The following is a 112,499-nucleotide window of genomic DNA, read 5'->3' on the forward strand; positions in this document are numbered from 1 at the left end:
GTCGGCCGCGTGCTGCTCGTCGGCGGCCAGGAACGCGCAGGTCGGGCCGGAGCCCGACACCAGCGCGCCGAGCGCGCCGAGGTCGCGGCCGGTGTCGACGGTGCGGCGCAGCGACGGCCGCAGCATGATCGCGGCGGGCTGCAGGTCGTTGGTGAGCGCGGCGCCGAGCGCGCGCGCGTCGCCGGCGGCGAGGGCGGCCATCAGCTCCGGCGACTCGGCCGGCCAGGGCGTCTCCTCGCCCTGCGCGGCGCGCAGCCGGTCGCACTCGGCGTAGACGGCCGGGGTGGACAGGCCGCCGTCGGCGGTCGCGAACACCCAGTGGAAGGTGCCGCCCGCCGGGACGGGGGTGAGGCGCTCGCCGCGGCCGAGGCCGACCGCGACGCCGCCGAGCAGCGCGAACGGCACGTCGCTGCCGAGCTCGGCGCCGAGCGCCAGCAGCGCGTCCAGGTCGAGCTTGGGGGCGGCCGGATCGTCCCACAGGCGGGCGCAGGCGACCAGCGCGGCGGCGGCGTCGGCGCTGCCGCCCGCCATGCCGCCCGCGACCGGGATGGCCTTGCGGATCGCCAGCGACACCAGCGGCCGGACGCCGAGCCGGTCGGCGACGAGCCGGGCCGCGCGGACGGCCAGGTTGTCGCCGTCGACGGGCACCCCGCCGATCGCGACCTGGGCGTCGGGGGCGGCCTGCACGGTCACCGCCAGGTCGTCGGCGGGGGCGGCCGTCACCTCGTCGAAGAGGGAGACGGCGCAGAACACGTTGACGAGGTCGTGGTACCCGTCGTCGCGGAGCGGCCCCACGCCGAGCTGGAGGTTGACCTTGGCCGGAACACGTACGGTCACTGAGGTCACCCACCGAGCGTACGGGACCCCGGGCCCTCCCCAGGCCACGGCCGCCCTCCCCGGCGACCGTGATGATCGCGACGAACTCAGCCGCCGCTGGTGACCGGGAGGCTGCGGGGGTTGAAGAAGGGGGTGGTGGCCAGCTCGCGCAGGGCCGACACCGCGTGCCTGTCGTTGGTGACCGAGTAGCTGCGGCGGGTGTCGCGGGGGTCCTGGGCCTGCTCGTCGGAGTTGAAGTAGACGACGGCCTTGATCTGGGGGTCCTGCAGCACCTGGGTGGCCTTGCGGAGCCATTCGGCGCGGCGGGTGCCGTAGGACGCCGGCACGCCGAACTCGGCGATCATGATGGGCTTGGGGTGCTTGCGGGCCCAGTCCTGGAAGGCGCGGACGGTCTCCGACAGGTCGCGGTAGTCGTACTCGCCGCCGGGCTGGGCGTCGGTGCAGACCCAGTCGACCTGGTCGTCGCCGGGGTAGTAGGCGGCGGCGTTGCGGCCGCCGAAGCCGCGGGCGGTCGGGCACCACACCCACACGACGTTGTCGACCCGCTCCTGCGCGAAGATCGTCCGCAGGTGCTTCCAGGCGGCGACGTAGTCGGCCGGGGAGTGCGTCTTGGCCTGCAGGCCCTCTTTGTCCATGTCGCGCTGCCAGCGCAGGAAGATCGGCTTGCGGGTGGCCTTCAGCGCGCGGGCGCGGGTGCGCACCAGCGCGTCGTGCTTGCCGGAGACGATCTCCTTGGTGTCGGTGCCGGCCCAGGTGAGCAGCAGGTAGCGCGAGCCCGCCAGCACCGACTGGTCGGCCTTGTCGGGGAAGTCGGCCTTCCAGGAGTGGTAGCTGGGCGCGATGTCCAGCTGCCGGCCGAGGCGCTGCTCGATCAGCGCGACCTGCTCCAGGCCGGGCCGGCCGGCGTCCTTGCCGGTGGGCTGGGCCTTGGGCGCGCCGTCCAGCGGCTGCGGGGGCGTCCAGGCGCCGAAGTAGGCGCCCTTGGCGGGCGGCAGCGGCGCCACCCCGGCCCGCGCGGTGGTGGTGATCTTCGGGGTCGCGACCGCGCCGTCAGAGCACCCGGCCGCCGCCAGCACCGCCGCGGCCATCACCGCCGCGGGCGCCGTCCGCTTCACCATGATCCTCCGCCTTGTTCCGGTCCTCGCCGCCCCCAGGACGATACTGGGCGATCAGGGCAAAGGAGGCCACGTCCAGCGCTTCGCCCCGGGTCCGCGGGTCCACGCCCGCCGCCCGCAGCGCCTCCTCGGCCGCCGCCGCCGACCCCGCCCAGCCCGCGAGCGCGGCCCGCAGCGTCTTGCGGCGCTGCGCGAACGCGGCGTCCACCACGGCGAACACCTCCGCGCGGGACGCGGTCGTGGCGGGCGGCTCGCCCCGGGTGAAGGCGACCAGCCCCGAATCGACGTTCGGCGCCGGCCAGAACACCGCGCGGCCGACCGGCCCGGCGCGCCGCGCGGTCCCGTACCAGGCGAGCTTGACCGACGGGATCCCGTAGATCTTGCTGCCGGGCGCCGCCGTCATCCGGTCGGCGACCTCGGCCTGCACCATCACCAGCACCCGGCGCAGCGACGGCAGCGTCGCCAGCAGGTGCAGCACCACCGGGACCGCCACGTTGTAGGGCAGGTTCGCCACCAGCGCCGTCGGCTCGGGGCCGGGCACGCCGGTGATGCGCAGCGCGTCGGCGCGCACCACCTCCAGCCGCTCCGCGAGCTCCGGCGCGCGCGCCGCGACCGTCACCGGCAGCGCCGCGGCGAGCGGCGGGTCGATCTCGACCGCCACCACCCGCCGGACCTGCGGCAGCAGCGCCAGCGTCAGCGAGCCGAGGCCGGGCCCGACCTCGATGACGACGTCGTCCGGTGCCAGCTCGGCCGCCCGCACGATGCGCCGCACCGTGTTGCCGTCGATGACGAAATTCTGCCCGAGCTGCTTGGTCGGCCGGATGCCGAGGGCCGCGGCGAGTTCGCGTACGTCCGCCGGTCCGAGCAGTGCCTGAGAGTCCCCCACGCCGTCCAGTGTCTCAGGTCAGCCGAACAGGAATCGGCCGCAGTTGGGCCACTGGCCCTGCCAGCGGCCCCCGACCTTCTTGTAGAGCAGCTGCGCGCGGTAGGTCTGCTCGGCCGCCGGGGCGTCGCTCGGCTTGCCCGAGCCGCCCACCGACGCCCACGAGGCCAGCGAGAACTGGTAGAGGCCGTAGTAGCCGGCCGGGTTGACCGCGCGCGGGTTGCCGCCGGACTCGCACTTGGCCAGGCCGGCCCAGTTCAGCCCGGACGCGGGACCGCCGCCGGAGGTGGGGCCGAGCGCCAGGACCCGCGGCACCGGCCTGCTCTTGACCTCGCGCTCCAGGACGGCCTTGACCTTCTTGCCCTTGCGCAGCACCAGCGCCGTCCGCACGACCGTGATGCCGGGCTTGCCGGGCCGCAGCACCTTCTGGGTGAACGGCGGCAGCTTGGCGTCCTTCTTCTTGATCGTCGGCGCGGGGACCTGCACCGTCGTGACGACCGGGCGCGACAGCAGCCGCGTCACCGTGATCGTGTCCCCGGCGGGCGCGTCGCGGGGCGGCACGACCAGGTCGTACCGGCCGAGCTTGACGCCGGCCTGCTCCAGCACCTGCAGCACGGTGGCGCCGGTCGTGTCGACCTCGGTGCGCTTGCGGTCGACGACGACGGCGACCTTGCGGGACGCCGGCTCACTGGCCTTCGGCGCGTCCTTGAGGGCGGCGGGGGGCTTCTGCTTCGCCTCCGCGCCGCCGCCGCAGCCGGCCGCGGACATCGCCACGGGCAGCAGGAGGGCGCAGAAGGCCAGGGTCGCGGGGGGACGACGCACGGTGGGGTTCCTCCAGGGGCGCGGGCCGCGGGGGACGGCCCGTTCACAGGCCAGACCCTACGGCCACACCGCCCCCGCCCGCCACCTGGACGCCCTCACGGCGCCCTCACCAGGGGCCGAAGACCCGCTCCCCCGTGGCGTTGATCGCCTCGCACAGCTCCTCCACCGCGACGTCCTTGACCTCGGCCATGAACCGCACCGTGTGCGGGATCAGGTACGAGGCGTTCGGCTTGCCGCGGTGCGGCGCCGGGGTGAGGAACGGGGCGTCGGTCTCGACCAGGACCAGGTCCAGCGGCGCCACCCGCAGCGCCTCGCGCAGCGGCCCGGCGTTCTTGAACGTCACGTTGCCCGCGAAGCTCATCACATAGCCGCGGTCGGCGCAGACCGCGGCCATCTCGGCGTCGCCGGAAAAGCAGTGGAAGACGACCCTGTCCGGCGCGCCCTCCTCCTCCAGGATGCGCAGCACGTCGTCGTGCGCCTCCCGGTCGTGGATGACCAGGGCCTTGCCGGTGCGCTTGGCGATGTCGATGTGGGCGCGGAACGAGCGGTGCTGGTCGTCCTTGGGCGCCCAGTCGCGGTAGTAGTCCAGGCCCGTCTCGCCGATCGCGCGCACCTTCGGCTGCTCGGCCAGGCGGGCGATGTCGTCCAGCACGTCCGCGGTGACGCCGGTGGTGTCGTTCGGGTGGATCGCCACGCCCGCGTAGACGCCGTCGTACTCGGCGGCCGTCTCCGCGCACAGCCGCGACGTCGGCAGGTCCACCCCGATCGTGACGATCCGCCCGATGCCCGCCGCCCGCGCCGACGCCAGCTGCTCGGTGACCGGCAGCCCCACCAGGTCCAGGTGGCAGTGGCTGTCGAACACCGGCACCGGCAGCGGCTCGGGCAGGCCGGGGAAGGACTTGGCCGCCTGCCCGCCCTCCTCCTCGCCGCTCACTCGTTACCGCCGAGCCGCGCCAGCTCCTCGTCCACCACGGAGGTGTCGAGCTTGGTGAACAGCGGGGTGGGCTTGGCCAGCGGCACCCCGGGCCGGATCGGCATGGACTCCCAGCGCGCCGCAGTGCCGTCGTAGTCGCCGGTGATGACCTGGTAGTCCGGGCCGCCCTCCTCCGACACCGTCTCCACCCGCGGCATGCCGCTCCACACGCCCTCGCCGCCGAGCATCTCGTGCACCTTCTGCGAGGAGTTCGGCAGGAACGGCGTCAGCAGCGTCTTGGCGTCGTCGACGACCTGCAGCGCCACGTGCAGGATCGACTTGACCCGCTCGGGGTCGTCCTTGAGCTTCCACGGCGCCTGGTCCGACAGGTACCGGTTGGCGTCGCGGACGACGTCGAACGCCTCGGTGATTCCGTTCTTGAACCGCGACCGCTCCAGCTCGGCGCCGACCGCGCCGAACGCGGACCGGCTGCGCTGCAGCAGCGCCCGGTCGGCGTCGGTGAGGTCGCCCGCCTCGGGGATCGCGCCGAAGTTCTTGGCGGCCATGTTCACCGACCGGTTCACCAGGTTGCCCCACGCCGCGACGAGCTCGTCGTTGTTGCGGCTGACGAAGTTCTCCCAGGTGAAGTCGGTGTCGTTGTTCTCCGGGCCGGCCACGGCGATGTAGTAGCGCAGCGCGTCGACGTCGTAGCGCTCCAGGAAGTCCTTCACGTAGATGACGACCTGGCGCGAGGAGGAGAACTTGCGGCCCTCCATCGTCAGGAACTCCGACGACACCACCTCGGTCGGCAGGTTCAGCGCGCCGAGCGACCCCGGCGTGCCGCCCTTGTCGCCCTGGCCGTTGTAGCCGAGCAGCATCGCCGGCCAGATCTCGGCGTGGAAGACGATGTTGTCCTTGCCCATGAAGTAGTACGCCAGCGCGTCGGGGTCCTGCCACCAGGCGCGCCACGCCTCGGGGTCGCCCGAGCGGCGGGCCCACTCCACCGACGCCGAGAAGTATCCGACGACGGCGTCGAACCACACGTACAGCTTCTTGGTGGGGTTGTCGCGCCAGCCCTCCAGCGGGATCGGCACGCCCCAGTCCAGGTCGCGGCTGATGGCGCGGGGCTGCATGTCGTCCAGCAGGTTCAGCGCGAACTTCAAGACGTTGGGGCGCCACTGGCCCTGCTTGCCCTTCAGGTAGCGCGACAGGACCTCGGTGAACGCCGGCAGGTCCAGCATGAAGTGCTCGGTCTCGACGAATTTCGGCGTCTCGCCGTTGATCCGGCTGACCGGGTTGATCAGGTCGACCGGGTCGAGCTGGTTGCCGCAGTTGTCGCACTGGTCGCCGCGCGCGCCGTCGTACCCGCAGATCGGGCAGGTGCCCTCGATGTAGCGGTCGGGCAGGGTGCGGCCGGTGGACGGCGAGATCGCGCCCATCGTGGTCTTGGGGAAGATGTAGCCGTTGTCGTACAGGCCCTTGAACAGCTCCTGCACGATCGCGTAGTGGTTGCGCGTGGTCGTGCGGGTGAACAGGTCGTAGGACATGCCGAGCGCGCTGAGGTCCTCGGCGATCACCCGGTTGTAGCGGTCGGCCAGCTCGCGGGCGGTCACGCCCTCCTTGTCGGCCTGCACCTGGATCGGGGTGCCGTGCTCGTCGGTGCCGCTCACCATCAGCACCTTGTTGCCCGCCATCCGCTGGTAGCGGCTGAACATGTCGCTGGGCAGCGCGAAACCGGAGACGTGCCCGATGTGGCGGGGCCCGTTGGCGTACGGCCAGGCGGGCGCGGTGAGGATGTGGCGGCTGGGCGAGGACATAGGTCAAGGGTAGAGGGCGCGGGGCGGGTTCTCGCACGCAATGACGCCATGGCACGGCCCGGGCCGTCCCCGAATGCGGCGGGCCCCGGGAGGAGGTCCTCCCGGGGCCCGGACGTGCCAGGGGTGCGGCCGGTCAGCCGTCGATCTCGGCGGCCTCGTCCGCGGCGGCCCTGTCCCGCGCGGCCTTGTTCTCCGCGGCGACCTGCTCGGCGGCGGCGTCGACCACGCCGGCGGCCTCGTCGGCGGGGTCGCTCACCGGCGGGTGCTGGCGGCGGCGGATGCCGAGGATGCTGAGGAACAGCGACGCGAACGTGGCCTGCAGGCTCATCACCAGGGCGATCGCGGCGGGCACCACGATGCGCAGCGAGTGCCGCGGGTCCAGCTCGCCGAAGTTGTTGACGCGCCAGTGCATCAGCGAGGCGACCAGGCCGACCAGGCCGGCCACGGCCAGCAGGCCGCCGAGCACCAGGCCGCGCTCCAGGCTCCACCACTCGGTGATCTTCTTCACCCGGGGGTCGGGTGGCAGGAAGCCCTCGTGGGTGGCGTACACCTTGGTGAGCAGGGCGAAGATCACCGACTGGAAGCCGATGATCAGCGCGGCGCCCGCGCCGACGAGGGTGTCGACGTCGAAGGAGACGTCGGCCACGGTCACCGGGCCGAACGACAGCGCGATCCCGGCGGCCAGGCCGAGCGTCATAAAGACCAGGCCGGGGATCAGGAAGAGCCAGCGGGGGCTGTAGAGCATGAGGAAGCGCAGATGACGCCAGCCGTCGCGCCAGGTGTTCAGGTGCGGGGCGCGGGTGCGGCCGTCGGGCGACAGCGTGGTCGGCTGCTCGCGGATGTCGTACTTGGCCAGCGTGGCCTTGACGACCATCTCGCTGGCGAACTCCATGCCGCCGGTCTGCAGCCCGAGGCGCAGGATCGACTCCTTGTTGAAGGCGCGCAGCCCGCAGTGGAAGTCACCGATCTTGCTGCCGAAGAACAGCCGGCCGACGAAGCTGAGCACCGGGTTGCCCAGGTAGCGGTGCAGCGGCGGCATCGCGCCGGGGGCGATGCCGCCCTTGAAGCGGTTGCCCATCACCAGGTCGGCGCCGTCGCGCAGGTCCTGCACGAACGGCTCGAGGGTGGCGAAGTCGTACGAGTCGTCGGCGTCGCCCATCGCCACGTATGTGCCCCGGGCGGCCCGGATGCCGCCCATCAGGGCGTTGCCGTAGCCCTTCTCGGCGACCGGGACGACCCGGGCGCCGGCGTCGCGGGCGAGCTGCTGGCTGCCGTCGGTGCTGCCGTTGTCGGCGATGACCACCTCGCCGTCGATGCCGCTGTCCTCGAAGAACTTGACCGTCTTACGGACACAGGTCTCGACGGTTTCGGCTTCGTTCAGGCATGGCATCACTACGGAGAGTTCCACGCGATCTCCTTCGTTACCCCTGGTGACCGTCTGCGGTATTTTCCACTAATCTTGATGGTTCCCGCCGGACGGCCCGTCGTAGTTCATGATGCCTGCCGGGGACGGGTGGTGCGTGCCGCTCTCGATAAGAGCGCCCGTATCGTGTTGCGCAGTTGCAACCTGAATACCCTCTTCGCCGCGGCTGCGGGCGGCAGGCTAGGAACACAAGCATACGGGCACAACGGCCCGGGAAGGTTGGGTCGGCTGTGACGCTCACCGACGAGGGCGGCGCCACCAGGGTGGACACCTCGCAGCGCGGTAGGACCGGGCCCGGGGCCGGCGCACCGGTCAAGGGCATGATCCTCGACCGGGCCGTGCTGCGCCGGCGGGCGGGCGGGCCGTGGCGGGCCGCGCGGCGGCACCCGCTGTTCGCTGTGATCCTCGCCATAGCCGCGGCGCTGCGCGTGATCACGATGATCGGCTACACGCCGGCGATGTACTTCAACGACAGCTTCGACTACCTGCACGTGGCGATGCGGCCCTACCCGCACCCGCTGCGGCCGGACGGCTACTCCTTCCTGCTGCTGGCCCTCAAGCCGTTCCACAGCTTCGCCCTCGTCGCCGCCGTCCAGCACCTGATGGGGCTGGCCATGGGCGTGATGATCTACGCGCTGCTGCGCCGCCGGTTCCGGCTGCCGCGCTGGGGCGCCGCCCTGGCCACCGTGCCGGTGCTGCTGGACGCCTACCAGATCCAGCTGGAGCACCTGGTCCTGTCCGACACCCAGTTCACCTTCCTGGTGGTGACGGCCGTCACGCTGCTGCTGTGGCGGGACCGGCCGTCCTGGAAGATCGCCGCGGCGGTCGGCCTGATCATCGGGCTGTCCTGGCTGACCCGCTCGGTCGGCCTGCCGGTGCTGCTCGGGGTGCTGGTGTTCATGCTGGTCGCCCGGATGGGCTGGCGCACGCTCGCGGTCACCATGGCCGCCTGCGCGCTGCCGGTGCTCGGCTACATGAGCTGGTACAAGGCCGACAGCGGCAAGTTCACGATGACCGAGAGCAACGGCATCTTCCTGTTCGCGCGCACCTACAAGTTCGCCGACTGCCACAAGATCAAGATGAAGGAGGGCGTGCCGGTCGAGGAGATGTTCCTGTGCACCGAGCCGCAGAACCGGCTGCCCAACTCCCAGGACGGCATCTGGGCGAACGCCTCGCCGCTGAACCGCTACGTCGGCGAGCGGTTCTCGGCCGGCCAGAACAAGGTCGCCAACGACTTCGCCAAGCGCGCGATCAAGGCGCAGCCGCTCGACTACGGGCGGGTCGTCGCGCACGACTTCTTCCGCGTCTTCCAGTGGAAGCGCACCGTCTTCCCCGACCCGGCGACCTACCAGCTGTACGAGTTCCGCAAGCGCAGCAGCCCGCTGCCGAACTGGCGGATGGACAGCGACCACACCGCCGCCGACGAGGCCACCGCCTACGAGCGCGGCAACGCCCGCACCCGGGTCGTCGAGCCCTTCGCCGGGATCATGCGCGCCTACCAGGACTGGTTCTACCTGCGCGGCACCATGGTCGGCGTCCTCCTGCTGGCCGGGCTGGCCGGGCTGCTGGCGCTGTGGCGGCCCAGCCGGGCGATGCTGCGGCCCCGCACCTGGCTGCGGCCCGCGGGTGACGCCGAGCGGGGCCGGAGCGCGGCGTTCCTGCCCTGGTCGCTGGCGACCGGGCTGCTGCTCGCCCCGGCCGCGACGGCCGAGTTCGACTACCGGTACGTGCTGCCGGCCGTCCCGCTGGCGTGCATCGCCGCGGCCGTCGCCTTCTCGCCGCAGGTGCGGGCCCGCTTCGCCGGGCTGCGCCCGGGCCGCGCGGCCGCCACCGCCGTGCCGTCCACCACTGCGCCGTCCACCACCGGCCCGGTCGGCACGGTGTCGTCCGCCACCGGCCCGGTCGGCACTGGCTCTGTCACCACGGACGAGGTCCCCGCCGTCCCCGCCGACCTGGTCGAGGAGATCGAGCGGATCGGCAAGGACCGGCCGGTCCGGTAGCCGCTACCAGGCGTGCAGCCGGCGGAGCCGGAACACCACGTCCAGCCCGCTGTCGGCGGCGGCCCGCTGCGCGCTCACCCGCTTGCGCCACGGCGCGGCGTAGGACTTGACGTTCTGCCCGCCGCAGGTGGGGCAGGTGTGGTCGCACCAGGGGGCCATGCAGCGGTGGCCCTCGTGCTCGTAGACCACCCCTTCGCCCCCGTGGCCGTCACTGGCGTGCCTGACGTCGAACTCCTCGTCCCAGGTCGTGTCGCAGTGCAGGCACTCGTAGACCCAGACCTCATGGCTCGACCATGCGTCCCGCACGATCCCCACCCCCTCGGGTGACGCCGAATCGCCTTCGTTTCCCATAGTGGACCCGGGTGTGGCGTCTGAGGGGATATTCCCCCAAAAGTTTGGCTGGAACGTTCCGGCCCGGAGGTGACTACTTCCTGGCGGCCACGACGGCGTCGTAGACCACGCGCTTGGGTACCCCGTTCTCCTTGGCGATCTCGCTGATCGCCTCCTTGCGCGGCACGCCCGCCTCCTCGCGGCCGGCGACGGCGGCGGCGAGGTCGGCGGGCTCGGTCAGCCCCGCGGGCTCGGGCGCGCCGCCCACCACCAGCGTGATCTCGCCGCGCACGCCCTGCTCCGCCCACGCGGCCAGCTCGCCGAGCGGCCCGCGCCGGATCTCCTCGTAGGTCTTGGTCAGCTCGCGGCAGACCGCGGCGGGACGGTCCGCGCCGAACGCCTCGCCCATCGCCGCCAGCGTCGCCGCCAGCCGGTGCGGCGCCTCGAAGAACACCATCGTGCGGGGCTCGGCGGCCAGGGCGGCCAGCCGCCGCGCCCGCTCCCCCGGCTTGCGCGGCGGGAAGCCCTCGAAGCAGAACCGGTCGGTCGGCAGCCCCGACGCCACCAGCGCCGTCGTCACCGCCGACGGGCCGGGCAGCACGCTCACCGGCACGCCCGCCGCGACCGCCGCGACGACCAGCCGGTAGCCGGGGTCGGACACCCCCGGCAGGCCCGCGTCGGTGACCACCAGCACGTCGCGGCCCGCCAGCAGGTCCGCCAGCAGCTCCTCGGCGCGCGCGCATTCGTTCTGGTCGAAGTAGGACACCACCCGCCCCGACGTCTCCACGCCGAGGTCGGCGGTGAGCCGGCGCAGCCGCCGGGTGTCCTCGGCCGCGATCACCGGTGCCGCCGCGAGCGCGGCGCGCAGCCGCGGCGAGGCGTCCTCCGGCCGCCCGATCGGCGCCGCGCCGAGCAGCAGCGTCCCCGTCGTCCCGGACTCGCGCACCTCTGTCGTCCCCGTCACTGCTCAATTGTTGCGCGAACCGGGCCCTCTCGGGCCACTGGTCCTGGCCGATGACGGATACGCCCCTACGATGGCGGAATGGCGACGACCGATTACGTCCCGGCAGAGGCGGCGGACGGGGAGGGACCGCCGGCGCGCCCGCTGCGCGACCGCCTCGCCCCGCCCGTCCCGGGCCGCGCCCTCTACGGCTGGCTCGGGCCGCTACTGGTGACCGCGCTCGCCGCGGTCCTGCGCTTCTACCGGCTGGGCGACCCCAAGTCGATCGTCTTCGACGAGACCTACTACGTCAAAGACGCGCTCGGGCTGCTGAAGTACGGCTGGGAGCACGACACGGTCAAGGACGCCGACAAGATCATCAACTCCGGCTCGCACGCCCCCATCTGGGCGCCCGACCCGGCGCCGTCGTTCGTCGTGCACCCGCCCGCCGGCAAGTGGATGATCGCGATCGGCGAGCAGCTCTTCGGCACGACGCCGTTCGGCTGGCGGTTCATGCCCGCGCTCCTCGGCACCCTGGCGGTGCTGATCCTGTGCCGGACGGCGCGCCGGATGACCGGCTCGACCCTGTTCGGCTGCGCCGCCGGGCTGCTGCTCGCGGTGGACGGCCTGGCCTTCGTGACCAGCCGCACCGCGATCCTGGACGTCTTCGTGATGTTCTGGGTGCTGGCCGGGTTCGCCTGCCTGGTCGCCGACCGCGACCGGTCGCGGCGACGGCTCGGCGACAAGATCGACCAGGGCGCCTCGTCCCCCTACGGGCCGTTCGTCCTGCACGGCTGGCGGATCGCCGCGGGCCTGTGCCTCGGCATGGCCGCCGCGACCAAGTGGACCGGCGTCTTCTACATCGCCGCCTTCGGGCTCATGGTCGTGCTGTGGGACTACGGGGCGCGCCGCGCCGCGGGGGTGCGGCGGCCCGCCGCCGGGACGCTGCTGCTGGAGGCCGGGCCGGCGTTCGTGCAGCTCGTCGTCGTCTCCCTGATCACCTACCTCGCCACCTGGTGGGGCTGGATCTTCAATCCGGGCGGCTGGGGCCGCGGCAAGGTCGCCGGCAACGTGCTGGCCCGCCCGTTCGAGGCCATGCCGGACCTGTGGAAGTACCACCGGCAGATCATGGACTTCCACACCGGGCTGCACTCCAAGCACCCCTACCAGTCGTGGCCGTGGGACTGGCCGTTCCTGCGCCGGCCGGTCGCGTTCTTCTACAGCGACGCCAAGGGCGCCTGCGGCGCCGCGCGCTGCTCCAAGGAGATCCTCGGCATCGGCACCCCCGCCCTGTGGTGGGGCGCGATCGTCGCCTTCGCCGCCGTCACGGTGCTGTGGCTGATGCTGCGCGACTGGCGCGCGGGCGCGATCCTGCTCGGCTTCGGCGCGGGCTGGCTGACCTGGTTCCCCTCGGCGTTCGAGGACCGGACGATGTTCCTGTTCTACGCCACCCCGCTGATCCCGTTCATGGCGCTGGCGATCGTGCTGGTGCTCGGCTACATCGTCGGCCCGGCGCCGCGGCCGGGCGTGGATCCCGAGACCGGGGAGCCCGTGCCGGCCAAGGCGGGCAAGCGCCGCGTCGTGGGCGCCGCGGTGGCGGGCGCGGTCGTCCTGCTCGTGGTGGCCAACTTCGCCTTCTTCTACCCGATCCTGACGGCCCAGACCCTCACCTACGACGACTGGCACACCCGCATCTGGCTCAAGAGCTGGATCTGAGCCAAGGGGGCGGGCCCGCGGCCCGCCCCCTTGCCCGGGCTACTTCTTCAGCAGGGCCCGCATCTGGGTGATCTCGTCTTCCTGGGCCTTGACGATCTCGGCGGCGAGGGCCTTGGCGGCCGGGTCGGCGCCCTTGGCCTGCTCCTCCTCGGCCATGGTGACCGCGCCCTCGTGGTGCTCGATCATCATGGTCAGGAACCGCTTGTCGAGGGCGGCGCCGCTCAGCCCGGCGAACTCCTTCAGCTGCGCCTCGGTCATCATGCCGGGCATCCCGCCGCCGCCGTGGTGCATGCCGGCCATGGGGTCGCCGCCCTCGGGCGGGACGGACGCGCCCCAGGCGCGCAGCCACCCGCTCATCTTCCCGATCTCGGGCGCCTGGGCCTTCTCGATCCGCGCGGCCAGCGCCTTCACCCGCGGGTCGGCGCCCTTGGCGAGGACGGTCTTGGACATCTGCACCGCCTGCCGGTGGTGCGGGATCATCATCTGGGCGAACATGACGTCCTGGTCGTTCCGCCGCGCCGCGCCGGGCGAGGCCGGGGCCGCGGACGACGGGGCCGTCGAGTGGCCGCCCGCGTGCCCGCCGGCGCTGCTCTTGTCGTCGCCGCCGCAGGCCGCCGCCCCGATGAGGGCCGCCGCGCCGATCACCAGCATCTGCTTCTTCACGTGTCTGTCTCCTGTCGGGTTGTGAGGACATGCCGGGATGAACCCGGCGGCTCACAGCCGCAGGACGCAGAGGGAGTAGCAGGTCGGCGGGCGGGCGCGCGGCGGGCCGCGCCGCCGCACCCGTCCCCAGGACGGGCCCGTCCGCAGCGGCGGCGGCGTGGCCGGGCGGCCGAGCGCGACGGCGAAGGCCAGCGCCATCGCCAGCAGCGCGAAGCAGATCGTCCCGGCGGCGCAGCCCGCCGTGTGCCCGGCCATGCCGCCCGGGGACGCGGTGACGGCGGCGCCGGCGGTGTGGTCCATCGTCTCGTGCGCGGCCATCAGGACGGGCTCGGTGACGTGCACCGGCGACGGCGAGGCCGTGAGCCCGTGCATCAGGAACAGGCCGGCGAGCAGCGCCAGCACGGCGCTCCGCGATACCCCCCGCCCGTTCACGCGTCCACTGTAGCGGGCACCTGCGGCACCGCGGGCGAGGGCCGCAGCAGGCGGGCGCCGAGCAGGCAGACCAGCAGGGCGAGCACGCCGCCCGCGCCCGCCCCGGCGAACGCGCCCGGCACCCCGGCCAGCTCCTGCCCGAAGCCCGAGACGAACGAGCCGAGCGAGCTGCCCGCCCCGACCGCCGCGACGACCCAGGCGAACGCCTCGGTGACCGTCCCGGCGGGCGCGAGCCGGTCGACCAGCGAGAAGCAGCAGGCCAGCACCGGCGCCAGCCAGACGCCGCTGAGGAACGCCAGCCCCATCATCACCGGCCCGGCGGGCGCCCAGACCAGCGGCAGGTAGCAGACGGCCAGCGCCGCCATCAGCCACGGCAGCCGCCGGTGCGGCTCGCCCGGCCAGGACCGGGCGCCGTAGACCAGGCCGCCGGCCAGCGCGCCCGCGGACATGGACGCCAGCAGCACCCCCGAGGCCGACCCGCTGTGCGCGCGCTCGGCGTAGGCGACCACCGCGACCGCGTACACGCCGAGCGCGATGCCGGCGAAGGCCAGCGACAGCAGCAGGACGCGCAGCCCCGGCGAGCGCAGCGGGCCCGCCCAGTCGGCGGCGCGGACCTCGCCGCGCCAGGAGCGCGAGGGGCCCGAGCAGGCGACGACGAGGGTCCCGGCGATGCCGAGGGCGCCGGTGAGCAGCAGCGCGGCCTCGGTGGAGAACGCGGCGGCGCCGACCACCAGCAGCGGGCCGGCGGTGAACAGGATCTCCTGCGCGGCGGCGTCCAGCGCGTAGGCGGCGTGCACCTCCTCGGGGCCGGGCAGCACCGACGTCCACAGGGCGCGCAGGCCGGCCTCCAGCGGCGGGGTGGCGAACCCGGCGAGCACGACGGCGGCGGCCGCGACCGCCGGCGGGTCCGCCCCGGCCGCCGCGAGCAGCGCGTACCCGGCGGCCGAGGCGACGGCGGCGGGCAGCAGCACGCGCGGCTGCCCGAACCGGTCCATGGCGCGGCCGAGCACCGGCTGCCCGACCGCCATGGCCAGCCCGTTGACGGCGGCGAGGGTGCCCGCGAGCGGGTAGCCGCCGCCCTCGGCGCGCACGTGCAGCACGATCGCCAGCATCGCCATGCCGTTCGGCAGCCGCCCGAGCAGGGTGCCCCCGAGCAGCCGGGCGGCATGCCGGACCCGGAGGAAGTCGACGTACGTCCGCATGCGGTCCCCGTCATCGTTTGTCGGACATCATTTAGTCATACGTATTACTAGACGCATCCCACATAACCACCGAAGTGCCCCCGGCGCTACCCTCGACTGCGTCACAGTCGTCGGGAGGAGGGGCCCGTGCCCGCTGCGAACCGGCCCACCAGCAGGGACGTGGCGCAGGAGGCCGGGGTCTCGCAGTCGACGGTGTCCCTGGTGCTCGGCGGGAAATGGGCCGGCCGGATCTCGCCCGGCACCGCCGCCGCCGTCCAGGAGGCGGCCGGGCGGCTCGGCTACCGGCCGAACCAGGCCGCGCGCAACCTGCGCCTCGGCACCACCCGCACCGTGCTGCTCATGGTGCCGACGCTGACCGCGCCGTTCTTCGGGGCCGTCTACGCCGGGGCGGCGCGGGTCGCCGCCGAGCACGGCTTCGGGATCGTGGTCTACCCCTGGCCCGAGAACGCCGGCCCGGCCGACAGCCCGTTCGCCGCGCCGGGCGAGGCGATCGACGGGATCCTGGCGTCCTCGATGCCGGTGCAGGTGCTGGCGCCCTTCCAGGGGACGCCGGTGGTGATGCTCGACAGCGACCCCGCCGGGCCCGTCCCGACCGTGGACTTCGCCGTCGCCGACGGGATGCGGGCGGTCGCGGCGCACCTCGGCGCGCTCGGCCACCGCCGGATCGGGCACGTGGCGGCGGCCATCGGCCAGTGGACGTTCCGCGAGCGCGGCGAGGCGCTCGCGGCGGCCGTGCGGGCGCTGCCCGGCGGCGCCTACGGGCGGCAGGAGGCCGCGCTGGACGTCGGCGCGGCCAAGGACGCGGCGCTGCGCCTGCTGGACGGCCCGCTGCGGCCGACCGCGCTGGTCTGCGACGACGACCTGATGGCGGCGGGCGCCTACAAGGCGGCGCGGGCGCGCGGCCTGCCGGTGCCGGGCGGGCTGTCGGTGACCGGGTTCGACGACCTACAGCTGGCGACGGCGCTGGAGCCCGAGCTCACCACGGTCCGGCTGCCCGCCGCCGACCTCGGCGCGCACGGCATGGCGGCGCTGCTGGAGCTGCTGGAGGGGCGCCGCCCCGTGCCGCGGTCGCTGCCCGGCGAGCTGGTGGTGCGCGGTTCCACCGCCGAACCCCCGGCATGACCTGCGGGGGCGGGGTATAAGGGAGCGCATGCCGCACCCTTCGCAGACCGACCCCGCCGCGCATCCGGACAACCGCATCGGCGCCGAGCCGCCGCGCACCCGCGCCTGGCAGGACGGCAAGGTGGTCGCCGAGGGCTTCCCGGTCGTCGAGCTCAGCGAGCACCTGCGGCGGGGCGAGGTCGTGTGGGTGGACGTGTGCGCGCCCGCCGAGCACGAGCTGCGCGTCCTCGCCGGCGAGCTGAACCTGGACCCGGTCGCCGTGGAGGACGCGGTGTCGCCGCGCGAGCGGGCCAAGCTGGACCGCTACCACGACTACTTCTTCCTCAACCTGTACGTGCCGCACGTGGACGACGGCGCGCTGTCCCTGCACGAGATCTCGGCGTTCGTCACCGAGCGGGCCGTGGTGACGATCCGCCAGGACCGCGCCCTCGGCATCGACGCGCTGATCGAGCGCTGGGACGACGGGCCCGAGCTGGACCGCCCGGAGCTGGCCGGCAACACCGTGGCCGTCCTGCTCTACGGGCTGCTGGACCTGGTGGTGGACCGCCAGCTCGACGCGGCCCAGGCGTTCGACGACGAGGCCGACGAGCTGGAGGGGCTGCTGTTCGACGAGAACGCCTCGCTGCGCGGGGTCCAGCAGCGCAGCTTCCGGTTCCGCAAGGACCTGGCGCGGCTGCGCCGGATCACGCTGCCGATGCGCGAGGTCCTCAACACCCTGCTCCGCCGCGACATGGGGTTCGTCCCGCAGGCGCTGATCCCCTACTACCAGGACGTCTACGACCACACGCTGCGGGCGTCGGAGTGGACCGACAGCCTGCGCGAGCTGATCACCAACGTGATGGACAGCCGGATCGCGATGCAGGGCAACCAGCTCAACGAGGTGATGAAGAAGGTCACCAGCTGGGCGGCGGTGATCGCGGTGCCGACCGCGGTGACCGGCTTCTACGGCCAGAACGTGCCCTATCCCGGCCACGACACGCACTGGGGCTTCCTGGTGAGCACCACGATCATCGCCCTGTGCAGCGTCGGCCTCTACGTCGCCTTCAAAAAGCGCAACTGGCTCTAATCGACCGCCTTGAGGAAGGCGGCGGCCAGGGGCGCGGCGGCCTCGGCGCCGGTGCCGCCGCCCTCCACGATCACCGCGAAGGCCAGGTCGCCCCGGTAGCCGACGAACCAGGCGTGGGTGGGCGGTTCGGCGCCGGAGCCGAACTCGGCGGTGCCGGTCTTGCCCGCCGTGCCGGGCGGGAAGGCGACGCCGCGCGCGGTGCCCTCGCTGACCACGGCGGGCATCAGGACGTGCAGGGCCCGCTTGACGGCCGGTTCCAGCGGCCGCGGCGGTTCGGGCTTGCGCCCGCCCGCGTCGGCGGCCTGCGGGGCGAGCGCGGTGTCGACGATGCGCGGTGAGTGCCAGGTGCCCGAGTCGGCGGCCGCGGCGACGCTCGCCATGTTGAGCGGGCTGGTCAGCACCTCGCCCTGCCCGAACGAGGCGGCGGCGAGCGCGGTGGCGTCCTTGGCCTGCGGGAACGCGGCGCGCACGGCGGGCAGCCCGCCGATGATCGGCGCGTTGAACCCGAACTGTCCGGCGACCTGCGCGAGCCGCTTCTCGCCGAGCCTGTCGACGGCCAGGCGGGCGAAGGTGGTGTTGCACGAGTGCGCGAACGCCTCGCGCAGCGGGATCGTGCCGAAGTCCTCGTTCTGGTGGTTCTTGAAGGTGCGGCCGCCGACGTTGGTGGTGGCCGGGCAGCCGACCGGGGTGGCGGCGTCCATGCCGCCGGCGACCAGCGCCGCCGCCGTGACGATCTTGAAGGTGGAGCCGGGCGGGTAGCGGCCCATCAGCGCGCGGTTGTAGCCGCCGGGCTTGTTGGCGACGGCGAGGACCTCGCCGGTGGACGAGCGCAGCGCCACCAGCGACGCGGGCTTGTCCACGCCCGCGAGCGCCTGCCCGGCGGCCTTCTGCGCCTTCGGGTCGATCGTGGTGCGCACCTGCTGCCCGGCCTTGCCGCCGAAGCGCTGCAGGGTCTTCACCACGCCGTCGTCCGCGCCGACGATCTGCACGGCGAGCGCGGGGGTGCCCGCGATGCGCCGCTCGTACTGGCCCTGGAGGCCGTCGACGCCGATCAGGTCGCCCTTGCGGTAGGGGGCGCCGAGCTTCTTGGCGGCCTCCTCGGAAGCGGGCCCGACGCTGCCGGCGAGCTGGCCGGCCGAGCCCGGCCCGTCGAGGGCGCCGCCGTCGGCGGCGACGACCCAGGCCCGGTCCGGCCAGGACCGCGACGCCCGCACCCGCTGCCCCTCCTTCAGGCCCGGGTAGAGCAGGTCGGGCTTCCAGACGGCCTTCCAGCCGCCGCCGGCCTTGGTGAACGAGAACGTGCCGAGGTAGGACCAGGGCCGGTCCCCCGCCAGCGTCAGGTGCGCCTCGTAGGCACCGCCCTCGTCGCGGAACGACGCGAGCCTGTACTCCTGCCGGACGACGCCGAGCTCGTCGCGCATCCGGCTCAGCCGGGCCTCGAAGTCGGCGGGCGCGCCCACCGTCATCGCGCGCATCGCGGCGTGGTCGCCGCGCCCCCACGCGGCCAGATAGCGCTCGGCGGTGCCGCGCGGGCCGTCGCCCGCCCGCAGGAACCACACCACCCCGGCCCCCGCCAGCACCGCGACCAGCGCACCGATGATCACTATGGTCCGTCGCATCGGATCCCCTCCCCCGTGGGCAACGTCCGACAGCACACCAGCCGACCAGCGAAAAGTCCAAGATTCATATCGGTCACGGATCGATATTTGAATCGATATGATCGCTGCTCATGAACCTGGTGGGGCATCTGAACTGCTTTGTGGCGGTCGCCGAGGAACTGCACTTCGGCCGCGCCGCGGAACGGCTCGGGATGGCCCAGCCCCCGCTCAGCCAGCGCATCCAGCGCCTGGAGAAGGAGCTCGGCGTGCGGCTGTTCGAGCGGACCAGCCGCCACGTCCGGCTGACCGGCGCCGGGCGGCTGCTCCTGGACGAGGCACGTGACATCCTCACCCGGGTGGAGCGCATGTACACGGTCGCGGACCGGTCCCGCTTCGGCGAGCGCGGCGCGCTGCGCGCCGGGCTGCCCGCCGACCTCGGCGGCGGCGTCGTCGCCGCGCTGATCGCCGCGTTCCGCGAGCGCCGCCCCGACCTGCGCCTGGACCTGCGCGAGATCTCCACCGCCGCGCAGGTGCGGGCCCTCGCCGAGGGCGCCCTGGACGTCGGCGTCGTCCGGCACCCCTGCGACACCCGCGGCCTCGCCCTCGGCCCGCTGCTCGGCCAGCGCGTCGGCGCGCTGCTGCCCGCCGGCACCGCGGGCGCCGAGGTGCACCTGGCCGACCTGCGCGGCCGCGACCTGGTGGTGTTCCCGCGCGAGGAGGCGCCCGGCGCCTACGACGAGCTGCTGGTCGCCTGCCGCCGGCACGGCTACGACCCGCCCGCGGTGCACGAGGCCCGGCACCCGCAGTTCGCGCTCGGCCTGGTGCTGGCCGGCACCGCCGTCGCGCTCGTGCCCCGCCCGCCGGACGCGCCCGGCGTCACCTGGCGGCCGCTCGCCGGCGACCCGGTCGTGTGGCGGACCTCGTGCGCCTGGCGCGACGGGCCCGGCGCCGACGCCGAGGCCGTCGCCGCCTTCACCGCCGCCGCGACCGGCGTGCTGCGCCGCGAGGCCCCGATGTCCCCGCTGGAACCGGCGCCGCGCCGCGTCGTCACCCGCCCGGCCTCGGGGTTCCTGGCATGACCGGGATCGAGGAGGTGTTCCGCGCCGCCGGCGTCACCGGCCACCTGCACGCCGCCGACATCGACACCGGCCGCGAGCTCGGCGTCGGCTCCGACGAGCCGGTGGTGCTCGCCTCGGTGTTCAAGGTGGCGCTGCTGGTCGCGTTCTTCCGCGAGGCCGCGGCCGGCGGCCTGGACCCGGCCGAGCAGGTCGTGCTGCGCGCCGCCGACCGCGCGCCCGGCCCGACCGGCACCGCGATCCTGCTGGACGACGTGCGGATGTCGCTGCGCGACCTGGCCGCCCTGATGATCACGGTGAGCGACAACGCCGCCGCCGACGTGCTGTACCAGCGCGTCGGCCGCGGCACCGTCAACGCCACCCTGCGCCTGCTCGGCCTGACCCGCACCCACCTGGCCGGCGGCATCCGCGACATGCAGGACTCGCTGCTGGCCGAGGGCGCCGTCGACAGCCTCGGCGAGCTGATGGCCCGGCTGGACGAGCCGGGCCTGATGCAGCGCCTCAGCGCGCTGGACCCGGCCCGCACCACCCGCGGCACGCCCCGCGAGACGGCCGCGCTGCTCGCCATGATCTGGCGCGACGAGGCCGCGCCGCCCGCCGAGTGCGCGCAGATGCGCCGGATGCTCGGGCTGCAGGTGTGGCCGCACCGGTTGTCGTCGGGGTTCCCCTACGACGACATCGTGGTGAGCGGCAAGACCGGGACGATGGCGACGATCCGCAACGAGGCGGGCGTGGTGGAGTACCCCGACGGGGGCCGCTACGCGGTGGCGGTGTTCACCCGGTCGCTGCTGCCGGTCGCCGTCCTGCCGCAGGCCGACGCCGCCATCGGCACGGCGGCCCGGCTGGCGATCGAGGCGCTGCGCCGCTGACGGCCGTCAGGCGCCGTTCGGCGAGCCGCGCCACGGCGTCCGTCATGATCGCTCCGTCCGGGTCCGCGGGACCCCGCCTTATGATCATCTGCGATGAACGCTCCCCTGGACGACCCGTTTCCGCAGGCCCCCGCCCCCGCCGCGCGCCCCCGCCGGGCCGGCCTGGTCGTCGCCGCCTGCGCCGCGGTGATCGCGGTCCTCATCGGCGCGCTCTACGTGGTCTCCCGGCAGGACCAGGGCCCGTCCGGGCCGGTCACCGTCGGGAACTGCGTGGACGTCCGGTCCGGCCCCGGCCCGGCCGACAAGATCTTCGCGGCGCAGCGGGTGGCGTGCGCGTCCGGCAAGGCGGCCGTGACGAAGGTGCTGAGCAGCGGCAAGCGGACGGCCTTCCCGGCGTACGGCGCCCGGTCCGCACCGGACTGCCCGCCCGGGACCGACGGCCTCGCCCGCGTGACCGGCACCGGCAAGGACGAGCGGTACTGGGAGGTGTGCATCCGCAACACCGCCGCCCCGCACCCCGGCGACCCCGGCGCGGGCGGCGGCCTGCTCGACGCCGGCGACTGCGTCGCCGACTTCATGCTGGCCGGCGAGAAGGCGTGCGGCGACGACGGCTGGTACGGCAAGGTCATCGCGCGCGTCGACACCGTCGCCGCGTGCCCGGCCCGCAAGACGCTGGAGATCGCCCGGCTGCAGTCGTTCGGCGGCGGCGCGCCGGCCCGCCCGGTCCTCTGCTACGGCCCGGGCGGCAAGGTCCTCGCCCCCGGCGACTGCATCGCCGACCCGACCTACGCGATCAACGGCATCGGCAAGCGGCCCTGCGCGTCCAAGGAGGCCGTGGCCAGGATCACCGCGCGGGTCCGCACCCGGAAGGAGTGCCCGGCCGGGTCGAACCGGTACCTGAAGTCCAAGGACGACGGCGCCTACCTGCCCGTCACCTGCCTGAAGCGGCTGCGCCCCACGCTGAACGACCGGCTGCGCTCCCGGTGACGGAACCGATACCGGGCGGCCGGGCCGCTCCGGCAGGCCTTGCCCGGCGAGATGGCCGGAACCGTCGTGCTGGACAACCGAGTTCGGCCGGTTCGCAACGGATGACACGTAAGGCAGGTCCTGAGAGTACATAGTCTGTTACCCAAGCTTTGTTCACTCTTGGGGAGAATGCTTTGCGGCTGCCGGAGCATCTGGAGCTACTGCTCACCGACGAGCCGGTCCTCGACGTCTACGCGTACGGGCCGTGGCGCGTCCCGGACGGCCTGTTCGAGGAGATCTCCGGCCGGATCGACGCCCTGGCGGCCGATCCGCGCTGCGCCGAGCTGACCACCGACGAGCACAAGCTGCTGACGCTGCCCGCCTCGCTGGTGCTGGCCGAGCTGTTCGGCATGCTGGCGTTCCTGCCCGGCGGCGGCGCGATCAAGGGCGGCTCCTGGTCGCAGCTGCCCGAGCGGCTGCTGCGCCGGCACCTGGTGAACCAGTCGCAGCTGAGCTCGCGGATGACGCGCTGGGACGCGCCCGGCGGCCGGTGGCGGCCCCCCGTCGACTGGCTGGTCGAGGCCCCCGACCGGGAGCTGGCGATCTCCCTGGCCCGCGACTGCCTGGGCGTGCTGGAGGGCATCGAGCCGCTGGACGAGCGCCGCCGCGCGCTGATCCGCCTCTACGACGACCCGCCGCCCGGCGACATGAACGTGCCGAAGGCCGAGCTGCGCGAGCGGTGGAACGCCCACGCCGACGAGAAGGTGCTGGCCGCCGTCCCCGAGCTGCTCGGCCCGGTCGGCTACCTGGAGTGGGTGTGCGGCGGGCTGATCGCCGCGTTCGAGCACCTGAACGCCGTCGCGCCCGTCGAGGAGACGCTGGAGACCCACCTGGTGCGGCTGCTGCTGCAGGGCAGCATGGAGCACGTCCCGGCGGAGCTGGCGGTCGCGCTCGGCGAGGACCGCTACCGCGAGGTGCAGCAGCGCTTCCCCGTCGACAAGCGCGGCTTCAAGCCCGGCCCGTGGCAGGAGCGGACGCAGGCGTGGCTGCTGCGCGCCCTGGTCGCCGGCGCCGCCGACGGCTGCCGCGCCTGGCTGGACATGGCGATGCGGTTCGTCGCGACCGTGCAGGGCCTGCCCGGCGACCCGTGGTTCCCGCGCTCGGAGTGGATCCCGGTCGGCCAGTTCCAGACCGACCTGCGCCGCATGTACGGGCCGCGCCGCAAGGTGGTCAACCCGCTGGCGACGACGCTGCGGCACGAGCCGGGCGAGACGGTCGCCGCGCCCGCGGCGGGCCCGGCGGTGGAGACCGCGCTGGTCGGCCAGCCCGAGGTCGTCGCGGCCCTCACCGAGCTGAGCCGCGGCGACGGCCCGGTCCGGCTGCTGCTGACCGGCCCCGACGGCACCGGCAAGCGCGACGCCGCGCAGGACCTGGCCAAGGCGCTGTCGCTCGGCCGCGACCCGCTCTGGGTGACCGGCAACCTGTTCGTCGGGCAGCGGCTGCCCGACGCCGTCGCCAAGCTGCACGCCGACGTGCGCGACTGCGCCGGCGACCGGCTGCTGATCATCGAGGGGCTGGACGGGATCGTCGCCGACCCCGGCAACGGCGAGGCCCTCGCCGACGAGCTGCACCGGCTGCTCGCCGTCCACTCCGACCTGCACCTGGTGGCGCTCTGCGACACCGGCGGCGACGACCGCATCCGCGCCGTCAACCCGGTGCTGCCGCAGCGGTTCCGCGTCGTGCGGACCCGGCCGTTCACCGCGTCGGGGCACGCCGAGCTGTTCCGCCGCGCGGTGCGCGCGCGCGGAGCGCGCACCACCTCCCATGCGGCGGTGGCGGCGGGCGAGCTGCTGGCGGCGACCCCGCCCGTGCAGACGCTGCGCAACGCGCGCCTCGCCCCGCACCTGGCGGACATCGTCGTGCAGGCCGCGCGAGCGCGCGCGCTGGACGGCGCCGAACCCGTCGTCCGCAAGCAGGACATCCCCGCCGTGCTGGACGTCGGCCAGGCCGACGGCGACCCGATGACCGAGCTGGCCGGCCTCACCGGCCTGGCGAACGTCAAGGAGGAGATCGCGCTGCTGGTCGCGGGCACGCAGGCCGCGCGGCTGCGCGCCGAGGCCGGGCTGAAGGTCACCGTGCCGACCCGGCACCTGGTCTTCACCGGCAACCCCGGCACCGGCAAGACGATGGTGGCGCGGCTGCTCGGCCGCATCTACAAGCGGCTCGGCGTGCTGTCGTCGGGGCACCTGGTCGAGGCGTCGCGCGCGCACATGGTCGGCGAGTACGTCGGGCAGACCGCGCCGCGCACCCGCCGCCTGGTCGAGCGGGCGATCGGCGGCGTGCTGTTCGTCGACGAGGCGTACACGCTCAGCCAGTCGTCCTACAAGGGCGACTACGGGTTCGAGGCGATCGCCGAGCTGGTCAAGCTGATGGAGGACCACCGCGACGACCTGGTGGTGATCGTCGCCGGGTACGAGCGGGAGATGGCCGAGTTCCTGGCCGCCAACCCCGGCCTGGACTCGCGGTTCCCCAAGCAGCTGCACTTCGCCGACTACAGCGACGACGAGCTGGTCGCGGTGTTCGCCCAGCTCGCCGCGGACGACGGGTTCACGCTCGCACCGGGCCTGGAGGGGATGCTGCGGGCGATGCTGCGGCGCGTCCCGCGCGGCCCGACGTTCGGCAACGGGCGGCTCATGCGCAACCTGCTGGACCTGGCCGTCGCCCGGCAGTCCGAGCGGATCGCGGCGGAGGGCCGCACCGCGCCGCCGTCCCGCGACGAGCTGGTCACGCTGCGCCCCGCCGACCTGCCGCCGGTCCTGGACCGGCCGGAAGAGCTCCTCGGGCTCTACCTCTAGGCGAAAACGGGTATGACTCCCTCGGCTTCCCCGCCGACCGGTGCGGAGGCCGGCATGCCCGAGGACGTCGTCGTGCTGCGCGACCTGGCGGACCACCAGGCCGCCCGGCTGCGCGACGGCACGCTGCCCTGGACGTGGTGGCTGGAGCACGCCGCCCGGCACGGCCGGTACGGCTTCACCGGCACGCTGCTGATCGCCGCGCAGTGGCGGGCCGCGACCGACGTGCGGTCCTACGAGGAGTGGCAGGCCGCCGGCCGGCAGGTCCGCAAGGGCGAGACCGGCATCCGCGTCCTGACCCGCTCGGGCGGGGCGCGCGCCGTCTTCGACGTGGCGCAGACCACCGGGCTGCCTCTCCCGGACACCGGGCTCACCGCGCGGCAGGCGTGGGAGCGGCTCGCCGCCGAGGCGGCCCGGCGCGGCCTGCCCGTCCGCGCCGACGACGACGCCGCCGCCCTCGCGCACCGGCTCGCCCACGAGCTGGCGGGCGGCCACCTGGTGGCCCGGTCGGTCGCGTTCGTGGTGCTGGCCCGGCTCGGCCAGGCCCCGCCGCCGCCCGCGTTCCCCTCCCCCGCGACCTGGGCCGACGCCCGGCTCGGCGACCGCGTGCTGCGCCTCGCCCGGATCCTGCACGCGCGCGTCACCGACCCGTCCGGCGACCTGATGTCGGCGGCGCACCGCTTCTTCCGCGCCCGGCTGCGCGACGACTGGGTGCCCGGCTACCTGGCCGAACGCGGCTTCGGGCGGAGCGTGCAGCGGCTCTGGCAGATCGGCTACGCCCCGCCCGGCCCGCGCGCGCTACTGGACCACCTGCGCGGCCTCGGCCACACCGACGCGGCGGTCATCGAGGCGGGCCTGGCCCGGCCGTCCGGTCTGGACACCTTCCGCGACCGCGCCATGTTCGCGCTGCGCGCCCCCGACGGGATGATCGCCGGTTTCATCGGCCGCCGCCGCGACGACGGCCCCGGCCCGAAATACCTGAACGGCCCGAACACCTCCCTGTTCCGCAAGGGCGAACTGCTCTACGGGCTGCCCGAGGCCGCCCCGCGGCTCGCGCAGGGCGCGCGGCCGGTGCTGGTGGAGGGGCCGCTGGACGCCATCGCGATCAACCTGGCCGCCGCGCGCGACCACGCCGCCGTCGCGACCTGCGGCGTCTCGCTCACCCCGGCGCAGCTGGCCGCCCTCGCCCGCGCCGCCGACCTGCCCCGGACCGGGCTGCTGGTCGCGCTCGACGGCGACACCGCCGGCCGGTCCGGCGCGGTCCGCGCCTGGCGGACCCTGGCGGCCGTCCCGGGGCCGGTGGACGCGGTCGTGTTCCCCGGCGGCCACGACCCCGCCGACGTCCTGCACGCCGGCGGCCGGCCGGCGGTGCGCCGGGCGCTGCGTGCGCCGTCCCGCCTGCTGGACCTGGTCGTGGACGACACCGCCGGCGACCCCGGCCCCGGCAACGAGCAGCGCCTGGCCGCCCTGCGCGCAGCGGCAGCCGTACTCGCCACCGCACCGCCGGCCGAGGTCCCCCGCCAGATCGCCCGCCTCGCGGCCCGCCTGGAGGTCTCCGCGGAGCTGGCGACCGAGGCCCTGATCGCCGCCGTCAGCCCCTAAACCGGTGGACGCGCCCGGCGCCCGCTGCCAAGATCGCGCAATGCTCGCCAACGACCTGACCGCCCGATGGGCCGCCGCCTGCGACGACAGCGCCTCGTTCGCCCTGTCCGGCGCGGGCGTGTGGCCGCTGCTGGCCCTGCTGGCCGCGGGCGCGGACGGCCCCGGCCGCGCCGAGCTGGAGAAGGCCGCCGGTGTGGACGCCCGCGAGGCCGCCGAGGCGGCCCGCTCGACGCAGGCGGTCCTGCGGGGCTCCTCGGCCGTCCGAGCGGCGCTCGGCCTGTGGACGCACCGGGACCTGCCCCTGGAACCGGTCTGGCTCGCGTCCCTGCCGCGCGGCACGCACGGCGAGCTCACCGGCGACCGCGCGCCGCTGGACGCCTGGGCCGCCGAGCAGACCGGCGGGCTGATCCGCCGGATGCCCGTCGAGGTGGACGAGGACACCCGGCTCGTCCTCGCCGGCGCCCTGACGATCCGCACCGAGTGGCACCGGCCGTTCCACGACACCAATGACAGCGCCTGTAGCGGGCCGTGGAGCGGACGCGACTTCGCCGCCCTGGTCCGCGACACCCGGATCACCGAGCGGGTGCGGGTCGCCGAGACCCCGCACGGGCCGCTGACGCTGCTGCGCGTCATGGGCACCGGCGGCATCGACGTGTACGTCCTGCTCGGCACGCCCGAGACGCGGGCGGGCGACGTCCTCACCACCGGCATCGACGCGCTGGCCGGGCGGCACCCGATCCGCGCCGTCCACGACGGGGCGCCGGGCGTCCTGGTCGAGCGCGTGCGCAGCTACAAACCCGAGGACAGGCTGCGTGTCTGCGTGCCGCGCTTCAGCATCCGCTCCGAGCACGACCTGATGGAAACGCCGGAGCTGTTCGGGCTGGCCACCGTGTCGGACATGTCCCGCGGCCACTTCCCCGGGATCAGCTCCTCGCCGCTGGCCGTCCAGCAGGCCGCGCAGGACGTCGTCGCGACCTTCCAGGCGCGCGGCTTCGAGGCCGCCGTCATCACCTTGGTGGGGGTCGCGGCGGGCGGAGCCGGCGGCTGGTCACCGCCGCCGCCCTACCGGGTCACCCACGTCGAGTTCACCGTCGACCGGCCGTTCGGCTTCCTGACGCTGGACCGCCGCAGCGGCCTCGCCCTCACCGCCGGCTGGGTCGCCGAGCCCGAGGACGCCGCCTGGGATTGACCCGGGCGGTCAGCCGCTGAAGGTGTCCAGTGCGGTGATCCGCCAGTGGCCGGCGCGGCGCTGCGCGTCCACGGCGAGCATCGCCGCCGAGGAGGCGCTCTTGCCGTCGGAGGCGCTGGTGTTGCGCTGGTCGGCGAAGACCAGCAGCCGCGCCCGGTCGCCGCGCAGCGACTGGACGGCGCTCTCGGTGACGGCCGTGGTCAGCACCAGCTTCTGCGCCGGCCCCTCCTGGCGGACCTTGGCGAACAGCGCGTCGTACTGCTGCACGGCCTTGCCGGTGAACGCCGCCTTGGCCGCGTTCTGCGACTTGGCCGGGTCGGTGTAGCTGTAGGAGAACGCGGCGTTGACCGCCTCGGTGACCGCGCCCTTCACCTCGCTGGTGCGGGCGTTGTCGGTCAGCGCCACGTTCCGCACCGTCGCGCCGCCGCGCAGGTCGGCCTCCTGCCGCTGGGCGTAGAAGGCGAAGCCGCCGAGCAGCACCGTCGCCGCGCCCAGCCCGGCCACCATCCGGTTCGCCGCGATCACGATCCTCCTCCTATCGGCGCCTGGCCGAGCGCGCTGACCTTCCACCCGGCGGGCGTCCGCGCCAGCCGCGCCACCAGCCGGCTCTGCTTGCTGCTCGGCGCGCCCTGCGGCGGCGTCACCGTGATCTGCACGGCCACGATCACCGAGGCGCGGCCGCCCCGCTCGTCCAGCTCGGTGACGGCGCCCTCCAGCACCTTCGCGCTGGTCACCGTCTGCGCCTTGCGCACGTCGGCCTCGAACGCCGCCGCGCCCTGGACGAGCTGGTCGTGCAGGTCCCCGGTCGAGGAGTCCTGCCAGGTCTTCAGCCCGGCGGCGACGTTGCGGTGGTCGAGCGTGCTGAGGTTCTGCACGCCCTGCTCGGCGCTCTGCAGGACCTGCTCGCGCACCTTGGAGTAGCGCAGCGAGTCGTCGTGCGCCGCCGCGTACCAGCCCCACCCGAACCAGGCGGCGCAGGCCGCCGCCACGCCCGTCACCGCGAGCGCGGTGGTCCGCAGGAGGTCGCGTTTCGGCGGCTCGGGCTCGGGCCGGCGCTGCGCCTTCTTCGCCGGCTCCGGCTTCTTCGCCGCGGGCTTCTCGGCCTGCTCCGCCTTCTCGGGCTTCGCGGGCTTCTTCTCGAGGTCGACCTTCTCGGCGTCGTCCACCTTGGTGTCGCCCACGGCGACCGCCTTTCTAGCTGGACTTGATGTCGGTGATGAGCCAGCGCCCGCCCCGCCGCGCGGCCGTCACCGTGAGCTGCGCGGCGGCGGTGGTGGCCTTCTTGCCCTTGCGGGTGGAGGTCTGGTCGAGGAAGACCAGGAGGCGGGCGGTGCCGCCGGTCAGCGAGGTGACGCCGGTCCGCACCACGCGGCTGGTGAGCGTCACCCGCTGCGCGGGCGCCTGCTGCCGCACCCCGTCGAACAGCTGCCGGTACTGCTTGGCGGCGGCGCCGGTGAGCACCTCGTTGGCCGCGCGCTCGGTCCCGGCGATGTCGTCGGGGGTGTAGGAGAAGATGCGGCTGAGCGCGGTGCCGACGTCCCCGGCGACCTTGGTGGTCGCCTCGGTGTCGACCAGCGCCCGGTTCGCCGGGGCCTTCTCGCCGCCGCCGGGCCCGCCGGCCGCGACCAGCAGGCCCGCGCCGGCGAGGGCGAGGACGAGCGCGAGCACCAGCGGCAGGACGGGCCAGGAAGGGCGCCGGGCCCGGTGGGACCGGGTGGTGACGGCCTCGTCGGTGAGCGTCATGCGCGGCCTCCCGAGGGGATCAGGGAGAGGGACTTCAGCCGCCACCCGTCCGGGGTGCGGGTGAGGCCCGCCTCGTAGCGCTTGCGCTGCAGCATCGGATCGCCGGCCGGCGGGGTCAGCCTGATCTGCACCGAGGCGATGATGCGGGCGTCGCCGGCCTTGGCGTCCAGGACGGTGACGGCCGCGTCCAGCACGGTCCCGGCCGCACCGGTCCGCGCCTGCTGGATCTTCTTGCGGCTGGTCGGCAGGTCGCGCCGCAGCTGCTCGTTCAGCTCGCCGGTCGAGGCGTTCAGCCAGGCCTGCAGCCCGGTCTCCATGTGGCCGGGGTCCATGCTGTTGAGCGCCGCGATCTGCGCCTTGCCGGCCTTGAGGACCTGGTCGCGGTCCCGGCCCGGCGCGGCCGCCGCGCCGGCGTCGCCGGACTGCCAGAACGTCCACGCCGACCAGCCGGCGAACACGGCCGCGACCAGCACCAGGGCCCATGCCGCCCGCCTCACCGCGCGCCGCCCTTCAGCCCGAGCAGGTCGGTGGCGACCGGCGGCAGGCCCGGCAGGCCGAGCGCGCCCGGCAGGACGCCGTTCCCCTGGGCGTTCACCGAGCCGGGCCGCGCCGGCGGCCGCAGCGTGCCGCCCTTCGGCGCGTTCGCCGCGCCGCGCACGTTGACGCCGCTGGAGGCGGGCAGCGCGCACCTCGCCGCGGTGTTCAGCACCCCGCCGGGCGAGGTGTCGGTGCCGTTGCGGTAGGGCGTGCCGCCGTAGCCGGTGGTGCACGGCAGCGGGTTGAAGAAGGTGTTGACCATCCCGAACTGCAGCCGGCCGTTCTGGATCATCGAGGTCGCGGCGGACACGGCCGCGGGCACCTTGGCCAGCAGCTCCTCCAGGCCGCCCGTCCGCGTCGCCAGCACGTCCGACGTCGTGGTCAGGTTGGCCAGCAGCACGCTGAGGCTGGGGTCCAGGTCGCGCAGCAGCCCGGCGATCTGCGCCGACGCGCCCGGCCCGGCCGCGACCAGGCGGCGCAGGTCGGGGTCGGAGGTGCGCAGCTGGCCCGACAGCAGCCGGGCGTTGCGGCCGAACGCCTTCAGCGCGTCGGCCTCCTCGTTCTGCGTGCGCAGCACCGTCTGCCCGTCCTGCAGCAGGGTGGTGGTCGGCTCGATGTGCTCGTTGGCGAGGCGGGTGAAGCTGCGGCTGCTGTCCAGCAGCACCTGCAGGTCGGGGCCCTGCCCGGCGAACGCGGTGCCGAACTCGTCCACCAGGGTGCGCAGCGAGTCCAGCGGCACCGACGCCGCCAGCGCGTCGACGCTGGTCAGCATGTCGGTCACCGGCGCCGGGATGGTGGTCGCCGACCGCGCGATGGTGGCGTTCTCGGCCAGGTAGGGGCCGCCGTCGCGGGCCGGCCGCAGGTCCAGGAACTGCTCGCCGACCGCGGACCGGTTGGCGACCACGGCCTGGCTGGACGCGGGGATCTTCGGCGACCCGTACTTGATGTGCAGGTCGGCCACGACGCCGTCGCCGGTGATGTGCAGCGGCCCGACCCGCCCGATCGAGGTGCCCCGGTAGGTCACGTCGGCGTTGGTGGCCAGGCCGCCCGCCTGCGGGAGGTCGACCTTCAGTACGTAGTACCCGCGCAGCCCGACCAGCCGGCCGAGGTTGGCGTAGTGCAGCCCGATGTACCCCACGGCGAACGTGCCGATGATCAGGAACGCGATCACCTTGATCCGGGTCGCGACGGTCACCATCGGCGCCCACCTCCTCGCTGCTCGGGCCGGACGGGGGCGGTCACGACGTCCCCCCGGCCGGGTGGGTCGCGTCGTCGGTGGCGGGCAGCGGCAGCAGCGAGGAGCTCGCCGGCTTGCTCGTCCCGCCGCCGTCGCCGCCGTCCGGCTTGCCCGGCCAGGTGTCGGGCTGCTTCAGCGGCGGGATGATCTCGGTGCCCGGCACCGCGGTGACGCGCAGGTAGGTGTTCATGTAGTCGCCCTTGATCGCCGGCAGCACCGCGTCGGTGAACGGGAAGGTCAGCAGCACCTGCAGCGCCTTCGGCAGGTCGCGGCCGGCGTCCGACAGCTTGCGCAGGGTGGGCTCCAGCGCGCGCAGGTCGGCGACCATGTCGTCCTTGCTCTGGTTGACGGTCTTGACCGCCACGCCCGACAGCGCGTCCAGCGAGCCCAGCATCCGCACCAGCGCGCCGCGCTGCTCCTCCAGCACCTTCAGGCCCGGCGCCATGTCGTCCAGCACGGTGGTGATCTGCTGCTTGCGGGCGTTCAGCGTGCCGGTCAGCCGGGCCAGGCCGTCCAGGGCGTCGACGATGCTCTGCTTGTTGGCGTCCAGGTCGCCGGTCAGCTTCGCGGCGCGCTCGAGCAGCGAGCGGATCTGCGGCTCGTTGCCGCGCATCGCGTTGTTCAGCTCGGCGGTGATGGTGCGCAGCTGGGCGATGCCGCCGCCGTTCAGCAGCAGCGACAGCGCCCCGAGCACCTCCTCGACCTCGGGGTTGCGGTTGGTGCGGTCGGGCGGGATCGAGGCGCCGTCGGCCAGCGCGCCGGTCGCGCCGCTCGGCGGCGCGGCGAGCGCGATGTACTTCTCGCCGAGCAGGCCCGACTGGCGCAGCTGCGCGTAGGCGTTGGCGGGCAGCTTCACCTTGCGGTTCAGCACCATCGTCACCTCGGCGTTCCAGCCGCCCGCCGGCAGCGCGACCTTGGTGACGCGCCCGACGGCCACGTCGTTGACCCGCACCGCCGACTGCGGCACCAGGTTCAGCACGTTGGCGAACTGCGCCTTCACCGTGTAGGGGTGGTCGCCGACGTCGGCGCCGCCCGGCAGCGGCAGGTCCTGCACGCCCATGGCGCAGCCGGTGGTCAGCATGGTCAGCGCCAGCGCCCCTGCGAGCCTCCTCATCGGGTCCCTCCAGGCAGCGGGAACAGCTCGTTCAGGTTGCCGCGACCCATCAGCGTCTTGGTCCGCGGGTCGTAGGAGTTCAGCAGGTTGCCGACGTTGAGCGGCTGCACGTCCAGCGCCTCGGCCAGCGACCTGCGCTGGTCCACCAGCGTGCGGGTGATCGACGCCAGCTTGGTGACGTTGGTCTTCAGCACCGCCCGGTTCTCGCGGACGAACCGCTCGACCCGGCCGAGCGCCACCGCCAGCTCCTTCAGCGCCTCACCGAGGTTGTGCCGGTCCTCGGCGAGGAACGCGCTGACGCTCGCGAGCTGCTGTTCGGCCTGCCGGACCTGCCCGTCGTTGTTCTTCAGCATGGTGGTGAACTTCTGCAGGTTGTCGATGGTGGCGAACAGGTCCTGCTGCGACCCGGTGAGGGTCTTGGCGGCCTGCCCGAACCGCTGGACGGTGTCGCGCAGCGCCCGGCCGTTGCCGTCCAGGTTCTTGGCGCCGGTGTCGATGGCGCCCGACAGCGCCCCGTCCTTGTTCAGCCCCTGCGGGCCGAGGTCGGTGGCGAGCTTCTTCAGGCTGTCGTAGACCTTGTCCAGCTCCATCGGCGTCGCGGTCCGCTCGACCGGGATGGTGGTCCCCGACGTCAGCCGCGCGCCGGCGGTGTAGGCGGGGGTGAGCTGGATGTAGCGGTCGGCGACCAGGCTCGGCGCGACCGCCACGGCGCGCGCCCCCGCCGGGATGTCCACGCCGTGCTTGACGGTGAGGGTCACCTTCACCTTGGTGCCCTCGGCGCGGACCGAGTCGATCCGGCCGACCTTGATGCCGAGGATCCGCACGTCCGACCCCGCGTACACGCCGATCGCCTCGCCGAAGTAGGCGGTGACGTGGGTGCCGGCGGGCGGCCGCAGCACCACCAGGACGGTGGCGGCGACGGCCGCGGCGAGTGCCAGGCCGAGGACGGTCACGGCGACGCGCAGACGCGTCAACATCACTTGCCCCCCTTCTTGGGCGGCATGCAGCCCTGCTTCGGTCCGGTTCCGGGCGGCTGGTACTCCTTCGGCACCAGGCCGCAGATGTAGCCGTCCATCCAGTGCCCGTTGCCCATGGTGTTGCCGAGCAGCCGGGTGTAGGGACCGGCGATCTTCAGCGCGCGGTCCAGGTTCTGCTGGTTGCGCAGCAGCAGGTCGCTGACCTGCCCGAGCGCGTCCAGCGTCGGCTTCAGCTGCCGCTGGTTGTCGTCGATGAGGCCGGTGAGCTGCGCCGCCAGGTCGCGGGTGCCGACGAGCAGCCCGTGGATGGCGTCGCGGCGGCGCTGCAGCTCGCCGAGCAGCAGGTTGCCGTCGCGCAGCAGCGCCTCGAAGGTGGAGTTCTGGCCGGCCAGGGTGCCCGTCGCCTGCCGGGTGCCCGCCAGCAGCCGGACCAGCTGGGCGTCCCGCGAGGAGATCGTCTTGGCCAGCGCCGACATGCCGTCCAGCGCCTTGCGGACGTGCGGCGGCGTCCCGGCGAACGCGGTCGACATCGCGCGCAGGCTGGAGGCCAGCTGCGCCGAGTCGACCTGCCCGACGGTGCCGGCCAGGTCCTCGAACGCCTGCGTCACGTCGTAGGGCGAGGTGGTCCGCGCCAGCGGGATGCGCTTTGCCGGGTCCTGGGCGCGGGCGCCGAGCGGGTCGACCGCCAGGTACTTGTCGCCGAGCAGCGTCTTGATGGCGATGGCGGCGGTGCTGGCGTCGCCGATCCAGGTCTTCTTCACCCGGAAGCCCACCCGCACCTTGCCGTGGTCCAGCGCCACCTCGGTGACCTTGCCGACCTTGACGCCGGCGACGCGCACCTCGTTGCCCGGCCGCATCCCAGCGGCCTCGCTGAACTCGGCGGTGTAGTCGGTGCCGCCGCCGATGACCGGCAGGTCGCCGGCCTGCAGCGCGGTCAGCGCGGTGAGGAGCATCGCGGTCAGCCCGACGATCGCGACCGCGATCGGGTTGCGGTTGCGGACCGGCTTCCAGCGCAGGCGCCTCATCGGCCGCACCTCCCCGACTTGTCCACCACGCCGGTCGGCGGGGGGTGCTGCTCGCCCGGGACCTGCTGGTAGGTCGCTCCGGTCACGGCCGCCTCACACAGGTAGAAGTTCATCCAGGAGCCGTAGGAGGCCAGCCGCCCGATCGCCGCCATCTTGATCGGCAGGGTGCGCAGGAAGCCCTCGACGATGGGGGAGTCCTTGTTCAGGTTGGTCGACAGCCGGCCGAGCTCGGCGATGTCCTTCTTCAGCGGCTCGCGGCCGTCGCGCAGCAGCGCCGAGGTGCTCTGCGCCAGGCCGTCCAGCCCGCTGATCGCCTCCCCGATCGCCTTGCGGTCGCCGGCCAGGCCCGACACCAGGCTGCGCAGCGTGGTGAGCAGCCCGGTCAGCTGGTCGCTGCGCGAGTTCACCGTGTCCAGGACCGCGGTCAGGTTGGACACCACCTGCCCGATGACCTGGTCCTTGCCCGCGATGGTGCTGGTCAGCGACCCGATGGTGCCGAGCAGCCCCTCCACGGTGCCGCCCTCGCCCTGCAGCACCTGGATGATCGACCCGGCGAGCTGGTTGACGTCCTTGGGCGACAGCGCCGCGAACAGCGGCTGGAACCCGTTGAACAGCTGGGTCAGGTTCAGCGCCGGGACGGTCCGCTCGACCGGGATCATCGCGCCGGGCCGCAGCGCGCCGCCCTCGCCCGTCCCCCGGTCCAGCTCCAGGTACCGCTGCCCGACGAGGTTGAGGTACTTGATCGTGGCGGTCGCGGTCGCGGGGACCGGGCGGTCCTTGGCGACCGAGAACCGCACCTGCGCGACGCGGTGCTCCACGACGCGGATCTGCTCGATCCGCCCCACCTGCACGCCCGCGATCCGCACGCTGTCGCCCTCGCGCAGCCCCGACGCGTCGGTGAACCGCGCCCGGTAGCTGCTGGTGGCGCCGCCGCCGGTCTGCGCGATGCTCACCGCCAGCACCGCCGTGGCGAGCACGGTGACCATGATGAAGATCAGCGACTTGACGATCGGCCCGGCCAGGCCCCGGCGTTTCATCCGACCTTCACCTCCGTGCCGCGGTACAGCGGGCCGAGCAGGACGCTGCTCCAGTCGGGCAGCGCCTCGGGGACCTCCTGCAGCCCGGGCGCGATCAGCTCGTTGACCAGCTGGTTCTCCTGCGGGGAGTTGGCGATGCCCAGGCCCCCGCGGGCGGTGCGCAGCGGCTTGGCGCCGTAGCCGGCCGGGTAGCAGTGCGGCCCGCGCCGGTCCCGGTAGACCGGCCTGTCCTTGCCCGGCACGTACCGTCCCTTCGACTGGACCGTGTGCACGTCCACGTGCAGGCCCGGCTGCGCGGTGCCCTTGCCGAGCACCTGGTCCATCTTCGGGACGAAGTCGGTCAGCATCTTCAGCGTGCACGGCAGCTCGGGCGAGTACTTCGCCAGCACCTCCAGCGTGCCGCGGCTCTGCGCCGACAGCCGGATCATGTTGGCGGAGTTCTCCCGCAGGAACACCGTGAGGTCGTCCGACACGCCCGTCACCGACTCGTACATCGCGGCCAGGTTCGCGCGCTGCGCCGCGATGGTGCGGCTGGTGTAGGTCGCGTCGTTCAGCGCCTGCAGGATGTCGGGCGCCGCCTCGCTGTAGTGGTTGCTGAGCGTCGCCAGCTCGCGGATGCTCCGGTTCAGCGCCGGCAGGTTCGGGTTGAACTTCTTCAGGTAGGCGTCCAGCTCGACCAGCGTCTGCCCGAGCTCGGTGCCGCGGCCGTCCAGGGCCTGCGCGACCGCGGTGAGCGTCGCCGACAGCTTCGCCGGCTGGACCGCGGTGAGCAGCGGCATCAGGTTGTTCAGCACCCGCTGCACCTCGATGGCGTTGGACGAGCGGTCCTGGCTGATGACGCTCTCCGCGGTGAGCCGCGCCGGGCTCGGCGCGGCCGGCGGGATCAGCGCCACGAACCGCGGCCCGAACAGCGTCGTCGGCAGCATCTGCGCCGTCACGTTCGCCGGCAGCAGCCGCATCTTGTCGGGCTGGATCGCCAGCTCCAGCGTGGCGTCGCCGCCGTCGGAGGAGATGTCGCGGACCTCGCCGATGACGACGCCGCGCAGCTTGACGTCGGCGTGCGGGTGCATCTCGTTGCCGACGCTGGCGGTCCTCAGCTTCACCATCGTCACCTTGGTGAAGCTCTTGTTGTAGATGGCGACCGACAGCCACACCAGCAGCGCGGGGACGAGCATGAACACCACGCCCGCCGAACGCCGCCCGACCGTCCCGGCCTGCCTCCTGCGATGCCTCATCCGGCCACCTTCACCGTCGTGGTCGTGCCCCAGATCGCGAGGCTGAGGAAGAAGTCCGTCACGCTGATCAGCACGATCGAGGTCCGTACCGCGCGGCCGACGGCCCGGCCCACCCCGGCGGGGCCGCCGACCGCGCGGTAGCCGTAGTAGCAGTGCGACAGGATCACCATGACACTGAAGATCAGGACCTTCAGGAACGACAGCAGCACGTCGGTCGGAGAGAGGAACAGACCGAAGTAGTGGTCGTAGGTGCCTGCCGACTGCCCGTTCACCACCACCGTCACCTCACGGGAGGCGACGTAGGAGCACAGCAGCCCGATCGCGTAGAGCGGGATGATCGCGATGGCGCCCGCGACGATCCGGGTGGTCACCAGGTAGGGCAGGCTGGGAATGCCCATCACCTCCAGGGCGTCCACCTCGTCGCTGATGCGCATCGCGCCGAGCTGTGCCGTGAAACCCGCGCCGACCGTGGCCGACAGGGCCAGGCCGGAGACGAGCGGGGCGATCTCGCGGGTGTTGAAGTACGCCGAGGCGAACCCGGTGAAGGCCGCGGTGCCGATCTGCTGCAGGGCCGAGTAGCCCTGCATGCCGACGATCATTCCGGTGGCCAGCGTCAGCGCGATCATCACGCCGATCGAGCCGCCGACCACGCCGAGGCCGCCGCTGCCGAACGACACCTCGGCCAGCAGCCGCTGCACCTCTTTCAGGTAGCGGCGCAGGGTGCGCGGCGTCCACAGCAGCGCCCGCACGTAGAAGATGAGCTGGTCGCCGGGGGCGTCCAGGCGGGCCAGCAGCCGGCTGGGCCGCATCTCGGTCAGCAGGGCCATCGGTCAGCCTCCCTTCGGCGGGACGATCTGCAGGTAGATCCCGGTGATCACCAGGTTCACCGTGAACAGCAGCAGGAAGGTGATGACGACGGCCTGGTTGACCACGTCGCCGACGCCCTTCGGCCCGCCCCGCGGGTTCAGGCCCCGGTAGGCGGCGACGACGCCGGCGATGAAGCCGAACAGGATCGCCTTGAACTCGCTGATGTACAGGTCCGGCAGCTGCGCCAGCGCCGAGAAGCTCGCCAGGTACGCGCCCGGCGTGCCGCCCTGCATCAGCACGTTGAAGAAGTAGCCGCCCGCCACGCCGACGACCGAGACCAGGCCGTTCAGCAGGAACGCCACCAGCACGCAGGCCAGCACGCGCGGCACCACCAGCCGCTGGACCGGGGAGACGCCGAGCACCTGCATGGCGTCCAGCTCCTCGCGGATCGTCCGCGACCCGATGTCGGCGCAGATCGCCGAGCCGGCCACCCCCGAGATCAGCAGCGCCACGATCATCGGGCTGGCCTGCTGGATCACCGCCAGCACGCTGGCGCCGCCGGTGAACGACTGCGCGCCGAGCTGCTGGGTGAGCGACCCGACCTGCAGCGAGATCACCGCGCCGAACGGGATGGACACCAGCGCGGTCGGCAGGATCGTCACGCCCGCGATGAACCAGAACTGCTCGACGAACTCGCGGAACTGGAACGGGCGGCGCCACATCATGCCGAGCACGGTGGCGCCGAGCGCGAACATCCGCCCGGTCTGCCGCAACCCGCCGGCCAGGGGGGCCATCACCTGGGGGGCGGTCATGTCTGTGTGCTCATGATCGTGGAGTCTCCTGACTTCCGGTCCGGCGCGTACGTTACTGACCCGAATAAACGGCGAACAAGAGGCGAAAAGGTATTCCCTAAATCATTAGCAGCGCGTGACAAGTATCACTTTGAGCAGCTACGACAAGGCATGAAAAAACCAGGGGCCCGCCTTTTTACGGGCCCCTGGTCCGAGGCGTTGTTCAGCGCATCGGCTTGGGCCGCACGCAGTGCTGGGTGGTGTAGATGCACAGCGGCCCTTGAATGATCTTCAGGTAGTTCCCGGGGCCGGAGATCGCCCCCGACAGCAGCGAGTCGAGATCCTCACCGACGCCGCATCCGGTGAACTTGGGGATCTCGTAGACGCCGTACAGCGGTCCGCCGAGCTGGACGCCCTTGTACTCGGGCGAGCCGCCGGTGAGCGTGATGGTCGCGGGCTCCACGGTCCGGCACTTGCGGCCGACGTCCAGCTTCGTCCCGTTGACGGACGCGTCGAACAGCCGGATCGTCATCTTGACGTCCGTCCTCAGCTTGTACTTTCCCGGCGACCCAGAGATCTTCAGGGTGCTGTGCCCGAGCTGCGTCAGCTCCATCCGCGCCTTCACCGGCATGAAGGAGAACTGCAGCATCTTCGCGGTCGACGTCATCGGCCCGGCGAACTCGACGTCGGCCTGGATGGTGTTGCCGATGCCGTAGACGAACACGTTGGCATGTACCGGCTCGCCCTCGGCCGGGTCGTTCAGCGCGGTCGCCGCGTTGAGCTTGCGCACGTTGCTGTAACCGGCCATGTAGACGCAGCTCGCACGCTTGCGGGATCCCCACTGATCGGTTTTGGGCGGGGTCCGGAACTTGCCGCAGTCTTTCGGCGCACTGTCGCTTTCAGCCGTCTGCGCTATGAGCGCCTCGCTCGAATCCGACACGTTGCCGGCGGCGTCGCGCGCCCTGATGGTGAAGACGTGCTGGGTAGCGGCCTTGAGCCCGCCCACGGTCACCGAGTTCTGCTTGACGGAGACCACCTTGGCCTCGCCGTCGTAGACGTCATAGCCGACGACGCCGACGTCGTCGGTCGAGGCGGCCCAGCTCAGCGAGATGCTGGTCAGGTCCCGCTCCTCGACCTTGGGCTTGCCCGGCGCGGTCGGCGCCGTGGCGTCGGGCTTGGCCTCACCGGTGACCTTGAAGGCGGCCAGTGTGGTCTTCTGGCCGGCGGCCACGGCGCACGGGACCTCTCCCGTCGCCCTGGTCTTCAACATCAGCGTGCCCGCGTCGACCTTGCCGTCGCCCGCCGCCAGGAAGACCGGCTGGGCGGTGCCGCTGCCCTTGATCTCGGTCGTGCCGCCGTCGGTCTTCACCTCGGTCTCGGCCAGATCCACCGGAATCGGGACGTTCGTGGCGCCCCCCTGGGCCGCGGGAGCGGCCGTGCCGGAGACGCTCACCGTCGCGCCGAGCTTGGCCAGGGCCTTGCCGCTGATCGCGAGCGTCGTCTCGACGTCGACCGCCGTGGGCGTCCCGGTCGTGACCTCCGCCGGCACACCGGTGGCGTAGTTCGCGGTGACCGGCACCTTCCCGGCCTGGGGGAAGTCGCAGACGTACTTCACCGTCATCTTCACCGGGTCGGCCGACGCCGACCCCGTACCGGACAGGCCGGACGCGACGATGGCGGCAGCGCCCAGGGCCATCACGGCTCTGGACCTCCGGCTGTTCATACCGGCCTTCACACGCCACCTCCGGGTCATGGATATCGGCTGGCGCAGCGTACATAGGCGCCCATCCGGCCAGCAATACACTGAGGAACGAAAAGAAATACCTAGCGTCCGGCGCTATTACCCGCTTATCACTAAGTGAGCGTGCCCCAGGGTTTCTGCGCGGCGTCCGTCAATAACCCGCGAACCGGGTTGCCGGTGCCGATGGCGCGTGTTCCCCTCGTCCTTTCGCAGGTCCGACGAAGGAGGCGGCAGGTTGCTCCGCTGGGCACGGAATTCGATCATCGCAGTGGCCGTCACCGCCGGCGCCGCGGTCCCGGTGACCGCACTCGCCGACCCGCCGCCCGCCGATCAGCCCAGCGAACAGGACCCGGCGCCGACCCCCACGCCGACGCCCACCCCGACTCCCACGCCGACACCGACGCCGACGCCGACCAAGCCGTCGCCCGCTCCGACGCCCGAGCTCTACCTCGGTCTCCAGCTGTCGGACCCCTCGGCCGCGCCGGGCGGCATGCTGACCGCGAAGGTGACGATCCGCTCGCTCCACACCACCGCGCACTCCGGCCAGCTCCGCCTGTCGGCGAGCGGTCTGTCGGTGTCCCCGGGCCGGCGCGCCCTCGGCGCCGTCACCGACGCGGGCGAGTCGGTGACGGCCACCGTGCGCGTCCCCAAGAACGCCAAGGCCGGTACGGTCACGTTCGTCGCCACGGCCACGGCCGCCAAGGCCAAGAGCGCCTCCACATCGTTCCCGATCACCATCACGGTGCCGTCGTCCGGCGGCGGGAACAACGGCGGCGGCGACCAGAACACCACGGCGCCCCCGCCGGCCCCGTCCACGACGGCCCCGCTGCCGACCTCGACCGCGTCCCCGACCTCGCCGCAGGTGGCGCTGCCGCCGATCGCGTCCCCCCAGGTCGCGGGCGGGGATCAGCAGCAGCAGCCGCAGCTGTCCCCGATGGTCCTGCGCAGCAACGTCATCAAGAACGACCGCAACGACGTGACCAGCCTCCAGGCCGGCTGGCTGGCCGCCCTCCTCACCGGCCAAGTGCTGCTGTTCACCCGCATCCACCTGGCCCGCCGCCGTCGTCGCAGCCAGTAGGTCCGGCAAGTCCGGGCCCGGCCACCGGAGCGACAGCGGCGAACACCTTCATCACACTGTCCGCCATGAGGCTCGCTCGCTCCGTGGCCCGGACCGTCACCGAGGTCGAGGCAGCGTACGGGCTGTGCCAGGTGTCGCTGTTCTCCCTGGTCACAGCGACTTCTTTCAGCACCGCGCAGACCTGGTGGGTCCGGATCGCTGTCAAGCGTGGAAGGCGCACCAACGAAGCCGACGACGCGGCTGCTCACCGCGCACGGACTGGACGTGTGGAGCACCGCCGTGTGCCTGCTGCCCGGCCTCGTCCTGCTCGTGGCCGCCGGAACCTGGCAGCACGTGACGACCGGACGGGCATCACTCACCGGCCATCCCCTGGTGATCCTTGCCGGCAACGCTGACGGTGCTGTTCTGCTACGCGATCGCCGCAGCGGACATCGACCAGACCACCCCTACCAAGAGCGGCTTCCGCTAGGCCCCGCGGGCGTCACGGCGGTCTCCCTGGCAGTGATCGTGATCAGCGGCAACCGGCTGGCCGCCCAGCACCCGCGCGCCGAGGCCCCGAAGATCTCTCACCGCCACGCTCGCCTATGCGGCCATCCGAAGCATCTGGGCAGCCGAAGCATCTGGGCAGCCGAATGCGCACTCTCTTTCGGCATCCTCGCCGGGTCGGTGCAGCGGGTACGCGGCACCAGCCCATGGACACCAGCGTGGCCGAGCTCGGCCTGTACCTCCTCCTCGCCTTCGTCGCGGCCGGGCTGGTTTTCCGCGTCGGCTCCTACATCGCACGCGAACTACGGCTGGCGTGGCTGAACGGCTACGGCACCCGCCCGTTCCCGTGGCGGCTTCCTCTTCCTCGGCAGCGCATGGACGGTCTGGCGCGTCCGCTATCCCGTCTGCCACGTCGCGCTGGCCGGCCGGTCACCGCGACGGCGGTCCGCGAGGCCGGTGAGATCCCCACCGTGGGCGAGTCGCTGATCCTGCTGTTCCATCCGCACATCCGGCCTTCAACGACCTCTACTGAGAGGACGAGGGATGCCCGACAGTGGCGAATGGACCACGCTTCCCCCACTCACCAAACCCGTGATGCCCACACGGACGCAATGGTTGGCACGGCAGCTCACCCGCACCCACGCCTACCGGTGGATCGACTCTCCCGCCCGGCCCCGGCTGCTGTCCGCACTGCGGCCCAGCGGAGTCGATGATGTCGTCATGGGCACCGGCGCCGTCAACAGGATCGGCCGTTGCCACCGCGCCGGCGGACGCACGGTGATCCTGTTCCCCCGCGCTCTGCCGGCCCGCCCGGACGTCGCCGCATTCATGATCGCGCACGAGGCGGCGCACCTGGCCCGCTACGACTCCTTGCGCCGCCCCATCGTGATCACGGCGCTCACCCTGGCCGGCCTCCCCCTGATCGCCTGGTGGCCACCGACGGCGTTGCCGCTGGCAGCCGGCGTGCTCGCACTCTTCGTCGCCTTCAACCACACGATGGAACTGCACTGCGATCGCCTCGCCGCCACCTGGGCCGGGAGGGCTGCGGCGCGTCCGTTCCTGGATCGCCCATCCCTCGATCTCCAGTCGCCGCCGCTCAGTGGCACGCGCCGAGTACTAGCGGACTCACCATCGATCGGACAGGCCCGTCAATGGCCGGTCCAGCTGATAGATGTTGATTCCCTGCCGCCGTCGAGTCCGCCCCAGAGGACAGGAGCAGGTAGAGCGGGTTCTTGCGTCCAGGAGCTGTGTTCGCTGGGCGCGCCCGATACGCAGTCAGGCAGCGGGCACTGCCCGAGGACGGCAACAGATAGAGATAGCACCCCGACGACGTGGAACTGGTTGCGGCGAGGACCGGTGCAGGTGCTTCTACCGTGGTGTCGACCGATTCATGTCCGGTGGGGGTGGTCGATGCCCGGTCCAGGTGGCGGGTGCTGGATTCGGTGCCGGTTCGCGGTGTCCTGTCGTCCTCGCCGGAGCCGACGCTGGGCGCGGACGGTAGACGAGGTGAAGTGAGCGGGTTCCCGGGTCCACGGATTGTGCTCGTCGGAGCCGTGACCAGCGCGGCGGACGTCTGCTGGAGGCAGGAGCCGGTAGAGGTAGCGCCCGTCCTCGTCCCGGCTGATGTGGACTTGGTCGGGGTGGGTGTGTTTGAAGCGGTTGTGCCAGCCGCAGGTCAGGGCGAGCTGGTCGATGTCGGTGGGGCTGCCCAGGGCCCATCCGGTGACGTGGTCGACTTCGCACAGGTGAGCGGGGATCTCACAGCCGTGGACGGCACAGGTGTCGTAGCGCGCTTCCAGGACGCGGCGTTGGGCGGCGTTGGCGAAGCGGACTGCGCGTCCGAGATACAGCGGCTGATGGTCGCGGCCCAGTAGCAGCGGCGACACCCCGGCGTTGAGGGCGATCCGCCGCGCCTGCCCGGCGGGGATCGGGGTTCCGTCGATGAGGCGGGCGGGGGCGTGGCCGCCGGTGAGGGTGTCCAGGTCGCAGATCACCGTCACCTTGGTCGCCTTGTGCCCTCCCGACAGCACCGCCGACAGGGTGGCGGCGGTGCGCTGGGTGACGTCGCGGGTGTCCTCGGGCCCGGCGGGTTTGGCCAGGGGCGCGAGGGTGCCGTCCCACAGGGCAGCGTCTTCGGGATTGAGCCATCCCTTGAGGTAGCGGCCACCGTCCAGGGACCGGGTCACCGTGATCCAGGAGGCGTCGTAGCCGCGCTTGGCGTCGCTGGGCTCTCCGGAGTCGTCGCGATCGGCGACCACCTCGCGGATCCGCTTGCCGACCTGCGCCACCCGCCGCGCCGACCACCCGTCGTCCACCAGACCCAGCAGGACCTTTTCGGCTTTGGCGGCGTCGGTGTCGTCGAGGCGAGTGACGGCTCGGACGACAGTGGTGGCCTGCCCCAGTGGCAGCGCCCCATCGGCCCACCGGCGGCCCAGCTCGGGCAACCGGCGGAGCTGACGAGCCAGGGCGAGCCGCTCACTCGCCCGCGCGTCGGTCATCCCCAGCGTGGTGCACAACCACGCTTTCGCCGACGCCAGCCCCCAGCGGGCCTGCTCACCGGTGGCGTCCACCCGTCCCACCAAGCCGGCCAGCGTGCACTCGAGCTGATCCTGAGCACGGCCGAGCGTCTCGGCGAGTTCCTTGCTGACGGCACCGGACTCGGGGGCGGAGCGGTGGGCGAGTTCGGCGGCCAGCGTGGCGATCGTGTCCACCACATCACCGGTGGACATCCCCGCCGGATCAGACACCATCGAACTCATGAACAAAGACTATCGAAAACCTCCCTCGAATTGATTACCTCGACCGCTACGAAACCCTCACCCAACGTCATGCGAAACGACCTTCAAGCCCCCATCACATGCATTTGCAAGTGCAGCGGATATCGCATCAGCGAGTTCACCGAGGAGCGTGATTGGAGATCGCGCCCAAAGTGTCGATCGACGGCTGAACGGTTGCGTAGTGCCGCTGCATGGTCTCCCATGTTGCGTTCACTGTTCGCACTGGATAGGGAAACAGATCCCTCCCAGGTGAGCATGGCCATGGAACAGAGAACCACTCAGGGCGTCGGCCAACCGAGAAGGAATCAAGGGCGGCGGATGACCCTTCGCGGCACCGCCAGGACGCGCCCAACACGACGGATGCATCACAGTTGCAATGTGCCGCAGACACGGGCCCACCTGGGCGTGCCGAGCGCAGCGATCACTCCGACAGGCCAGAACGGTTGCGCTGGCCAGCAATAAAGCGGGCTTTCTTCTGACGATTCCCGCACGTGTTCATATCACACCATTTGCGGGTGCGACTTTGGCTGGTGTCAAAGAAAGCGGCCCGGCAGGTCGAGGACGCGCACAAGGCCAGTCTTCCAGATCGTTCGCCTGCGATGATGCTGATCGCATCGGCGGCGATCACGCTGAGGGCGTCCTCCACACATGAACCCGAACCGAGCCGCCATTGCCGCTCTCCCTCGGGCGTGAGGATCGCAGAGGCCCGCCCCTGAATGCTGCGCTCATTGATGACTTGGACAGCGGTCACAGGAAGAGGGTCTTGAGCCGCGGCCGCCGTCGCGGCGGCGTGAATCGATTCCCTCAGTTCCCGGGCGAGTTCGAGCTGGGCGGTGGTGCAGGACTCCACGGCCAGGCCGTTCACCGCCAGCCAGTCGACGAGTCGCTGCGGCGTGGGAATGCGCTCCACGGCGTCGCCGTGGCGCTCCTTCAGGGTCGCCGTGAAGCTGGTCGCCAGCACGTCACCGTGGCGGAAGACAGGGAACCCGGCACGCATGGAACCACCTTAGCCGGTTGCGCGCCGCCACGACGGAATGTTAGAACCGCCTTAGCTGGTTCTTGCCAGTTCGCAGCAGGTTCCGCGATGGCCAGGAGGTCTCATGCCCCGCCCGACCCGCGACGTGCAAGCGTTCGAAGCCCACGCGACTGACGCCGACCTCGACGATCTGCGCGCACGACTGGCCGCGGCGCGGCTACCGGAGGCCGAGACGGTCCGTCGCGCCGCGCCCGGCCCTCACCGATGGGAACAGGGCGTACCTCTCGCCGACCTCGGCGATGTCGTGAACTACTGGCGCACCGAATACGACTGGCGGTCGTTCGAGGAGCGCCTCGACCGCATCGGCCAGTTCCGCACGACCATCGATGATCTGGGGATCCACTTCCTGCACCGCCGGTCCACGCGGGCGGATGCCGCTCCCCTGGTCCTGACGCACGGCTGGCCGGGCAGCATTGCCGAGTTCGTCGATGTGGTGGACGAGCTGGCGGATCCGAAGGACGCAGACGCGCCGGCGTTCCACGTCGTGGTCCCGTCGCTGCCAGGTTTCGGCCACAGCGACAGGCCGGCCGCCACCGGGTGGGGAACCGAAAAGATCGCGGCCACCTGGGTGGAACTGATGGGAAGGCTCGGCTACGGCAAGTTCGTGGCCCACGGCGGCGACTGGGGAGGTGTGATCACCACGGTCCTCGGCGGCAGGTTCCCGTCGCACGTTCTCGGCATCCACACAACGTTCGCGGAGGCACCACCCGGGTTGGCAACGGACGGGCTGACGACGGTCGAGCGGGAGTGGGCCGAGGAAACCCGCGATTTCCGGCGCCACCGCTCGGCCTACGCGCAGCAGCAGGCAACCCGGCCGCAGACCATCGGATACTCGCTCACCGACTCGCCGGTCGGGCTTCTCGCTTGGATCCTTGACAAGTTCGCCGAGTGGTCGGACACCGAAGACAGCCCGTTCGAGACGATTTCCAGAGACAGGGTTCTCGACGATGTCACCCTCTACTGGCTGACGCGGACCGGCGCATCGGCGGCCCGCATTTACTACGAAAGCCACCGATCACTCGACCCCGAACTTCGAGTCGACGTCCCGTCGGCGATCAGCATGTACCCCCGGGACATCGAGAAGTGCCCACGCCCCTGGGCACAGGAGCGATACCGGCAGATCGTCCGATGGAGGTCACCCGAAAGAGGCGGCCACTTCCCGTCACTAGAGGTTCCCGAGTACTTCGTCAAAGACCTGCAAGAAGGCCTCGCAGCAGTGTTGGCCGCCAATCGGTGAACGCACCTCGGCACCCGCTGACCAGAACCAATCGACTGACGCGAGGGAATCCTGGTCTACTCCATAACCGGATCCAGACCCCCTTCGCCGCCTGGGAGTACCGGCCCGCTCGAAGCGATTGCAGGCGATCTGAGCCAGTCGGATGGGTGTGGTGCGTGTGGCGTGGGCGGGCGGAGCCTGCCCATGTCGTGCTGCCCGCAGGGGTCGCAGAGGCTCCGATGTCAAGGGTGGCCGCAGGCCGTCGACGCACTCCGCCCCACCCCCTGCTTTACCGCACAAGCCCTACCGCACAGAAGCAGGTGATCATTGCGTTGCGGTGCCGGCCAGGTCGGTAAGAGCAGCACGAAAGCGCTCTACCAGTGGGTTCGTGTCATTGGCCCGCCAGACCAGATAGAGCGTCGTCGTGGTCCCGGCGAGAGGACGGGCCGCGACACCGACCCGACGCAGTGCGCGGTGGGAGTCGGCCAGCACGGCGCCGCCGAAGCCGGCCGCGACCAGGGCCAGCAGCGTCTGCGCGCTGCGGCCATGGGCACCGATACGGGGCACCACGCCCGCCCGCTCGCACAGCGCCATGATCTCGTCGTGGGAACGCGTCGACACCTCGCGTGGCCAGATGACCAGTGGAATCTGTCCGAGGGCAGTCAGCGGCGCGGCGCCGGCTCCGTGCGCCAGCGGGTGGGCGGCGGGCAGGAACAGGCTGAGCGGTTCGCGCCACCAGGCGTGCACGGCGAGCCGGGGGTCGCGGGCGGGCAGCCGCTGGACGGCGACGTCGTAGCGGCCGTCCAGCACCCCGGCCGACATCTCGGCGTCGCTGAAGCTCTCTTCCAGGACGAGCTCCACGCGCGGCAGTTCGCGGCGCAGCAGGCCGAGGGCGCCGCCGAGCGGGCCGTTGATCCCTGAGCCGGCGAACGCGACGGTCAGCCGGCCGGCGAGGCCCGCCGCCGCCAGCTTCACGTCCGCCAGCGCCGCCTCCGCCTCGGCCAGCACCACCGTGGCGCGTTCCACCAGGACGCGGCCGGCGGCGGTGGGGGTCAGGCCGCGGCCTTCGCGGACGAACAGCTCCACGTCCAACTGCCGTTCCAGTTCGTGCAGCTGGCGGCTCAGCGTCGGCTGCGTCAGGTGCAGCCGGCGTGCGGCGGCGCTGATCGATCCCTCCTCGGCGATCGCGACCACGTAACCGAGCAACCGAAGCTCCATGTATGCCTCCCAAGCATGGGAAGCATACTCAGGGATGCCTGGGAGGCTGGCAGGGGCGGGTTCGGCTCCAGACTCAAAGCATGAACAACGCAGAAGCCATGAACCGCGAAGACCGCTACAAGCACGGCATGCAGGTCCTGGAGAAGGTCGACGGCGAGGCCGGGCAGCGCATCGTCGACTCCCTCTCCGACGTCTCCCCCGAGCTCGGCCACCAGGTGGTGGCGTGGGCGTTCGGCGACATGTACGCCCGGCCGGAGCTGACGCCCCGGGACCGGCAGCTGGTCACGCTCGGCGTGCTGGCCGCGCTCGGCGGCTGCGAGATCGAGCTGGACGTGCACATCAACGCCGCGCTGAACGTCGGCCTGGTCCCGTCCGAGATCGCCGAGGCGCTGCTGCACACGGCCGTCTACGCCGGGATGCCGCGCTCGATCAACGCAACGCTCGTCGCCAAGAAGGTCTTCGGCGAGCGCGGCCTGCTGCCCGTCAGCAACCTCGGCTGAGACCGGCGCGGCCCCGCTCGGCCTCGAGCGGGGCCACCGACCTCTCGGCTTCAGCGGCGCACCTTGTACTTCAGGTGCAGCACCCGGTCGCCTTGGAGGACCACGTCGGGGTCCTCCAGCAGGTGATGCCCGTCGATGCCGCCGAAGTAGCGCTTGCCCGATCCGAACACCACCGGCACCACGTCCATCGCGACCTCGTCCACGAGGCCGGCCGCGAGGATCTGGCCGCCCACCTCGCCGGCGTTCACCGCGATGGTCCGCTCCCCGGCGAGCTCCTGGGCCTTCTCGACCGCGGCCTTCGCGCCCTCGACGAAGTGGTACGACGCCTCGGGATGCCAGCCCTCGGGCTTCGGCCGGTGCGACACCACGACGACGTGGTCGCCCGCGGGCGGCCGGCCCTCCCAGCCGTTGACCAGGTCGAACAGGGTGCGGCCCATCATGATCACGCCGATCGAGTCCCACATCGACTGGACGTACTCCGCCGAGGCCTTGGAGACCCTGATGCCGCCGCCGTCCTCGGCGTGGTCGCCGCCCGCGACGATCGGGACGTCCCCGCTGAAGTACCAGTCGTGGAGCGACCCCACCTCGTCGTTCTCGTCGGCGATGAAGCCGTCCACCGACACCACGCTGTGCATGATCACCGTGCCCACGGGTCCTCCTGGGGTCTGTTCGTGCCTTCGCCTCCGAGCCTGCCGTCCCCAGGGCCGGCCGGGCTTGTAGAAAATCAATCGGCGGGCATCGGGCCGTTGTCCGGCGGGAACCCGCGCGCGGCGGGGAACCGGCGCCGCAGGTCCAGGTACTCCGTCGGGGTGTGGCCGGTGAAGTCCTTGAACTCCCTGCTGAAGTGGGCCTGGTCGAAATAGCCCGCCGTGTGGGCGAGCCCCGCCCAGTCGACCGGCCGCCGGGCGTCCACGGACAGGATCAGCTGTGCGAAGCGGTAGATCCGCGCCACCCGCTTCGGGGTGACCCCGACGTGGGCCTTGAACTGCGCGGCCAGGTGGTTGCCGCTCACCCCGGCGGCGTCGGACAGCGCGCCGACCGGGACGGCGCCGTGGGAGGTCTCCAGGCGCCCGCCCGCGTGCCGGACGAGGTCGAGTCCGCGCGGGGGCGTCTCGGCGAGCCGCGACAGCAGCTCCTCCTCCAAGGCCCGCAGTGCCGCGGCGGGCGAGGCGGCCTCGCCGGCCCGGTCGCGGATCCGGTCCGCCGACCGCTGCCAGACGGCGTCGGCCGGCACCCACCGGTCCCGCAGCTCGGACGCCGGCACGCCCACGAACGGCGCCATCCCCCACGGCTTGAAGTGCACCCCGACGAGCCGCACCCGCGCGGGGTACTCGATGAGGAAACGCCTGGTCCACACGCCCATGAACCAGCCGCCGGTGAACACCGCCGGCGGCACCGACGGGTCGGAGTCCCACAGGCGGGCGGGTCCGCCCAGGTTGAGGAACAGGTGCGCCGACGGCATCGGCGGGACGTTCACCCGGCGGTGGCGCGGCACCCCGGTCAGGCAGTAGACGTCGTCGACGAACCGGTCGAGCGGCGGGGCGGGCACCCGGCCGACGTATTCCATGGGATCAGTGTCGCCGACGAGGGGCCGGCCCGATCAGTCGCCGTTGGAGTTGTCAGGGACGGTCGGGGCCGGCAGTTGGAAGAGCGTGGTGGAGCGCAGCCGGCCCTTGGCGGATCCGTAGACCTGGCCGAAGTTGCGGACGTAGGCGTCGAAGGTCGCCTTGTCCCGCACCGTCACCATCGCCTCGTCGTTGTGCCGTAGTGCGGCGGTGGTGTAGCTGTGGCTGCCCGCCATCACCACCCGCGCGCGCTTGCCGAAGTACCAGCCGTCGATGAGCAGGTACTTGGAGTGCGCCTCGTGCGTCTGTCCCTTGGCGAAGTAGTGGACGGACGGCGCGGCGTTCAGCACGCCGGGCTGCGACAGCGTCTTCAGGGTGGAGGCGCCGAAGCTGCCGCTGACGATCTCCACCCGGCAGCCGCTGCGGGCCAGCCACCACAGCTTCTCGGCGACCTCGGTCCGGGTGAACTGCCCGCTGGACAGCCGGATGCGGGTGCCGCCGAGGCAGAGGACGCCGTCCAGCGCGCTGACGATCGGGTCGCCGGCCGCCTTGGGGAAGAAGGTCACCGACCGCGTCCCCGACCTGACGACCTTGTAGTAGTTCCCGTTCGCCCGGCGCCGCGCGAGGTCGTAGAAGTAGCCGCGGTAGGCCTTGTAGAGGGTCGCGTCGGACATCGTGTAGGCGTCGTTCCACGCCCCGTACATGCCGCCGGTCGCGTTGCTGGAGGTCTGCACGACCACGTTGCGCGAACCTTGGGTCTGGGAGAAGGCGTAGAACTTGTTGTGGTTCTTGCCCCAGACGCCCTTCACGGCGGGCGCGATGCAGCCCCGGTTCTTGGGGCAGAGCACGATCCACGACGCCTTGCGGGTGTCGGTGCCGAGCCGGCTCTTCAGGTAGCCGTAGACGCTGGCGGACTGCTTGACCGAGTCGCTGTCCAGCACGATCCGCACGTGGACGCCGCGCTTCACCGCGTCCGCCAGTTCCCCCGCCATGCCGCTGGTGGTCAGCCGGAACAGCGCGACGTCGATCTCCGCGCCCTTCGGCGTGTTGCGGATCAGCCCCCTGAGGTACCGGTCGATGCCGGCCTGCTGGTCCTTGTTCCCGGTCGGCAGGTTGAACCGGGGCCCCTGCGCCACCGGCGCGGCCTTGCGCTGCACCGCCGCCTGCGGAACCGCCGCCGCCACGTCCATGCCGCCGACGGCCAGCGCGACGATCCCTCCCGCGAACACGAACACCACACGCCGCACTGATCACTCCGGAGGGCTCGGCGACAGATCGGGGGACGACTCTCCTCCGCTCCGCCCGCCGTTGGGAAGAGCGGCACGCAAATACTCATAGGCCACTTTTTGTCACCGACGCCACAACCCGGCCGAAGCACTCAATACCCGGCGCCCCTCCTGCTACGTTCGTCCCCGCGTCCTCGGGGGCTCGGCCGGGCGCCTGTCTCATGAGGAGCGGTCCGTTGCACCGAGTCGCCATCACCGGGGCCGGGATCAAGAGTCCCGCCGGCAACACCGCCGACGACGCCTGCGCCACCGTCCTGGCCGGCCGGTCCATGGCCCGGCACCTGCCCGGGCTGCTGGACGCGGGCCTGAAGGTGACCTTCGGCTGCCCCGTCGACTTCGATCCCGACGGCTACTTCCCCCGGCACCGGCAGCGGCATCTGGACCGGCCCACGCAGCTGGCGGTCGCCGCCGCCGCGGACGCCTTCGCCGACGCGGGCCTGCCCCACGGCGCCGACCGGTGCGGCGTCTACGTCGGCACCGGCGGCGCGCACACGGCCCTGAACGCCTCCTACGGCGCGCTGCCGCTCGCCAGGATCCCGGTCGCGACCGTGCCGATGACGATGCCGAACGCGACCGCGGCCCGCATCTCGATCCGGCACGGCCTGCGCGGCCCGGCCCTGACGTTCGCGACGGCCTGCGCGAGCGGCGCCGTCGCGATCGGCGAGGCCATGATGGCGATCCGGTACGGCCGGATCGACCGCGCCGTGGCCGGGGCGATGGACTCGATGCTCACCCCGTTCGCGATCTCGGCCTTCGCGGCCATCGGCGCGCTGTCGCGCCGCGGCGAGGCGCCGGAGCTGGCGAGCCGGCCCTTCGACCGGGACCGGGACGGGTTCGTGCTGGGCGAGGCGGCGGCCTTCCTCGTCCTGGAGCGGCTGGACGACGCGCGGGCCCGGGGCGCGCGGGTCTACGGCGAGGTCAGCGGTTACGCCACCGCCGCCGACGCCGGGCACATCGTCAAGCCGCTGGAGGACGGCGAGGTCGCGGCCGAGACGATGCGGGCCGCGCTCGCCGACGCGGGCCTGGCGCCCGAGGAGATCGGGCACGTCAACGCGCACGCCACCGCGACGCAGTTCAACGACCGCGCCGAGGCCCTCGCGCTCGCCCGCTGCTTCCCCGGCGGCACGCCCCCGGTCACCGCGACCAAGGGCGTCACCGGCCACATCCTCGCGGCGGGCGGCGCGGTCGAGGCGATCGTCGCGCTGCGCAGCGCCCGCGACGGCCTGGTCCCGCCGACCGCCAACTACACCGGCGGCTCCCCCATCGACGTCGTGCACGGCGAGCCCCGCCGCATCGAGACGGCGCCCGTCCTGTCCAACTCGTTCGGCTTCGGCGGCCACAACGCCAGCCTGGTCCTCACCCCCGGCGACTGAGCCCCCGGTCATCGAGCACCGCGCGGGCGGCGTTGTGGCCGGGGATGCCGCTGACGCCGCCGCCCCGGCGGGCGCCGGCACCGCAGAGCAGGATGCGCGGGTGTTCCGTCTCGACGCCCCAGCGGCCTACGTCGGCGGGTTCCTCGGCATACGGCCAGGACAGGTCGCGGTGGAAGATGTGGCCGCCGGGGAGGGCCGCCTCCTCCTCCAGGTCGACGGGGGTTTTCACTTCCAGGCAGGGTTCGCCGTCCGGAGTGCGCAGGAGGCAGTCTTCGATCGGTTCCGCCAGTACGGAATTGAAGGAGGCCAAGGTCGCGCGCAAGGCTTCAGCCCGCGCGCGCTCCGGGTCGGCCCGGAAAAGGCGCGCGGGCATGTGCAGGCCGAACAACGTCAGCGTGTGCGCGCCGGCCCCGCGCAGCTCCGAGCCGAGGATCGACGGGTCCGTCAGCGAGTGGCAGTACACCTCGGCCGGCGGCAGGGTCGGGATGCGTCCGGCGCCGGCCTCGGCGTAGGCCGCCACGAGCTGCTCGCGGCTTTCGTTGATGTGGAAGGTGCCGCCGAACGCCTCCTGCGGGCGGACGGCCGCGTCGCGCAGCCGGGGCAGCCGCGACAGCACCATGTTCACCTTCAGCTGTGCGCCCTCGGGCGCGGTGCCCGGGGACTCGCCGAGGAGCCGCGACAGCGTCGCGGGCGGCAGGTTGACCAGGATCCGCCCGGCGCTCACGGCGTGCTCGCCGGCCGCGTCCCGGAAGGTCACCTCGCCGGCCTGGTCGATCGCCACGACCTCCGCCCCGGTGCGCAGCTCCGCCCCGGCCGCGCGGGCCGCGGCGGCGAGCGCCCGCGTCACCGCGCCCATGCCGCCGACCGGCACGTTCCAGTCGCCGGTCCCGTCCCCTACGACGTGGTAGAGCAGGCACCGATTGGCCGGCAGCGTGCGGTCCCACGGGTCGGCGAAGGTGCCGATCAGCGCGTCGGTGAGGACGATACCGCGCACCCGGTCGTCGGCGAACCGCTCGTCCACCACCTCGCCGACCGGCCGCTCGAACAGCTCGCGCCACGCCTCGGCGCCGACCAGCGCGCGCAGCCCTGACGCGTCGCGCAGCGGCTCCAGCAGCGTCGCCGCGAGCCGCCGCGCGACCTGCCCGGTCAGCCCGTAAAAGCGCTGCCACGCGGCGAAGTCGGCGTCGCCGCCGGTGACGGCGCGGAACGACGCGGCCGTCCTCGCCGCGTCGGCACCGTCGACCAGTAGGCCGGTGCCACCGGCGGGCGTGTAGGAGGCGAACCGGCGGCGCCGCAGCTCCAACGGCAGCCCGAGCTCGCGCACGATCCGCGTCGGCAGCAGGCTCACCAGGTAGGAGTAGCGGGAGATCCGGGCGTCCACCCCGGGGAACGGCCGCGCCGAGACGGCCAGCCCGCCGAGGTGGCCGAGGCGCTCCAGGACCAGGACGCGGCGGCCGGCCCGGGCCAGGTACGCCGCGGCGACCAGCCCGTTGTGCCCGCCCCCGGCGATGACGGCGTCGTACATGACCCCAAGGAGAGCACATTTCCGAGCCTTCCGGTCAGGCGGCGTCCAGCGCGGCCAGCCGGTCCCGGAACACGTAGCGCAGCACGACCTTGACGGCCGCGACGCACGGCAGCGCGACGACCGCGCCGATGAAGCCCGCCACCGTCACCCCGACCAGGGCGCTGATGAAGACGGTCACCGGCGACAGCGCGACGGTCTTGGAGAAGACGCGCGGCACGATCAGGTAGTTCTCCACGTGCTGGTAGACGAAGAAGAACACCGCGGCGGCGACGGCCAGCCCGATCGACTCGCTGAGCGCGACCAGGATGCCGATGACCGCGCCGATCGTCGCGCCGACCTGCGGGATGAAGTCGCAGACGCCGACGACGACGGCCAGCAGCGACGGGTACGGCACCCCGGCGATCTTGAGGAAGGCGTAGGCGGACACCCCGGCGAGCACCGACACGCACAGCTGCCCGGTGACGTAGCCGCCGATCTTCCCCAGCGACTCGTGCGCGACCTCCACCCGCTCCCGGTCGCGCAGCAGCCGCTCGGCGTGCTTCACCATGCGCGGCCAGGCGAGCATGAAGTAGATCATCAGCACCAGGGACGCGCCGACGGTGACCAGCCCCGACAGCGCCGAGCCGACCGCGCCGAGCACCGGTTTGGCCGATCCGGTGACCAGCGCCGGCAGCCTCTTCAGGAACTTCTGCACCGAGTCGCGCACCTCGGGCCGGTTCAGGTACGAGCCGACCGGGTCCTTCGGCGAGGTCAGCCGGTCGACCAGGCCGGGCAGCGCGTTGGCGAGCTGGGTCAGCTCGGCGACCGCCGGGCGCAGCACGATGTACAGGAGCGCGCCGATGACGACCAGCAGCGCGAGGAGCAGGACGAGCACGGCCAGGCCGCGGCGCGGGACCACCCGCTGGATCCGCCGGACCATCGGGTCGAGGCCGACCGCGAGGAACAGGCCCATGAACACCGCGACCCACACCGAGCGGGCCGTCCAGAACAGGGCCACGCCGGCGAGCACGGCGAGGACCACCAGCGTGACCTTGGCGTAGTAGGCCAGGGGCGGGTAGGCGGCCCGGCCGCCGCCGGCGTCGTGAGCCATACGCGTGCGCCACCGTCCGGTCACTCTGGGTCATGGGACAGTGGCGGGCATACCCCGGCTTGATCATCAGGAAACGGGCGGCGGCCGCGGCCGCCGCCCTCCCCGCTCAGAGGTCGATGCCGGTGAGGACCATGACCTTCTCCTCGGTGTAGTCGGACATGGCCGAGTGCAGCCCCTCGCGGCCGACGCCCGAGTCCTTGACGCCGCCGTAGGGCATCTGGTCGGCGCGGTAGGACGGGACGTCGCCGATGATGACGCCGCCGACGTTCAGCTCGCGGTGCGCCCGGAACGCCACGTCGAGGCTGCGGGTGAACACGCCGGCCTGCAGCCCGAACGACGAGTCGTTGACCTGGGCGAACGCCTCGTCCACGCCGTCGACCGGCTGGACGACCAGGACGGGCCCGAAGACCTCCTCGCGCAGCACCTTGGCGTCCGCGGGCACGTCGGCGAGGACGGTCGGGGCGTAGACGGCGCCGTCGCGGGTGCCGCCGGTCAGCACCTTCGCGCCGGCCGCGACGGCCTCGTTCACCCAGGACTCCACCCGCTCGGCGGCGTCGGTGCTGACCAGCGGCCCGACCTGGGTGGCGCCGTCCCACGGGTCGCCGGTGACCAGGGAGCCCACCGCCTCCACCAGCTTGGGCACGAACGCCTCGTACACGCCGCGGTCGACGTAGACGCGCTGGACCGCGATGCAGCTCTGGCCGGCCTGGTAGTTGGAGAACAGCCCGATCCGGGTGGCGGCCCAGTCCAGGTCGGCGTCGGCCAGCACGACCGCGGCGGCGTTGCCGCCGAGCTCCAGCGTGACGTGCTTGCGCGGCGCCCGCTCCCGGATCGCCCAGCCCACCGGCACCGAGCCGGTGAACGACACCACCGGCAGCCGCGGGTCGTCCACCAGCGCGGGGGCGCGGTCGTTCGGCACCGGCAGCACCGACACCATCCCGGCCGGCAGGTCGGTCTCGGCCAGGATCTCGCCGAGCACCAGCGCCGACAGCGGCGTCGCGGGGGCGGGCTTGACCACGATCGGGGCGCCGACCGCGATGGCGGGGGCGACCTTGTGCGCGGTCAGGTTCAGCGGGAAGTTGAACGGCGCGATGCCGAGCACCGGCCCCTTGGGCACCCGCGACACATAGGCGAGCCGGCCGGCGCCGCCGGGGTCGGTGTCCAGCCGCTGGGTGGTGGGCGACCAGCGGCGGGCCTCCTCGGCCGCGAACCGGAACACCGACACCGCCCGGTTCACCTCGGCGCGCGCCCACAGCAGCGGCTTGCCGTTCTCGGCGGTGATCAGCCGGGCGATCTCCTCGGACCGCTCGGCCAGCCGCCGCGACACGTGCGCGAGCGCCTCGGCCCGCACGTGCACCGGCAGCGCCGCCGCCTGCGCGCGCACCGCGTCCGCGGCCGCGACCGCCTCCTCCACCTGCGCCTCGGTCGGGACCGCCACCTCGCCGACGACCCGGCCGTCGTAGGGGTTGGTCACGCTGAAGGTCTCATCGCCAGTCGCCGGCCGACCGGCCAGCCAGAAGGAAGTCACGTCCATGCGGATGACGCTAGTCCCCCCGGGGTGGTTCAGAATCCTCCGGTCTGTCCATTTCGGTCGTCGTGATTGGCCGTGACGGCCAGCGCGATCCACAGCTCCGCGCGGACCGCCGGGTCGTCCAGGTCGCGGCCGAGGAGCTCGGTGGCCTTGCGCATCCGGGCGCGCAGCGTGTGCCGGTGCACGCCGAGCGCGCGCGCTGCGGTCTCGCCCTGCCCGTTGACCTGCACGTAAGCGCGTAGGGAGTCGATCAGCGCCGGGTCTTCGGCACGCAGCGGGGCCAGCAGAGCGTCGGCGAAAGCGCGCGCGGCGCCGGGGTCGACGAGCCCGAGCAGGCCCTGTCCGGGCAGGTCGGCGTGATGCAGCACACCCCCTGTCCCCTGGCGGCGCGCCGCGGCGAGCGCCGCCTCGGCCTGCTCTAGAGCGGAGGGCAGGGCGCCGTCGTCGACCGGGTCGCTGACTCCCACCGGACCGGCCGGCGCGAGAAGCGCGGTCACCTGGCCGAGCAGCCGCTCGGGGACGATGACGGCGCAGTGCCCCGACGCCACGACGGCGAGGCACCGGTCGCCGGCCGGGTCGGCGTACAGCAGGTCCAAGGCGTCCTCGGCGTTCGCGCAGACCAGCACGCGCAACCGGCCGCGCGGTATCACTCCGCCCTCCGGCTGCAGGCCGAGGAGCAGCGCGGCGAGCGCCTCGCCCATTTCCCGGCCGCTCCGGGACGTCTCGGACTGCAGCGTCAGCAGCGCGACGGCCGCGCCGACGATGGTGTGGGCGACGTGCGGCAGCGGCGCGCCGGTGCCGACGGCCAGGAACCCGCGCGGCCGCCCGCCGAGCCCGATGCGCTGCACCACGACGTGGCCGTCCGCCCCCGACACCGCGACGCTCGCCGGCGCCCGCGGGTCGCGCCGCAGCCGGCCGAGCTCCGGCGCGAGCGCCGCCGCGCGCCCGCCGGCCTCCCCCGGCTCGCCGTGCACGGGCGCGCCGGCGGCGTCGAGCAGCAGCGCCCACCCGCCGAGCAGCCGGGCCAGCCGCGCGACCAGCGGGCCGGGCCCGGCGAGCGCGGCCCGCGACAGCTCGCGCTGCGCCTGGTGGGCGCGGGTGACGTCCTCGTAGCGCTCGGCCGCGAGCAGCTGGGAGACCGCCTTGCCGACCGCGATGAACGGCGTCGGGCGCGGCACCTCCAGCAGCGGCAGGCCGTGCCCGCGGGCCGCGGCGAGCAGCTCCGCCGGGACGGCGTCGTGGGTGAGGCCGACGCCGAACCCGAGGCCGGCCGCCCGCCGCTCCACCAGCCGGGCGACGTAGGACGCGGCGGTGCCGCCGGTGAGGCGCATCCCGGTGGTGAGGACCAGCTCGCCGCCCTCCAGGAACGGCGTCGGGTCCTCCAGCTCGCTGACCGCCACCCACGTCACCGGCGTGTCCGGCAGCGGTCCGGTCAGCGGGCGCAGGCCGAGCCGCCGCTGGGCGGCGACGTCCGCGAGAGTGGGGGGCATCTTCGCCTTCCTGGACAGTGCGATGGCCGGCTTTCGCCGGACCGTACGGTTCAGCCTAGGCGCTGCCCGGCTTAGGGTCGCGCACATGACCAGCCAGAACACCGGCGGCGCCGGCCGCCTGCCGCAGCAGCGCCGGCTGCTCACCGAGATCCCGGGGCCGCGGTCCCGCACGCTGCAGGAGCGCCGGGCCGCGGCGGTGCCGCCGGGCGTCGGGAGCGTGCTGCCGGTCTATGTGACCGACGCCGACGGCGGCGTGGTCGTCGACGTGGACGGCAACTCCCTGATCGACTTCGGCTCGGGCATCGCCGTCACCAACGTCGGCAACGCCAACGCCCGCGTCGCCGAGCGGGTGAAGGAGCAGGTGGACCGGTTCACCCACACCTGCTTCATGGTCGCGCCCTACGAGTCGTACGTGCAGGTCTGCGAGGCCCTCAACCGGATCACCCCCGGCGACCACGAGAAGCGGACGTTCCTCGTCAACAGCGGCGCCGAGGCGGTGGAGAACGCCGTCAAGGTGGCCCGGTACGCGACGGGCCGGCAGGCCGTCGTGGCGTTCGACCACGGCTACCACGGCCGGACGCTGCTGACGATGACGCTGACCGCCAAGAACCTGCCCTACAAGCAGGGGTTCGGGCCGTTCGCGCCCGAGGTGTACCGGATGCCGCTGGCCTACCCCTACCGGTGGCCGACGGGGCCGGAGAACTGCGGCCCCGAGGCGGCGGCGCTCGCCGTCGACCAGATCACCAAGCAGATCGGCGCCGCCAACGTCGCCGCCGTGATCATCGAGCCGATCGCGGGCGAGGGCGGGTTCATCGAGCCCGCGCCCGGCTTCCTCCCGGCGATCGCCGGGTTCTGCAAGGCCAACGGCATCCTGCTGATCGCCGACGAGGTGCAGACGGGGTTCGCGCGCACCGGCGACCTGTTCGCCTGCGAGCACGAGGGCGTCGTCCCCGACCTCATCACCACGGCCAAGGGCATCGCGGGCGGCCTGCCGCTCGCCGCGGTCACCGGCCGCGCCGACGTCCTGGACAAGGTGCACGGCGGCGGCCTCGGCGGCACCTACGGCGGCAACCCGCTCGCCTGCCAGGCGGCGCTGGCCGTCCTGGAGGAGATCGAGCGCCTGGACCTCACCGCGCGCGCCCGCCGCATCGGCGAGATCATGCTGCCCCGGCTGCGGAAGCTGGCCGGGGAGCACAACGCCATCGGCGACGTGCGCGGCCGCGGCGCGATGATCGCGATCGAGCTGGTGCGCCCGGGGACCACCGAGCCGAACCCCGAGCTGACCGCCGAGATCGCGCGCCGCTGCCACGCGGCCGGCCTGCTGGTGCTCACCGCCGGGACCTACGGCAACGTGCTGCGCTTCCTGCCGCCGCTGGTCATCTCCGAGGAGCTGCTGAACGAGGGCCTGGACGTCCTCGCCGCGGCCTTCGCCGCCTGACGGGCGAAACGTTCCGCCGGGTAGCCGTCCGGGCACGCCGCGTCACCTAAAGTGGTCATGTGACTGATCCAGAGGTGGAGCGGCTGCTCGAGACGGCGACCCGGATTTTCGCCGAGCTCGGCTACGACGCGACCCCCACGCAGCTGATCGCCGACGCCGCCGGAACCAGCACCACCGGCCTGCTGGAGCGCTTCGGGTCCAAGTCCCAGCTGTACCGGGAGGTGATGCACCGCGCCGACCAGGCCGAACAGCAGGCCATCGAGACCGCGATGGCCTCCTTCACCCATGACCGGCAGGGCATCCTCATGCTCGCCGACGCCTACCTGGACTTCTACGTCGCCCACCCCCTCTACCTGGCGCTGTGGATGCACCGCTGGCTCGGGGACGCCGCCGACGTGCCCAACATGGAGGAGCTCTACACCCAGCCGCTGTCGGCGATGGTGACCGACGCCCTCACCGGCCTGGTCCCCGACGACGTCGACGCCCCCTTCCTGGTGTGGACGGGGGTGTGGTGCGTCTACGGCTTCCTCAGCGGCGGCCTCGTCCATCCCGGCACCCGCCGCCCTCAGCGCCAGAACGCCCTCGGGTCGGCCGACCCCGAGGCCGTGGAGTCCTTCCGCGCCCACCTGCACACCCTGCTCGACCGCATGCTCGCCCCGCGCGGCGCGCCGCCCGCGCCGCCCTCCGCCTGAACGCGGGCGGGCGCCCCTCCGGATGGAGGGGCGCCCGCCGGGCACGGCCGCTCGGCCCTACTGCTTGGCCTTGCTCACGAACTCGGTGGTGTAGGTCTTGGACAGGTCGACCTGGTCCTTCTTGCCCTGCACGTTCGGCGAGAACTGCGCCAGCACCTCCAGCACGTTCTTGGCGCCCTCGGCGGGCATGAGGCCGGTGCCGTTGAACATCCCGGCCGAGTCGCCGATGGCCTTCTCGTACAGCTTGGCGTCGCCGCCCGCGTAGTCGGCCGGCATCTTGGCCGCGATCTCGGCCGGCTTGTGCTGCTTGATCCACGCCAGCGTCTTGACGAACGCGTTGGCGAGCTTCTGCACCGTCTCGGCGTGCGACTTCACGTACGCGCAGTCCATGTAGAGGGAGCTGGAGGGGTACAGCCCGCCGAGCGCCTTGCGGGTGCCCTCCTCGGTGCGCATCTCCACCAGCACCTTGGCCTTGCCGGTGCTGGTGAGCCGGGCGATGGTCGGGTCGGTGGTCATGCCGGCGTCGATGCCGCCGTTGTCCAGCGTGGAGATGAAGGTGGCGCCCGCGCCCGCCTTGACCGTGGTGTAGTCGGAGGTCTTCACCCCGCTCCGCACCGCCAGCGCGCGGGTGAGGAAGTCGGTGGACGAGCCGGGGCTGGTCACCCCGAGCTTGCGGCCCTTGAAGGCGGCCGGGGACGCCAGCGCGCCGGCCTTGGCCGTGGCGACCATCTCGGCCTCGCCGGGGACGTCGGCCATCTGCACGACGCTCTGCACGCACTTGCCCTTGGTCTGCAGGTCGATGGTGTGGTCGTAGAACCCGACGACGCCCTGCACGTCCCCCGAGATCAGCACGTTCTCGGCCTGCGCGCCCGCGGGCTCGGTGAGCAGCTGGACGTCCAGGCCCTGCTCCTTGAAGTAGCCGAGCTGCTCGGTCAGCTTGGCGGGCAGGTAGATGACCTTGTCGATGCCGCCGACCATGATCTTGACGGTGCCGCCGGAGCCGGCGCCGCCGTCCCCGCCGCGCGAGTCGCGGCAGGCCGACAGGGACAGGGCGGCGACGGCGGCGAGCGCGGCGGCCGTCACGCGGGTGGAGATCGCGGGCATGGTGGTACTCCTCGTACGAACGGGGTGGGGGGAGAGAGGGAAGGTCAGATCGCGGCGTCGTGGCCGGCCACCGGGGGACGCCAGCGCAGCAGCCGGCCCTCCAGCAGCGTGAGCAGCCACTCGGCGAGCAGGGCCAGCACCGTGATGATGATCATCCCGGCGTAGATCCCGGCCGAGTCGAACGTGCCCTGGGAGTGGTTGATGAGCAGGCCGAGGCCCTTGTCGGCGCCGCTGTACTCGCCGACGACCGCGCCGATGATGGCGAAGCCGAACGCCGAGTGCAGCGAGGCCAGGATCCACGAGGTGGCGCTCGGCACCACGATCGTGCGCAGCACCTGGACCCGGCCGGCGCCGAGGATGCGGGCGTTGTTCACCAGGTTGCGGTCGACCTCGCGGGCGCCCTGGAAGGCGTTGAAGAACACCGCGAAGAACACCAGCACGAACGCCGTGGCGATCTTGGACTGCATGCCCAGGCCGAACCAGATGACGAACAGCGAGGCCAGGATGATGCGCGGGATCGCGTTGGCGGCCTTGATGAACGGCGCGCACACCTCCGACAGGAACCGGCTGCGCCCGAGCACGATGCCGAGCACCACGCCGCCCACCGCGCCGAGCGCGAAGCCGGCCACGGCCTCCTGCAGCGTGTAGGAGATCTGCTCCCAGATCGAGCCCTGCGAGGTGCCGTCGGTGAACCAGCCGACCAGCCGCTCCCAGATCTTGGAGGGCATGGAGTAGTAGAACGGGTCGATCCAGTGCCGCGCCGACAGCTCCCAGGCGCCGAGCCAGGCGACGACGAGCACCGCCCGCACGCCGTTGATGCCGAGGGCGCGGCGCAGCCCGGCGGTGCGCAGCCGCGCGATCGCCGCCTCGTCGTCGGCGCCCTTCGCCCGCGTCTTCGCCGGCTCGCCGGTCGGCCCGGTGGTCTTCGGCGCTGCGGTATCGGCTTCACGCTGCACGGCCGGCACCCCTCTCACGGGTGATCTGGACCTCTTCACGGAGCGACTCCCACACCTCGCGGTAGATGGCCAGGAACTCGGGGGTGAGCCGGACCTCCTCGGCGTCGCGCGGCCGCTCCAGCGGCACCGTGAACGTCGACTTGATCGTGGCGGGGCCGGCCGTCATGACCACGACCCGGTCGGCGAGGACCAGGGCCTCCTCCAGGTCGTGCGTCACGAACACCACCGCGGCGCCCGAGCCGGACCACAGGCGCAGCAGCTCGTCCTGCATGAGCCCGCGCGTCTGCACGTCCAGCGCCGAGAACGGCTCGTCCATGAGCAGCACCGACGGCTCGTTCACCAGGGTCTGGGCGAGGGCGACGCGCTTGCGCATGCCGCCGGACAGCTGGTGCGGGTAGTAGCCCTCGAACCCGCCGAGGCCGACCCGCTCCACCCAGTCGCGGGCCTTGGCGCGGGCGTCGGCCTTGGACGCGCCGCGGTAGCGGGGGCCCGTCGCCACGTTGTCCAGCACCGACCGCCAGGGCAGCACCGCGTCGTTCTGGAACATGTAGCCGACGCCGGCCGGGATGCCGTCCACGGGCCTGCCGTGGACGAGGGCGCGGCCCTCCGACGGCGGCTCCAGGCCGGACACCAGCGACAGGGTGGTCGACTTCCCGCAGCCGGTGGGGCCGACCACGGCGACGAACTCGCCGGGGCCGACGGTCAGGTTCAGGTCGCGGACGGCGGTGTGCACGCCGCCGCGCGCCGACCGGAAGCGCTTGGTCGCCCCGGCCAGTTCGATCACCGGGGCCTGCGCGGATGCTTCTTGGGACATGGCGGCACAGTAGGAATGTGTCGCAGGTCACCGTAACCCTTGCGCGCGATGTGCCCGCAAGCCGCAAAACCCCACGTTGCGCGCGTTATCCCGGGTTCTGCGCGTTCTGCTCACTGAGGGGGTGGGCAGTCCCGCGGGCATCGCATACCGTGACACGCATCATGCCCGTCCGCCCGCACGTGCCCTTCGCCCGCCAGGTGCTGTTCCTGCAGGTGGGCGTGGTGGTCGTGGTGGCCTGCCTCGGCTACGGGCTGGTCGCCTGGATGCTCGACGGCACCCTGCGCGAGCAGTACGGCCGGCGCGCCCTCACCGTCGCGCGCAGCGTCGCCGCCGACCCCGCGATCCCCGCCGCCCTCGCCGCCGGCGACCCCGGGCACCTGGTGCAGGACCGGGCCGAGCGGGTCCGCGTCCGCACCGGCGCGCTGTTCGTCGTGGTGACCGACCGGCGCGGCATCCGCTACTCGCACCCGACGCCCGCCGAGCTCGGGCGCCGGGTCAGCACCGACCCGTCCGCGCCGCTGGCGGGCCGCGAGGTGGTCCGCTTCGAGCGCGGCACCCTCGGCCTGTCGGCGCGCGGGAAGGTGCCGCTGTACGACGCCGGCGCCAAGGTCATCGGCGAGGTCAGCGTCGGGTTCGACGCCCGCGCCATCGACCGCGAGCTCGGCGACGCCCTGCGCGACCTCGGCCTGTTCATCGCGGGCGCGCTGCTGCTCGGCGTGCTGGCCTCGGCCGCGATCGGCCGCCGGCTGAAGCGCCAGACGCTCGGCCTGGAGCCCTACGAGCTGGTCGAGCTCGTCCAGGAGCGCGAGGCGGTGCTGCACGGCGTCGGCGAGGGCGTGGTCGCGGTCGACCCGGCCGGGCGGATCGCGGTCTGCAACGTCGAGGCGGCGCGGCTGCTCGGCGTCACCCCCGAGCGCGGCGCGCCCGCCGCGGACCTGGCCGTCGGGTTCCTGCGCGAGGTGCTGACCGGGCGGCGCGAGGCGGCGAACCTGTTCGTCACCGCGGGCGAGCGGGTCCTGGTCGTCAACCGGCGCGAGGTCCGGCGCGACGGCCGCGACCTCGGCGCCGTCGTCACCCTGCGCGACCGCACCGACCTGGAGACGCTCGCCCGCGAGCTGGACTCGGTCCGCACCCTGTTCGACGCGCTGCGGGCGCAGCGGCACGAGTACGCCAACCGGCTGCACACCCTGTCGGGCCTGCTGCAGCTCGGCCACCACCAGGAGGCCGCCGCCTACATCGGCACGCTGATGGAGGACCGCATCCCGGTGACCGGCGGCCTGCCCGACCCGCTCCCCGACCCCTACCTGCAGGCGTTCCTGTCGGCCAAGGCCGCCGTCGCCGCCGAGCGGGGCGTGCGGCTGGACATCGGGGCCGGCAGCTACGTGCCGGGCCGCGTCGCCGAGCCGCTGGACGTCACCACCGTCGTCGGCAACCTGGTCGACAACGCGGTCGAGGCGGCGCGGGCCGGGCACCGCCGCCCCGCCCGGGTCGAGGTCGAGCTGCTCGGCGACGGCCGCGACCTGCACGTCACCGTCACCGACTCCGGCGACGGGCTGCCCGCGGCGCTGCGCGAGACCGTCTTCGACGACGGCGTCTCCACCCGCGGCGCCGCCGGGGGCCGTCCCCGCGGCCTCGGCCTCGGCCTCGCCCGCCGCACCGCGCGGGCCCGCCGCGGCGACGTCGTCTTCGCCGAGCCCGCCGGCGACGACCACGGGGCCGTGGTGGTCGCCCGGCTGCCCGGGGTGCTCGGCGCGGAGGCGGCCCCGTGATCGAGGTACTGGTCGTGGACGACGACTTCCGGGTGGCGCAGGTCCACGCGGGCTTCGTCGCGGCGCTGCCCGGCTTCGCCGTCGCCGGCCTCGCGCACACCGCCGCGCAGGCCCGCGCGCTGGCCGCCGAGCTGCGGCCCGACCTGGTCCTGCTGGACGTCTACCTGCCCGACGACTCGGGGGTGTCGCTGCTCCCCGAGCTGGACGCCGACGTCATCATGGCGACGGCCGCGGCCGACCCCGCCGTGGTCCGGGCGGCGCTGCGGCACGGCGCCCTGCACTACCTGGTCAAGCCGTTCACCGCCGCCGCGCTCGGCGACCGGCTCACCGCCTACGCCCGCTACCGGGCCGCCCTGGACACCGGCGGCGACCTCGCCCAGGCCGCCCTGGACGGCGCGCTGCGCGAGCTGTACGCCCCGCTGCACGCCGAGCCGCCGTCCCCGAAGGGCCGGTCCCCGGTGACGACCCGGCTGATCACCGACGCGCTGCGCGCGGCGGAGGCGCCCCGCTCGGCCGCCGAGATCGCCGACGAGGTCGGCATCTCGCGCGCCACCGCGCAGCGCTACCTGGCCGCCCTCGCCCAGGCGGGCCGGGTCGGGGTGTCGCTCCGCTACGGCGCGACCGGCCGCCCCGAGCACCAGTACACCTGGTCGCCCCGCTGAGCGCGGCCGCCGGTTCCGTCAGGAGACGCGCTGGATGGCGGGTGGCCGCCAGTCGCCGTTCAGAGCGGCGGCGTCCGGCCAGTAGACGCGCAGGACGACGCTGAAGGACCCGGCCGGCGCGGGCAGCCAGTTGGCCGGGCCGGCGGGACGGTCGTGCTGGAGGCGGATGGCCAGGGAGCCGTCGGGATCGGTGCGCAGGTCGTCGCGGTCGCCGATCGCGAAGCGGTGGAGGGGGTTGGCGGCGAAGGCGTGCTTGTCGTTGTACATCGACAGCGACCAGAAGCCCTTGGCCGGCGGGAGCCCGCCGGGTTCGAAGCGCAGGAGGTAGGCGTGCTGCCCCGTGAGCGGCCGGCCGTCGGCGTCGACGGAGGAGCTGGGGTAGATGGCGTCGGCGTCCAGGTTCGCGCCCAGGCCGAGGCGGGCGACCATCGCGCGTTTGCCGTAGTCGGTGCCGTAGTCGCCGAGCCCGCGGTGGACGGTCCAGCCCGTGCGGGCCCTGGCCGCGGCGATGCCCTGGCTCAGCAGGGCCTGCCCCTGCTCGGGGGCGGCGTGGACCGCGTTGACCACCTCGGGCCGGGACAGGGCCGCCGGGTCGCCGCCGGGCGTGACGCCGAGGACGGCGAAGCGTTCCAGCGCGGGCGCGTCGTCCGGTTTCGGCGGGTTGGCGGCCATGAGCCGGTTGAGGCGGGTGAAGAACCCGGCCCCGTCCATCGCGGACACCCGGTCGGCCGGGGCCGCGGCGGCGGGCGCGCCGGGACGGGGGGCGGGCTCCGGCGGCCGGGTGTCCGGGTCGCCCGTCCACGCCGAGAGCGGAGTGAGGCGCAGCCGGTCCTGGAGCCGGTGGACCGCGGTGCGGTCCTCGGCCCCGGCGGTGGCGATCCGGCCGATCAGCCACGCCAGCGCGGTCGGCGACGGCAGCCCGGTGACCCCGTCGGGGAGCGTCCCCGTCCAGCCGGGACCGGTGATCGCGTAGTGCGCGTCCCCGCGGCCGGTCGTCCGCGATCCCGGGGCGGTGAACACGTCGGTCCACGCGCTGAGGACCGGCATCATCCAGTACCGGTCCCCCATGTCCGGCACCGACAGGACCATCGGCTCGGGGCCGAGGTCCAGCCAGGCCTGCGAGTACAGCGTGTCGGCGTTGGGGGTCACCACGTCGGTGAAGGTGTCGTCGGGGAACTCCCGCATGTGATCGAACCGGTTGACCGGCACCCGGGCGGTCATCGCCTCCCGGCTGAGGTCCATCAGCACCAGCGGGTATCCGTACAGCCACGCCTGCGCGGCCGTGTTCACGAGGTCGGCTTCAGCCGCGGCCATGGAACGCCCCCCTCCATCCGCCTGAGCGGTCTCCACTGCAGGATGTCCACCGCACAAGCCGCCCAAAGCCAGCGAACGGCAAGGAAAGGAGCCGTCCGCGGTCGGCCTCGGCTCGACCACCGAGATAACCCTGTGCAATCGAAGGAAAACTCTCTGCGATGACCGCGGCGGGGCGGTCCCGGGGGCTGGCGCTGCGGGACGCCGCGCTGCGCCATGCGCAGATCAACCGCGTCTACGAGACCAGCCGCCGCTACTACCTCATCGGCATGCAGCCCCTGGCGGGATCGGTGTCCTACGTCGGCATCCTGACCCTCTTCCCGGTCCTCGCCCTGCTGCTCACCGTCGCCGCCGGCGCGGTCTTTCACAGCCCCGAACTGCGCGCCCAGGTGAGCCGGGCGCTCGGCGAGAGCCTGGGAATCGACGCCTACCGGCACGCCCTGGCCGCCGGCTCCGCGGCCGGGGCGGAGCGCGGTGGGCGGGTACGTCCGCGACCGCCTCCTGTTCGCCCTGCTCGCCGCGGCGATCCTGCTCTGGGTCGCGCTGGGGGGTCTGCGCCACGGGCGGCTTCTAGCGCGCCTTGGCCGCGAACGGGCACGCGCTGCCGGCCTGGGGCGTCGCCCTCTCCCGGACCGGCGCGGCCGCCGCCGCCCTGGCCTGGGCGTTCCTGCTCTGCGACCGGCTCTACCGGCGGCTCGGCAAGGCGCCGCGCTCCGCCGACGTCCGCCGGGCCGCGCTGATCGCGGGGACCACGGTCACGATCCTGCTCGTCGGCGGCCTGCTCCTGCTCCGGCACGTCTTCGCCGACCCGGTGTACGGCCTGATCGTCGCGATGCCCGGCCTGATGCTCTGGGTCAGCGCCGCCATCCGGATCACCCTGTCCCTGGCGCTCTGGTCGGCGACGCCCGCCCGTGACCGTTGAAATTTCATCTTCTGCTCGATAATGATCACCCAGCCCGTCCGAAAGGCCCATAATGTCCTGATCACTGCGAGGCGGGGGACGACCAGGATGACCGAGAGCGGCGGGGCGCTGGGCAGCCGGTATCTGCTGACCGAACGGATCGGCCAGGGCGGCATGGGCGTGGTCTGGCGGGCGCTCGACCGCGAGACCGGCGCCGAGCGCGCCGTGAAGATGCTGCGCAGCGAGCTGGCCGAGGACCCCGACGCGCTCACCCGGTTCGTGCGCGAGCGGACGGCGATGCTGCGCGTCCGCCACCCCGGGGTCGTCGCCGTGCACGACATGGTCGTCGAGAGCGACCGCCTCGCCCTCGTCATGGACCTGGTGACCGGCGAGGACCTCGGCGACTACCGGGCGCGCCGGGGCGGGACGCTGCCGCCCGCCGAGGCGGCCTGGCTGGTCGCCCAGGTCTGCGAGGCCCTCGTCGCGGTGCACGCGACGGGCCTGGTGCACCGCGACCTCAAGCCCGCGAACGTGCTGCTCGACCACGGGCGCGGCGGGGAGTCGCCCGTCCGGCTGGCCGACTTCGGCGTGGCGCGCATCGCGTCCGGGGTGCAGGTCACCGCGTCGGGCATGCTCGTCGGGACGCCCGCCTACATGGCGCCGGAGGTGCTGCGCGGGCAGGAGCTGAGCCCGGCCGCCGACGTGTACGCGGCGGGCATCACCCTCTACGAGCTGCTCGCCGGCCACATCCCGTTCCAGGGCGCGGAGATCGCCGCCGTCATGCGGGGCCACCTGGACGACCCGCCCCCGCCGATCCGCGGCCTTCCCCCCGAGCTGTGGCGGCTCGTCGAGCAGAGCCTCGCCAAGGAGCCCGCCACCCGCATCGGCGCCCACGCGCTCGCTCAGGGCCTGTCGGCGTTCGCCCGCGCCCACCGGACGGCGCCGTTCGCCCTGGCCCCGCTGCCCGGCCTCGCGCGCCCTCGCCCGGCGCCCCCGGCCCCGACGCCGATTCCGGCGGCCCCGGTGCCGATGACGTCGCCGCTGCAGGCCCCGCCGGCCGTGAAGCCCAGCCGGACACCGCTGCTGCTCGGCGCCGGCGTCGCCGCGGTCGTCGTCGCCGCGGCACTGGCCACCGGCGTCACGCTGACGCTCACCGCGGACGACAAGCCCGCCGACGGACCGGGCCCGCACGTCCCGGTGGCACAGCAGCAGCAGGCCGTGCCCGGGAAGGGGGGAAAGCTCTCGCGTGGAGCCACGGTCGCGTCGGCGTCTCCTAAGCCGGGCACCTCGGCGTCCCCGTCGGGCTCGCCTTCCCCCTCCTCCTCCGCCTCACCGTCCAAGAAGCCCGGCGCCAAGACCGCGCCGAAGGCGACCGGATGGCTGTGCGGGCCGCGCACGATCGCCGACACCGCAGGCCACTTCCACACGACGGCCTGCATCCGCACCGACGGGCACCGCGTGTACCTGCGGGGCACCGTCGACCCCGTCGCCTCCCGCAACGACCCCAAGCTGATCGCCAGCAACCACGTCCAGGTCGTGCTCGTGCTGAAGACGGCGGACACCCAGGAGAGCGTCCAGTACTTCACCTCGCCGGTGTGCAAGGTGCTGACGTGCACCTACCAGGCGTCCTTCGTCCCGGCCCACCACGACTACCGGACCCTGACGAAGATCTACTACCAGAACGTCTTCGAGGGCACCGGCAAGGAGAGCCCCACGGTCACCTTCTGACCTCCGCCGGGCGCTCCAGCGCGACCCGGGGCAGGCGGCGGGCCAGCGGGCCGGGCAGCCACCAGGCGCGGCGGCCGAGCAGCTGCATGACGGCCGGGACGATCAGGCAGCGGATCACCACGGCGTCCAGCAGGACGGCCACCGCCAGGCCGAGCCCGAACTGCTGGAGCATCCGGTCCGGGCTGAGGACGAAGGCCGCGAACACCACGATCATGATGGCCGCGGCCGCCGTGATGACCTTGCCGGTGGCGGCCAGGCCCTCGCGGACCGCCCGCTCATGGTCCCGGCCCGCCTCCCACTCCTCGTGGATGCGCGAGACCAGGAAGACCTCGTAGTCCATGGACAGCCCGAACACGATCGCGAAGATCATCACCGGGATGAAGGCCTCGATCGGCCCGGCCGCCGCGCCGAACCGGCCGTCCTGGAAGACCAGCACGATCGCGCCGAGCGCGGCCGTGATCGACAGCAGGTTGAGCACCGCCGCCTTCAGCGGGATGAGCACCGAGCGGAAGACGACCATGAGCAGGAGCGAGGACAGGCCGACGACGATGGCGACGAACAGCGGCATCCGGTCCGCGACCGTGCCGGCGAAGTCCAGCGCCCCGGCGGTGGGGCCGCCGACCAGGTAGGCGGTCCCGGTGCGGTGCTCCAACGGCGGCAGGACGTCCTCGCGCAGCGTCCGCACGAGCCGGGCGGTGGCCTCGTCCTGCGGCGACGTGGTCGGGAAGGCGATGACGGTGGAGATCGCGCCGTCGCGGGAGGGCAGCGGCGGGGTGGCGGCGGCGATGCCGGGCGTGCGGGTCAGGGCGGCGCGCAGTTCCCCGGGAGCGCCCTCGGCCACGACCACCAGCGGGCCGCTGAAACCGGGCCCGAAGCCCTCGGCCAGCAGGTCGTAGGCCTGCCGGCTGCCCGCTGACCGCGGGTCGTTGCCCGCGTCGGCGAAGCCGAGGCGCATGCCGAGGGCCGGGGCCGACAGCGCCAGCAGGGCTACCAGCGCGGCCAGCAGCGCGGGCAGCGGGCGGCGCTGCACCGCGGCGGCCAGCCGGCGCCAGTGCCGCCCCTCCTCCCGGCCCCTGGCGGCGCGCTTGAGCACCTGCCGCTGGATCCGGCCGCCGACGACCGCCAGCAGCGCGGGCAGCAGCACCAGGGAGGCGGCCATCGTCACCAGCACCGTCAGCGCCACCGCCAGGGCGACGCCCTGCAACGCGCCGAGGCCGAGCGCGATCAAGCCGATCAGCGCGATGATGACGGTGCAGCCCGCGAAGAACACGGTGCGGCCGGCCGCGTCGAGCGCGGCGCGGACGGCGTCCTCACGCCCGGCGCCCCGCCGCAGCTCGTGCCGGTACCGGTAGAAGATCAGCAGGGCGTAGTCCACGCCCACGCCGAGGCCCACCAGCATCATGACCGGCGGGGTGAAGTCGGCGACGGTGAACACGTGCGAGGCCAGCGCGATCAGCCCGATCGCGCCGCCCACCGCGAACAGCGCGGTCACCAGCGGGAGCGCCGCCGCCACCACCGACCCGAACAGCAGGATCAAGATGACCAGGGCCGCGAGCATGCCCGCGCCCTCGGCGCCACCGCCCCCGCTCTGCTGGACGCCGCGCGCCGCCTCGCCGCCGGCCTCGACCCGCAGGCCGTCCCGCGCGGCCGACCGCGCGGTGTCGACGATCCGGACGACGTCGCCCTTCGGGACGTCCTCGGCCTTGCCGGCGAGGGTCACGGTCGCGTACCCGATGGTGCCGTCCTTGGAGACGGCGGAGGCGTCGGCATAGGGGCTGCGCACGTCGGCGACGCTCGGCAGGCCGCGCACCCGCCCGAGCATCCGCTCGACGGCGGCGCGGTCGTCGCGCAGCCCGCCGCGGTCCTGGAAGACGATCTGCACGGCGGCGCCCGCCTGCACCGAGCCGTGCTTCTTCAGCAGGTCGGCGGCGGCCTGCGCATCGGTGCCGGGCAGGGCGAAGTCGTTGTGGTAGGAGCTGCCGGCGAGCCGGGCGCCGACCGTGATCGCCGCCACCACCGCCACCCACAGCAGCAACGCGACCCAGCGGTGCCGCTGGGACCAGGCCGCCATCCGCCCGAAGACGCCGGCGACCGGCTTGTCGGTCAATGAGGTCATGTCACCGATGGTGGAAGCGCGGCCTGCCCCCGGGCGTCGGCCTGCGGATGTCACCTGGCCTACCCCGGCGGTTGCGGGCGCCGGGCCCTCCTACACCCGCGGTCGCTACCCCGACATCCAGCGGGGGTTGACCATGCCCGACTCGTACGCCAGCACCACCAGCTGGGAGCGGTCCCGCACGTCCAGCTTGGTCATGATGCGGCTGACGTGGGTCTTGGCGGTGGCCGGGCTGAGCGTCAGGCGGGCGGCGATCTCGTCGTTGCTCAGCCCCGCCGCCACCAGCCGCATGACCTCGCCTTCCCGCTCGGTCAGCGCGTTCAGCCGAGGGCCCGGCTCGGGGGCCCGGACCCGCCCGGCGAACTCGGCGATCAGCCGGCGGGTGATCGACGGGCTGATCAGCGCGTCGCCGCGGGCCGCCACCCGCACCGCGTGCACCAGCTCCTCCGGCTCGTTGTCCTTGACCAGGAAGCCGGCGGCGCCCGCGCGCAGCGCGCCGTAGACGTACTCGTCCAGGTCGAAGGTGGTCAGGATGACGACCCGGACGTCCTTCAGCCGTGGCTCGGCGGCGATGGCCCGGGCCGCCGCCAGGCCGTCGGTGCCCGACATCCGGATGTCCATCAGCACCACGTCCGGGCGCAGCTCCCGGCAGCCGGCGAGGGCCTGGTCGCCGTCGGCGGCCTCGCCGACCACCTCGATGTCGTCCTCGTCCTCCAGGATCGACCGGAAACCGGCCCGCACGAGACGCTGGTCGTCGGCCAGCAGCACCCTGATCATGACGTCGGCAGGCAGGCCCGCACGGCGAAACCGCCGCCCGGCGCGGGACCCGCGGTCATCTCGCCGCCGAGCGCACGGGCGCGCTCGCGCATCCCGGCGATGCCGCTGCCGCCCGGCCCGCCGGCCGGGCCGCGCCCGTCGTCGGTGACCTCGACCGTGACCTGGCGCGGCCCGCAGTCGATCCGGACGGTGGCCGCGGTGGCGCGGGCGTGCCGGGCCACGTTCGTGAGGGACTCCTGCGCGATGCGGTACGCGGCCAGCTCCACCTCGGCCGGCAGCGACCGCTCCCCGCCGCTGATGTGCGTCCGCACGTCCAGCCCCGCCAGCCGCGCCGACGCGGCCAGCTCACCGATCCGCGCCAGGCTCGGCGGCGGCGCCGTCGGCGCCCGCTCGCCGGCCTCCCGCAGCATGCCGAGCGTGGCCCGCAGCTCGCGCAGCGCCTCCCGGCTCGACTGCTTGATCGCGTCCAGCGCCGCCTCGGCCTGCTCCGGCCCCGTGGCCGCGTTCCGGCGCAGCCGGCGCAGCGCCGCCGCGGCCTGCACGTTGATCAGCGAGAGGTGGTGGCCGACGTCGTCGTGCAGCTCACGGGCGATCCGCAGCCGCTCCTCACCGGCCGCGCGCCGCTCCGCCTCGCGGGCGTGCGCCCGGCGGGTGTGCCACGCCCAGCCGAGCGAGACCACCGCGACCAGCCACCCGGCGAACATGAACAGGGCGACGCCGTTGACGTCGCCGTTGCCGGCCAGCGTGCCGGCCCCGGTGCCGATCAAGGCCACCGCCGCGATGACGACCGCCGCCCGCAGCCGTCCTCCGGCCGCCACCCCGTACAGCGCCACCACGAACGCGACCATGAGCGGACCGTCGTAGTGGCTGGTCAGGTAGTAGGCGGCCGTGGCGGCCAGCACGAACACCGCCACCGCCACCGGATACCGGCGCCACCACGCCAGCGCCGCGCAGGCGGCGGCGAGCAGCACCCAGTCGATCACGGTGCCGGACCAGGGCTCCTCCCGCGCGCCGACCAGCGACCGCAGGCTGCCGAGGCCCACCAGCAGAAAGACGCCCCCGGCGAGGGCCGCGTCCGCCACACCACCACGAACCGGGCGCAGCATGCCAGAGATCATGCAACCAGCCTAGGCACACCGGCCCCGCCTCCGCCTTCCCCCGCAGTCGGAAGAAACACCCCGCCACCCGCAACCCCGGTGGTACGGCCGCCCCTGTACCCACAACCCATGGAGTAGCGCAGGCGCCGACGCCCCGCCGCTGCAACCTCGCCCGCTGCCATCAGGGAACCAGGCAGCTTCACACTGCCTACCTGGCGTGGGTCGGCGATGCCGGCGCACACGGCCGAACGTCCCCACAGGTCATGACCGCCGGAGGCTAGGCAGGTTGGGCGGCGATGAGCGCGCGCAGTTGCCGGGCGAAGATCTGGAGCAGGGGCGTGCGGGCGTCGGTGGCCCATGCCAGGCACCATTCCAGCGGGGCGGCGTCATCGATCGGCAGATAGGTGACGCCTGGGTGGCGGTAGTACCGGTTCACCTGGGCGCCGAAGGGATAAGCGCCGAGCCCGGCGGCGATGAGCGCCAGCGCCTGGTTGACCGATTCGGCCTGCGGTCCCCGCTGGATGGGGGTGCCGCCGGGGGTGCGGTGGGGAGTGCGCTCAGCGACCCAGTCGTCGGGCATCGTCGGAGTGTCCAGCAGCGGGACGCCGGCCAGATCCTCCATGCGGATCCTGGAGCGGCGGGCCAGAGGGTGGCCGGTGGGGACGGCCAGCACCCGGGGTTCGCGCAGCAGGACGGGACCGGCGGTGACGCCGGGTTCGACGACCGGCAGGCTGGCCGTCGTCGCGTCGACCAGCCCGGCGGGCTGCAGGCGCTGCGCCTGGTCGGGCGTGATCTCGATGAGCGCGATCCGGACGGCGGGCCGTTCGGCCCGCAGGGCCTCCGCGGCTCGGACCAGCAGACCTCCCCACAGCGCACCGACGAACCCGACCCGTAAGACACCGGCGCGGCCGTGCGCGACGGCGGCGGCGTTGGCGAACGCCTCCTGGACGCCTTGGTAGTGCGGCAGCAGTTCGTCGCGGAAGCCGGCACCGAGCGGGGTGAGCCGCACCCGCCGACTGGTCCGGTCGAACAGCGGACCGCCGACCTTGCGTTCCAGCGCCTGGATCACCTGGCTGACCCGCTGCGGCGACACGCCGCGGCGCTGCGCCGTCCGCCCGAAGTGCAGCTCCTCGGCCAGCACGAGGAAGGTCTCGATCATGCCGGGTTCGACAAGCGCCACTTGATGATCGTACAGAAGGTCGACATTGCGGCGGTTGAGGGCGATTGGCCAGGATGGGCGGTGTTCCACCAGGTCGAACACACCGCATGTGGTCCTCCGGCCCGCCCCTCGCGGCAGGTGGCAAGAGGCGCCCGTCGCCACGGCCGTGCCCGGGACCAGCGGACCGGCACCGACCCACTCACATGTCCCCTCGCAGCAGGACCAGCGACGCCCATGGACGGGCGAAGGAGTTGACCGAGTATGCGCACCAGGGCCGGCACGATGGTGATCACTTTGGCGGCGGGAGCGGCGATGACGGCGCTGGCCGCTCCGGCGCAGGCCGACGCCCTCACCTGGACAGTCACCAACCCCCGGGCCGATGGCGCCTTCACCGGGGTATCGGGGCCGCTCACCGTCCGCAGCGCCGGCGGAAAGGTCCTGGTGACCTGCACGAGCCTTGCCGCCGGCGGCACCGCCGCCACCCACACCGACACGGGCTCCATCGGGCGGATCGACCAGAGTGTGGGAAGCGGCTGCAAGAACGGCCAGGGCCGGGCGTGGTCGGTGCGAATCGACTCGGCCTGGCAGGCCGTGCTCAACGGGACCGCCTACAACGCCGCCACCGGCAGGACGGAGCTCACCGCCGGCTGGGCCCAGTACACGCTCGCCCCCGCCGACGGCGCCCCCGGCTGCCTGATCGTCACCAAGAACACGCGGCTGGACTACACCAACGCCACCGGCGCGCTGCGGACCACCACCGCGCAGGCCAACGTGGGCACCACCAGCGGAGGGACGTCCTCGTGCCCCGATGTGGCCCAGGGCGAGACCCTCGTCTTCGACACCACCTTCACCCTCACCCCCCGCCTCACGATCACCGCGAAGGCCGCCTGACCGGCCCTTCCGGCACGACCGCATCCGCTCCGCCCGTGTCCAGGGTCCCGGCCACCCCGAGACCCTGGACACCGACACCACCTGACGCCGCCCCGGGCGCTTGACGAGGTCGATGGCCTCCTCGTCCGTGACGAGCCGGATGGTGGCGCCGTCGGCCACCAGCCTGTAGCGCGACAGGCGCTCTCCCTCGCCAAGGTCACGCAGGTTGTTCAGCGCGGCGCGGACCTTCTGCGGGGAGTTGCTCGTCCGGAAGTACGAGCAGGTGCGAAGCGCAAGAACGCCCTGGAAGGAGTAGGGGGCGCGTGGATAGGAGGAGATCTCCAGTTCGAGAATGACGCCGGAGGGTGTCTTGCCTGCGCCAATGCCGTAGCCGGCTCACGATCGCGCCGGACAGCGCTGCGGCCATCTTGGCCGTGTAGGCCATCCCCCTCCCCCCTTCCCACAGCACCAGTCCAGTCGAGCCACTCACCATGGCCACCGTGATGGAGCGGGCATGATCATCCGCGCTCTGGGCCCGCCAGAGTGAACCGATGATTCATCACAAACGACATCACAACCGTCTGAAAGAGAGTCAGCCTGCAGTACGCAGGAGCCCCAACCGCCTACAGGAGGGCGTGGGGAACTGGCATCATCGTCCTCGTGCGCCGTGCAAGGGTCGTCCTTACTGCAGCCGTCCTGGTCGGTATGTCCGCGTGCACCTCGGGCAAGCCCAAGCAGTCGTTCGATCCCGCTCCCCGCCCGAACCGTCCCGGCGAGGCGGTCGTCATCGCGGGCGCTCCCAATCTCAACGGCACCCCCCATGACGGCGAATACGCCCTCCAAGCCAGCGCGACCAGCAACGGCGGGCTGGCCGTAGGACCAGACGGGTCGATCTACTTTCCGGCGAGGTACTTGGCCACATACCAACTGGCCCGCATCACCCCGGACGGCCGCCTCCACCTACTCCCGGTGTACAGCGCATCGGATCAAATCACCATCTCCGGAGCAAACCTCTGGATGCTTTCATCAAGGTCGCAAGGTCTTCGACTTGAAAAGATCGCACTGAGCAATTTCCAGAAGGAGATCTGGCTGGACGAAAAGCCCCCGATGCTGGTGGACGCCCATCAGCGACCGCTCTCCCGCAAGGAGAGCAATGACCTGCTCTCGCCAACCGGATGGGGCGATGCCAAGTTGACTATGCGTGCCGACGGCACACCGGTCGTCGTGTCGGCACGAGGAGAACTGTTCGAGGCCCTCGGACACAACAAGCTCCGCCCTTGGTCCGCGCCTGGCCACTCCAGCGCCGTTAAATCACTCCGCCGTGAGACGAATTTCAAAGTCGCCGATGTCAGCGACGACGGCAAGGGCAACCTCGCCATCCTCGGCAACAGCGGAGTGCTGCGCATCCCCAGCACAGGAGCGGCCACAGCGGTTCTGTTCCCCCAACGTGTTCTGCAGCGCCCTTCCCGGTGGGCAGCAGCACTTGCCCTGGCCAACGGCTCAGTCGTCCTGCTGGGCACCCAGGACACGCAGCCGGACGACCTGCCACCGGCCATGGTCACCCCAGACGGACGCCTGGACACACTCTCCTGGGGACCTTCGACCCACTGCGGTCCCACCGACGACTCGCTGGCCATGATCCGCTCGGCAAGCCCCGGCAAGATCGTGCGTCACCCCAGCGGCGCTTATGTGATCACCGATCTAGGGTGCGGTCGTATCTATATGTTCCGGCTCCCCGAGAAGCTGGGCTGAAGCCCCTCCATCCAAGAGCCTTCTATCAGTCCTTCTGCGGAGCATTGTGCTCTAGTCCGTCCACCGACCATCCCACGATGACACCGCCGGTGACGCCCATGCCATCCCCATAGTTCCCTCCCCGCACGAACACGTGATGGCGAGTCCACTGCACCACCTCTCGGATCTGCTCCTCGGACAGTTTTGGTTTGGCCAACAGAGCATCGATCTCAGGGGCGCCGACTAGTGGGCTGCCGAGTTGAGCACGGTAAGCGCGAGCAAGGTCGACATAGAGTTGGCTGGAGTAGTCGGCATGCTTCTTGTCGATCGCCTCGAGCTTCTTTTCGAAGTCCGCATACTTGACCTTGTCCAGGCCCAGATCCGTGCCCATCCCGTAGGCATCGCTCACGCCAGGAATCTGGCCGGCCGGAGTCTCGCCGAGGATCGTGCCACCGAGGTCACGCAGCAATGCCAGCCGCTCCTGGGCTGCCTCGTACTGCTGTTTGGTGAGCTCCTCGCGTGTGATGCGTTCCTTGCCGTAGGCACGTATGAGGTTCCCGTCGAGGAACCCTGCATACCGGGCGGCCGAGAGCAGGCTGTGATCCCGGAGGCCCCACGCGTAGAGCTTCTGCTTGTAGTGCTGGGTGTCGATGCCGAGCTGGGTCCACAGCTTGTCGTCGGCGGCGAAGGTGCGCAGGAACTGGACGGCATCATCGCCGTCGATAGTGACGAACGTCCGCCCCGTAGCCGGATCCACATCCGCCGAGGCTCCGTTGCTGGTGCGGTCCGCATAAGCCAAGGTCGGGATGTACATCCGGGTCATCTGCAGCAGGCCGTTCGTCAGCCCCCTGCCGTACTCAGCGGAGTACTGCTTGCTGTCCGCGAACCAGCCCGGCGCGCCGTCCCGATGCAGCCACGGCACCCACTTGGGCAAGTGCCCCTCATTGAGAAGCTTGTCGACCTGCGAGCGTCCCTTCTCGTTCCACCAGGCGACCGTCTTCATGATCTCGGCAGCGTTCTCGGCCGCCTGCTCCTCGTGCCCTTTCTCCTGGGTCACGGCGAGCCGGACGACCTTGCCCGCGAGGTCTCCGCCGTCCGTCCAATCCGGCGCGATCAGCAGTGCCGCGTAGGTCTCCCCGTTGCCGCGGCTGACCCAGGTGAGGGCCTTGGCCTTGTCGGCGTCCTTGATGGTGAACGCCTTCTCCAGCTTGGTGGAGGCCAGATCCCGTGCTGCCGTGGTGTCCTGCTGCTGCGCGATCCGGCCCAGGATGTTCAGCGCCGGATCGTGCTCGCGCAGGGACTTGAGGTCGGCGTCGCCCAAACCAGTCCCGCCGTTGATGCCCCAGTCTTTCCACCAGGCACGGTGCGGCTGATTGGTGACGGAGGTGTGCTTCTCCCCCTGTGAACCACCGGACGTGGTGAGCTCATAGGAGGGGTACTGCTGCCGCCACCGCAACGCCGCCTTCCCCAACTCCAGCAGCATCGCCGAACTCCACTTCACCTCCGGAGCAGCGAGCTTGACCAGCAAGGCCTGCCCCGGCATGTCCGAACCGGCGCCGCCCATGGCGCGCCACACCGCCGCCTGCCCGTCCTTCTGCCGCGACAGTTGGGCCAAAGCGGTCCCGACATCGGCGAGGATCTTCTTGTCCGCAGCAGCGAGCGGCGCCCCACCGCTCTGCCGATGCAGGTTGTAGGCGAGCTCGCCGACGCTGCCGGGCTGAACGGCCCCGAAGAACGCGGTGAGGTAAGCGGTGTCCTTCCCGTTCTCCCGCAAGCTCGCAGCAATATCGGCCAGCAGTTGCTTGGCCCCGGCATCGGAACTCTCCAGAGCCTTGGCGTAAGCCTGAACCTGATGCCTGGCAAGTTCGGCCATCTGAGCAGCGCCGAACTTGTCCACATCCGGAATGCCGGCCATACCCCACGTGATGCCGACGTTGTCACTGGCCAGCGCGTAGTGAATACGGGTCTTCGTCGCCCGAACCTGCGCAGCGCACCACGCGGCGGTCCGATCACACTGCGCCGTGGACACCTCGACCGGCCCGCCCTGCGACAAAAGCGCACGGACCCTGCGCCCATGGTCAGGAAGCGCATCAGCGGCACGACGCAGCGCGATCTCCATGCGCTGCAGCCCAGCGACCGACACCGAAGCGACCTGGTTGAACAACCCAGCCGGGGGTTGCAGCGGCACCGCGGCGATCTCCGGCACGTCGATCACCATCGGCAGCTCGTTCATGGCCGCCACCGCCTGCAGGACCCGCGCCATCATCTGCTCCAGCGACCGACTGTGGCCCTGTAGGTCGACGGTGAACCTCCCGGCGGAGCCGCCCTGCCAGGTCTGCGGCCCCATCTGCCGCGCGACCCCGGACACCAATGCAGAGATCCGCGCGAGCTCTCCCTGCACCGCCCGCACGTCGACCTTGGTCGCCACCATCCCCCGCCCTCCCCGCCCGTCCGGCAACAGATAGCGCACCTGGCAGACACCGTCAACGGAAGTGCGGGCCCCGGTCAAAGTCCGTGCCCACCACACTCAGAAATTCCGGTACAGATACCCCCGAAAGCCGACGCCGAAGGGCCGTCCACCTGCCAAAACGGAGGGCGGTGACGTCGAGGGGATTTGCCCTCCTCAATAGGCGGTCAGCAAGATTCGACACAGGTCCGGAGCGGAGTCCATTGACGTGACCGGCCTGAACGCTTTGGCTCACAAAATACGCCTCACCCCTGGCCGGCCGACGGCATCTGTGGGCATCGACTCCAGCCGGCCCAGACCGCGCATCCCGGTGAGCTCCTACGCAACCCAGCAGTAGACGCCCCGGCCCTGACGCTGGGCGCTGACGACGAGGGCAGAGAGATCACCCAAGATCGCTTCGGCGATCTCCGCATCGATGATCTCACCGTCTTCCGCACGCAGCCGAACCCATGAGGCAGCGGCAACACACAACCTGGCGACCCCGGCTTCCGCAAGTGCGGTGCACAGACGAGGCGAGAACGCGAAAACGACGCATCCGTCGTCGTCCTCGCTCGCGACGATACGCGGCTCACCTGCTTTGACGAGTTCCTCGAAGCTGCCGCCGGCAAGGAGGCACTCCCACTCGACCACGGCCTCTTCGGGGTCGAAGTTGCCGAAAGAGAGCGACTCGGATTCCCGCCCTGGGCCAGATCGGAGAGTCAGCGCCGCCCGCGCGTCGTCAGGCGCCACGAAGAATTTAACGACGATGCTCATCCGAGCATCATGCCTAGCCGCCCTTCCCACCTCGAACCCCAGACCTGCCTCGTCGACAGCGACCGACGGTGCATTCACGTCCGGTACAAGGACGCCCTGCCGGCGCTATCCGCCGAGCGGTGCCTCGGACAGGACTTCCCAGCGGTACAGATGCCCCTCGCGCTGTTGAGCGACCAGGTGAACCCGAGCGACCCTCAGCGAGCTAGGTGGGGGCGGCGGATTCAACGCGCGGACGATGGGCGCCGCCGGCCCGGTGCCGTTGCTGTAGGCGACCGAGATATGCGGCGTCCAGTCGGGTTCGTCTGCGGGCTGGTGCGCGGCGACGGTCTGGGCGATCGCTTCGCGGATCCCTTTGCGGATCGGATCGAGAGCGCGAGCGGGACGGACGCCGAGCATCACCGCCTCGCTGTGGAACCACAGCTTGCCGAGTTCCACCTCGATCGGCTCCAGCTTGGCCATCCTCTCGACGACGGCGTCTGTCATCGCCTGCACCTGCTCGGCCGGGATCTCGTCGGCGAATCCGACGATCTGCGTCGTCATGTGCAGCCACTCGGCCGGCACCTTGTCCAGGCCGCCCAGTCCAGCGAGCCTGTCCTGACAATCACGCACCAGCCGCACAACGTCGGGCTGACCGCTGGGCAGTACATGCCAGACCAGCAGCCGCCGCCCGGGCGCACCCCGGGCCGCCACCACCAGTGGTCGCTCATGCGTTCGAGCAGGGGGCTCACAGGACCTCCGGGGTGGACGGTTGGCGTTCGAGCGATCCGGCCTGGAATGCATGGATACGTTCATGCAGGTCGTGGGCACGCGGGTCGCCCTTGTACAGCGAGTGGCCCAGTCGTCCAGCGACCTCGCCGACGCGGCCGATGATGGTGACGACCCGGTATTCGCTGCCCAGGTCGAGCACGGGCGCGAGTTCCTCGGCGGCGCCCTCGGCGTCACCTTTCATCACACGTGCGATGGCAGCGCCGATGCGGACCTGCGCCCACGTGCCGTAGACCCACGGGTCGCCTTCGGCCCATGCGTCGTCGGCGGCCTGAGCCGAGCGCAGCATCGCGGCAGGATCACGGGCTCCCAGGCCGACCTGGAGCGCGTAGGTCTCCTGCCTAGCAGGCGTACAGCTCCAAGCGTCGGCGACCCGATCGAGGGTGCTGCCGGCGTCGCGGGCTCGGTGCGCCCGCTGAAGAGCCCGGCGGGCGCCGGGAATGTCGCCGCTGGACTGCAAGACGGTCGCCTCGGAGACAGCCAGCAGGACACATCCCCGAGCCGCATCGGGGGCGAGAGCGGGCAAGTTCGGCAGCGTCGTGATGGCGGCCTTCCCAACGGGCCGTCTTGGACTGCGCGCACAGCACCAATGCACGGGCAGCGTCGGAGTCGGCTTCATTGGCGCAGATCCACGCGGCGTACCCGTAGGCGTCGGCGAGCGGATACCGACCGATGTCGCCGGCCAGGAGATTGTTCAGCGCGAACAGTTCGGCGGCGGTCCTCAGCAGCGCCTGGGTCTGGGCGATGCGTTGGCGGCCGCCGCGCAGGATGCCGATGACCCGCTGCTGCAAGCTAGCGGCCTCCCGCAGCACCAGCAGCGGAGGGAGGCGGGCATAGTCGAAGGCCAGGCGACGGGTCGCGGTTTCCAGGTAGTCGCTGTCGCCATCGCCGACATTGGACTGCTCCAGCCATGCGGCCAGTTCGACGACGGCATCGGCGTTCGACGATTGGGGAAGGGTCGCCGAGCAGTTCGGCGCGATCGATGCCGAGGGCCTCGGCGTAGGCGGCCCGGTAGCGGGCGCTGATCGCGGCCTTGCCCCGCTCCCACCGCTTCACGTACTCGGTCAGGGTGTCGAGTGCGGGGACCTGCGGACCGGACACCGCTGCGGCGATCCGCTCGGCGAGCTGCCGCTGTGTCAGCCCGTGCGCTTCCCGCTCTGCCTTCAGCCGGGCGCCGAGCGCGCGCCGTTCGTCTGGCGTCATCGTGCGCACCTCACATCGTCGCCGTGCCCCTTGGATGCCCCGCGGGTGCCCCCATCGTGCCCCTGACGCGCTGCGTTGTGGAGGAGTTTTCCTAGGTGGTGCGGGTGCGCGCCGACCACTGAAGTTCCCGTGTGGTCCGATCCGCCCCTATAGGGGGTTTCCGGCGCGCGCCCGCCCCGACGACAAAGCGGCCCGCCAGCGCCGGTGATCCGAAGCCTTCCAGGAAACGAGGTCCTCGCCGATGACCGACCTACGAGCCCCCGCCGTCCGCACGATGGCGACACAACCGCCCCCGGCCAGTACGCCATGGCGCGCGAGCTCGAACAGCGATTCCCCGGAACGCGGGTGTGGTTCGGTCTGCACACGCGGCACTGGTGGGCTCTGGCTGGCTGGACTCTGCTTGAAGGGGACACGCTCGAGCGGCTTGCCGAGTCCCTGGAATGGGCGCGGAGACGGGCATGAATGCGGCAAGATCAAGGCTGAGGCAGCGGCGTACTTGTCCACGCCGAAGGCTGCTCGCCGCTGCCTCACTCAACTCGTCTCGATTCCGCAGGGTGTGGCGCTGCCCTGTGGCGGGAGGATCTCCACGCGGCCATGGTTCCGCTCCTCGTGAGCCCTGGCCGTGCAGCGACAAGGCGGTGCGGCTTCCCCGCTTCGCGCCACCGCACCTGCCCTGGGGTGCCCGGTGATTCCGGCCGACCAGTTCTTCTGGTCAGAGTGCCCGGTGGCATTGGCCGACCACATCGTCCGGCTCGTCTGCCTTGCCCGTCTTGCTGAGACGAACCGCGACCCAGCGGACCGCGCTCTCATCTCTGTCCGGCGCCAGTCCGACCCGCTCCATGATCTCGGCCGCGATCCGCGCCCACTCCTCATCCGTCAGGATCGGTCCTCAGGCACAACCCTTACCGGCACATGCCACACCAGCCGCTCATGGTTGCGCTCTCCCAACAAGGTCAGCGTCTGGTTAAGCAGCCTGTCCAGCCTCCGAAGATCAAACTGACCGTCTGCCCGAACCCCTGGCTGCAACATCCCCGGCTCCCAGAAGCCCGCCACGATCCACGGCTCATCACGCTTTCCACAACTCCCCAGCCCGAACAAATAGCGCAGGACTCCCTCTTGCAACAGATGAAGTCCTTTGCACTCCATACCTTCCCAGGGACCGGCCGCCCTGACCCTCCCCCAAAACGGCCATATCAACTCTCCGACTGTTTAGAGAGATGTCGATGACCAGCGAAGACATCAGCAGAATTGGCATACGACGATACATCTCACGAAAGCGGGGTGAACTGTCAGTGCCGCATGCCACCATCCTGGTGTGACCGACTACGTGCTCACCAGCCTCGGCCCGCAGCGGTTCGAAGAGCTTTCCCAAGCCCTCGCACTGCAAGTCCTGGGCCCGTCCGTAGAGATCTTTGGCGACGGCCCAGACGGCGGCCGTGAAGCATCGTTCGAGAACTTGACTCACTTCCCAACCGCCGAGGCTCCCTGGCACGGCTATGGGATCTTGCAAGCGAAGTTCCGCAAGCGCCCGGAGCGCAGCAAGGACGCCGACTGGTTGATCGAACAGATCGGGGCCGAACTGCGCGCTTGGGCCAACCCGCGTTCGCACCGAGTAACTCAGGGGCGAATACCGAAATACCTACTCATCACAACCAACGTCATCCTCACCGCAGTGCCAGGAAGAGGCGGAATCGCTCGGGTCGATGAGGCGATTCAGCGTTACGCGCACGACCTCGGCCTTCCACTGCTGGGGTGGGAGATCTGGCATTACGACAAGATCTGTCGGCTTCTCGATGAATTTGAGGGGATCCGGCACGCCAACGCCGACGCCGTGCTGCCCGGTGACGTCCTCTCACGGCTGTATGACCACCTCGAACGGATCGAGGCCACACACTCACCTGCCCTAGGGGGTCCAGGTCTGCCGTCGGAGATGCGGCCTTTGGTCGGGCGTGAAGTCGAGCTCGTTGAGGGCGGACGCCGGCTTCAGGAACCAGAGGAAGGCCAACGACCAGCCATCGTAGTGACCGGAGCCCCGGGCATCGGCAAGAGCGCGCTCGCCCTACGGCTCGCCCGACTCGCTGCAGACGCCTACCCAGACGGCCAGTTTCACATCGACCTCTCACTTTGGACTGCCGGAAACAACCAGGTAGATCTGGTACAGGTACTCCTGCAGACGCTGCGACCAAGCGAAGCGCTGCCCGAGGGTCGTGCGCGCCAGATCATCGTCCTGCGTTCGCTGCTGTCCCGCTGCAGGGTCTTGCTTCTCATGGACGACATCGCTTCAGAAGAGGCGTTGGCGGAGATCCTCCAGATGGATGGGCCGTTCGCAATAGTCTGTACCAGCCGTGCCAAACTCAGCGGTCTCACAGGCTACGTCCATTTCATCGAACTCAGCCAGATGCCCGTCCATGATGGAACCGAACTCGTCAGGGCCATCAGCGGGCCGGATCGCCTTACCAGCGAACAGGTGTCGGCTCTGGTCGAGGCCTGCGCTGGACATCCCCTCGCCTTGCATGTAGCGACAGCGCATCTAGCGCGCAGGCCGAGGGCTAACATCGACCGACTCATCGCGGATATCACTAACCCTGAACGCGGAGTGCGAGCCCTGCGAGCTGGGCAGACCGCACTGGAACCCGTCTTGGAAAGTAGCTTCACCGCGCTATCCTCGGAGCAGGCCGACCTGTTTATCACGCTCGGGATCCTGCCATATATGTCGGTTACCGCAGACGTCGTCGCTGCCACAACAGTCGAGCCACACGAGCTCGACAACGCCTGTATTGATGACGTGATCGGCTTGCTGGACTCATTGTTCGAACTCAGCCTCATTGAACAGGTGGAGCAGGACCGATTCGTCCTGCACGAGATCCTGCACCGCTTCGCCCGGCTCAAGTCCGCTTCGGCTACACCAAAACGCCGGGAAGAGGTGATCCGGCGGGCATGCCTGATGCTGGCGGCCCGGACGAACTCTGCATCGAAGTCGATCGGTTTCGACGACAAGAACGCCATTGTTCCCGCGCAAAGCAACGAGGAAGCTCTGCTTCAGCTAAACACCGATCGCCCAGGATGCATCGCGTTGGCCGAACAAGCAACGCATGATGGGCTCTGGGAACAAGTTGGTCTCCTGGCCGCCACGATCACTCCCTCAATGCATCTCGGCGGCCGCTGGAAAGAGATAGAGCGCCTTTGCCGGTGCCTTCTGGAGGCCGGCACTGCGACCGGAAACTCCGACTGGACAGTATCGGCTTTGCACAATCTCGGACTGGCCGCCGCTCACCTCGGCGACAGCGAGGATGCCGCCAGCCTCCTCCAACGCAGCGCTGAGACGGCGCGCGCAGCCGAGGACCCGTTTCACTACTTCATGGCCCGATTCTCCTTTGGAACCCTCCTGATCAATCTCGGGCTGGGCAGCGAGGCGATCCCTCACCTTCGCTGTGGACTGCGGTTCTGGCGTTCAATCGATGACCGACTCATGCTTTCACGCGCCTTGCAGAATCTCGGCCAGGCCAATCTCATCATTGGCAGGCTCAATCGTGCTGAACGATACATCCGCAACAGCAGGGAGCTCTGCAAGGTCGCAGGCCTCTCCGACTTCCAGGGCCGGGAGGCGCTCGCCACTCTGCTGCGCCACAGCGGCCGCATGGCTGAGGCTGCGCAGGAGACCTTCTCGAGCCTCATCCGTGCGCGGATCGTCGGAGACCGAGGGTGGGAGGCTCAGGCACTGATGGAACTCGCTGAAACGCCAGAAAACGAGCGGCCCGTAGACGCTCCTACTCAACCCGTCGAGACCGCACTAAACATATACCGGGACATGGGAGATATTCAAGGGCAGGTTCGTGCACTGTTCCAACTCGGCCGCCAAGCTGCAGAACAAGCAGAACTCCAGCAGGCTATCGAATGCTTCACTGATTGTGTAAATCTCGCCACCGGCATTGGCGACCACCTGACAGCAGCCCAGGCCGCGTCGACCCTAGCTACATTCCACGGCGGCGTCGGGCACCTGGAGGAAGCCGAAGCCTATTTTGCCGATGCACGCGAGATGGCAGACTACACCGGCAGCCCGCTAGTTATCGGGCACGTCCTACGGGAACGCGCCCAATATCTGCGTCACCAGGGGCTGGCAGACGAGGCCGCCGCTCGCCTCACCGAGGCGGTCCGGCTACTGGAGACCACTGAGGACCGAGCTGCGTTGACTTCGACGCGAGTCGCACTTGGTGAGGCGCTGGTCGTCTCGGGCCGATGGCAGGAAGGTGCCAAGGAACTGGAACCGATCGCTGCCCTGCCTGAGAACGAGGCCTCTCCAAGTACGAAGGCCCAAGCGCTCCGTTCGCTTTCGGTACTCTACTCGCGCCGGGGCCTGCACAGAGAGGCAGAGACAGCGGTTAGCAAGGCTCTCGATCAGGTTGAACGAATCGGCGACAAGGGCGCCATCCTGGCCTGCCGGATGGCCCTAGCCAACATGCACGCTCGGAACCAAGACCATATCCAGGCTCTCGAACAGTACGACAAAGCGATCGAAGCCGCCCTGGAACTCAAGGATCTACATGTGCTCTTGACCGCCCAAGCCATGGCTTCCACCTGCCGACTCACGAATGGCGAGAAGGAGAAGGCCTTTGCCGACATGACCAAGCTGCTTCCCTTGGCCGAGCGCTTGGGAATGCAGGCGGTCAAAACGACACTGCATGCCAACATTGGTGTGTACCACTCGCACTCGGGCGATCACGAGCAGGCACTCACCGAATTTCGCACCGCACTCTCCATCACCAAATCACTCGGAGACGGCGGCCTTCGCGCTTCCTGCCTGCTCAACCTGGCGCGCTCCCACCAAGCCCTCAGTCAAACCGCAGCCGCCGGCGACTATGCTCGCCAAGCCTTCACACTCCACCAGCAACTCGGCGGCTGGAAGGACGCCGCAGAAGCGATTCGGCTCTTGCTGCAACTTCACTGGAGCGAGAATTCAGGCAGCGCACTGCCGAGCGTCAATGAACTACTGGGCGATGAGCAACCCGTCGACGGCCGAACTTTGGAAGCCTGGCACTCTCTGGTCAACACACTCAAGGACTCCGCCCTCTCCCCCCAGTACGTCACCAATCACCCGGCTTCGACCAACGGACGAACCATTAACCTCTCAGCAGAGGTACAGCGGGAGCTTGCCGGCATCGACGCCCAGCTAATGATCCAGCGTCTGAGCAACTCACGGCAGAGCTGTCTGGTCTGCGGGCTCGCCATCGACGAACAGGGGAGAGCCGAACTGTTCCTTCTACTCCCACGAGAGGGACTGCAGCTCACCGCACGCCTGACGCACCCGCATTGCGGCGCCTCAAAGGTAGTTCGGTTCAGGGGGAAGAACCTAAAGGAACCGCAGATCACAATGGAGACAGAGTGTATCATTTTCGGCGACAATATCGCAGGAATCATCGTTGATTGCTACGGAGGCTGGGGGTTTGTTGAGGGCAAAGGCTTTGAGGATCTGATCCTTGGCCACTTCCGGCGAAACGGCTTCGTAGATCTACAGGCCACACTCGAAGGGGTTGATGGTCCCATGGGGATCGCGGAGCTGGCCGTAGGGTCGGGCGCCGGAGTTCGGGCACACCTCAAGAACAACATCTTGTCACTGACTGCCTCACAAGGGGAGGTTCTGGTCAGAATGCCACTCGACTTTCTACCTTGCTGGTATCGCAAGGCGGCCGAAGGCACCTTGATCGTCCTCGTCGGCAGGAACCTGCAGGGCATGGCCGCCGAGGACATGTCCTACCTCAGCAAAGCGATCTCTGCAGGGAACGTAGTCGGCGGTGCGGCGCCCCTCACTGTAATCCGACCCAGCCGGAACACGCGCTGCCCGTGCATGAGCCGGAAGGGACGCAAGTTCAAACACTGCTGCGGCAGACGCCGGACTGAGGGATGAGAGGGCGCGCCAACCAGCATCACGGTCTGACCCGACATTGTCACCCTCCTCAGCGAGGACAACCCGCGAGCACCAAGTACGAGACGCGCTGAGTCGCTCGCCCGAGAACCCCATGCATCCGGAGTTGTCGAGGCGCTGGAGGTGGTCTGGAGTCCTTGTGGTGGCTGCGGGATGCGCTTCCAGTGTCATCTGGTGCTTCTCGGTCCTGATGACGACTGGGTGACAAACGATCAAGGGCCTGATCGGGGTGTCTCCCGATCAGGCCCTTGACCTATGTCTGCGTGGTGGAGCTGAGGGGATTTGAACCCCTGACCCCCTCGATGCGAACGAGGTGCGCTACCGGACTGCGCTACAGCCCCGCGGACTCCGTTAGATTAGCAAACTCTGGGGGGTGTTCGCGCCGTCGGTGGGAGCGGGTCACTCGCCGACCGCGCGGCGGTCGTCGGCGTACTGGTCGAACACCTCTTCCTCGGCGCGGGCGACGAGGTCGATGACCTCGGCCTGGGCGGCGGCAGCGGCCTCGGTGCGGGCGGCGGCAGCGGCCTGCTGGGCGGCCTCGCGGGCGCGTTCCTCGGCGGCGGCGCGGGCGCGCGCCGCGTCCATGCCGACGGCGACGCGCAGCAGCGCCAGGTGGCCCGTCAGCAGGAGGAGCGGCGGGATCGTGATCCACCAGGGGGCCAGGCCGGTGGGGACGACGGCGGCCGTGGTGAGCAGCAGGAGGGTCAGGCCCGCGGTGCGGCGGCGGCGCCGGGCGATGACGGTGGCGCGGCCCGGCCGGCGGGGTTCCGGGCGCTCCTCGTACTCCTCCGTCGGCGTCTCGTCGGGGACGGGCTCTTCGAGGGTGATCTCCTCGCGCTTGTGGATGAACCGGGAGACCCCGGACGCGTCGGTGTCGCGGCGCAGCCACATGGGTACGAGAACGACGGCCCAGACCGCGACGATGGCGAGGTAGAGGACGGCGCTGCTCACCGGATCACCGCCGTGGCACGGCGCGGACGCGGGCCGACTTTCGGCGCGCACACGTGCATTGGGAGCAGGGTCACGCCCCGCACGGTACGAGCCGGTGTCAGAGGTTGACGAGCATAAGGGGCGGTGTGTCGCGAGATCGATCTCGCGGTTACTCTCCGTTTGCCGAGTCTTCTCGACCGCAGGATTCTTACGGGCCGCGGGCGATCGGAGGCCGGCGCGGCCTCAACGGTCACGGTGACGACGATGAGCGCGGCCGCCCGGCCAGCCAGCGCGCGCGCAGCCCGCCGGGCACGTCCTCGACCGTGAGGGCGTAGCAGATGTGGTCGCGCCAGGCGCCGTCGATGTGCAGGTGGCGGCGGCGGACCCCTTCTTCGCGGAAGCCCAGTTTCTCCACGACGCGGCGGCTGGCGGCGTTCTCGGGCCGGATGTTGGCCTCGACGCGGTGCAGGCCCACGGCGAAGAAGCAGTGGTCGACGGCGAGCGCGACGGCGGTCGGGGTGACGCCCCGGCCGGCGACCTGCCGGTCGACCCAGTAGCCGATCTGGGCCGAGCGCGCCGAGCCCCACACGATCGCGCCGATGGTGAGCTGCCCGGCGAAGGCGCCGTCGTAGGTGATGACCCACGGCAGCGCGAGCCCCTGGCGGGCCTCGCGCCGCATGGTGTGCACCATGCCGAGGTAGGGGCCGAGGCCGCTGCGGAACAGCGGCGTCTCGGGGTTGGTGGGCTCCCAGGGCCGCAGCCAGTCGGCGTTGCGGACCCGCAGCTCCCGCCACGTCGCGGCGTCACGGTGCCGTAGCGGGCGCAGCCCGACCGGGCCCTCGGTCAGGGTGACCGGCCATCCCCGCATGCGTTCCACGGCTCCATGATTCCCTGGTCCGGCGCCCGGACGCCATCATTTGCCGTCCACATCTTGGTCTGGGCCGTCCTGACCTGTGCGAAGGACGTCCAGCAGCCGGGCGACCTCGCCGGCGACGGCGGTGCGGCCGGGGCCGAGGTAGCGCCGGGGGTCGACCAGGGCGGGCGCGGCGGCGAGGGCGCGGCGGACCTCGGCGGTGAGGACCTCGTTGAGCCGGGTGGCGATATTGATCTTGGTCATGCCGTGGCCGACGGCGGCGGTGAGCGCGGCGTCGGGGACGCCCGAGGAGCCGTGCAGGACGAGCGGCACCGGCACGGCCCGCCGCAGTTCGGCGATCAGGCCGAGGTCCGGTACGGCGTCGCGGGTCAGCATGGCGTGCGAGGTGCCGACGGCGACGGCGAGCGCGTCCACGCCGGTGGCGGCGACGTAGGCGGCGGCGTCCGCCGGGTCGGTGCGGGCGCCGGGGGCATGCACGCCGTCCTTGCCGCCGACCTCGCCGAGCTCGGCCTCCACCCAGACGCCGCGCGCGTGGCACCAGGCGGCGATCTCGGCGGTCGCGGCCACGTTGTCGTCGTAGGGGAGGGGGGACGCGTCGAACATCACCGAGCCGACGCCGAGGTCCACGGCGGTGTGCACCAGGTCGGCGGAGGTCGCGTGGTCCAGGTGCACCGCGACCGGCACGGGCGCCTCGCGGGCGGCGGCGAGCGACGCGGCGATGACCGGGCCGGGCGACCCGTGGTAGCGCACGCAGTTCTCGCTGACCTGGAGGATGACCGGCGCGCGCGCTGCGGCGGCGCCCGCGACGATGGCGGTGGCGTGTTCGAGCTGAACGACGTTGAAGGCGCCGACGCCGCGTCCGGCTGCAGCAGCGGGGGCGACGATCTCGCCGGTCCCTACGAGGGGCATGGAACTCCTTGCACGGTGATCTCAGGGAGGATCCGGATATGGGTTCCGGCGTCGAAGTCGCCCGCCAGCGGGGCGCGGACGGCGGCGGCGGACAGCGCCACGGCCTGCCGGGCCTGCGACGACATGGACCGGTACCTGTCCAGGAACGAGTTCCACTCCGCGGGGGTGATCTCGGGGCCCGGCTCGTTGAAGACCGTCGCCTCGCCCGACGCGGTCGCCACGGCCGTCAGCGTCCGCCGCGACGACCCGGCGACGGGCGCGAAGGCGTGCCCGATCCCCGCCCGGTCCAGGTCGGCGCCGATCAGGTCGCCGGTGTCGCCGCCGAGCAGGCCGGTGGCGAGCACGTCGGCGCCGAGCGCGGTCAGCACCCGCGCGACGTTGACGCCCTTGCCGCCAGCCCGCCGCCGCACCGCGCGGACCCGGTTGGAGCCGCCCCAGGCGACGGCGTCCAGCTCGTAGGTCACGTCGAGGGCGGCGTTGAGCGTGACCGTCAGGATCATCGCCAGTGGCCGTTCTTCATCACCCGGGCGACCGCCAGGTCCTCCTCCAGCACGACCAGGTCGGCGGCCTTGCCCTCCTCCAGCGACCCGGTCCGGCCGGCCAGGCCGAGGACGCGCGCCGGGGTCAGCGCGGCGGCGCGGGCGGCCTGCTCGATGGGGACGCCGACGTCGCGGACCGCGCGGCGGAACGCGTCCGCCATGGTGATGGTGCTGCCCGCGATCGAGGTACCGCCGGCGAGCGTGGCCCGGCCGCCGCGCACCTGGACCTCCAGCACGCCGAGCCGGTAGTCGCCGTCGCCCATGCCCGCCGCCGCCATGGCGTCGGTGACGAGCGCGACGCGGTCGGCGCCCGCCGCCTGGAAGGCCAGGTGGACCGTCTCGGCGGCCAGGTGCACCCCGTCGTTGATCAGCTCGACGGTGACGCGCGGGTCGGTGAGCGCGGCGGTGACCGGGCCGCCCTCGCGGTGGTGCAGCGGCCGCATGCCGTTGAACAGGTGCGTCGCGACGCGGGCGCCGGCGTCGAACGCGCTCCGGGTCACCGCGGCGGGCGCGTCGGTGTGCCCGACCGCCGCGACGACGCCCGCGGCGGCGGCCTCGGCGATCAGCTCCAGGGCGCCCGGCAGCTCCGGCGCCACCGTGATCATCCGCAGCCGGCCGCGGGCGCGCGCGAGCAGGTCGCCGAACTCGGCCGGGTCGGGCGCGCGCAGCAGCGCCGGGTCGTGCGCGCCGCACCGCGACGGCGCCAGGAACGGGCCTTCCAGGTGGATGCCCGCGATGACGTCGCCGAGGCCGGCGAGGACGGCCACGGCCGCGCGCAGCTCGGCCGGGTCGCCCGTCACCAGGCTCGCCATCGTGGTCGTCGTGCCGTGCGCGAGGTGGAACTCCGCGGCTCGCCGCGCCTCGGCGGGGTCGGCGCTCTGGTAGGAGGCGCCGGCGCCGCCGTGCACGTGCAGGTCGACGAAGCCGGGCACGACGTACCGGCCGCCGAGGTCGATGTCCGGCGTTTCGTCCGTCAGCGCGGCGATCAGGCCGTCCTCGACGCGCAGGCCGCCGCGCCGCACCCCGTCCGGCAGGACGAGGCGGGCGTTGCCGAGGACCGTCATGAGCCCGTGCCGAGGATCACCGACCGCGTCAGGTTGCGCGGGTTGTCGGGGTCGGCGCCGCGGGCGCGGCCCAGCCGGACGGCCAGCCGCTGCACCCGGATCAGCTCGGCGAGCGGGTCCAGGCCGCCGGTGACCATGGTGCCGCCGGCGGCCGCGACCTGGTCGGCCAGGCCGGCCGGCGGCTCGCCGAACATCCAGGTGACGCGGCCGGGGGCGGCGATGCTGATCGGCCCGTGCCGGTACTCCATCGCCGGGTAGGACTCGGTCCAGGCCCCGGCGGCCTCGCGCATCTTCAGCGCGGCCTCGTGGGCGAGGCCGACCGTCCAGCCCCGGCCGAGGAAAGTGTACTGCTCGGCGTCGTCCGGCAGCGGCGCGGCGAGCGCGCGCTCGGCGTCGGCGACCGCCGCGGCGAGGTCCTCGCCGAGGTGCGCGCGCAGCAGGACGAGCTGGGTGGTGGCGAAGCGCGTCTGGACGACCGACCTCTCGTCGGCGTAGTCCAGCACGATCGTCTCGCCGGCCAGCTCGCGCACCGGCGTCGCGGGGTCGGCGGTGATCGCGACGGTCGGGATCCGGCCGCGGACGTGCCGCAGCGCGTCCAGGACCTCGGTGGTGGTGCCCGACCGGGTCAGCGCGAGGAGCCGGTCGTAGGGCCGGTCCAGCGGGGCCTCCGACGCCGCGAACGCGTCGGTCTCCCCGTGTCCGGCGGCCTCGCGCAGCGCGGCGTAGCACTGCGCGGCGAACCACGAGGTGCCGCAGCCGACGACCGCGACCCGCTCCCCCGGCCGCGGCAGCGCCGCGGCGGCCCCGGCGGCCGATCCGGCGGCGCGGCGCCAGGCCGCCGGCTGGTCGGCGATCTCCGCTTCGGTGTGCCCCACTGCACCCTCCTTTGCTCATTAGTGCTTGATTTATAGCAATACCCTCCATAAAGGAACAAGGGCGCGCAGGGCTAGAATCGTGGCGTGACCGTGGTGAACAAGGGGGCCGGGCTGACCCGGCACGAGCGCTGGAACGCACTGCTCGAGCTGCTCTCGGGCGCCGGCCAGCTGACCGTCGAGGAGGCCGCGGCCCGGATGGCCGTCTCGGCGGCCACCATCCGGCGCGACTTCGACCAGCTCGCCCAGCAGCAGATGCTCACCCGCACCCGCGGCGGGGCGGTGGCGCAGAGCGTCAGCTACGACCTGCCGCTCCGCTACAAGAGCGCCCGGCACGCCTCGGAGAAGCAGCGCATCGCCGCCGCGACGGCCGAGCTGGCCCGGCCCGGGTCGATCATCGGGCTGAACGGCGGCACCACCACCTCCGAGGTGGCCCGGGTGCTGGCCACCCGCGCCGACCTGCACGCCGAGGGCGGCGCGCCCGCGCTGACGATCGTCACCAACGCCCTCAACATCGGCAACGAGCTGGCCGTCCGCCCGCACGTGAAGATCGTGCTGACCGGCGGGGTGCCGCGCCCGCAGTCCTACGAGCTGACCGGGCCCCTGGCCACCTGCATCTTCGACCACGTGACGCTGGACGTGGCCGTGCTCGGCGTCAACGGCGTCGACGCCCGGCACGGCGCGACCTGCCACAACGAGGGCGAGGCCGACGTGAACCGGCTGATGGCCGAGCGGGCCGAGCGGGTCGTGGTCGTCGCCGACGGCTCCAAGGTCGGCCGCCGCGCCTTCGCCCGGATCTGCGACGTCGCGCGGATCGACGTGCTGGTCACCGACGGCACCGTGGCGCAGTCGGCGGTGGAGGAGTTCACCGACGCCGGCGTCCAGGTCATCCGCGCCTGACCCCGGCGATCACGCAAAGCGGCGCGCGGAACCGCCCGTGAACGCGCAGGAACGAGCGCGCGAACTCACAGTTCCACGCCGTCGTCGGGACGCGGGTGGTCGCCGCCGCCGATCTGGTCGACCGCGTGCCGCAGCACCGGCGTGAGGACCTCCATGCCGTCGCGCACCCCGCCCGTCGACCCCGGCAGGTTCACGATCAGCGTGCGGCCCGCGACGCCCGCGACGCCGCGCGACAGGATCGAGGTCGGCACCGCCGCGCGCCCCTGCAGCCGGATCGCCTCGGCGATGCCGGGGATCTCCCGGTCCAGCAGCGGCCGGGTCCGCTCGGGCGTCTCGTCCATCGGGGTGAGGCCGGTGCCGCCGCTGGTGACGACCACGTCGTAGCCCGAGGCCACCGCGTCGCGCAGCACCTCGGTGACGGGCGCGCCGTCGGGGACGACGACCGGCCCGTCGACCTGGCAGCCGGCGTCCTCCAGCAGCTCCACCAGGACCGGCCCGGAGGTGTCGGCGTAGACGCCGGCCGCGGCGCGGTTGGAGACGGTCACGGCCATCGCGCGGATCATCGGTCCCCCTCCGGGCGGCGCCACACGCCGGTCTTGCCGCCGATCTTCTCCTCCACCCGCACGTCGGTGATCACCGCGGCGGGGTCCAGCGCCTTCACCATGTCGATCAGCGCGAGCGCGGCGACGGTGACCGAGGTCAGCGCCTCCATCTCCACGCCGGTGCGGTCCGCGGTGCGGGTGACGGCGCGGATCGCCACGCCCTCGTCGCGCACCTCCAGGTCCACCGTGACGCCGTGCAGCGCGATCGGGTGGCACAGCGGGACCAGGTCCGGAGTGCGCTTGGCCCCCATGATCCCGGCGATCCGGGCGACCGACAGCGCGTCGCCCTTCGGCACCTCGCCGGCCCGCAGCGCGGCCACGCACGCGGCCGACAGCCGGACCAGGCCGGTGGCGGTGGCCGAGCGGGCGACGGCGTCCTTGGCGGACACGTCCACCATGCGCGCCGCGCCCTTGTCGTCCAGATGGCTGAACTCGGCGAACTCCGAACCGGTGGCGCTCATGACGGCAACCTCATCACCTCGACGTGGGCGCCGGCGGCCATGGCCTCGACGCCGGCGGGCAGCACGATGATCGCGTCGGCGGCCGCCAGCGAGGCCAGCTGGTGCGAGCCCTGCCCCTCGGCGGGGGTGACCCGGTAGCGGTCGCCGGCGAACTCCAAGCGCGCGCGCAGGTAGTGCCGGATCCCGGCCGGGGAGCGCACCTCCTGCGTCAGCTGCGCGGTCACGGTGGGCAGCGGGTCGGGCGGCAGGCCCTGCATCGCGCGCAGGGCGGGCCGCACGAAGACCTGGAAGGAGATGTAGGCGCTGACCGGGTTGCCGGGCAGCGTGAAAACCGGCGTGCCCTGCAGCAGCCCGAACCCCTGCGGCTTGCCGGGGCGCATCGCCACCTTGTGGAACTGCACGGTCCCCTGGCCGGTCAGCACCTCCTTGACGACGTCGCGGGCGCCCATCGACACCCCGCCGGAGGTGACGACCGCGTCGGCCCGCGCGAGCTGGTCCTCCAGCGACCGCAGCACCTGGCCCGGGTCGTCGCCGACCGTGGTCTCCCGGTAGCCGACGCCGCCCGCCTCGGTCACCGCGGCGGTGAGCATGAAGCTGTTGGAGTCCCAGATCTGGCCGGGCGCGAGCTCCTCGCCGGGCTCGCGCAGCTCGCTGCCGGTCGACAGCACCACCACGCGCGGCCGCGGCCGCACCAGCGCGCGGGGCCGGCCGACGGCGGCGAGCATGCCCAGCTGCGCGGCGCCGAGCCGGGTGCCCGGCGCGGCGACGATCTGCCCGGCCAGCACGTCCTCGCCCGCCCGGCGGATGTAGTGGCCCGGCGGCGCCGGGCGGGTGATCCGCACCGTCGCGGTGCCGCCGTCGGTCCACTCGACCGGGACGACCGCGTCGGCGCCCGCCGGCAGCGGCGCCCCGGTCATGATCCGCGCGGTCAGGCCGGGCCGGATCGCCGACACGCCCGCGTCGCCCGCGGCGATGTCGCCGATCACCGGCAGCACCGCGGGCGCGGCCTCGGTGGCGGCCGCGATGTCGGCGGCGACGACGGCGTAGCCGTCCATCGCCGAGTTGTCGAACGGCGGCAGCGGCACCGGCGCGGCGACGGGCTCGGCGAGGACCGCGCCCTCGGCCTCCAGCAGCGCCAGCTCCAGCGGCGCCAGCACCGGCACGCTCTTCAGGATGTCCGCGAGATGCTCGTCGACCGTTCTCATGCCCACGTTCCCCCCGTGCGACGGCTCGTCCGGCGGCCGGTCACGCGCCGTCGTGCGTGCGGACGAACTCGCGCAGCCACGGCATGAACTCGCCCGCCAGGTCCTCGCGCTCGGAGGCGAACTGCACCACGGTGCGCAGGTACTCCAGCTTGTTGCCGGTGTCGTAGCGGCGGCCCCGGAACTTCACCCCGTACACGCCGCCGCCCTGGTCGGCGGGCATGTCGGCGAGGGTGCGCAGCGCGTCGGTCAGCTGGATCTCGCCGCCGCGGCCGGGCGGGGTCTTCTCCAGCACGTCGAACACCTCGGGGGCGCACACGTAGCGGCCGATGATGATCCAGTTGCTGGGCGCCTCGTCGACGGCCGGCTTCTCCACCAGGTCGGTGATCCGCACGACGTCGTCCTCGTCCGTGCCCTCGATGGCCGCGCAGCCGTAGGACGACACCTGGTCGGGCTCGACCTCCATCAGCGCCACCACGCTGCCGCCGTACCGGCCGCGCACCTCGATCATGCGCTTGAGCAGGTCGTCGCGGGCGTCGATCATGTCGTCGCCGAGCAGCACCGCGAACGGCTCGCGGCCCACGTGCTGGCGCGCGCAGTACACCGCGTGGCCGAGGCCGCGCGGCTCGCCCTGCCGGACGTAGTGCATGATCGCCAGGTCGGCCGACTCGCGCACCGCGGCCAGCCGCTCGGTGTCCCCCTTGGCGTCCAGGGTCTCCTCGAGCTCGTAGGCGCGGTCGAAGTGGTCCTCGATGGAGCGCTTGTTCCGTCCGGTGATCATCAGGACGTCGGTGAGCCCCGCGTCCACCGCCTCCTCGACGACATACTGGATCGCGGGCTTGTCGACGATCGGGAGCATTTCCTTGGGCGTCGCCTTGGTGGCGGGCAAGAATCGGGTACCGAGGCCCGCCGCGGGGACGACGGCCTTGAGTACTGGTGCGTGATCGGCCATGTAGAGACCCTAGTCACCCCTGAGGACTCCAGCGTGCACGACATCCTTTCGAAGTCCATGATGCGGTCACGGCTGCTCAGCGCGCGCGCCGCCCTGGGCGCGGACACCCGCGCGGCGGCGGCGCGCTCCATGCGCGATGAGCTGCTGGCGGTCCCCGAAGTGGAGATGGGCGGGACGATCGCGGCCTACGTCTCCATCGGGGACGAGCCCGACACCCGCAGCCTGCTGTTCGCCCTGTGGAAGCGCGGCGCTTACGTGCTGCTCCCCCTGCTGCTACCCGACGGCGACCTGGACTGGGCGTCCTACGAGGGCCCCGACTCCCTGGCGCCCGGCCCGCGCGGCCTGCTGCAGCCGACCGAGAAGCCGCGCGGGCCCGGCGCCGTCGCGAGCGCCGACGTGGTGCTCGTCCCGGCGGTCGCGGTGGACCGCACCGGCATGCGCCTCGGCCGCGGCGGCGGCTCCTACGACCGGGCCCTCGCCCGGGTCGGCCCGGCGATCCTGACCGTCGCGCCGGTCTACGACGCCGAGCTGGTCGACGTGCTCCCGGCCGAGCCGCACGATCAGCGGGTACGTGCCGCGCTGACCCCTTCGCAGGGCTTGGTACGGTTCGCCTGACCCCCCTCGATCCCCTTTAGGGAGGCAGGCCGATGACCCCGACGTGGCGGATGCTCGCCCTGCCGCCCTTGGACGAAGGCCTGGTACGCGGGCTGTTCGAGCCGCTCGGCGACGAGCTGGAAGTGGTCTTCCCCGCCTCCCGCGACCGCGCCGGGCTGCACGCCGCGCTGGCGGACGCCGACCTGGTCGTCAGCGACTTCACCGGCGAGCTGGCGCTGGACGCCGCCGCCGTCGCCGCCGCGCCCCGCCTGGCGTTCGTGCAGACGCCGGGCGTCGGCACCGACACCGTCGACACCGGCGCGCTGGCGGCGGCAGGGGTGCCGGTCGCCAACACCGCGGGCTCCAACGCCCGCGCGGTCGCCGAGTGGGCCGTCGGCGCGGCGTTCGCGCTCTGCCGGCACCTGGCCTGGAGCGACCGCGCCGTGCGCGCCGGCGGGTGGCCGCAGCTGGAGATCCTGGCGCGCGGCACCCGCGAACTGCACACCCAGCGCGTCGGCATCGTCGGATACGGCGCGATCGGCGCCGAGGCCGCCCGGCTGTTCACCGCGCTCGGCGCGCCCGTCTCGTACTGGACGCGGCGGCCCCGTCCGGACGCCGTCGCGGTATACCGCGAGCTCGACGACCTGCTCGCCGGCTCCGATCTGCTCGTCCTGGCGCTGCCGCTGACTCCCGAGACGCGCGGGCTCATCGGCGCCGAGCGCCTGGCGCTGCTGCCGCAGGGCGCGCTGCTGGTGAACGTGGCGCGCGGCGGCATCGCCCCGGACGCCGACGTGCTGGCGGCGCTGGAGTCGGGCCGGCTCGCGGGCGCGGCCCTGGACGTCTTCGAGTCCGAACCGCTGGAGCCGGACCACCCCCTGCGCGCGCACGAGAACGTGCTGCTGTCCCCGCATACCGCGGGCGGCACCGGGCAGGCACAGCTGAACATGGTCGCGGCGATGCGCGACAACATCGCGGCGGTGCTGGCCGGGAAACCGGTCGTCAACGTGGTGAACGGCGTGAATCCGCTGGTCGAACGCCACTGACCGCGGCCCTGACCGTCCCGATCGGTCACTGAAAGTATGAGTTCGGGCGCCGAATCTATAGGATCACTAAACGATCCCTTGCTCCCGACTCCATCCAAGGAGGGATGTGCGGCTCGAAACCTGGCTACTCCTCGGATCCATCCTCGTACTGTGCGCCATCGCCGCGGTGCGGCTGTCCCACCGGGCGGGTCTGCCGACCCTGCTCGCCTACATGGCCATCGGCCTGTTCATCGGCGAGGGCGGCCCGTTCCACGTCCGCTTCGAGAACTACCACCTCGCCGAGGTCCTCGGCATCGCCGCGCTCGTGCTGATCCTGGCCGAGGGCGGCATCACCACCGACTGGCGGCGCGTGCGCCCGTCGGTGCCGGCCGCCCTGTCGGTCTCCACCATCGGCACGCTCATCAGCATCGGCGTCGTCGCGGGCGCCGCCATGCTGCTGCTCGGCATGGACTGGCAACTGGCGTTCCTGCTGGCCGCCGTGCTCGCCCCGACCGACGCCGCCGCGGTGTTCTCGGTGCTGCGCCGACTGCCGCTGCCGTCCCGGCTGACCGGCCTGCTGGAGGCCGAGTCGGGGTTCAACGACGCCCCCGTGGTGATCATCGTGGTCACCCTCAGCGTCCCGCACGCGGCCGTGCCGAACCTGTTCGCGCTGTTCGGCGTGATGGTCTACGAGCTGATCGCGGGCGGCCTGATCGGCATCGCGATCGGCTGGGCCGGCGCCGGCGCGCTGCGCCGCATCGCGCTGCCCGCCTCCGGCCTCTACCCGATCGCGGTGCTGTCGATGATCGTCGGCTCCTACGGCGCCGCGGTCCACCTGCACGCCAGCGGCTTCCTCGCCGTCTACCTGAGCGCCCTCGTGCTCGGCAACTCCCGGCTGCCGCACGGGCCCGCCACCCGCGGCTTCACCGAGGGCGTCGCCTGGCTCGCCCAGATCGGGCTGTTCGTGATGCTCGGCCTGCTCGCCTCCCCCGACGAGCTGCCCGGGCAGCTGCTGCCCGCCCTCGTCATCGGCTTCGTGCTGCTGCTGATAGCCCGGCCCCTGTCGGTGGCGCTGTCCACGATCGGGTTCAAGATGTCCTGGGGCGAGAAGGCGTTCGCCTCCTGGGCCGGGCTGCGCGGCGCGGTGCCGATCGTGCTGGCCACCATCCCCATGGTCAGCCACGTGCCCGGCGCCAGCAGGCTGTTCTCCATCGTGTTCGTCATCGTGGTGGTGTTCACCCTGCTGCAGGGGCCGACGCTGCCGCTGGTGGCGCGCTGGTGCCGGCTGAAGGGCGACGAGCGGGCCCGCGACCTCGGCGTGGAGGCCGCGCCGCTGGAGCAGCTGCACGCCGACCTGCTGGAGATCTCGGTGCCCCCCGACTCCCTGCTGAACGGCGTGGAGATCTTCGAGCTGCGGCTGCCGCAGGGCGCCTCGATCACGCTGGTGGTGCGCGACGGCGAGAGCTTCGTGCCGGGCCCGACCACCGCGCTGCGCGCGGGCGACACCCTGCTGGTGGTCACCACCGACCAGGTGCGCGAGGCCACCGAGCGGCGGCTGCGCGCCGTCAGCAGGCGCGGCAAGCTGGCCGGCTGGTTCGGCGAGTCCGGGGCCTGACCGTCGTCTCGTATCCTCGGGCCGGTGCGATCCGCCGGTCCGGGGGCGGGCGGCCCCGGGGAACAACGCCGGGGGCGCGAGCTGTTGCAGTTATCGGTACCATTAGCAGTCGTCTTGGAAGAGTGCCAGCCTGGGTCGTCCGGGCTGATGCAGCGAGGAGGAACCGTGCCGACGTATCAGTACGTTTGCACCGAGTGCGGCGAGCCTCTCGAGGTCGTGCAGAAGTTCAGCGACGACGCGCTGACCGAATGCCCGGCGTGCGAGGGCAAGCTGCGCAAGGTCTTCTCCGCGGCGGGGATCATCTTCAAGGGGTCGGGCTTCTACCGCACCGACAGCCGTGGCTCGGGCAAGTCGTCCTCGACGGCCGGCGCCTCGAACGGCAGCAGCACCGCCAAGGACTCCGGCGCCAAGGACTCCGGCGGCGCGGCCAAGGCCGACTCCGCCCCGGCCTCCTCCGGTTCGGGGGACTCCGGCTCCGCCGCCAAGCCCGCGAGCACGGGCTCGTCCTCGTCGGAGAAGGTCGCCTGACCCGCCGCCCCCACTGTCGCGCACACCGCGCCGACGGGGGCGGCATACGGTGTTCCCCGGGCGAGCAGGGCCAGGTGCAGGCGTTCCAGCGCGGCCCTGTTCGCCAGCAGCAGCCAGTCGTCCGCGCACAGGGCGGCGTACTCCAGCATGACCGGCAGCAGGTCGGGCCGCTCGCCGTCGGCCTCGTGGCCCGCCATCCGGTAGTAGTCGGGCAGCCGCGCGAGGACGCCCTCCCGGCACGCCCGGTCGGCGTAGCGCGCGAGGCGCAGCCCCTCCCCCCGGCACACCTCCAGGTAGTGCACGGCGAGGCGGAGCGGCGGCGTCCGGTCCACATGGTCCAGGAAGAGCTCCAGGCCGCGGCTCGCGGGCCCGTCCGGCAGGTCGCGGACGGCGGCGCGCAGCATCGGCCGGCGGTCGTAGAACCGCTGGTCCGGATACCGCAGCAGCAAGGCCGCCGCCCGCCACACCACGACGTGCACTTCCGCCCCCGAAACCCCGAAGTGACCGCGTTCGGCTTCCTTCCCGTGACACTCCGTGTTCATGCGGACGCAACCAGGCGGACGCCGGGACGGCCCGCCGCGACCGGGTCCCGGCTCCGCCGTCCAAGATCATCGGCCCGGTCCCCCGAAGTTATCCACAGCCGCCGCCGCACCTGCCGGACGCCCGCCGCGGCTGGCTAGGGTCGGCGGCATGACCACTACCAACGCCGAGATCGGCGTCATCGGCGGCTCGGGCTTCTACTCCTTCCTCGACGACGTCGAGGAGGTCCGGATCGACACCCCCTACGGCCCGCCCAGCGACCCGGTCGCGATCGGGGAGCTGGCCGGCCGCCGGGTCGCCTTCCTGCCCCGGCACGGCCGCGACCACCGCTTCCCGCCCCACAAGATCCCCTACCGGGCCAACCTGTGGGCGCTGCGCTCCCTGGGCGTGCGCACCGTCCTCGCCCCGAGCGCGGTCGGCTCCCTCACCCCCGGCCTCGGGCCGGGCGCGCTGGCCGTCCCCGACCAGCTCATCGACCGCACCTCGGGCCGCGCGCAGACCTACTACGACGAGGGCGCGGCCGTCCACGTGTCCTTCGCCGACCCCTACTGCCCGGCGGGCCGCCGCACCGCCGTCGCCGCGGCCCGCACGGCCGGCTGGGAGCCCGTCGACGGCGGCACCCTCGTCGTCATCGAGGGCCCCCGGTTCTCCACCCGCGCCGAGTCCCGCTGGTTCGCCGCGCAGGGCTGGACCCTGGTCGGCATGACGGGCCACCCCGAGGCCGTCCTCGCCCGCGAGCTGGCCCTCTGCTACACCCCCCTCTGCCTGGTCACCGACCTGGACGCCGGCATCGAGGAGGGCGAGGGCGTCACGCACCAGGAGGTGCTGCGGGTGTTCGGCGCGAACATGACCCGCCTGCGCGACCTGGTGGCCGACGTCATCAAGGCCCTGCCCGCCGACCGCGCCTGCCCCTGCCCCCACGCCCTGGACGACCTGGAGCTCCCCCTGGAACTCCCGTGAGCGGGACCGTGGGCGGGACCGTGGGCGTGGCGCTGGGGCGGCGGCGCCGGGGGCTGGCGGCGCTGTTCGCCGCGGCGGCGGCCGGGTTCGGCCTGCTGGCGCTGCGGCCGCCCCCGCCTCCGGCGGTGCCGGTGGTGGCGGCCGCCCGGGACCTGCCGGCCGGGGCCCGGGTGCGGGCCGCCGACCTGCGGACCGTCGCCCTGCCGCCCGCGGCGGTCCCCGACGGGCTGCTCCGCGCCCCGGCGGGCCGGGTGCTGACGGGGCCCATGCGCCGCGGCGAGCCCTTCACCAGCGCGCGGGTCCTCGGCGACGGGCTGCTGCGCGGCCACGGGCCCGGCACGGTCGCGGCGCCGGTGCGGATCGCCGACGCGGACTCGGTCCGCCTGCTGCGGCCCGGCGACCGGGTGGACGTGCTGGCCGCCCCGGCGGGCGGGCGCGCCCGGCTGCTGGTCTCCGGCGTGCCCGTCCTGGCGATCCCGCGGTCGCCGCCCGGCGGGGAGCGCGGCGCCCTGGTCGTGCTGGCCACCGGCCGGGACGAGGCGGCCGCCCTCGCGGGCGCCGGCGCCGTTCTCTCGGTGACCGTCGGCGGGCATTGATAACCTCGGAGGGTTACTCTCTGATCGCAAAAAGTCACTGACAGAGGTGTCCATGAGCGGCTTCAAGAAGTTCCTGCTGCGCGGCAACCTGATCGAGCTGGCCGTCGCGGTGGTCATCGGCGCGGCCTTCACCGGGCTGGTCAACGCGCTCGTCAAGTCGTTCATCGAGCCGCTGATCGCCCTCATCGGCGGCCAGCCGGACTTCAGCGGCCTGGCCGTGACGATCGGCGGCACGAAGTTCCCCTACGGCGTCTTCATCACCGCCGCGATCTCGTTCCTGATCATCGCCGCCGTCGTCTACTTCCTCGTCGTGCTGCCCACGACCAAGCTGCTCGAACGGCTCACCCGGGCCGAGGAGGCCGGCGAGCGCGAATGCCCCGAATGCAGGTCCGAGGTTCCCGTCAAGGCGACCAGGTGCAGGTTCTGCACCTCTTCGCTCGTTCCCGCATGACCGGTCATGAAGCCCGCCGCGCCGGGTAGGGGGTCGGCGTAACACGACCCCCTACCTACGCAGGAGTACGCCCATGGGCGGTTTTAAGAAGTTCCTCTTCCGGGGGAACCTGGTGGACCTGGCCGTCGCGGTCGTCGTGGGAGCCGCCTTCGCCTCGCTGGTCACCGACTTCACGAAATCGTTCATCGCGCCGCTGATCTCCCTGCTCGGCGGCGAGCCCGACTACACCCGGCTGTCCGTCAAGATCAACGACACCACGTTCCCCTACGGGATCTTCGTCACCTCGGCGATCACGTTCTTCATCACGTCCGCGATCGTCTACTTCATCGTGGTGCTGCCCACCGCCAAGATCATCGAGCGGCTGGACCGGCACAAGGACGTCACCGAGCGCCCGTGCCCGCAGTGCCTCAGCGACATCCCCGTCAAGGCCCGCCGCTGCCGCTACTGCACCTCCGAGGTCCTGCCCGCCACCGAGGCCCCGGTCTAGCGGTCTCCGTCGGTGCCGTACTCCCAGTGCCACGGCTCGAACGGGTTGCTGTAGGCCCAGGCCGGGTGCAGCCACCCGAACCGCTTGGAGTTGGCCTCCATCCAGTTGAACTGGGCGGACCCTGAGTTCTGCACCCCGCCGCACAGGTCGACGGCCTGCCCCTTGCCGTGGTTGCTGGTCCCCGGCACCGCCGCGAACCCGGGCCGCTCGGCGTAGACGCGGTGCTGGTCGGCCAGGCTCCGGTAGGAGGACGTCACGCACATCGCGTGCCCGAACCGCTTCCGGTAGGCGGCGTTCAGCTTGTAGAAGGCCAGCGCCGCGTCGGCCCGCAGCTGTGCCCCCTTCTGCGGGAGGGGGCACAGGTACTTGTCCGGGATCAGCCCGTTGGGGAACCGCTTGGCCCCGGCCGCGAGGCTGCGGTCGCAGCCGAGCTCCAGCCGCTTGTCCGGGCTCACCTTGGCCAGCAGCGCGGTGAGCTGCCGGGTGATCTTCTCGGACCGGTCCTTGAGGTCGTCCACCTGCTTTTGCACCTTGGCCTGCTCGACCGCGTTGCGCGCCTGCAGGTCCTGGGCGCTCGCCGCGAGGTCCTGCCGGCGCTTCTGCAGCTCGCCCGCCCGCTTGACCAGCTCCTGCTGGCCGCTCGCCAGATGGGTCAGGTCGGCCGTCGACCGCAGCGCCTGGGCCGGGTCGCCGCCGCCGAAGACCGCCATGGACCCCGCCGCGCCGGGCTGCTGGTAGGTGGCGTTCGCCAGCCGGGCCAGCGGCTCGCGGATCCGGTCCAGGTCGGCCTCGGCCGCCGCCAGGTCCTTCAGGGTCTGCCGGAGCCGGTCCTGGGAGCGCTCAAGCTCCCGCCTGCGCTGCTCCATCTGCCCGGTGGCCTTCTCCAGGTCCGCCCGGGCCTTGGCGGCCTCGCGCCGCAGTCCGTCCAGCGAGTCGTCGGGGCCGGTGGCCCGCCCGGGGGTCGCGCCGAGCATCGTCATCACCAGGAAGACCGCAGTCAGCACCGCCGACCGGGGGGTTGGCACGGTGGTTTTCCTCCTGATGCCCAATTACACATGGCCGCAGGCACGTTACTACAGGTTCACCGGTGGCTTGCGTCCATCCGCCCTCACCGGCGCCGGCGGCACATCCTGTCGAGGAACGGGAGCCCCTCCCAGGGACAGGGCCGGCCGTGCGTGGGCGGGCCGCCCCGCCGCTTGGGCGCGGTCTTCGCCTTGGGCTTCACCGGCGCCCGCTCGGCCTTCCGCGTCGGCTGCGGCTTCGGCTTGGCCTTGGGCGGCACGGACGACCCGAACGTCGGATGGCTCTCCGGCGCCTTCGGCGCCACGGCCACGGTGCTCTCCACCCGCTGGGTGGGCGTCTTCGCCGGCTCTCCCCGCATCCCGAACGCCACGACGCCGAGCAGCACGAGAACGGCGAGCACGCCGCCCGCCCAGGCGAGCCACTTCCGGCTCCCCTGGTCGCCCTCGACCTGTCCCTGCCCTCGATGCCGACCCGTCACGGCACCGAAGCGTACCGATTCGCCTCTTCTGGGCCTAGTGGCCCACCCGCAAACCACCCCGCCCCGCCCATAAGGGCGAGCATCACCGGCCCCGTTCCCCTACCCTGTAGGTGCGGTCCGCTACGCTCTTGCGTCGAACACCGCCCAGCCTCCGTAGCTCAGGGGATAGAGCACCGCTCTCCTAAAGCGGGTGCCGCAGGTTCGAATCCTGCCGGGGGCACCGGCCTCGAAAGAGGCACTGAACAGGCAGAACGGCCCCGGATCACTCCGGGGCCGTTCTCGATTTCGGGGGTCGGCGCGGGCCTGGTTGGCACATTGATGGCACAAACGGCCTACGCGCGGTTCCGACGTGGCACGAACGCCGCGATCCTGGTCGCCGCGTCCTCGGCCAGCTCCTCCGCAACGACCGCGTACACGTCGGCGGTGAACGCTGACGAGGCGTGGCCGAGGATCTCGCTCACGACCTTCATGTCAACGCCGGCGGCGAGCAGCATCGTGGCCGAGCCATGCCGCAGGTCGTGCAGCCGGACGGGCGGCAGCGGCGGCCCGGTCAGCGCGGCCTCGACCTCGTGCGCGGTGACGCGCGTGCGGCCGATGATCTGCTCACGCGTCCAGCCGTCCGCGGCCCGCCGGCGGATGTTGCCGTACCGGCGGATCAGGCGCGTGAAGTGGTGCGAGACCCCTTCGGGCCGCAGCGGCTGCCCGTCCTCGCGGGTGAAGACCCGCCCCGAGTCCGTCCACGCCTCGCCCCACATCACGCGCTCTTCGAGCTGGCGCTTGCGCCACGCCTTCAGCACGTCGGCGGTGCGCTGGTCGAAGACGATGACGCGGTCGGAGTCCTCGGACTTCACGTCGTCCAGGGTGTCGTCGGGCTGCGCCTGGCGGACGTGCAGCCGGCGCCGCTCGGTGCTGAGGTCTGGCCGATCCAGGCCAACCAGTTCACCGCGGCGCATCCCCCAGTAGGCGCCCAGGTGCCACAGCGGGTACAGCCGGTCGCCTTCGGCGAAGTCCAGAAACGCACCGCACTGCGCGGCCGTCCAGACCATCACCTTGCCGGGGACCTTGCCGGTCTCCTCCCAGTGCTGGACGCGCTCGTCCGTCCACAGCAGCGGCTTGTCGCGGCCCTTGCGGGCGGCGCCGCCCTTGCTGCGGAAGACCCCTTCGGCGGGGTTCTCGTCCAGGATTCTGGAGACCTTCACCGCGTCGTTGAGCGCGGCGTTCAGCACGATGTGCACGCGCTTGATGCGCGACTCGGAGATCGGCCGGTTGGAGTACCGCTCCCCCTTCAGCGTCGCCCGCGCGGCGAGCAGGCGCCGCAACATCTCGGTGGGGCGCTTCTCTTCGGCCGGCCGGTTGATCTGCCGCATGGCGGTATACAGCTCGCGGATCTGGTCCTGACCGAGCTGCCCCATGAGCTTGAGGTGGCCGAGGCCCGGCTTCAGGTACAGGTCGATGACCTCGCGGTCGGTGTTCAGCGTCGACCGCTTCAAGCCCTCGCCGGACTCGGCCTCGGCGACGCGCCAAGCGTGCCGCTTCTCCAGGTATTCACCGAAGGTGATCTTCCGGTCATACGCCTTGCCGTTCTTGCCAGCCTGCCCGACGACCTTCCCCAACTCGACCTTGCATTCGGTCTCGGTGTCGAAGGGGCCGATGCGCGGCTGTCGCCGCTTGCCGTCCGCGCCCTTGGGCGCCTCGTAGCGGGCGTACCACTTCCCGTGGCGCCGTTTGTCCAGGTCGGGGCACTGTTTCCCGAGCAGCTTGCCGGTCTCGTCGCGGCACGAGCACGCCTTGAAGGGTTTCATGGAAGGTCCACTCGTCAGAAAGGGGGATCTTCGTTAGGAGACGCATTGGTCGGCGGAGGGAACACCGGCTTATCCGGCTCGACCAGACGCAGCAACTCATGGAGTCGCCGTGCGATCTCATTTTCCAGAGGGGCAGGGCTCCTATCGATCTTCTCGCCGTCAAACCACTCTTCCGGGCGGTACCAATCAAGCCGACTCGGGCTCCAGACGAGGTTGTACTTCTCAAGAGCCTTGTTAACCAATGCAACGAAGACCGGGTTGGGTGCAGTCGCGAGCGCACTGTGCAGCAGGTCATTCGCTTTGATCGTTGCCGCCTCCTGATCGGAACTGCCCATCGCGTAGGGGCCAGGGTCGGGATACCAGGGGTATTCGTCTGGCGTTGGGGGATCGCCGAGGCCGACCGGCAGGAAGAAGAACGGGATGGGCTGTTCGAAGACCTTGGCGAAGGCTGCGAGCTCATTAGCGTTGAACTCGCGTGTCCGGCCGGTCTGCCATGACCGTTCCGCCGCGCCGAGGGTGGCGCTCGTCCATCGCCGGCCGGTCACCTCGCTGAGCCGGACCGCCGTATCGTCCTGCGTCCACCCCTTCAACTTGCGGGCGCGAGCGAGGTTGTACGCAACCACCTGGTTGACCGTCAACGGTTCGGTTGTCTCTGACACAAGAGCAGCGTAGACCGACAGTCAACATCCATGCAAGGTAACCGAACACCCGTGTTGCCTGCCTGGCCACGTCCCACTAACCTTGCCTGCATGATGGTGGATCTAACACCTGTGCAGGGTTCATCTCTGCTGAAGCAGGCCCGCGAGGCCAAGCAGCTGTCTCTCCGCCGGGCCGCAGCACAGGCGGGCATCGACCCTGCCCACCTCTCCCGCGTTGAGCGCGGCGAGCGTCAGCTCAGCGTGGAAGCCCTGCAGCGGCTCGCCCAGGTCGTCGGGCTTCACGAGCTCGCCGCCAACCTGCGCCCCTTCATCGGGGAGTCCAAGCCATGAACGCGAAGTGGACGCGCGAGGCGATCGAAGGTCTCGGCCCCACGACCGATGTGCAGACGGCTGCCGACGTCCTGGACTGCTCGGACTGGACGGTCTACGAACTGATCCGGCGCGGCGAGTGGACGCTCACGCGGGTGTTGCGCCTCGGCCGGAAGATCAAGATTCCCACGCATGACCTGGTGACCCTGCTCTACCCCAACACGCGGACGGCCGAGCCCCCGACAGGCCCGGCCGACACCACGAACGCCCCCAAGGACGCTCCTCATGCTCTCCAGAATGGCACGGCCGGACCGTCCCTGCTTCGCCCAGCCCGCTGACCTGGCTGGCCCCGAACTGGACGCCGTGGCCAAGCACAGGCTGCGGAGGAGCTGGTGACCGACGACGGGCTCTTCAAGGAGCCGCCGCACGACCTCGCCGCCGAACGCAACACCCTCGGCGCGATGATGCTCGCCGAGAACGTCATCCCCGACGTGTACGAACACCTCGGCGACCAGAACGACGAACGGCGCACCGCGTTCTACCGGCCCGCCCACCAGATGATCTACAGCGCCATCATGGGCGTCTTCGACCGGGGAGCGAAGCCCGACCCCACGCTGGTCGCCGACGAGCTGACCAAGCGCGGCCAGCTCGCCCGCACGGGCGGCGCCCCCTACCTGTACGGCCTGTACGAGGGCGTCCCCACCGTCACCAACGCCGGCAAGTACGCCGAGATCGTCGCTGAGGTTCACCGCGCCCGCCAGGTCGTCGAACTCGCCGAGCGCATCGACCAGGCCGCCCGCAAGGGACTAGTCGATACAGCGCGCCAGTTCGTCGCCGACTGGACCGACGCGCAGCGCGCGACCGGTAAGGCGGCGCCCGGCCAGTCGTGGCGGCCCGTCGACCTCGGCCCGATCCTGCGCGGCGACCACGAGCGCCCCGCCCCCTCGGTCGGGCTGGCGCGCTCGGACGGCCTTCGCCTGCTGTACCCCGGCAAAGAGCACACCGTCATGGGGGCGATGGAGTCGGGCAAGTCGTGGTTCAGCACCGCCAGCTGCGCCGCCGAGCTGACGGCCGGCCACCACGTGCTGTACGTCCACTTCGAGGAAGCCGACCCGACCGACACCGTCGAGCGGCTGCGCACCCTCGGCGTCCAGGACCACGTCATCGCCGAGCGGTTCCGGTTCGTCGGCCCTGACGAGCCGGTGCGCGCCGAGTTCCTCGCCGAGCTGCTCAGCCCGGCGCCGTCGCTGGTCGTGCTCGACGGCGTCAACGAGGCGATGGCCATGCACGGACAGGCGATCCGCGAAGAGGACGGCGCAGCAGCGTTCCGGCGCCTGCTGGTCAAGCCCTGCACCGCTGTCGGTGCCGCCGTCCTGGGCGCCGACCACGTCGTCAAGGACCGTGAGAGGCAAGGGCTCGGCCCCCTCGGCAGCGTCCATAAGGGCAACGGCCTCTCGGGCTCACTGGTCCTGCTGGAGAACGCCGAACCGTTCGGGCGAGGGCAGCGTGGCCGCTCGTACGTGTTCATCACCAAAGACCGGCCCGGCTACCTGCGCGGCGCGGGCCGCGCCGACACCAAAACGCCTGGCAAGACGTTCATGGGGTCGCTGGTCGTCGATGACACCCGGACTCAGTACAGCTACCTTGACCTGGCTTTCTGGGCGCCCGCTCCTAAAGACGACCAGGATCCCGGCGAGCTCAAGAGCAAGGACGCCAAGGACGACGAGCGCGTCCTCGACGTCATTCGCGAACTCATTGCCGCCGGCGAGACCGCCAATAAGCGGACCGTCAGAGCCAGGTCCGGCATCAGCAGCCCGCGGACAGACGCAGCACTCACCCGCCTTGGTCTGGACGGCTACATCCGCATCGAACCGGGCGCGAAGAACGCCACCAACTTCATCCCTATTCAGGAGATCTCGTGAGCGAGCCGCTCTGCGTGCCTGCGTGCCCGGTTCTAAAGAACCGGGGCACACAGGCACACAGGCGCTGCGTGCCTCAGACGCACGCAGGCACACACGGGCACGCAGGCACTCAGAAGAAAATGCAGGTCAGCGCATGAAGCCCACCGAACGGCGTCAGCAGACCGATTCGAGAACCCGTCTCACCCCCCGCGCGAAGCGGATCTACGTCGTCCGCTGGATCGGCGCCGGCCGCGGCGACGTCAAACACCGCCACTTCACCCGCCACCACGACGCACAGCGCTACGCCGCCAAACTCCGCGGCTACGGCAAGGACCCCGCCATCTACACCGCGCCCCTCGGCGACTGGACCAAGGTCCCCATCAGGAGCACCTGGTGAGCCTCGACGACGACCTGCGCGACGCCGTACAGCAGCGCCTCACCGAACGGCTGGAGCGGGCCGCACAACGCCGCGACAAGCGCGCCCAGCAGCTCTCCGAGCTGTCCGAGCGCCGCCAGCACGGCCTGCGCGCCCGCCACGCCGCCAAGCTCAACCGCGCCGCCGGCGCGCCACCGCAGGACACCGGCCAGGGACACGCCTGACCGGCGACACATCGCACCGAACACGGAAGGAAAACGATCATGGACTTCGGACAGAGCCACGACGACCACGGCAACTCCCCCGCCGAGCAGGACGGCGGACAGGCCGGTGAGCGGCACGGGGACGACCAGGCCCGCAACGGCGCCGGCCGCTACGAGCGTGACCCGGGCACCGTGGAGCGCGACGCCAAGGCGCTCGCGCTGCGGGTGCAGGCTCGTTCGTACACCGAGATCGCGGCTGAGCTCGGTTACGCGGACCGGTCGGGCGCGCACAAGGCGGTGAGCCGGGCGTTGCAGGAGACGCTGGAGGAGCCGGCCGCCGCCGTGCGGACGCTGGAGCTGGAGCGGCTCGATGCCACGCTGGAGCGGCTGAACGGGCTGGAGGAGGCGGCGCATGCGGTTCTGGCGGCCAAGCACGTGACGGTGTCGAACGGCAAGGTCGTGCAGCTGGACGGCGAGCCGCTGCCCGACGATGGGCCGATGCTGCAGGCGCTCGACCGGCTGCTGCGGGTGGAGGAGATGCGGCTGCGGGTCGCCGAGCGGCGCGCGAAGCTGCTCGGCTTGGACGCGGAGAAGAAGGTCGCGCTCAGTGGGGGCGTGAAGTACGAGGTCGTCGGTGTCGACGTCGCCGATCTGGCCTAGGAGCGTGTGCGGGGCGGCTGCGGCGGGCTCGCCACGGCTGCCCTCGCCGCCCCTCTTGCCGCCGCGGGCGCGCGAGCAGGGCGGGTGTGCAGGTGGCGGGGTGGGCGTGCTCGGTCGCTCGTGTGCGCCCGCGCGCGAGGACGAACGTTCGCCGCACCCCGCCTCGCCGCATGAGACAAATTCCCGGAGTTGTCTCATGGCTAGGGCGGGTGGGGTGTGAGCGCGGCTGAGGGGGCACGTCCGGGGGCGCGGTCGGCGGTGATCGAGCAGGGCGGGGTGTTCTTGCCAGGCGAGGTCTGTGCACGGCTGTGGCCGGTGCTGCGGGCCGAGCTGGCGCGCCTGCTGCAGGACGACGGCGGGCGGGTGCGGCCGGAGGTGGCCGAGGCGATGGAGGCACTGCGGGCGGCGGCGCTAGCGCATGCGTCCGCGAACGGACGTCCCGGGCGGACATGCGCGGACATTCCTTCAGGTTGGGGTCGTGATCCCGGGCTGGTGACGTCGGGTGAGCTGGCGGGCCGTCTGGGTGTGAGCGAGCGGCACGCGCGCCGTCTCGCCGCTGCTGCCGGGATCACCTCGGCGGGCCGCGGCTTGTGGCTGGCCGAGGACGTCGCCGCGCTGGTCGCGGCTCACCGGTCGGAGGCAGCCCGTGGGCGTCGAGATGGTCGCTGGCAGGACGAGGGCAGGCGGTAGCCCTCCGGTGCGCGGGGGCGCGGTCGGGGCGGGCAGCGACCCGCACGACGCCCGCCGCGCAGATGACGGTAGAGACGGTGCCCGCGGAGACGGCGAGCGGCTGGCGCGGGTGCGGGCGCTGTTGCCGCTAGGCCCTGAGCGTCCCGAGGGCGCGCCAGCGGCTGACCTGGCGGTGCTGGCGGCGGCGTTCCGGGGAGCGCTGGAGCGGGCGCGGGCGGCGTC

General features: G+C 72.1%; 103 protein-coding genes, 2 tRNA genes and 1 pseudogene (2 of these 106 cut by a window edge). 41 read left to right on the forward strand and 65 right to left on the reverse strand.

What is annotated here, in order from left to right:
• The 7 genes from ACRB68_RS10335 to ACRB68_RS10365 all read right to left on the reverse strand — a co-directional run.
• A protein-coding gene (locus ACRB68_RS10335; protein WP_328594086.1) for a 4-(cytidine 5'-diphospho)-2-C-methyl-D-erythritol kinase crosses the window boundary here: on the reverse strand, positions 1-837 show its 5' portion. 84 nt of this gene lie to the left of the window's left edge; only the first 837 of its 921 coding nucleotides appear in the window; the start codon lies at positions 835-837; its stop codon lies off the left edge, out of view.
• Positions 838-923: 86 nt separating this feature from the next.
• Complete coding sequence (locus ACRB68_RS10340; protein WP_235958814.1) at positions 924-1,955, reverse strand: glycoside hydrolase family 26 protein; 1,032 nt, start codon at positions 1,953-1,955, stop codon at positions 924-926.
• On the reverse strand, positions 1,888-2,838 hold the full coding sequence (gene rsmA, locus ACRB68_RS10345; RefSeq protein ID WP_328594001.1) for a 16S rRNA (adenine(1518)-N(6)/adenine(1519)-N(6))-dimethyltransferase RsmA: 951 nt from the start codon (positions 2,836-2,838) through the stop codon (positions 1,888-1,890). Before rsmA ends, ACRB68_RS10340 begins: the two co-directional genes overlap by 68 nt.
• 18 nt (positions 2,839-2,856) lie before the next feature.
• Entirely contained in the window at positions 2,857-3,657 is an 801-nt protein-coding gene (locus ACRB68_RS10350) for a transglycosylase family protein (protein WP_328594002.1), read from the reverse strand.
• A 106-nt stretch (positions 3,658-3,763) separates the two neighbouring features.
• Entirely contained in the window at positions 3,764-4,591 is an 828-nt protein-coding gene (locus ACRB68_RS10355) for a TatD family hydrolase (protein WP_328594003.1), read from the reverse strand.
• On the reverse strand, positions 4,588-6,387 hold the full coding sequence (metG, locus tag ACRB68_RS10360) for a methionine--tRNA ligase (RefSeq protein ID WP_153531866.1): 1,800 nt from the start codon (positions 6,385-6,387) through the stop codon (positions 4,588-4,590). The genes ACRB68_RS10355 and metG overlap by 4 nt, the downstream gene beginning before the upstream one ends.
• Positions 6,388-6,520: 133 nt before the next feature.
• Complete coding sequence (locus ACRB68_RS10365; RefSeq protein WP_328594004.1) at positions 6,521-7,795, reverse strand: glycosyltransferase family 2 protein; 1,275 nt, start codon at positions 7,793-7,795, stop codon at positions 6,521-6,523.
• Between the two features lie 245 nt (positions 7,796-8,040).
• On the opposite strand from ACRB68_RS10365, the gene ACRB68_RS10370 reads away from it, so the two are divergent.
• Positions 8,041-9,810, forward strand: coding sequence for a hypothetical protein (locus ACRB68_RS10370; RefSeq protein ID WP_235958817.1), 1,770 nt, complete (start codon positions 8,041-8,043; stop codon positions 9,808-9,810).
• A 3-nt stretch (positions 9,811-9,813) separates the two neighbouring features.
• On the opposite strand, the gene ACRB68_RS10375 is transcribed toward ACRB68_RS10370, so the two are convergent.
• Both ACRB68_RS10375 and rsmI read right to left on the reverse strand, forming a co-directional pair.
• Positions 9,814-10,116: a hypothetical protein gene (locus ACRB68_RS10375; protein WP_153531867.1), complete on the reverse strand. Its 303-nt coding sequence runs from the start codon at positions 10,114-10,116 to the stop codon at positions 9,814-9,816.
• A gap of 118 nt (positions 10,117-10,234) precedes the next feature.
• The gene (rsmI, locus tag ACRB68_RS10380) at positions 10,235-11,104 is read right to left on the reverse strand and encodes a 16S rRNA (cytidine(1402)-2'-O)-methyltransferase (protein ID WP_328594005.1); all 870 of its coding nucleotides are present in this window, start codon (positions 11,102-11,104) and stop codon (positions 10,235-10,237) included.
• A gap of 78 nt (positions 11,105-11,182) precedes the next feature.
• Between rsmI and ACRB68_RS10385 the strand changes: the two genes are divergently transcribed.
• A complete protein-coding gene (locus ACRB68_RS10385; RefSeq protein ID WP_153531868.1) occupies positions 11,183-12,796 on the forward strand; it encodes a dolichyl-phosphate-mannose--protein mannosyltransferase in 1,614 nt (537 codons plus the stop codon).
• Between the two features lie 39 nt (positions 12,797-12,835).
• On the opposite strand, the gene ACRB68_RS10390 is transcribed toward ACRB68_RS10385, so the two are convergent.
• The 3 genes from ACRB68_RS10390 to ACRB68_RS41985 are packed head-to-tail and all read right to left on the reverse strand — an operon-like array spanning position 12,836 to position 15,093.
• Positions 12,836-13,459 carry a DUF305 domain-containing protein gene (locus ACRB68_RS10390; protein WP_207709623.1) on the reverse strand — a complete coding sequence of 208 codons (624 nt, stop codon included), beginning with the start codon at positions 13,457-13,459 and terminating at the stop codon, positions 12,836-12,838.
• Positions 13,460-13,510: 51 nt separating this feature from the next.
• Entirely contained in the window at positions 13,511-13,891 is a 381-nt protein-coding gene (locus ACRB68_RS10395) for a DUF6153 family protein (protein WP_153531869.1), read from the reverse strand.
• Positions 13,888-15,093 carry an MFS transporter gene (locus tag ACRB68_RS41985; RefSeq protein ID WP_153531870.1) on the reverse strand — a complete coding sequence of 402 codons (1,206 nt, stop codon included), beginning with the start codon at positions 15,091-15,093 and terminating at the stop codon, positions 13,888-13,890. Before ACRB68_RS41985 ends, ACRB68_RS10395 begins: the two co-directional genes overlap by 4 nt.
• Before the next feature lie 126 nt (positions 15,094-15,219).
• Between ACRB68_RS41985 and ACRB68_RS10405 the strand changes: the two genes are divergently transcribed.
• Together ACRB68_RS10405 and ACRB68_RS10410 are read left to right on the forward strand one after the other, a co-directional pair.
• On the forward strand, positions 15,220-16,215 hold the full coding sequence (locus ACRB68_RS10405) for a LacI family DNA-binding transcriptional regulator (RefSeq protein ID WP_328594006.1): 996 nt from the start codon (positions 15,220-15,222) through the stop codon (positions 16,213-16,215).
• Between the two features lie 28 nt (positions 16,216-16,243).
• Entirely contained in the window at positions 16,244-17,281 is a 1,038-nt protein-coding gene (locus ACRB68_RS10410) for a magnesium transporter CorA family protein (protein ID WP_153531872.1), read from the forward strand.
• Here ACRB68_RS10410 and ACRB68_RS10415 read toward each other — a convergent pair.
• Complete coding sequence (locus ACRB68_RS10415) at positions 17,278-18,900, reverse strand: penicillin-binding transpeptidase domain-containing protein (protein WP_153531873.1); 1,623 nt, start codon at positions 18,898-18,900, stop codon at positions 17,278-17,280. The genes ACRB68_RS10410 and ACRB68_RS10415 overlap by 4 nt on opposite strands.
• Before the next feature lie 110 nt (positions 18,901-19,010).
• On the opposite strand from ACRB68_RS10415, the gene ACRB68_RS10420 reads away from it, so the two are divergent.
• From ACRB68_RS10420 to ACRB68_RS10445, 6 genes are all read left to right on the forward strand, one after another.
• Entirely contained in the window at positions 19,011-19,958 is a 948-nt protein-coding gene (locus tag ACRB68_RS10420; protein ID WP_153531874.1) for a LysR family transcriptional regulator, read from the forward strand.
• Positions 19,955-20,824 (forward strand): serine hydrolase, encoded by an 870-nt coding sequence (locus tag ACRB68_RS10425; RefSeq protein WP_153531875.1) that lies wholly within the window; start codon positions 19,955-19,957, stop codon positions 20,822-20,824. Before ACRB68_RS10420 ends, ACRB68_RS10425 begins: the two co-directional genes overlap by 4 nt.
• A 93-nt stretch (positions 20,825-20,917) precedes the next feature.
• Positions 20,918-21,811 carry a hypothetical protein gene (locus tag ACRB68_RS10430; protein ID WP_153531876.1) on the forward strand — a complete coding sequence of 298 codons (894 nt, stop codon included), beginning with the start codon at positions 20,918-20,920 and terminating at the stop codon, positions 21,809-21,811.
• A 173-nt stretch (positions 21,812-21,984) separates the two neighbouring features.
• Positions 21,985-24,645 carry an AAA family ATPase gene (locus ACRB68_RS10435; RefSeq protein WP_153531877.1) on the forward strand — a complete coding sequence of 887 codons (2,661 nt, stop codon included), beginning with the start codon at positions 21,985-21,987 and terminating at the stop codon, positions 24,643-24,645.
• Positions 24,646-24,699: 54 nt separating this feature from the next.
• The gene (locus ACRB68_RS10440) at positions 24,700-26,244 is read left to right on the forward strand and encodes a toprim domain-containing protein (protein WP_153531878.1); all 1,545 of its coding nucleotides are present in this window, start codon (positions 24,700-24,702) and stop codon (positions 26,242-26,244) included.
• A 40-nt stretch (positions 26,245-26,284) separates the two neighbouring features.
• Positions 26,285-27,433, forward strand: coding sequence for a serpin family protein (locus ACRB68_RS10445; protein ID WP_153531879.1), 1,149 nt, complete (start codon positions 26,285-26,287; stop codon positions 27,431-27,433).
• A 9-nt stretch (positions 27,434-27,442) separates the two neighbouring features.
• Here ACRB68_RS10445 and ACRB68_RS10450 read toward each other — a convergent pair whose 3' ends face one another.
• The 13 genes from ACRB68_RS10450 to ACRB68_RS10510 form a co-directional block, all read right to left on the reverse strand.
• Positions 27,443-27,958 carry a hypothetical protein gene (locus ACRB68_RS10450; RefSeq protein WP_153531880.1) on the reverse strand — a complete coding sequence of 172 codons (516 nt, stop codon included), beginning with the start codon at positions 27,956-27,958 and terminating at the stop codon, positions 27,443-27,445.
• Complete coding sequence (locus ACRB68_RS10455) at positions 27,955-28,614, reverse strand: hypothetical protein (RefSeq protein ID WP_235958821.1); 660 nt, start codon at positions 28,612-28,614, stop codon at positions 27,955-27,957. Before ACRB68_RS10455 ends, ACRB68_RS10450 begins: the two co-directional genes overlap by 4 nt.
• A gap of 13 nt (positions 28,615-28,627) precedes the next feature.
• A complete protein-coding gene (locus ACRB68_RS10460; RefSeq protein WP_235958823.1) occupies positions 28,628-29,176 on the reverse strand; it encodes a hypothetical protein in 549 nt (182 codons plus the stop codon).
• Entirely contained in the window at positions 29,173-29,673 is a 501-nt protein-coding gene (locus ACRB68_RS10465) for a hypothetical protein (RefSeq protein ID WP_153531881.1), read from the reverse strand. The genes ACRB68_RS10460 and ACRB68_RS10465 overlap by 4 nt, the downstream gene beginning before the upstream one ends.
• Positions 29,670-30,911, reverse strand: a complete 1,242-nt coding sequence (locus ACRB68_RS10470) for an MCE family protein (RefSeq protein ID WP_153531882.1) — start codon at positions 30,909-30,911, stop codon at positions 29,670-29,672. The genes ACRB68_RS10465 and ACRB68_RS10470 overlap by 4 nt, the downstream gene beginning before the upstream one ends.
• 40 nt (positions 30,912-30,951) lie before the next feature.
• Entirely contained in the window at positions 30,952-32,064 is a 1,113-nt protein-coding gene (locus ACRB68_RS10475; RefSeq protein ID WP_153531883.1) for an MCE family protein, read from the reverse strand.
• A complete protein-coding gene (locus tag ACRB68_RS10480) occupies positions 32,061-33,041 on the reverse strand; it encodes an MCE family protein (RefSeq protein ID WP_153532533.1) in 981 nt (326 codons plus the stop codon). The genes ACRB68_RS10475 and ACRB68_RS10480 overlap by 4 nt, the downstream gene beginning before the upstream one ends.
• Complete coding sequence (locus ACRB68_RS10485) at positions 33,041-34,066, reverse strand: MCE family protein (protein ID WP_153531884.1); 1,026 nt, start codon at positions 34,064-34,066, stop codon at positions 33,041-33,043. The genes ACRB68_RS10480 and ACRB68_RS10485 overlap by 1 nt, the downstream gene beginning before the upstream one ends.
• Complete coding sequence (locus tag ACRB68_RS10490) at positions 34,063-35,103, reverse strand: MCE family protein (protein WP_153531885.1); 1,041 nt, start codon at positions 35,101-35,103, stop codon at positions 34,063-34,065. Before ACRB68_RS10490 ends, ACRB68_RS10485 begins: the two co-directional genes overlap by 4 nt.
• Complete coding sequence (locus ACRB68_RS10495; RefSeq protein ID WP_153531886.1) at positions 35,100-36,338, reverse strand: MCE family protein; 1,239 nt, start codon at positions 36,336-36,338, stop codon at positions 35,100-35,102. The genes ACRB68_RS10490 and ACRB68_RS10495 overlap by 4 nt, the downstream gene beginning before the upstream one ends.
• Positions 36,335-37,165, reverse strand: coding sequence for an MlaE family ABC transporter permease (locus ACRB68_RS10500; RefSeq protein WP_153531887.1), 831 nt, complete (start codon positions 37,163-37,165; stop codon positions 36,335-36,337). Before ACRB68_RS10500 ends, ACRB68_RS10495 begins: the two co-directional genes overlap by 4 nt.
• Before the next feature lie 3 nt (positions 37,166-37,168).
• On the reverse strand, positions 37,169-37,957 hold the full coding sequence (locus ACRB68_RS10505) for an MlaE family ABC transporter permease (RefSeq protein ID WP_194293235.1): 789 nt from the start codon (positions 37,955-37,957) through the stop codon (positions 37,169-37,171).
• Between the two features lie 202 nt (positions 37,958-38,159).
• Complete coding sequence (locus tag ACRB68_RS10510) at positions 38,160-39,632, reverse strand: fibronectin type III domain-containing protein (protein WP_153531888.1); 1,473 nt, start codon at positions 39,630-39,632, stop codon at positions 38,160-38,162.
• Between the two features lie 313 nt (positions 39,633-39,945).
• Here ACRB68_RS10510 and ACRB68_RS10515 point away from each other — a divergent pair, with 313 nt between their 5' ends.
• Positions 39,946-40,755 carry a hypothetical protein gene (locus ACRB68_RS10515; RefSeq protein ID WP_153531889.1) on the forward strand — a complete coding sequence of 270 codons (810 nt, stop codon included), beginning with the start codon at positions 39,946-39,948 and terminating at the stop codon, positions 40,753-40,755.
• 1,874 nt (positions 40,756-42,629) lie between these two features.
• Here the strand turns inward: ACRB68_RS10515 and ACRB68_RS10520 are convergent.
• Positions 42,630-44,000 carry an HNH endonuclease signature motif containing protein gene (locus ACRB68_RS10520; protein WP_153531890.1) on the reverse strand — a complete coding sequence of 457 codons (1,371 nt, stop codon included), beginning with the start codon at positions 43,998-44,000 and terminating at the stop codon, positions 42,630-42,632.
• Positions 44,001-44,439: 439 nt separating this feature from the next.
• A complete protein-coding gene (locus ACRB68_RS10525; protein ID WP_153531891.1) occupies positions 44,440-45,015 on the reverse strand; it encodes a CGNR zinc finger domain-containing protein in 576 nt (191 codons plus the stop codon).
• Positions 45,016-45,118: 103 nt separating this feature from the next.
• Here ACRB68_RS10525 and ACRB68_RS10530 point away from each other — a divergent pair, with 103 nt between their 5' ends.
• The gene (locus ACRB68_RS10530; RefSeq protein ID WP_153531892.1) at positions 45,119-46,291 is read left to right on the forward strand and encodes an epoxide hydrolase family protein; all 1,173 of its coding nucleotides are present in this window, start codon (positions 45,119-45,121) and stop codon (positions 46,289-46,291) included.
• Positions 46,292-46,594: 303 nt separating this feature from the next.
• Here the strand turns inward: ACRB68_RS10530 and ACRB68_RS10535 are convergent, their stop codons facing one another.
• Complete coding sequence (locus tag ACRB68_RS10535) at positions 46,595-47,488, reverse strand: LysR family transcriptional regulator (protein ID WP_153531893.1); 894 nt, start codon at positions 47,486-47,488, stop codon at positions 46,595-46,597.
• Between the two features lie 80 nt (positions 47,489-47,568).
• Between ACRB68_RS10535 and ACRB68_RS10540 the strand changes: the two genes are divergently transcribed.
• The gene (locus ACRB68_RS10540; RefSeq protein WP_153531894.1) at positions 47,569-47,988 is read left to right on the forward strand and encodes a carboxymuconolactone decarboxylase family protein; all 420 of its coding nucleotides are present in this window, start codon (positions 47,569-47,571) and stop codon (positions 47,986-47,988) included.
• Positions 47,989-48,038: 50 nt separating this feature from the next.
• On the opposite strand, the gene ACRB68_RS10545 is transcribed toward ACRB68_RS10540, so the two are convergent.
• The 3 genes from ACRB68_RS10545 to ACRB68_RS10555 all read right to left on the reverse strand — a co-directional run bounded on the left by ACRB68_RS10545 (position 48,039) and on the right by ACRB68_RS10555 (position 50,800).
• The gene (locus ACRB68_RS10545) at positions 48,039-48,638 is read right to left on the reverse strand and encodes a dihydrofolate reductase family protein (protein WP_328594007.1); all 600 of its coding nucleotides are present in this window, start codon (positions 48,636-48,638) and stop codon (positions 48,039-48,041) included.
• Between the two features lie 74 nt (positions 48,639-48,712).
• Positions 48,713-49,555 (reverse strand): helix-turn-helix domain-containing protein, encoded by an 843-nt coding sequence (locus ACRB68_RS10550; RefSeq protein WP_153531895.1) that lies wholly within the window; start codon positions 49,553-49,555, stop codon positions 48,713-48,715.
• A 33-nt stretch (positions 49,556-49,588) separates the two neighbouring features.
• Positions 49,589-50,800, reverse strand: coding sequence for a phospholipase D-like domain-containing protein (locus ACRB68_RS10555; protein WP_153531896.1), 1,212 nt, complete (start codon positions 50,798-50,800; stop codon positions 49,589-49,591).
• 215 nt (positions 50,801-51,015) lie between these two features.
• Here ACRB68_RS10555 and ACRB68_RS10560 point away from each other — a divergent pair, with 215 nt between their 5' ends.
• The gene (locus ACRB68_RS10560) at positions 51,016-52,212 is read left to right on the forward strand and encodes a beta-ketoacyl-[acyl-carrier-protein] synthase family protein (RefSeq protein WP_207709624.1); all 1,197 of its coding nucleotides are present in this window, start codon (positions 51,016-51,018) and stop codon (positions 52,210-52,212) included.
• On the opposite strand, the gene ACRB68_RS10565 is transcribed toward ACRB68_RS10560, so the two are convergent.
• From ACRB68_RS10565 to ACRB68_RS10580, 4 genes are all read right to left on the reverse strand, one after another.
• Complete coding sequence (locus ACRB68_RS10565) at positions 52,196-53,737, reverse strand: phytoene desaturase family protein (RefSeq protein WP_153531898.1); 1,542 nt, start codon at positions 53,735-53,737, stop codon at positions 52,196-52,198. The two genes, ACRB68_RS10560 and ACRB68_RS10565, sit on opposite strands and share 17 nt — an antisense overlap.
• 34 nt (positions 53,738-53,771) lie before the next feature.
• Positions 53,772-54,827, reverse strand: a complete 1,056-nt coding sequence (locus tag ACRB68_RS10570) for an AI-2E family transporter (RefSeq protein ID WP_153531899.1) — start codon at positions 54,825-54,827, stop codon at positions 53,772-53,774.
• A gap of 106 nt (positions 54,828-54,933) precedes the next feature.
• Positions 54,934-56,361, reverse strand: coding sequence for an aldehyde dehydrogenase family protein (locus ACRB68_RS10575; RefSeq protein ID WP_153531900.1), 1,428 nt, complete (start codon positions 56,359-56,361; stop codon positions 54,934-54,936).
• A 29-nt stretch (positions 56,362-56,390) separates the two neighbouring features.
• The gene (locus ACRB68_RS10580) at positions 56,391-57,848 is read right to left on the reverse strand and encodes a PucR family transcriptional regulator (RefSeq protein ID WP_153531901.1); all 1,458 of its coding nucleotides are present in this window, start codon (positions 57,846-57,848) and stop codon (positions 56,391-56,393) included.
• An 85-nt stretch (positions 57,849-57,933) separates the two neighbouring features.
• On the opposite strand from ACRB68_RS10580, the gene gabT reads away from it, so the two are divergent.
• Together gabT and ACRB68_RS10590 are read left to right on the forward strand one after the other, a co-directional pair.
• A complete protein-coding gene (gene gabT / locus ACRB68_RS10585) occupies positions 57,934-59,286 on the forward strand; it encodes a 4-aminobutyrate--2-oxoglutarate transaminase (protein ID WP_153531902.1) in 1,353 nt (450 codons plus the stop codon).
• A gap of 59 nt (positions 59,287-59,345) precedes the next feature.
• Positions 59,346-59,978, forward strand: coding sequence for a TetR/AcrR family transcriptional regulator (locus ACRB68_RS10590; RefSeq protein WP_328594008.1), 633 nt, complete (start codon positions 59,346-59,348; stop codon positions 59,976-59,978).
• Positions 59,979-60,035: 57 nt separating this feature from the next.
• On the opposite strand, the gene ACRB68_RS10595 is transcribed toward ACRB68_RS10590, so the two are convergent.
• The 3 genes from ACRB68_RS10595 to ACRB68_RS10605 are packed head-to-tail and all read right to left on the reverse strand — an operon-like array spanning position 60,036 to position 62,852.
• A complete protein-coding gene (locus tag ACRB68_RS10595; RefSeq protein WP_153531903.1) occupies positions 60,036-61,082 on the reverse strand; it encodes an ABC transporter substrate-binding protein in 1,047 nt (348 codons plus the stop codon).
• 44 nt (positions 61,083-61,126) lie between these two features.
• The gene (locus ACRB68_RS10600) at positions 61,127-62,038 is read right to left on the reverse strand and encodes an ABC transporter permease (protein WP_328594009.1); all 912 of its coding nucleotides are present in this window, start codon (positions 62,036-62,038) and stop codon (positions 61,127-61,129) included.
• Positions 62,028-62,852: an ABC transporter ATP-binding protein gene (locus tag ACRB68_RS10605; protein ID WP_153531904.1), complete on the reverse strand. Its 825-nt coding sequence runs from the start codon at positions 62,850-62,852 to the stop codon at positions 62,028-62,030. The genes ACRB68_RS10600 and ACRB68_RS10605 overlap by 11 nt, the downstream gene beginning before the upstream one ends.
• A gap of 161 nt (positions 62,853-63,013) precedes the next feature.
• Between ACRB68_RS10605 and ACRB68_RS10610 the strand changes: the two genes are divergently transcribed.
• Both ACRB68_RS10610 and ACRB68_RS10615 read left to right on the forward strand, forming a co-directional pair.
• Positions 63,014-64,621, forward strand: coding sequence for a sensor histidine kinase (locus ACRB68_RS10610; protein WP_153531905.1), 1,608 nt, complete (start codon positions 63,014-63,016; stop codon positions 64,619-64,621).
• Entirely contained in the window at positions 64,618-65,283 is a 666-nt protein-coding gene (locus ACRB68_RS10615; RefSeq protein ID WP_328594010.1) for a response regulator, read from the forward strand. Before ACRB68_RS10610 ends, ACRB68_RS10615 begins: the two co-directional genes overlap by 4 nt.
• Before the next feature lie 18 nt (positions 65,284-65,301).
• Here the strand turns inward: ACRB68_RS10615 and ACRB68_RS10620 are convergent, their stop codons facing one another.
• Positions 65,302-66,597 (reverse strand): DUF1254 domain-containing protein, encoded by a 1,296-nt coding sequence (locus ACRB68_RS10620; protein ID WP_153531906.1) that lies wholly within the window; start codon positions 66,595-66,597, stop codon positions 65,302-65,304.
• Positions 66,598-67,174: 577 nt separating this feature from the next.
• Between ACRB68_RS10620 and ACRB68_RS10625 the strand changes: the two genes are divergently transcribed.
• Positions 67,175-67,516: a hypothetical protein gene (locus ACRB68_RS10625; RefSeq protein ID WP_153531907.1), complete on the forward strand. Its 342-nt coding sequence runs from the start codon at positions 67,175-67,177 to the stop codon at positions 67,514-67,516.
• Positions 67,517-67,603: 87 nt separating this feature from the next.
• The gene (locus ACRB68_RS10630) at positions 67,604-69,223 is read left to right on the forward strand and encodes a serine/threonine-protein kinase (RefSeq protein WP_194293236.1); all 1,620 of its coding nucleotides are present in this window, start codon (positions 67,604-67,606) and stop codon (positions 69,221-69,223) included.
• On the opposite strand, the gene ACRB68_RS10635 is transcribed toward ACRB68_RS10630, so the two are convergent.
• The 4 genes from ACRB68_RS10635 to ACRB68_RS40100 form a co-directional block, all read right to left on the reverse strand.
• Positions 69,213-71,339, reverse strand: coding sequence for an MMPL family transporter (locus ACRB68_RS10635; RefSeq protein WP_153531909.1), 2,127 nt, complete (start codon positions 71,337-71,339; stop codon positions 69,213-69,215). The two genes, ACRB68_RS10630 and ACRB68_RS10635, sit on opposite strands and share 11 nt — an antisense overlap.
• Positions 71,340-71,444: 105 nt before the next feature.
• Entirely contained in the window at positions 71,445-72,113 is a 669-nt protein-coding gene (locus tag ACRB68_RS10640; RefSeq protein ID WP_153531910.1) for a response regulator, read from the reverse strand.
• Complete coding sequence (locus tag ACRB68_RS10645; RefSeq protein ID WP_153531911.1) at positions 72,110-73,231, reverse strand: sensor histidine kinase; 1,122 nt, start codon at positions 73,229-73,231, stop codon at positions 72,110-72,112. The genes ACRB68_RS10640 and ACRB68_RS10645 overlap by 4 nt, the downstream gene beginning before the upstream one ends.
• Before the next feature lie 256 nt (positions 73,232-73,487).
• Complete coding sequence (locus ACRB68_RS40100; RefSeq protein ID WP_194293237.1) at positions 73,488-74,390, reverse strand: LysR family transcriptional regulator; 903 nt, start codon at positions 74,388-74,390, stop codon at positions 73,488-73,490.
• A 240-nt stretch (positions 74,391-74,630) separates the two neighbouring features.
• Here ACRB68_RS40100 and ACRB68_RS40105 point away from each other — a divergent pair, with 240 nt between their 5' ends.
• Positions 74,631-75,260, forward strand: coding sequence for a hypothetical protein (locus ACRB68_RS40105; protein ID WP_194293238.1), 630 nt, complete (start codon positions 74,631-74,633; stop codon positions 75,258-75,260).
• 684 nt (positions 75,261-75,944) lie between these two features.
• Positions 75,945-76,991 carry a hypothetical protein gene (locus ACRB68_RS10655; RefSeq protein WP_153531913.1) on the forward strand — a complete coding sequence of 349 codons (1,047 nt, stop codon included), beginning with the start codon at positions 75,945-75,947 and terminating at the stop codon, positions 76,989-76,991.
• Positions 76,992-77,016: 25 nt separating this feature from the next.
• Here the strand turns inward: ACRB68_RS10655 and ACRB68_RS10660 are convergent, their stop codons facing one another.
• The 5 genes from ACRB68_RS10660 to ACRB68_RS42795 all read right to left on the reverse strand — a co-directional run bounded on the left by ACRB68_RS10660 (position 77,017) and on the right by ACRB68_RS42795 (position 82,158).
• Positions 77,017-79,401 carry a hypothetical protein gene (locus tag ACRB68_RS10660; RefSeq protein WP_153531914.1) on the reverse strand — a complete coding sequence of 795 codons (2,385 nt, stop codon included), beginning with the start codon at positions 79,399-79,401 and terminating at the stop codon, positions 77,017-77,019.
• A 354-nt stretch (positions 79,402-79,755) separates the two neighbouring features.
• The gene (locus ACRB68_RS10665) at positions 79,756-80,190 is read right to left on the reverse strand and encodes a hypothetical protein (RefSeq protein ID WP_153531915.1); all 435 of its coding nucleotides are present in this window, start codon (positions 80,188-80,190) and stop codon (positions 79,756-79,758) included.
• Between the two features lie 105 nt (positions 80,191-80,295).
• A complete protein-coding gene (locus ACRB68_RS41990) occupies positions 80,296-80,883 on the reverse strand; it encodes a 2'-5' RNA ligase family protein (protein WP_194293239.1) in 588 nt (195 codons plus the stop codon).
• Between the two features lie 31 nt (positions 80,884-80,914).
• Positions 80,915-81,244, reverse strand: a complete 330-nt coding sequence (locus tag ACRB68_RS40110) for a hypothetical protein (RefSeq protein WP_194293240.1) — start codon at positions 81,242-81,244, stop codon at positions 80,915-80,917.
• A gap of 503 nt (positions 81,245-81,747) precedes the next feature.
• Positions 81,748-82,158, reverse strand: a complete 411-nt coding sequence (locus ACRB68_RS42795; protein WP_153531918.1) for a helix-turn-helix domain-containing protein — start codon at positions 82,156-82,158, stop codon at positions 81,748-81,750.
• A gap of 1,315 nt (positions 82,159-83,473) precedes the next feature.
• On the opposite strand from ACRB68_RS42795, the gene ACRB68_RS10685 reads away from it, so the two are divergent.
• Positions 83,474-88,060 carry a tetratricopeptide repeat protein gene (locus ACRB68_RS10685; protein WP_153531919.1) on the forward strand — a complete coding sequence of 1,529 codons (4,587 nt, stop codon included), beginning with the start codon at positions 83,474-83,476 and terminating at the stop codon, positions 88,058-88,060.
• 282 nt (positions 88,061-88,342) lie between these two features.
• Here the strand turns inward: ACRB68_RS10685 and ACRB68_RS10690 are convergent.
• The 7 genes from ACRB68_RS10690 to ACRB68_RS10720 all read right to left on the reverse strand — a co-directional run bounded on the left by ACRB68_RS10690 (position 88,343) and on the right by ACRB68_RS10720 (position 93,269).
• Positions 88,343-88,419: transfer RNA gene (locus tag ACRB68_RS10690), tRNA-Ala, on the reverse strand.
• Between the two features lie 58 nt (positions 88,420-88,477).
• Positions 88,478-89,029, reverse strand: a complete 552-nt coding sequence (gene sepX / locus ACRB68_RS10695; protein WP_328594011.1) for a divisome protein SepX/GlpR — start codon at positions 89,027-89,029, stop codon at positions 88,478-88,480.
• Positions 89,030-89,258: 229 nt separating this feature from the next.
• Entirely contained in the window at positions 89,259-89,876 is a 618-nt protein-coding gene (locus ACRB68_RS10700) for a GNAT family N-acetyltransferase (RefSeq protein ID WP_153532540.1), read from the reverse strand.
• 45 nt (positions 89,877-89,921) lie between these two features.
• Positions 89,922-90,791 (reverse strand): class II fructose-bisphosphate aldolase, encoded by an 870-nt coding sequence (locus ACRB68_RS10705; protein ID WP_153531920.1) that lies wholly within the window; start codon positions 90,789-90,791, stop codon positions 89,922-89,924.
• Positions 90,779-91,291 carry a PfkB family carbohydrate kinase gene (locus ACRB68_RS10710; protein WP_153531921.1) on the reverse strand — a complete coding sequence of 171 codons (513 nt, stop codon included), beginning with the start codon at positions 91,289-91,291 and terminating at the stop codon, positions 90,779-90,781. Before ACRB68_RS10710 ends, ACRB68_RS10705 begins: the two co-directional genes overlap by 13 nt.
• The gene (nagA, locus tag ACRB68_RS10715; protein ID WP_153531922.1) at positions 91,288-92,394 is read right to left on the reverse strand and encodes an N-acetylglucosamine-6-phosphate deacetylase; all 1,107 of its coding nucleotides are present in this window, start codon (positions 92,392-92,394) and stop codon (positions 91,288-91,290) included. The genes ACRB68_RS10710 and nagA overlap by 4 nt, the downstream gene beginning before the upstream one ends.
• Positions 92,391-93,269, reverse strand: a complete 879-nt coding sequence (locus tag ACRB68_RS10720; protein WP_235958824.1) for an SIS domain-containing protein — start codon at positions 93,267-93,269, stop codon at positions 92,391-92,393. The genes nagA and ACRB68_RS10720 overlap by 4 nt, the downstream gene beginning before the upstream one ends.
• An 84-nt stretch (positions 93,270-93,353) precedes the next feature.
• Between ACRB68_RS10720 and ACRB68_RS10725 the strand changes: the two genes are divergently transcribed.
• On the forward strand, positions 93,354-94,166 hold the full coding sequence (locus ACRB68_RS10725; protein ID WP_328594012.1) for a DeoR/GlpR family DNA-binding transcription regulator: 813 nt from the start codon (positions 93,354-93,356) through the stop codon (positions 94,164-94,166).
• A 65-nt stretch (positions 94,167-94,231) separates the two neighbouring features.
• Here the strand turns inward: ACRB68_RS10725 and ACRB68_RS10730 are convergent, their stop codons facing one another.
• Genes ACRB68_RS10730 through galU form a run of 4 tightly spaced genes read right to left on the reverse strand, consistent with a single transcriptional unit; the run spans position 94,232 to position 97,383 of the window.
• On the reverse strand, positions 94,232-94,717 hold the full coding sequence (locus ACRB68_RS10730) for a MogA/MoaB family molybdenum cofactor biosynthesis protein (protein ID WP_235958825.1): 486 nt from the start codon (positions 94,715-94,717) through the stop codon (positions 94,232-94,234).
• A gap of 8 nt (positions 94,718-94,725) precedes the next feature.
• Positions 94,726-95,229 carry a cyclic pyranopterin monophosphate synthase MoaC gene (gene moaC, locus ACRB68_RS10735; RefSeq protein ID WP_153531924.1) on the reverse strand — a complete coding sequence of 168 codons (504 nt, stop codon included), beginning with the start codon at positions 95,227-95,229 and terminating at the stop codon, positions 94,726-94,728.
• The gene (glp, locus tag ACRB68_RS10740) at positions 95,226-96,434 is read right to left on the reverse strand and encodes a molybdotransferase-like divisome protein Glp (RefSeq protein WP_153531925.1); all 1,209 of its coding nucleotides are present in this window, start codon (positions 96,432-96,434) and stop codon (positions 95,226-95,228) included. The genes moaC and glp overlap by 4 nt, the downstream gene beginning before the upstream one ends.
• A 40-nt stretch (positions 96,435-96,474) precedes the next feature.
• On the reverse strand, positions 96,475-97,383 hold the full coding sequence (gene galU, locus ACRB68_RS10745; RefSeq protein WP_153531926.1) for a UTP--glucose-1-phosphate uridylyltransferase GalU: 909 nt from the start codon (positions 97,381-97,383) through the stop codon (positions 96,475-96,477).
• A 33-nt stretch (positions 97,384-97,416) separates the two neighbouring features.
• Here galU and ACRB68_RS10750 point away from each other — a divergent pair, with 33 nt between their 5' ends.
• From ACRB68_RS10750 to ACRB68_RS42950, 4 genes and pseudogenes are all read left to right on the forward strand, one after another.
• Positions 97,417-97,998, forward strand: a complete 582-nt coding sequence (locus ACRB68_RS10750) for a 5-formyltetrahydrofolate cyclo-ligase (protein ID WP_328594013.1) — start codon at positions 97,417-97,419, stop codon at positions 97,996-97,998.
• 32 nt (positions 97,999-98,030) lie between these two features.
• Positions 98,031-99,020, forward strand: coding sequence for an NAD(P)-dependent oxidoreductase (locus ACRB68_RS10755; protein WP_153531927.1), 990 nt, complete (start codon positions 98,031-98,033; stop codon positions 99,018-99,020).
• Between the two features lie 106 nt (positions 99,021-99,126).
• A complete protein-coding gene (locus ACRB68_RS10760; RefSeq protein ID WP_328594014.1) occupies positions 99,127-100,614 on the forward strand; it encodes a potassium/proton antiporter in 1,488 nt (495 codons plus the stop codon).
• Positions 100,615-100,761: 147 nt separating this feature from the next.
• A pseudogene (locus ACRB68_RS42950) lies at positions 100,762-100,872 on the forward strand (FmdB family zinc ribbon protein); the annotation flags it as partial.
• A 62-nt stretch (positions 100,873-100,934) separates the two neighbouring features.
• Here the strand turns inward: ACRB68_RS42950 and ACRB68_RS42955 are convergent.
• The gene (locus ACRB68_RS42955; RefSeq protein WP_456356033.1) at positions 100,935-101,621 is read right to left on the reverse strand and encodes a nitrate reductase molybdenum cofactor assembly chaperone; all 687 of its coding nucleotides are present in this window, start codon (positions 101,619-101,621) and stop codon (positions 100,935-100,937) included.
• 211 nt (positions 101,622-101,832) lie between these two features.
• Between ACRB68_RS42955 and ACRB68_RS10770 the strand changes: the two genes are divergently transcribed.
• The 4 genes from ACRB68_RS10770 to mscL (ACRB68_RS10785) all read left to right on the forward strand — a co-directional run bounded on the left by ACRB68_RS10770 (position 101,833) and on the right by mscL (ACRB68_RS10785) (position 104,176).
• The gene (locus tag ACRB68_RS10770; RefSeq protein WP_153531929.1) at positions 101,833-102,642 is read left to right on the forward strand and encodes an S-methyl-5'-thioadenosine phosphorylase; all 810 of its coding nucleotides are present in this window, start codon (positions 101,833-101,835) and stop codon (positions 102,640-102,642) included.
• Positions 102,639-103,238 carry an SAF domain-containing protein gene (locus ACRB68_RS10775; RefSeq protein ID WP_328594016.1) on the forward strand — a complete coding sequence of 200 codons (600 nt, stop codon included), beginning with the start codon at positions 102,639-102,641 and terminating at the stop codon, positions 103,236-103,238. The genes ACRB68_RS10770 and ACRB68_RS10775 overlap by 4 nt, the downstream gene beginning before the upstream one ends.
• A gap of 52 nt (positions 103,239-103,290) precedes the next feature.
• Positions 103,291-103,689: a large conductance mechanosensitive channel protein MscL gene (gene mscL, locus ACRB68_RS10780; RefSeq protein ID WP_153531930.1), complete on the forward strand. Its 399-nt coding sequence runs from the start codon at positions 103,291-103,293 to the stop codon at positions 103,687-103,689.
• A gap of 73 nt (positions 103,690-103,762) precedes the next feature.
• Positions 103,763-104,176, forward strand: a complete 414-nt coding sequence (gene mscL, locus ACRB68_RS10785; RefSeq protein WP_153531931.1) for a large conductance mechanosensitive channel protein MscL — start codon at positions 103,763-103,765, stop codon at positions 104,174-104,176.
• Here the strand turns inward: mscL (ACRB68_RS10785) and ACRB68_RS10790 are convergent.
• Together ACRB68_RS10790 and ACRB68_RS10795 are read right to left on the reverse strand one after the other, a co-directional pair.
• The gene (locus tag ACRB68_RS10790) at positions 104,173-105,201 is read right to left on the reverse strand and encodes a D-alanyl-D-alanine carboxypeptidase family protein (RefSeq protein ID WP_328594017.1); all 1,029 of its coding nucleotides are present in this window, start codon (positions 105,199-105,201) and stop codon (positions 104,173-104,175) included. The genes mscL (ACRB68_RS10785) and ACRB68_RS10790 overlap by 4 nt on opposite strands.
• A gap of 83 nt (positions 105,202-105,284) precedes the next feature.
• Positions 105,285-105,677, reverse strand: a complete 393-nt coding sequence (locus ACRB68_RS10795) for a hypothetical protein (RefSeq protein WP_153531932.1) — start codon at positions 105,675-105,677, stop codon at positions 105,285-105,287.
• 147 nt (positions 105,678-105,824) lie between these two features.
• Here ACRB68_RS10795 and ACRB68_RS10800 point away from each other — a divergent pair.
• Positions 105,825-105,897: transfer RNA gene (locus tag ACRB68_RS10800), tRNA-Arg, on the forward strand.
• Positions 105,898-106,009: 112 nt separating this feature from the next.
• Here ACRB68_RS10800 and ACRB68_RS10805 read toward each other — a convergent pair.
• A complete protein-coding gene (locus ACRB68_RS10805) occupies positions 106,010-107,479 on the reverse strand; it encodes a tyrosine-type recombinase/integrase (RefSeq protein WP_153531933.1) in 1,470 nt (489 codons plus the stop codon).
• A gap of 14 nt (positions 107,480-107,493) precedes the next feature.
• The gene (locus ACRB68_RS10810) at positions 107,494-108,138 is read right to left on the reverse strand and encodes a helix-turn-helix transcriptional regulator (RefSeq protein WP_153531934.1); all 645 of its coding nucleotides are present in this window, start codon (positions 108,136-108,138) and stop codon (positions 107,494-107,496) included.
• 90 nt (positions 108,139-108,228) lie between these two features.
• Between ACRB68_RS10810 and ACRB68_RS10815 the strand changes: the two genes are divergently transcribed.
• From ACRB68_RS10815 to ACRB68_RS10850, 8 genes are all read left to right on the forward strand, one after another.
• Positions 108,229-108,468 carry a helix-turn-helix domain-containing protein gene (locus ACRB68_RS10815; RefSeq protein WP_194293241.1) on the forward strand — a complete coding sequence of 80 codons (240 nt, stop codon included), beginning with the start codon at positions 108,229-108,231 and terminating at the stop codon, positions 108,466-108,468.
• Positions 108,465-108,785, forward strand: a complete 321-nt coding sequence (locus tag ACRB68_RS10820) for a helix-turn-helix domain-containing protein (RefSeq protein WP_194293242.1) — start codon at positions 108,465-108,467, stop codon at positions 108,783-108,785. Before ACRB68_RS10815 ends, ACRB68_RS10820 begins: the two co-directional genes overlap by 4 nt.
• A 54-nt stretch (positions 108,786-108,839) precedes the next feature.
• On the forward strand, positions 108,840-110,369 hold the full coding sequence (locus ACRB68_RS10825) for a DnaB-like helicase N-terminal domain-containing protein (protein ID WP_153531936.1): 1,530 nt from the start codon (positions 108,840-108,842) through the stop codon (positions 110,367-110,369).
• 133 nt (positions 110,370-110,502) lie between these two features.
• Positions 110,503-110,745: a hypothetical protein gene (locus ACRB68_RS10830; protein WP_153531937.1), complete on the forward strand. Its 243-nt coding sequence runs from the start codon at positions 110,503-110,505 to the stop codon at positions 110,743-110,745.
• Positions 110,742-110,948: a hypothetical protein gene (locus tag ACRB68_RS10835; protein WP_153531938.1), complete on the forward strand. Its 207-nt coding sequence runs from the start codon at positions 110,742-110,744 to the stop codon at positions 110,946-110,948. The genes ACRB68_RS10830 and ACRB68_RS10835 overlap by 4 nt, the downstream gene beginning before the upstream one ends.
• A gap of 39 nt (positions 110,949-110,987) precedes the next feature.
• Positions 110,988-111,587: a hypothetical protein gene (locus tag ACRB68_RS10840; RefSeq protein ID WP_153531939.1), complete on the forward strand. Its 600-nt coding sequence runs from the start codon at positions 110,988-110,990 to the stop codon at positions 111,585-111,587.
• A gap of 258 nt (positions 111,588-111,845) precedes the next feature.
• Positions 111,846-112,277, forward strand: a complete 432-nt coding sequence (locus tag ACRB68_RS10845; protein ID WP_153531940.1) for a hypothetical protein — start codon at positions 111,846-111,848, stop codon at positions 112,275-112,277.
• 121 nt (positions 112,278-112,398) lie between these two features.
• Positions 112,399-112,499, forward strand: partial view of a hypothetical protein gene (locus ACRB68_RS10850; RefSeq protein WP_153531941.1) — the 5' end (the start) only. The gene runs 214 nt beyond the window's last position; the window shows 101 of its 315 coding nt (coding positions 1-101); the start codon lies at positions 112,399-112,401; its stop codon lies beyond the right edge, outside the window.

Source organism: Actinomadura macrotermitis (genome assembly GCF_009604375.1).
GTDB lineage: Bacteria > Actinomycetota > Actinomycetes > Streptosporangiales > Streptosporangiaceae > Spirillospora > Spirillospora macrotermitis.

What these genes read in the sequence shown, in the direction of transcription:
- ACRB68_RS10340 (WP_235958814.1), bottom strand. Translation starts at nt 1,955, where the DNA reads ATGGTGAAGCGGACGGCGCCCGCGGCGGTGATGGCCGCGGCGGTGCTG.
- metG (WP_153531866.1), bottom strand. Translation starts at nt 6,387, where the DNA reads ATGTCCTCGCCCAGCCGCCACATCCTCACCGCGCCCGCCTGGCCGTAC.
- ACRB68_RS10385 (WP_153531868.1), top strand. Translation starts at nt 11,183, where the DNA reads ATGGCGACGACCGATTACGTCCCGGCAGAGGCGGCGGACGGGGAGGGA.
- ACRB68_RS41985 (WP_153531870.1), bottom strand. Translation starts at nt 15,093, where the DNA reads ATGCGGACGTACGTCGACTTCCTCCGGGTCCGGCATGCCGCCCGGCTG.
- ACRB68_RS10410 (WP_153531872.1), top strand. Translation starts at nt 16,244, where the DNA reads ATGCCGCACCCTTCGCAGACCGACCCCGCCGCGCATCCGGACAACCGC.
- ACRB68_RS10415 (WP_153531873.1), bottom strand. Translation starts at nt 18,900, where the DNA reads ATGCGACGGACCATAGTGATCATCGGTGCGCTGGTCGCGGTGCTGGCG.
- ACRB68_RS10420 (WP_153531874.1), top strand. Translation starts at nt 19,011, where the DNA reads ATGAACCTGGTGGGGCATCTGAACTGCTTTGTGGCGGTCGCCGAGGAA.
- ACRB68_RS10425 (WP_153531875.1), top strand. Translation starts at nt 19,955, where the DNA reads ATGACCGGGATCGAGGAGGTGTTCCGCGCCGCCGGCGTCACCGGCCAC.
- ACRB68_RS10430 (WP_153531876.1), top strand. Translation starts at nt 20,918, where the DNA reads ATGAACGCTCCCCTGGACGACCCGTTTCCGCAGGCCCCCGCCCCCGCC.
- ACRB68_RS10440 (WP_153531878.1), top strand. Translation starts at nt 24,700, where the DNA reads ATGCCCGAGGACGTCGTCGTGCTGCGCGACCTGGCGGACCACCAGGCC.
- ACRB68_RS10445 (WP_153531879.1), top strand. Translation starts at nt 26,285, where the DNA reads ATGCTCGCCAACGACCTGACCGCCCGATGGGCCGCCGCCTGCGACGAC.
- ACRB68_RS10460 (WP_235958823.1), bottom strand. Translation starts at nt 29,176, where the DNA reads ATGACGCTCACCGACGAGGCCGTCACCACCCGGTCCCACCGGGCCCGG.
- ACRB68_RS10470 (WP_153531882.1), bottom strand. Translation starts at nt 30,911, where the DNA reads ATGGTGACCGTCGCGACCCGGATCAAGGTGATCGCGTTCCTGATCATC.
- ACRB68_RS10475 (WP_153531883.1), bottom strand. Translation starts at nt 32,064, where the DNA reads ATGAGGAGGCTCGCAGGGGCGCTGGCGCTGACCATGCTGACCACCGGC.
- ACRB68_RS10480 (WP_153532533.1), bottom strand. Translation starts at nt 33,041, where the DNA reads ATGTTGACGCGTCTGCGCGTCGCCGTGACCGTCCTCGGCCTGGCACTC.
- ACRB68_RS10485 (WP_153531884.1), bottom strand. Translation starts at nt 34,066, where the DNA reads ATGAGGCGCCTGCGCTGGAAGCCGGTCCGCAACCGCAACCCGATCGCG.
- ACRB68_RS10490 (WP_153531885.1), bottom strand. Translation starts at nt 35,103, where the DNA reads ATGAAACGCCGGGGCCTGGCCGGGCCGATCGTCAAGTCGCTGATCTTC.
- ACRB68_RS10495 (WP_153531886.1), bottom strand. Translation starts at nt 36,338, where the DNA reads ATGAGGCATCGCAGGAGGCAGGCCGGGACGGTCGGGCGGCGTTCGGCG.
- ACRB68_RS10500 (WP_153531887.1), bottom strand. Translation starts at nt 37,165, where the DNA reads ATGGCCCTGCTGACCGAGATGCGGCCCAGCCGGCTGCTGGCCCGCCTG.
- ACRB68_RS10505 (WP_194293235.1), bottom strand. Translation starts at nt 37,957, where the DNA reads ATGACCGCCCCCCAGGTGATGGCCCCCCTGGCCGGCGGGTTGCGGCAG.
- ACRB68_RS10510 (WP_153531888.1), bottom strand. Translation starts at nt 39,632, where the DNA reads ATGGCCCTGGGCGCTGCCGCCATCGTCGCGTCCGGCCTGTCCGGTACG.
- ACRB68_RS10520 (WP_153531890.1), bottom strand. Translation starts at nt 44,000, where the DNA reads ATGAGTTCGATGGTGTCTGATCCGGCGGGGATGTCCACCGGTGATGTG.
- ACRB68_RS10525 (WP_153531891.1), bottom strand. Translation starts at nt 45,015, where the DNA reads ATGCGTGCCGGGTTCCCTGTCTTCCGCCACGGTGACGTGCTGGCGACC.
- ACRB68_RS10530 (WP_153531892.1), top strand. Translation starts at nt 45,119, where the DNA reads ATGCCCCGCCCGACCCGCGACGTGCAAGCGTTCGAAGCCCACGCGACT.
- ACRB68_RS10535 (WP_153531893.1), bottom strand. Translation starts at nt 47,488, where the DNA reads ATGGAGCTTCGGTTGCTCGGTTACGTGGTCGCGATCGCCGAGGAGGGA.
- ACRB68_RS10540 (WP_153531894.1), top strand. Translation starts at nt 47,569, where the DNA reads ATGAACAACGCAGAAGCCATGAACCGCGAAGACCGCTACAAGCACGGC.
- ACRB68_RS10550 (WP_153531895.1), bottom strand. Translation starts at nt 49,555, where the DNA reads ATGGAATACGTCGGCCGGGTGCCCGCCCCGCCGCTCGACCGGTTCGTC.
- ACRB68_RS10565 (WP_153531898.1), bottom strand. Translation starts at nt 53,737, where the DNA reads ATGTACGACGCCGTCATCGCCGGGGGCGGGCACAACGGGCTGGTCGCC.
- ACRB68_RS10570 (WP_153531899.1), bottom strand. Translation starts at nt 54,827, where the DNA reads ATGGCTCACGACGCCGGCGGCGGCCGGGCCGCCTACCCGCCCCTGGCC.
- ACRB68_RS10575 (WP_153531900.1), bottom strand. Translation starts at nt 56,361, where the DNA reads ATGGACGTGACTTCCTTCTGGCTGGCCGGTCGGCCGGCGACTGGCGAT.
- ACRB68_RS10580 (WP_153531901.1), bottom strand. Translation starts at nt 57,848, where the DNA reads ATGCCCCCCACTCTCGCGGACGTCGCCGCCCAGCGGCGGCTCGGCCTG.
- gabT (WP_153531902.1), top strand. Translation starts at nt 57,934, where the DNA reads ATGACCAGCCAGAACACCGGCGGCGCCGGCCGCCTGCCGCAGCAGCGC.
- ACRB68_RS10595 (WP_153531903.1), bottom strand. Translation starts at nt 61,082, where the DNA reads ATGCCCGCGATCTCCACCCGCGTGACGGCCGCCGCGCTCGCCGCCGTC.
- ACRB68_RS10605 (WP_153531904.1), bottom strand. Translation starts at nt 62,852, where the DNA reads ATGTCCCAAGAAGCATCCGCGCAGGCCCCGGTGATCGAACTGGCCGGG.
- ACRB68_RS10610 (WP_153531905.1), top strand. Translation starts at nt 63,014, where the DNA reads ATGCCCGTCCGCCCGCACGTGCCCTTCGCCCGCCAGGTGCTGTTCCTG.
- ACRB68_RS10620 (WP_153531906.1), bottom strand. Translation starts at nt 66,597, where the DNA reads ATGGCCGCGGCTGAAGCCGACCTCGTGAACACGGCCGCGCAGGCGTGG.
- ACRB68_RS10630 (WP_194293236.1), top strand. Translation starts at nt 67,604, where the DNA reads ATGACCGAGAGCGGCGGGGCGCTGGGCAGCCGGTATCTGCTGACCGAA.
- ACRB68_RS10635 (WP_153531909.1), bottom strand. Translation starts at nt 71,339, where the DNA reads ATGACCTCATTGACCGACAAGCCGGTCGCCGGCGTCTTCGGGCGGATG.
- ACRB68_RS10640 (WP_153531910.1), bottom strand. Translation starts at nt 72,113, where the DNA reads ATGATCAGGGTGCTGCTGGCCGACGACCAGCGTCTCGTGCGGGCCGGT.
- ACRB68_RS10645 (WP_153531911.1), bottom strand. Translation starts at nt 73,231, where the DNA reads ATGATCTCTGGCATGCTGCGCCCGGTTCGTGGTGGTGTGGCGGACGCG.
- ACRB68_RS40105 (WP_194293238.1), top strand. Translation starts at nt 74,631, where the DNA reads ATGCGCACCAGGGCCGGCACGATGGTGATCACTTTGGCGGCGGGAGCG.
- ACRB68_RS10655 (WP_153531913.1), top strand. Translation starts at nt 75,945, where the DNA reads ATGTCCGCGTGCACCTCGGGCAAGCCCAAGCAGTCGTTCGATCCCGCT.
- ACRB68_RS10660 (WP_153531914.1), bottom strand. Translation starts at nt 79,401, where the DNA reads ATGGTGGCGACCAAGGTCGACGTGCGGGCGGTGCAGGGAGAGCTCGCG.
- ACRB68_RS10665 (WP_153531915.1), bottom strand. Translation starts at nt 80,190, where the DNA reads ATGAGCATCGTCGTTAAATTCTTCGTGGCGCCTGACGACGCGCGGGCG.
- ACRB68_RS40110 (WP_194293240.1), bottom strand. Translation starts at nt 81,244, where the DNA reads ATGCTGCGCTCGGCTCAGGCCGCCGACGACGCATGGGCCGAAGGCGAC.
- ACRB68_RS42795 (WP_153531918.1), bottom strand. Translation starts at nt 82,158, where the DNA reads ATGACGCCAGACGAACGGCGCGCGCTCGGCGCCCGGCTGAAGGCAGAG.
- ACRB68_RS10700 (WP_153532540.1), bottom strand. Translation starts at nt 89,876, where the DNA reads ATGCGGGGATGGCCGGTCACCCTGACCGAGGGCCCGGTCGGGCTGCGC.
- ACRB68_RS10705 (WP_153531920.1), bottom strand. Translation starts at nt 90,791, where the DNA reads ATGCCCCTCGTAGGGACCGGCGAGATCGTCGCCCCCGCTGCTGCAGCC.
- ACRB68_RS10710 (WP_153531921.1), bottom strand. Translation starts at nt 91,291, where the DNA reads ATGATCCTGACGGTCACGCTCAACGCCGCCCTCGACGTGACCTACGAG.
- nagA (WP_153531922.1), bottom strand. Translation starts at nt 92,394, where the DNA reads ATGACGGTCCTCGGCAACGCCCGCCTCGTCCTGCCGGACGGGGTGCGG.
- ACRB68_RS10730 (WP_235958825.1), bottom strand. Translation starts at nt 94,717, where the DNA reads ATGGCCGTGACCGTCTCCAACCGCGCCGCGGCCGGCGTCTACGCCGAC.
- moaC (WP_153531924.1), bottom strand. Translation starts at nt 95,229, where the DNA reads ATGAGCGCCACCGGTTCGGAGTTCGCCGAGTTCAGCCATCTGGACGAC.
- glp (WP_153531925.1), bottom strand. Translation starts at nt 96,434, where the DNA reads ATGAGAACGGTCGACGAGCATCTCGCGGACATCCTGAAGAGCGTGCCG.
- galU (WP_153531926.1), bottom strand. Translation starts at nt 97,383, where the DNA reads ATGGCCGATCACGCACCAGTACTCAAGGCCGTCGTCCCCGCGGCGGGC.
- ACRB68_RS10755 (WP_153531927.1), top strand. Translation starts at nt 98,031, where the DNA reads ATGACCCCGACGTGGCGGATGCTCGCCCTGCCGCCCTTGGACGAAGGC.
- ACRB68_RS10770 (WP_153531929.1), top strand. Translation starts at nt 101,833, where the DNA reads ATGACCACTACCAACGCCGAGATCGGCGTCATCGGCGGCTCGGGCTTC.
- mscL (WP_153531930.1), top strand. Translation starts at nt 103,291, where the DNA reads ATGAGCGGCTTCAAGAAGTTCCTGCTGCGCGGCAACCTGATCGAGCTG.
- mscL (WP_153531931.1), top strand. Translation starts at nt 103,763, where the DNA reads ATGGGCGGTTTTAAGAAGTTCCTCTTCCGGGGGAACCTGGTGGACCTG.
- ACRB68_RS10805 (WP_153531933.1), bottom strand. Translation starts at nt 107,479, where the DNA reads ATGAAACCCTTCAAGGCGTGCTCGTGCCGCGACGAGACCGGCAAGCTG.
- ACRB68_RS10815 (WP_194293241.1), top strand. Translation starts at nt 108,229, where the DNA reads ATGATGGTGGATCTAACACCTGTGCAGGGTTCATCTCTGCTGAAGCAG.
- ACRB68_RS10820 (WP_194293242.1), top strand. Translation starts at nt 108,465, where the DNA reads ATGAACGCGAAGTGGACGCGCGAGGCGATCGAAGGTCTCGGCCCCACG.
- ACRB68_RS10830 (WP_153531937.1), top strand. Translation starts at nt 110,503, where the DNA reads ATGAAGCCCACCGAACGGCGTCAGCAGACCGATTCGAGAACCCGTCTC.
- ACRB68_RS10840 (WP_153531939.1), top strand. Translation starts at nt 110,988, where the DNA reads ATGGACTTCGGACAGAGCCACGACGACCACGGCAACTCCCCCGCCGAG.